Origin of the sequence: Catenuloplanes atrovinosus, from assembly GCF_031458235.1 — a bacterium.
Lineage (GTDB): Bacteria > Actinomycetota > Actinomycetes > Mycobacteriales > Micromonosporaceae > Catenuloplanes > Catenuloplanes atrovinosus.
Genome location: NZ_JAVDYB010000001.1, coordinates 5,908,213 through 6,023,555 on the forward strand (window position 1 = coordinate 5,908,213; position 115,343 = coordinate 6,023,555).

The following is a 115,343-nucleotide window of genomic DNA, read 5'->3' on the forward strand; positions in this document are numbered from 1 at the left end:
CGCCGCCTCGGCCTGCTCCCGCAGACCTCGATCGCGCCGGACGGCATCACGGTCGCGGACCTGGTCGGCCGCGGCCGGTTCCCGCACCAGCGCCTGCTGCGCCAGTGGTCCCGCGAGGACGAGCGGGTGGTGGGCGAGGCGATGGCCGCGACCGGCGTCGCCGAGCTGGCCGGCCGCGTGGTCGACGAGCTCTCCGGCGGCCAGCGACAGCGCGTGTGGCTGGCGATGGCGCTGGCCCAGCAGACCGACATCCTGCTGCTGGACGAGCCGACCACGTTCCTGGACATCACGCACCAGATCGAGGTGCTCGACCTCTGCGCCGACCTGCAGGAGGCCGGCCGCACCATGGTGGCGGTGCTGCACGACCTCAACCAGGCCTGCCGGTACGCCACCCACCTGATCGCCATGCGGGACGGCGCCATCGTGGCGCAGGGCGCCCCGGCCGACATCATCACGGCCGACCTGGTGCACGACGTCTTCGGCCTGCCGTGCCGCGTGGTCCCCGACCCGGAGTCGGGCACGCCGCTGGTCGTCCCGGCCGCCCGCCGCCGCCCCGCGCCGGTCACGATCGCGGCCTGACCGGCGCGGAGACGGCCGTGCCTCAGGACGCGGCCGCCGCCGGGGCGGGCTCGTCGTCCAGCGTGGACAGCCGCGAGGTCTCCGGCGCGAAGGCCAGCGCGACCAGCGTGAGCAGCAGGCACGCGGCCACGTAGGCGGAGACCGCCAGCGCGCCGCCGGTGGACCGGACCAGCTGGATCGCGATGATCGGCGCGAGCGCGCCGCCGAAGATGCCGGCGATCTGGTATCCCATCGACGCGCCGGAATAGCGCAGCCGGGTGGAGAACAGCTCGGCGACGAACGCCGCCTGCGGGCCGTACATGATCGCGTGGGTGGCCAGTGCGACCACCACGGTCAGCACGATGATCAGTGTGTTGCCGGTGTCCAGCAGCGGGAAGAACGCGAACGCCCACACCGCGCCGAGCACCGCGCCGCACGCGTAGACCGGGCGGCGGCCGACCCGGTCGGAGAGCCCGCCGAACAGCGGGATCAGCGCCAGTTGCAGCGCGGACGCGACCAGCACGCCGGTCAGCGCCACGGTGCGCGGCAGCCCGACCGTGCCGGTGACGTAGGTCAGCACGTACAGGCTGAACGTGTAGAACGCGACGTCGGTGCCGATCCGGGCGGCCATGGCGACCAGCAGGCCGCGCGGATGCAGGCGCAGCACCTCGACCAGCGGCAGGCGGGCCTTCGCGCCCTGCCGCTCCACCGCGGCGAACGCGGGCGACTCGGTGACCGAGACGCGAATCCAGAGCCCGACCAGCACCAGCAGCCCGGACAGCAGGAACGGGATGCGCCAGCCCCAGCCGAGGAACGCCTCCTCGGGCAGCACCGCGGAGAGCAGCCACAGCACGCCGGAGGCGAGCAGGTTGCCGGCCGGCACGCCGACCTGGGGCCAGGACGCGGAGAGGCCGCGGCGCGCGGGGTCGCCGTGCTCCAGCGACATCACCACCGCGCCGCCCCACTCCCCGCCGAGCCCGAGCCCCTGCAGGAATCGCAGGGACACAAGGAGGACGGGCGCGGCGACGCCGATGGTGGCGTACGTCGGAAGCAGCCCGATGAGAAAGGTGGCGCCGCCCATCAGGATCAGCGTGGCGACCAGCACCCCCTTGCGGCCGACGCGGTCCCCGAAGTGGCCGAAGACGATGCCGCCGAGCGGGCGGGCGACGAAACCCACCGCGTACGTCGTGAAGGCGAGCAGGGTGCCGGTGAGCGGCTCGAAGCTCGGGAAGAAGAGCCGGCCGAAGACGAGCGCGGCGGCCGAGGCATACAGGAAGAAGTCGTACCACTCCAGTGAGGTGCCGACCAGGCTGGCGATGATGACGCGGCGGGCTTCCTTCGGGTTGCGGGTCGTCATGGCGGGCTCCCTACGGGGATCGCGGATGCGTGTGCCGTATGCCACACTGTAGAAAATCGTAGAACGATTGAGCAATTCTCCAATATGAAGATGGTGTAACGGATAGAGGAGCGTGATCATGCAGGTGCGCCGGGCCGGACCGTCCGCCATCCTGATCGAGCTGCCCGGCACCGAGGCGGTCTCGGCCGCGTACGAGCTGCTCACCGGCCTGCGCGAGCGCGGCGACCTGACCGCGGCCGACATCGTGCCGGCCGCGCGCACCGTGCTGCTCGACGGCGTCCCCGATCCGGACCGGGTGTTCCGGCTGCTCCCCCGCGACCTGACGCCCGCCGCGGAGCCGGACGGCCAGAACACCACGATCACGATCACCACGCGGTACGACGGGGAGGACCTGGACGACGTCGCCCGGCTCTGGGGCACCGACCGGGCCGGCGTGATCGCGATCCACACCGGCACCGCGTTCCGCGTGGCGTTCTGCGGGTTCGCGCCCGGCTTCGCCTACCTGACCGGGCTCGGGCCGCGCCATCACGTGCCGCGCCGCCCGACGCCGCGCACCCGCGTGCCGGCCGGCACCGTGGCGCTGGCCGGGCCGTACAGCGGTGTCTACCCCACCGCGTCGCCCGGCGGCTGGCAGCTGATCGGCCGCACCCGGGCCGCGCTGTTCGACCTGGACCGCGACCCGCCCGCGCTGCTGACGCCGGGCGCGACCGTGCGCTTCGTCGAGGAGGCATGAGCGGGCTTGCGAGCGCTGGAGATCATCCGGGCCGGCGTCCGGACCACCGTGCAGGACCTCGGCCGCCCCGGCTACGCGCACCTCGGCGTGTCCCGCTCCGGCGCGCTCGACGCCGGCGCGCTGCGGCGGGCGAACCGGCTGGCCGGCAATCCGCCGGGCGCGGCCGGTCTGGAGATCACGCTCGGCGGCCTGCGGGCGCGCGCGACCGGCGCGCTGACGCTGGCGCTCACCGGCGCGCCCTGCCCGATCACCGTCGGCCGGCGGCCGGCGGACCCGGAGCTGCCGCTGGCGGTCCCGGCCGGCGCGGTGATCGAGATCGGGCACGCCACCGCGGGGTTGCGCGCCTACCTGGCGGTGGGCGGCGGGATCGCGGTCCCGCCGGTGCTCGGCAGCCGGTCCACGGACACGCTCTCCGGTCTCGGCCCGGCCCCGGTGCGCGACGGCGACGTGCTGCCGGTCGGGCCGGTCACCGCGCCGCCGCCGGGCGTGGACGTGGCGCCCCATCCCCCGCCGCCGGCCGCGCTCTGCCTGCGGGTCTGGTTCGGCCCGCGCGACGACTGGTTCACCGCGGCGGCGCGGCACACGCTGCTGAGCGCGGAGTACCGGGTGTCGCCGCAGACGGACCGGGTCGGCGCGCGGCTGACCGGCCCGGCGCTGGACCGCGCGGTCGACGGCGAGCTGCCCAGCGAGGGCCTGGTGCTCGGCGCGATCCAGGTACCGGCGGACGGGCAGCCGCTGGTCTTCCTGGCCGATCACCCGACCACCGGCGGCTACCCGGTGATCGGCGTGGTCGATCCGTCCGACGTGGACCGGCTCGGCCAGGCGCGGCCCGGCACGCCGGTCCGGTTCAGCCCGGCAGCGGCTCGCTGACCCGGCGGAACCGGCCGGGCGAGATGCCGAACTCGCGGCGGAACGCGCCCGCGAACGCGAACTCCGTGGCGTAGCCGACCTGGCGGGCGATCGCGGCCAGCGGCGCGTCCGTCTCGCGCAGCAGCTGTGCGCCCTGGTGCAGCCGGCGGCCGATCAGGTACGTCATCGGCGGCGTCCCGACCAGCGAGGTGAACCGCCGGGTGAACGCGGTCCGCGACATCCCGGCCGCGCGGCTGAGCCGCTCCACGGTCCACGGCGCCTGCGGGCTGTCATGGATCTCGCGCAGCGCGGCCGCGATCGCCGGGTCGCCGAGCGCGTCCCAGGCCGGTCCGGCCGCGCCCTGCCGCGCCTGCCAGAGCCGCAGCGCGTGCACCAGCATCAGGTCGACCAGCGCGGGCCGGGTGACCAGATGGCCGTCCCGGGGGGTGTCCAGGTCGTCGGTGAGCAGCTCGATCAGTGCGCCCAGCCTGGCCTCGCGCGCGTAGTCCGGCGAGACCAGCACCGCGTCCGGCAGCGAGCGCAGGAACCGGTGGATGCCGCCGCCGTGCTCCAGCCGGTAGATCCCGCACATCATGTCCACCGGCATCGGTGCGGGCGGCGGGTTCTGCAGGCCCATCGGCGCGGGCGGCAGCGCGGCCAGCGCACGCGGCTCCGGGGCGAAGCCGTGCGCGGCGCCGTGCGGGACCAGCGCGATGTCGCCGGCGCGCATCCGGGCGGGCGGGTCCGACTCGGTGATCAGCCAGCCGGTGCCGCGCAGCAGCACGTGGAACCCGACGCCCTCGCACGCCTCGAACCGGCCGGCGAAGGTGGCCGGCACCTGGGCGCGGCGTCCGTAGACCCGCCCGATGCGCAGGTCGTCGATGGCCTCGCTGATCACGTCCACGATTCCGGATGATATCCGGCGCACAGACGCGTATCGGCCGGGCACGATCGCGCATGGCCGGTCCGTACCGCCGCTGGTTGGCTTTTGATCATGGATGACCAGACGATCACGAGAGACCGGGCGGAGCAGGGCGAGGCCCGGGACCGGCTGACGGCGGAGACGATTGAGGCGATGCGGGCGGCCGGCGACTTCGCGCTGGCGGTGCCGGCCGAGGACGGTGGCCAGGGCGCGAGCGCGGAGACGATCCTGCGCCGCCTGATCGCGCTCGGCCGCGAGGACCCGTCCGCCGCCTGGGTGGCCGGCGTGAGCGTGACCAGCAAGGTGCTGGCCCGGCGGATGGCCCCGGACCCGGTGCGCACGGAGATCTTCGCGGACCCGGACGCGATCACCTGCGGCTCGGGCCGGCCGGAGTGCGGCCGGGGCACGCGCGAGGCGGACGGCACCGTGACCGTCACCGGCGCCTGGCCCAACGTCTCCGGCTGCGAGGACGCCGCCTGGGCCGGGCTGGCCCTGATGATCGACGACGTGCCGCACTTCGCGCACATCCCGGTCGCGGACCTGACCATCGACCGGACCTGGCGGGTGGCGGGCATGCGCGCCACCGGCAGTCACACCCTGGTCGCGGACCGGCTCGGCATCCCGGACGGGCGGGTGCGACCGTTCGTCCCGTTCGGCGTCAACGACGTGATGCTGTTCGGCCTGACCGTGCTGGGGCCGGTGATCGGCGGGGCGTACGGCGCGCTGGACACCGTGCGGGCCATGTTCGCCTCCGGGCGCAAGCCGTTCATGACCTCGTACGCCTCGATGGGCGAGTCGCCCGGTGCGCGGCACTGGCTGGCGGACGCCACCCACCTGATCGAGCGGGCCGAGCGCACCGCGTTCGCGGTGGCGGCCGCCTCGGACGGGGACGAGGTGCCGCGGTCCGACATGCCGCGCTGGCACCTGGAGGAGGCGACCGCCGCGCGCGACTGCCGGGCCGCCGTGGACCTGCTGCTCGACCTGCACGGCGCGAGCGGCTTCGGCACGGCGAACCCGTTGCAGCGCTTCTGGCGGGACGTCGCGGTCGGCAGCCGGCACCCGCACCTCAACCCGTACCTGGCGGTCGAGAACTACGGCAGGGCGCTAGCGTAGGTCGCGCTCGTCATCCGCGACCGGGCCGCCGAGCTCGCCGGTGCCGTAGCCGTCGAGGATCTCCAGCACGCGGCGGCCCCACCGCTCGTGCGCGGCCTGCCGGCTGGTCCCGGCCGCCTTGGCGATCACCTCCCAGGTGACGCCCCAGCGGCGCAGGCCGAGCACGATGAACAGCGGGTCCAGGTTCGCCGCGAGGCACAGCCGGAGCTGGACCAACTGGTTCGCCACCTCCCACTCGGCCTCCGCCGCACTGCCGGACCACTCCTCCCAGCCGGGGCCGCCGGGAATCCTGCGGCCGCCGAGCAGCGCGTCGGCCTGACGGGAGACCTCCAGGACGGCGGCCGAGGTCACGGCCGCGGTCGCCGCGGTCAGGTCGACCGCGAGTGCCATGTCGGATGCGTTCGTCATGACGTCAAGGTTGCCTTGACGCCGCACCCTGTGTCAAGGCAACCTTTACAAAACGCGCGTGACCCGCTCCGACTCCGCACGGGCGGCCAGCTTCTCCTTGTCCGCGTTCGCCACCAGCACGATCGACGCGCCCGCGGCCAGCGGCGCCAGCAGCCACTGCACCGGCTGCTCGTGCGCGCTCGCGTCGATCATGATCCGATCCCCGGACGTCAGGCCCGACTCGCCCGCGATGTGCCGGGCGATCTCGCCCCACTGCGCGAACGTGGTGCCGTCCGGGCTCGCCGGGTCCGTGGCGGCGGGCAGCGCGTACGGGCGGAACACGTCGCCGTGCACGCGCACCTCCGCGTTGAAGTCGCGATAGCCCTCCGGCACCTCGCGCATCGGCATCGCGAACGGGTGCATGCTCAGCACGAACCGCTCGTCCGCGTCCGGCACGGCCTCCAGGAAGCTGCGCGCCCGCTCGTGCGAGACGAAGGCCACGTCCGGCACGGCCGTGTCCGCGCCCAGGCCCGCGGTCGACCACGGCCGGTAGCCCACGGTCAGGCCCGCGGACCAGCCCGCCAGCAGGATCGCCGCGGTCTGCCAGTGCGGCGGCAGCAGCAGGTCCGCGCGGTTGCCCGGGCCCAGGCCGAGGCCGTCCACCAGCAGATTCGCGGTCTTGGACACCCAGTTGCCGAGCGTCACGCCGGACAGCTCGGTGCGCTCGCCGGTCGCGTCGTCGTAGTAGGTCAGCAGCGGGCGGGCCGGATCGGCCGCCACCGCGGCGGTGAAGATCGCTGGAACGTCGGACACTGTGGACTCTCCCTATCGGTCGGCCGCGGCGTAGGCGGCGAGCAACTGCTTCTCGGCGTCGTCGAAGTAGCGTTGCAGCGCCTCCTCGGCGGCCCGCACGTCGCCGGCCGCCAGCAGCTCGTAGAGCGCGCGGTTGCCCGCCACGTACGGCTCGTGCAACTGCCGCGGGTCCGCCACCACCAGGAACACCAGGCGCAGCTCGGCCAGCAGCGCGCGCACCGACTCCGCGACCCGGCGGCTGCCGGACAGGTCCGCGATCGCCTGGTGGAACCGCATGTTCGCGGTGCCGACCGCGCCCCAATCCGCGCGCGCCGCCGCGTCGTCCGCCGCCTCGATCGCCGCGCGGAGCCGCGCGACCGCCGCCGCGGGCACGGCGTCCAGGTTGCGCAGCGCCCCGCACTCCAGGATGCGCCGGATCGCGTACAGATCGCGGATGTCCGCGCTGGACAGCAGCCGCACGAAGACGCCGCGGTTGAGCTGGTGCTCCAGCAGCCCCTCGTGCGCGAGCAGCCGGAACGCCTCACGCAGCGTGTTCCGCGAGATGCCCAGCGCCTCGCGCAGGCTCTCCTCGCTCAGCCGCGTGCCGGGCCGGAACACGCCCTCGGTGATCCGCTGCCGAAGGACGTCCGCCACCCGCTCCGCGGTGCTCCCGCGATCGAGCAGCGCCCGGTCGCCCGCGAGTCGCGTACCCCACTCCTCGGTCACGACAGAATCGTAGAACAATCCCTATGATCCGCCCGCGTCCGGCGTGGTCGCGGAGGTCGGCGGGCGGTTACGAGTTCTCGATCTCGGCGTGCCGGGCGCGGAGGCGATCCTTGATCTCGTCCGGCGTGTACGCCCGGCGGCGTCGCTCCGCGCGGGCCACCACGATGCCGGTGGCGGCGACGCCGACCACCCCGGCCACACCGAGGATCTTCCAGAAGGGGAGCGCCTTGCCGGTCTGCCGCACCTTTGACCACTGCATCCACTTAGAGTAATGCGATGGCCGAAGGGACGAGCATCACCCTGGACGAGGCAGTCGATCTCGCTCGTACGGGTGACATGTGGGTTTTTCGCGGACGCAGCGCGGCCGACCGCGCTATCCAGACGCTGACCAACAGCCCGGTGAACCACGTGGGGATGGCCGTGGTCATCGAGGACATGCCGCCCCTGATGTGGCACGCGGAGCTGGGCCGGTCGCTGACCGACCTGTGGAGCGGCACCCACCAGCGCGGCGTTCAGCTGCACGACATGCGGCAGGCGGTGACGGTCTGGGGCATGCGGTACGGCCAGCGCGGCTGGCTGCGTCAGCTGGAGCCGGCCGTGACGCGCCAGATGGAGGACGCGGTACTGAAGACCATCGCGCGCCTGGACGGCACGCCGTTCCCGTCGACCGCGCAGCTCGCCATGCGGTGGGCGAAGGGCCGGGTGCCGAACATCCGGTTCCGCCGGAGCGAGCGCCAGGAGAACGAGCTGGAGAAGGCGTACTGCGCGGAGGTGGTGGCCGTCACGTACGAGGCGATGGGCCTGCTCCCGCCCGGCAAGCGGCCCAACTGGTACGACCCGGGCAGCTTCTGGTCCGGCGACGACCTCGAACTGCGACTCGGCTACAAGCTCGGCGACGAGATCGCGGTCGACATCCCGGGCGCGGAGTGATGGGGCGCCCCTCCGATGGAGGGGCGCCCCACGCGTGCGGCCGGCGGATCAGTCGCCGAGATCCACACCATCGGCCGGCGAGGCGGAGGCGGACGGCGTCGTGGTGTGCTCGGCCGGCGGGGTGGACGCCGGTGGCGTGGCGGTCACCGAGGCCGGCGGCGAGACGGACGGCGGCGTGGAGGGGGCGGCCGTGACCGGGCGCGGGCCCCAGGTCGGGCGCGCGGTGGTCGGGCCGGCGGTCGGCGTCAGGGGTGGCGCGGCCGGAGGCGTCCAGGCGTCGGCGATCTCGGAGACGCCGGTGGCACCCTCATCAACCGCGGCGGACGGCTCGACGGCCACGTAGACCGTGCTGATCGAGACGGACGGCACGGGCCGGGCGGGATCGCCGGGGACGGTCGCGTCGGCCTCCGCGCTCGCGAGCGTGCCACCGATCCAGACGGCCGGACCGAGCCCGAAGGCAACGATCGCGCCGAAGAACCAGGCCGGGCCTCCGCGTCTCATGGCCCCTCCCCAGGTCGGCCCCGATGAACGATCTTCGTCAGCGTATGTACCGCTTCTCGCGCTCGGCGAAGCATTTTTCAGTCGTCTTCGGCTGTGACACGTGCCGCACCCCGCGCGGGATGCGGCACCACCTGCCATGTGACACGTACCGCAGGGGTGCCCGGTTCGCCCGGCGGTAAACGAGTCGGGAAAATGCGAGGTCCGGCCTATCCTTGACGGCGGTATGCACACGAATCCCGCCGCCCTTCAGCAGCGCCTCCCCCACCTGATGCTCCGCGACGAGCGGCGGCTGCGCCGTCGGCTCGACGGTGTCCGCAAGGTCCGCGACCCGGAGTCCCGGGCGAAGGTCCTGGCGACCATCACCGCGGAGGTCGAGGCCGCGGAGGCCCGGATAGCCGCGCGCGCCGAGAGCCGGCCGGAGATCACCTACCCGGAGCAGCTCCCGGTCAGCGCGCTGCGCGACGAGATCCGCGACGCGATCCGGGACCACCAGGTGGTGATCGTGGCCGGCGAGACCGGCTCCGGCAAGACCACCCAGCTGCCGAAGATCTGCCTGGAGCTGGGCCGGGGCGTGCGCGGGCTGATCGGGCACACGCAGCCGCGGCGGCTGGCCGCCCGTACCGTGGCGGAGCGGATCGCGGAGGAGCTCAAGACCGGGCTGGGGCAGACCGTCGGCTTCAAGGTGCGCTTCTCCGACCAGGTCGGCGACGCCTCGATGGTGAAGCTGATGACGGACGGCATCCTGCTCGCCGAGATCCAGAACGACTGGAACCTCACCCAGTACGACACGCTGATCATCGACGAGGCGCACGAGCGCAGCCTCAACATCGACTTCATCCTGGGCTACCTGAAGCAGTTGCTGCCGCGCCGGCCCGACCTCAAGCTCGTGATCACCTCCGCGACGATCGACCCGGAGCGGTTCGCGGCGCACTTCGCGGACGCGACCGGAAAGCCCGCGCCGATCATCGAGGTCTCCGGCCGTACGTACCCGGTGGAGGTCCGCTATCGCCCGGTCGTGGACCCGGACGACGAGAACTCGGACCCGGACCGCGACCAGACCACCGCGATTCTCGACGCGGTGCGGGAGTTGCAGGGTGAGGGCCCGGGCGACATCCTGGTCTTCCTCAGCGGCGAGCGGGAGATCCGGGACACCGCGGACGCGCTGACCAGGCTGGACCTGAAGAACACCGAGATCCTGCCGCTCTACGCGCGGCTCTCCGTGGCCGAGCAGCACCGCGTGTTCGCGCCGCATCCCGGCCGCCGTGTCGTGCTCGCCACCAACGTGGCCGAGACCTCGCTGACCGTGCCCGGCATCAAGTACGTGATCGACCCGGGCACCGCGCGCATCTCCCGGTACAGCCACCGGCTCAAGGTGCAGCGGCTGCCGATCGAGCCGATCTCCCAGGCCAGCGCGAACCAGCGCAAGGGCCGCTGCGGCCGCGTCTCCGAGGGCATCTGCATCCGGCTGTACACCGAGGAGGACTTCCTCTCCCGGCCGGAGTTCACCGACCCGGAGATCCTGCGCACCAACCTGGCCTCGGTCATCCTGCAGATGACCGCGCTCGGGCTGGGCGACCTGGCCGCGTTCCCGTTCGTGGAGCCGCCGGACAAGCGCAACGTCAAGGACGGCGTCAACCTGCTGGAGGAACTGGGCGCGCTCGACCCGGTCGCGTTCGACCCGGCGAAGCGGCTCACCCCGCTCGGCCGCCGGCTGGCCGCGCTGCCGGTCGACCCGCGCCTGGCCCGGATGGTGCTGGAGGCGGAGAAGAACGGCGTGGTCCGCGAGGTCATGGTGATCGCGGCCGCACTGTCCATCCAGGACCCGCGCGAGCGCCCGCAGGACGCGCAGCAGCAGGCCCAGCAGCAGCACGCGCGGTTCACCGACAAGGACTCGGACTTCCTGACGTACTGGAACCTGTGGCGCTATCTGCGCGACCGGCAGAAGGAGCTGTCCGGCAACCAGTTCCGCCGGATGTGCAAGAAGGAATACCTGAACTACCTGCGCGTGCGCGAGTGGCAGGACATCTACGCGCAGCTGCGCGAGGCGATGGACGTGCCGCGCTCCGCCCCGGAGTCGGACGGCCTCGACTCGCAGAAGGTGCACACGTCGCTGCTGACCGGCCTGCTCTCGCAGATCGGGCTGAAGGACCCGGAGAAGCCGCAGGAGTACGTCGGCGCGCGCAACGCCCGCTTCGTCCTCTCCCCCGGGTCCGCGCTGTACCGGAAGTCACCGCGCTGGGTGATGGCCGCGGAACTGGTCGAGACGAACCGGCTCTGGGCCCGCGTCGCCGCCAAGATAGAGCCGGAGTGGGTCGAGCCGCTGGCCCAGCACCTGGTGAAGCGCTCCTACAGCGAGCCGCACTGGGAGAAGAAGCAGGGCGCCGTGGTGGCGATGGAGAAGGTCACACTGTACGGCGTGCCGCTCGTCGCGCAGCGGAAGGTCAACTACGGCCGGATCGACCCGGAGCTGAGCCGCGAGCTGTTCATCCGGCACGCGCTCGTCGAGGGCGACTGGCAGACCCAACACACGTTCTTCCACGCCAACCGCCGGCTCATCGAGGACGTCGAGGAGCTGGAGCAGAAGACCCGCCGCCGCGACATCGTGGTCGACGACGAGACGCTGTTCTCGCTCTACGAGGCGCGCATCCCGGCCGACGTGGTCTCCGGGCGGCACTTCGACTCCTGGTGGAAGAAGGAGTCGCGCACCAACCCGGGGCTGCTCACGTTCGACCGGCAGATGCTGATCAACGCGGGTGCCGGTGGCGTGGACGAGGCCGCCTACCCGGACGAGTGGGAGGTCGAAGGGCTCACGCTGCCGCTGACCTACCAGTTCGAGCCCGGCACCGAGGCGGACGGCGTGACCGTGCGCATCCCGCTGCCGGTGCTCAACCAGGTGCCGGTGGACGCGTTCGAGTGGCAGGTGCCGGGGCTGCGCGAGGAACTGGTCACCGCGCTGATCCGCGGGCTGCCGAAGGCGCTGCGCCGCAACTTCGTACCCGTACCCGATCATGCCCGGGCCGTGCTGGAGCGCGTCGGCCCGGACGACGGCCCGCTGCTGGAGACGCTGGAACGCGAGCTGCGCCGGATCACCGGCGTGACGATCCCGCCGGACGCGTGGGAGGTCGGCAAGCTCCCCGACCACCTGCGGATGACGTTCCGGGTGGTGGACGAGAAGGGTGCCACCGTCGGCGAGGGCAAGGACCTGCTCGCGCTGCGCACCCGGCTGCGCCCGCAGACCCGCCAGGTGCTCGCCGCCTCCGCGTCCAGCATCGAACGCACCGGGCTCACCACCTGGGACGTCGGCACGGTGCCGCAGACCTTCCAGAAGCAGAGCAACGGGTACGTGGTCCGCGCGTTCCCCGCACTGGTGGACGAGGGCAAGACGGTCGGCCTGCGGCTGTTCGACACCGAGCCGGAGCAGCGGCGCGCCATGTGGGCCGGCAACCGCCGCCTGCTGCTGCTCGCGCTGCCCGCCCCGGCCCGGTTCGTCGCCGACATGCCGAACTCGACGAAGCTCGCGCTCGCCCGCAACCCGCACGGCGGCTTCCCCGCGCTGCTCGACGACGTCATGGCCTGCGCGGTCGACAAGGCGATGGCCGACTTCGGCGGGCCGGCCTGGGACGCCGCCGCGTACGACACGCTGCTGACCAAGGTCCGGCAGGCGGTCGGCGACGTGGTCGCGGACATCGTCTCCTGGGTGCAGCGCATCCTGGGCGCCGCCTACGCCGCCGAACAGCGGATCGCCGCCACCGGCAAGGCCGCGTCCGGCGGCGGCATGGCCGCGATGGCCGTGGTCCCGGCGCTCAACGACGTGCGCGCGCAGCTGGCCGGGCTGGTGCACAAGGACTTCATCACCGAGACCGGGTGGCAGCGCCTGCCGGACCTGGTGCGCTACCTGCAGGGCATCGAGAAGCGGCTGGAGAAGCTGCCCGCCGGCGCGCAGCGCGACGGCCAGTTGCTCAAGCAGCTCGGCGAGGTGCAGAAGGAGTACCAGTGGCTGCTGGCCAACCAGCGCCCCGGCCGTCCCGCGGCCGAGCAGATCACCGAGATCCGCTGGATGATCGAGGAACTCCGGATCAACTACTACGCCCCCTCCCTCGGCACCCCCTCCCCCGTCTCCGACGTCCGCATCTTCCGCGCCATCGACACCATCCACCCCTGACCCCCCGCCCCCGCCCCCCCCTTTCCCTGCGCCGCGATCTAGGCCGTATTCGTGTAATCGGAGATCACTCCACCGGAAAACGCCCTAGATCGCGGCAGAGAGAGGGTGGGGGGTGGGGGGTGGGGGGTTAGCGGATCTGTTCCTCGGTGGTGGTGCGGAGGAGGGCGGGGTGCAGGAGGGTGGCGTCGCCGGCGCGGTAGAGCTGGGAGCGGGGGCCGCCGCGGGCGCCGCCGCGTTCGGTGGTGGCGCCGACGGACTCGACGAAGCCGGGCACCGACAGGATCTTGCGGCGGAAGTTGGGGCCGTGCAGTTGCTCGCCCCAGACCGTCTCGTAGACGGCGCGCAACTCCGCGATGGTGAACGTCTCGCCGACGAACGCGGTGGCCAGCGCCGTGTACTCCAGTTTCGCGCGCGCCCGCTCCAGGCCGTCGAACAGGATCTGCGCGTGGTCGAACGCGAGCCGGCGGCTGGTGCCGGGGCGCTGTGACACGGCCCGGCCGGGGATCGCGTCCGCGCCCTCGGGCAGGCCCAGCTCCGCGACCGGCACCCAGGCGGCGGCGCGCGCGTCCGAGCCCGCCTCCGGGTCGGGCAGCTGCGGGCCGAAGCCGAGATACGCGACGCTGACCACCCGCATGCGCGGGTCGCGGTCCGGGTCGCCGTACGTGCCGAGCTGCTCCAGGTGCACCCGGCCGAGGCGTTCCGCGTCCAGGCCGGTCTCCTCGGCCAGCTCACGGCCGGCCGCCTCCTCGAGCGTCTCCGCCCAGGGTTCGCCCGCGTCGGTCCGCTGCTTGAGGAAGCCGCCGGGCAGGCTCCAGAAGCCCTCGAACGGCGGCGCGGCGCGCTCCACCAGCAGCACGCAGAGCCGGTCGTCGCGGATGGTGAGCGCGACCACGTCGACGGTGACCCCGACGGCCGGGTAGTCCCGGGGGTCGTACGCGGCGAGGAACCCGGCCTCGGACATCTCACGCTCCCATGGCCTTAGTTTATCTCGTTATGAGCGTAACCATAGCGGCCGCGTCGATCTTCGCGCAACGCCGATCACACGGTGATGTCCTCAGAGCCCGCGCGCCCACGTCGATACGGAAATCGACGACCCGGCCGCGACGACAGGAGGAGCTCCGGTGCCCCAGGCCCCCGCCGTCGTGCCGTGGCGCGATCCGGTCCTGCTCGGCATCGTGGGCGTCGCGCTGCTGGCCACCGCCGGCTTCTACGCCGGTGCCGGTCACGTGGACGCGCAGGTGCAGCTGTTCTGGCTGGCGCAGGTGCCGCTGGACGCCGCGCTCGGCTACTTCGCGTACCGGATGTTCCGGGTCACCGCCGCGCAGCGGCGCCGGTTCTGGGGCGTGCTGTCGTTCGCCGGCGCGCTGTTCACGGTCGCGGACACGATCCAGTCGTCGATCAGCGCGGTCGATCCGCACGCGCGCACGCTGAACGGCGGGCCGGTGCAGAGCGCGCTTTTCACGGTCGGGCTCGGCGCCGTGGTGATCGCGATGCTGATCCACCCGCAGAACACCCGTACGCACAAGGAGCGGCTGGCGCTGTGGCTGGACTCCGCGACCGTGCTGGTCGCCGGCGCGGTACTGACCTGGTGCTTCGTGATCGACACGGACGCGCCGGTGAACGCCGCGATGATCTCCGTGATCGTGGCCGCCAGCATCGTGATGGTCTCCGCGTTCGCGGCCGTGAAGCTGATCCTCAGCGGCGGCCGGCCGATGAGCAAGCTCGCCGCCTGGCCGATGGCGATCGCTGGCGGCATCCAGGGCGGCGGCATCATGGTCACGCCGGAGGAGTTGACCCCGCACACCAACCCGGGCCTGCTGGTGCTGCGGCTGCTGCCGTCGGTGCTGATCGCGACCGGTCCGCGCCTCCAGGAGTTGCAGACCCGGCAGAACCCGGACGTGAACACGCCGCGCCGCCGCAAGCCGTACAGCTTGCTGCCGTACGGCATGGTCGCGCTGACCTTCGCCATCCTGATCGTGGTGCTGCCGGCCGGCGCCGGGCACCAGCTCTGGGGCGCGGTCACCGGCGTCGCCATGATCACCGTGCTGGTCGCCGCGCGGCAGCTGATCGCGTTCCACGACAACGCGCTGCTGATCAACCGGCTGGACACCACGCTCGGCGAGCTGCGCCGGCACGAGTCCCGGCTGCGCGAGGCCGCGTCCGTGGACGGGCTGACCCAGCTGGCGAACCGCACCCACTTCGGCGACCAGGTGGCGGAGACGCTGCGCACCACGGCCGACCCGGCCAGCGTGGCGCTGCTGCTGATCGATCTGGACGACTTCAAGACCATCAACGACACGCTGGGCCACCCGGCCGGCGACGCGCTGCTGGTCAGCGTGGCGGACCGGCTGCGCGCCGCGGTACGCGAGCAGGACCTGGTCGCCCGGCTCGGCGGCGACGAGTTCGCGGTGCTGCTGCGCGACGCCGGCCCGGACACCGGGGCGCAGACCGCGCAGCGCATCCTCACGCTGCTCGGCCGCCCGGTGCGGGTGCAGGACAACGACCTGATCGTGCGTGCCAGCATCGGCCTGGCCGGCGCGGACGCCACGGACGACCTGGACTCGCTGCTGCGCGACGCGGACATCGCGATGTACGCGGCGAAGGACCGCGGCAAGAGCAACTGGGTCGCGTACACCCAGCAGATGGGCGTGCGGATCCGGGACGGCGCGGAACTGGCCAGCCAGCTCCGCGAGGCGATCGACGAGGGGCAGCTGCGCCTGGTCTACCAGCCGGTGGTCCGGCTGGACACCGGCGAGATCGCCGGCTGTGAGGCGCTGGTCCGGTGGTGGCACCCGGTGCGCGGCCAGGTGCACCCGACCGACTTCATCCCGGTCGCCGAGTCCAGCGGCCTGATCGTGCCGCTCGGCCGGTTCGTGCTGCGCGAGGCGGTCCGGCAGGCGGCGCGCTGGCGCGAGCGCGGGCTCCGGATGAACGTCAACGTGGCCGGCCGGCAGCTGCGCGAGCCCGGCTTCGTGGACGAGGTGGCGGCCGTGCTGGCCACCTCCGGGTACCCACCGGAGCTGCTCACCATCGAGGTGACCGAGACCGCGGTGCTCTCCGACGACGAGGCGATCGCGGCGCTGCACGCGCTGCGCGGGATCGGCGTGAAGCTGGCGCTGGACGACTTCGGCACCGCCGCCTCCTCGCTCGGCCTGCTGCTCACCTGCCCGATGACCACGCTGAAACTGGACCGGTCGTTCGTGGAGGGCATCACCACGGTCACCCGGCAGGCCGCGGTGGCCACCGCGGTCGCGCAGATGGCGAACGCGCTGGACCTGAACGCGGTCGCGGAGGGCATCGAGACGCCGGAGCAGGCGCGGCTGCTGCGCCGGCTCGGTTACGAGTTCGGCCAGGGCTTCCTCTTCTCCCGCCCGCTCAGCCCGGCCGGTTTCGAGACGTTGCTGCACACGACCGTACCCGGACATTTGATCTTCTCTTGAGAGCCCCGCCGCCGTCACGCGTGCGCGGCGGGGATTCACGCCGACCTGGCGGCTGGTGCGCGGGGGCGCGCCCGTCTTCTGACGTGTGACGTCCGTCCCCTCGCCGGGGGACGGACACCACCCACCCGGATGACCTGGACTTTCTCCGATCATCGCGTCGAAGCTACCGTTGCGCGGCCGCCGACCCCGAGCGTGAAGGACGCCATGGCCGCCACCCGCGAGCGCTACTTCGACCTATTACGAGCGGTCGCCATCGCGCGCGTCGTCACGTACCACATGTTCCCGCTCGCCGCGCTGGAGCTGATCTTCCCGTCGATGGGCGTGATGTTCGCGCTCGGCGGCTCGCTGATGGCCCGCTCACTGGACCGGGCGGCGGCCGGCCACACCGTGATCGTGAAGCGGTTGCGGCGGCTGCTGCCCGCGCTCTGGGTGCTCGGCGCGGTCGCGGTCCCGGCCATGCTGCTGCACGGCTGGGCGGACCCGCCGTGGGCGCGGCTGCTGCTCTGGGTGCTGCCGATCGCGGACCCGCCGGCGAACGAGTTCGGCGCGGAGGCGGCCGGTCCACTGTGGTATCTGGTCACGTACCTCTGGCTGGTGGTGCTCTCCCCCGGCCTGCTGTGGCTCTACCGGCGCGCGCCGCTGCCGATGCTGGCCGCGCCGCCGGTCCTGCTGGTGCTGCTGCTGACCGTGCCGATCCCGCTGCCGGAGACGCCGGAGCGGACGCTGGTGACCGTGCTGCAGTTCGCCACCGCGTGGATGCTCGGCTTCGCGCATCGCGACGGCGACCTGCGGCGGCTGCCCGGCCCAGTCACGATCGCGCTCTCCGCGGCCTGCGTGGCGGGCGCGCTCGGCTGGTGGTGGCGCGCCGGGGACGGCGGCATCGCGGAGCTGCCGCTCGCCTACGCGATCTTCTCCGCCGGGCTCACGCTGGTGCTGCTGCGCTGGACGCCGCCGACCGGGTGGCTGCGCCGCGTACCGCCGCTGGACGGGCTGGTCACGCTGGTCAACGCGCGGGCCGTGACCATCTACCTGTGGCACAACCCGGCGATCACGGCCGCGCTGGCCGTGGCGGACGCGGTGGCGCTGTGGAATCTCGGCACGGTCGCCGGCGAGACCGGTACGGTCGTGATCGCGCTGGCGCTGCTGGCCGGCGCGGTGCTGGCGGTGGGCTGGGTCGAGGACGTCGCGGCCCGGCGCCCGCCCCGGCTGCTGCCCCGGACGGACGCGCCGGCCACGGCCGCGCCGCGCCCGGCCCGGGAGCTGGTGCCCCGGCCGTGAACACGGCCGGGGCGACCCGCGCTCAGCCCGCCTCGGCGTACGCCCGGCCGCCCTCGGTGAGGGCCTTGGCGTTCGGGTCGTAGAGGCCGTTGCCGAAGTCGTCCGCGACCGGGAGCGAGAACCACGCGTACCGCTCGACGTACGGCAGGCCCTCCATCATCGCGGTGGAGCCGTCGATGAACGCGGCCTGCTGCGCCCCGCTCGGGAACTTCGGCGAGCCGGCGAAGTTGATCAGGCCGTACTCGGTGACCCAGATCGGCAGCTTGTACCGGTCGTGGACGGCCTTGATGTAGCCCTCCAGGTGACCGACCGCGGCCGGGCTGAAGTCCGAGCCGTACCAGTGCAGCGCGATGAAGTCGACCCGGTAGCCCTTGGCCTTCGCGCCGGCCATGAAGCGATCCAGCCAGCCGCCGGCGGTGTCGCCGCCGTAGGCCACGGCCGGGCTGCCGAGCCGCATGCCGGTCGCCTGGAGCTGCGGCCACAGCTCCAGCGCCTGCTCCACCGTCATGTTGGCCTGCTCGCCCAGGTCCGGCTCGTTGAAGCCGAGCAGCGTCTCGCCGTTCGCCTTGGCCTGCGCCAGCGTGCCCGCGTTGACCGAGTCCCTACCCCAGATCATCGGCACGAACTCGACGCCGGACGGCGCCTTCACCTGGTCCGGCCCGGCGCCCCAGGTGTAGTACCAGGACGCGCCGACCGCGGTCATGCCCGGCCCGACGCCGGCCACCTGCCAGGTGCTCACGCCCTTCTTCGACGACGCCGCCACGGCCGCGGGCACGATCGGCTTCGGCTGTGCGGGTGGCGTCGCGGACGGCGTGGGGCTGGCGCTGGGTGACGGCGACGGCGACGCGCTGGCGGACGGGGACGGCGACGGGGACGGGCTCTCCGACGTGACCGGCACCACCGCGGCGGGCGGCGGCTCCTGCGCGGCCGGCACCGGCTCGTCGCGGCCGGTCAGCGCGAACACGCCACCGGCGGTGACCACCGCGGCCGTGGCCAGCGCGGCGGCGAGCGGCTTCAGACCCAGAAGACCACTGAAGGCCGCCTTCGCCGGTACGGCGTGCGCGCCGGCCTGCCCGGCGGAGGCGAGCTCGGGGCGGGCCAGCACGTGGGTGGCGGTGGTGCTCGGGTCCGGCGGTGCGGCACCGAGCTGCACGGTCGCGTCCGGGGCGGGCGCCGCGTCGTACCCGTGGACCGGCTCGTAGCCGCCGGCCGCCTCGTGCCCCGCGGCCGCGGCCGCGCCGTGCAGCGCCGGCTCCAGTAGGTAGCCGGGGATCGGCACCAGCGCCAGCCCGGCCAGCAGCCGCTCCGCGTCGACCATCTCGTGCCAGGCCCGCGCGCACTGGTCGCACTCGCGGGTGTGCCGGGCGAAGCGCTTGCGCCACACCGGCTCCGGGCGGCCGTCCCAGCCGATCGCCAGCAGCGTCAGGTCCGGGCAGGCCGGGTGCGCGCGCAGCGCGCGGACCACCACGCGGGCGGCCTCCAGCTGCGCCTTCATCCGCTGCACCCGGACCGCGGTGTGCTGGCGGGTCAGGCCGAGCGCGTGCGCGACGTCCTCGCGGTCGAGCTCGCCGGCCGACTCCAGCCACCAGAGCGAGAGCAGCTCGCGGTCGTCCGGGTCGAGCCAGCGAGTGGCCTGGGCGACCTCCTGCCGCTGGCCGGAGAGGCCGAGCCGGACGATGGTCAGGTCGACGAAGTCGGCGCCCGGGTCCGCCACGTCGTCCGGGGTGGCGTCCGCCGGGTAGGCGCGGGTCAGGTCGCGGTGCCGGTCGCGGACCAGGCGCATCGCGATCGCCACCACCCACGACCGGAACGCGGCGGGGTCCCGCAGTTCCGGCAGGTTGTGCACGACGCGCAGCATGGTCTCCTGCACCACGTCGTCGACGTCCGCGTGGCCCTGCAGCGCCCGGCCCACGATGTTGTAGACGAGCGGCAGGTACGCCGCGACCACCCGGTCCAGCGCCGCCGCGTTCCCCTCCCGGGCCGCCCGGACGGTCGCCGGGTCGACGCCGCCGACCGGGCCCCTCGGGTCACGTACCTCTGGAGTCCACATCCGCACCCTCTCCTAGGTCAGCCATCCTGGCGCAACCCGACGGGACTGACCAGGGCCGCGCGGACAGGAGACGGGTCACCCCGGCACCGATAACAGGAACTCGGGCGAGATTTTTCCGCGGTACGGACGACGGAGGCCGCCTCCGGGACGGAAACGGCCTCCAACCAGCCCTGCTGCCGCCCCGACCCCCGCCCCTAAGCCGGAATCAGGGCCCTCCTCCTACTTCCAGGCGTCGTTGCGGGCAGTCGTGCCGCCCGCGCCCGTGGTGAAGGCCCGGTTGCCGCCGGACTCCCACGTGACGGTGCCCGCGCCGTCCTTCTTGATGTACTTGTACTCGATCGCGGTATTCGCCGGGAGCGTCACGGTGGCCGACCACACCGGGTACCCCGCCGAGGAGAGCGGCACCGCCGCGGCCGGGTTCCAGCCGCCGAGCGCGGGCACGTTGCCGGTCACGAACACGGAGGTGCCCCAGGTGGTGGTCACGTTCGCGTTGAACGTCACCGCCACGTTCCCGGTCGGGTTCGGCGTGGGCGTGCCGGTGCCGCCGCCGGACCGGGACCCCGCGTGGATGGCGAACGCGCCGTTCGCCGGGATGGTGACGGTCGCGCTCCCGCCGGAGACGGTCACGGACGAGCCCGCGCAGCCGGTGCCGGTCGCGCCGCCGGTGATCACGTCGCAGTAGACGCCGTCCGGCAGCCCGGTGCGGTACGTGGCGGTGGAGGCGGCGCCGGACGCGTTCAGCCCGAACCAGCCCAGCGCGCCGCGCCGGAACCCGATCACGTTGCTCGCGGTGGCGGTGAAGTCGGAGACCGTGGTGGCCGCCGCGGTCGCGTTGTGCCAGCCGACCATGCCCTTCACGCCGGTGGACCGGTGCAGGCACTGCCACTGACCGTTGCCGCAGTTCGCGTCCGTGACGAAGCCGTTGGCGTCCGCGGGCGGGGACGCGCCCGTGTTCGACGTGCTGAACGTGAACCCGTCGTAGACGAACGGCTGCCCGTACGGGTAGGCCAGCAGGAAGTAGTTCGCCAGCGGGTAGCGCGCGCCGTCGGAGTAACGCAGGGTGGTGCCGTCCCGCTCCAGGTCGTGGTTGGTGATCATCGCGGCGGTCTGGTCGCTGGACGCGTCCAGGCTCCACGACGGGATGCCGGCCAGGTTGTTCAGCGTGCCGTTGACGAACTGGGTGCGCAGCGCCTGCGCGTAGGAGAAGCCGAGCACGTCGCCGTTCGAGGTGAACGCGGCCGGTTGCAGCTCCGGGTTCGTGGAGCCGGTGAAGATCTCCTGTGCGATGTACGGCGCCCGCCCCTCCGCCGTGGTCGGGTGGAGCAGGCCGCGGATCGCGGTGAAGTCGGCGCGCGCCACGTGCTTGGCCGCGTCCACCCGGAAGCCGTCCACGCCCAGGCTGATCAGATCGTTCAGGTAGCCGGCGATCCTGGACCGTACCGTCGCGCTCTGGGTCTTCAGGTCCGAGAGCGACAGCAGCATGCAGTTCTGCACCTCGGACGTGTTGTTCCAGTCGTCGATCACCGCGTCGTCGTCCGCGCAGTAGCCGTCGTTCGCGTGGTGGAAGTCGTCGTAGCCGTACGGCACGGCGGGGTAGCCGTACCCGGACGGGCTGTACGTGGACCCGCCGTACGTGGTGGTGAGCGTGTTGTTCGCGCCGGCCATGTGGTTGATCACCGCGTCCGCGTAGACGCGCACGCCCGCGTCGTGGCAGGCGGTGACCATGGCGGCGAACTCCGCGCGGGTGCCGAGCCGGCTGGTCAGCTTGTACGACACCGGCTGGTACACCTCCCACCAGGGGTGCGCGCCGCCGTCGCTGGTGGCCAGGCTGACCGACTCCGCGGGCGGCGCGACCTGCACCGCGCCGTAACCGGCCGGACCGAGGTGGTCACGGCAGGCGGCGCCGATCGAGCGCCAGTTCCACTCCCAGAGGTTGGCGGTGACGTCGCTGTTGTTGAGTGCCGGGGCCGCCTGCGCGGTGGCGGTGGTGGCGGTGACGGCGGCGAGCCCGGCGGCGGCGACGGCCACCGGGACGAGTGCTCTTGCGATGAGTTTCTTCATGGTGAGGACTTCCTGTCCACGAGTCCGCTGAAACTTCTTGCAGAGGAGTGCCCTCTCTGCAAAACCTTGCAAGGCGTTTCAGCAAGGTATCAGGGTGTTACCGGCTCGTAAAGACGTCCGTCCATGAAGAAGGCCCCGCCGACGTACGGCGGGGCCTTCTTTTTTTGGGGGGGTGGGGGTTAAGACACGAGCTTCCGCGCGTGGACCGGGTCTTCCGCGTCCAGCACGGCCGCGGCCAGCCGCTCGCACTCGGCCAGCGAGTGCGCGGCCAGCGAGGCCCGGACCGCGGGCAGCGCCCGGGCGGACATGCTTAGGCTGGTGATGCCGAGGCCGGCCAGCACCGGCGCGAGCGCCGGGTCGGACGCGGCCTCGCCGCAGACGCCGACGGACTTGCCGGTCGCCTTCCCGGCCGCGCCGCAGGCCGCGATGAGCTGCAGCAGCGCGGGCTGCCACGGGTCGAGCAGCTCGGCGAGCGTGCCGACCTGCCGGTCCGCGGCGAACGTGTACTGGCTGAGGTCGTTCGTGCCGATGCTGAGGAAGTCGACCACGCCGAGCAGCTTCTCGGCCCGCAGCGCCGCGGCCGGCACCTCGATCATCACGCCGGCCTTGGGCAGGCCCGCCTCGTGCACCAGCGCCGCGAACTCCGCGGCCTCGGCCACGGTGGAGACCATCGGGGCCATCACCCACACGTCCGCGTCCGTCTGGATCGCGGCCTGCGCGATCGCGGCGAGCTGCGTGGTGAGCACCTCCGGGCGCTGGCGGGCGATGCGCAGGCCGCGCACGCCGAGCGCCGGGTTCGGCTCGCCGTCCTGATGCAGGAACGGCAGCGGCTTGTCCGCGCCCGCGTCGAGCGTGCGGATGACCACGCGGCGGCCCGCCATCGCGGCGAAGACCTCGCGGTACGCGGCGACCTGCTCGTCCAGGCCGGGCTCGCGCGTGCGGTCCAGGAACAGCAGCTCGGTGCGGAACAGGCCGACGCCCTCCGCGTCCGTGGCCGCCGCCGCGTCCTTGCCGGAGCCGACGTTGGCCAGCAGCGCGACCGCGTGCCCGTCGGACGTGCGGCCGGGCCCGGTGGTGCCGCTGATCGTCTTCAGCGCCTCGGCCGCCGCATTCCGCACCGAGGTCACGGTCTCCTCGGACACGCCGGTCTCGACGTGGCCGCTGGTGCCGTCCAGCGTGACCAGCGTGCCGTCCGCCACCTCCAGCACGCCCTTGCAGGAGACCACGGCGGGCAGGCCGAGCGCGCGGGCCAGGATCGCGGTGTGGCTGGTGGGGCCGCCGTCCGCGGTGATCAGGCCGACGACCTGCCGCGGGTCGAGGTCCGCGGTGTCGGCCGGGGCCAGGTCGCGGGCGGCCAGCACGTACGGGTGGCCCGGCTGCGGCACGCCCGGCATCGGCCGGCCGAGGCAGACCGCCACCGCGCGGTCGCGCAGGTCGTCCAGGTCCGCGACCCGCTCGGCCAGGTAGCCGCCGGCCGCCTCGAACGCGGCGCGGTGGGTGGCGAACGCGGCGTCGATCGCGTGCACCGCGTCCGTACCGCCCTCGATGCCCTCCTGCACGGCGTCGCGCAGCATCGGGTCGTCCGCCATCATCGCCTCGGCGCGCAGCACCTCCGCGACCGTGGCGTCGGTGGCCCGGTCGGCCCGCCGGCCGAGGTCGGCGACGACCTCGGCCAGCGCGGCGAACGCCTTCTCCACCTCGGCCGCGGTGTCCGCGACCGCCGCCGGCGCGGGCAGCGCGGGGACCGCGGCGATCCGCAGCAGCGGACCGGCCGCCACGCCCGCGCTGACCCCGATGCCGGTCAGCTCAGCCATTGGCCGGCTCCTCGGCGTCCAGGTCGCGGGCGAGCAGGTCGGCGAGGCTGTCCAGCGCCTCGTCGGCACCCTCGCCCTCGGCCGCGAGGACCACCTCGGTGCCCTTCTTCGCGCCGAGCGACAGGACGGAGAGCATGCTGTTCGCCGGTACGGCGCGCTTCTCCCCGACCTGGATCGTCACCTTGACCGGCGCCGCCGCGGCGGCCTGGACGAAGAGCGCGGCCGGCCGGGCGTGCAGGCCACTGGCGGATCCGACGGTAACGGTGCGCGTGGGCATCGGTGCCTCCTTAGTGTGTGAAGTCAGCCGGTCAGGGCTCGATCGTGACCTTGATGGCCTCGCCACGGGCGACGATGCCGAACGCGTCGATCGCGCCGTCCAGCGGCAGCCGGTGCGTGATCAGATCGGCCACCGGCACCGAGCCGGTGGAGATCAGCCGCAGCGCCTCCGCGTTGTGCGCCGGGCTGGAGCCGTTCGCGCCGACGATGGTCAGCTCGCGGTAGTGCACCAGGTTCGAGTCGACCGTGACGGTGGGCTTGTCCTTCGGCAGGCCGCCGAAGAAGCTGATCCGGCCCTGCCGGGCGACCATCTGGAGCGCCTGCTCCTGGGCGGCGCCGGAGGCGGCGGCCGTGATGATCACGTCCGCGCCGCGGCCGTTCGTGGCGTCCAGCACGGCCTTGACCACGTCGACCTCCTCACCGGCGATCGCCAGATCGGGCTTGACCAGGTCGGCGGCCATGTCCAGGCGGGCCCGGTTCAGGTCGACCAGGAAGACGCGGGCCGCGCCGCGCGCCTTGGCCAGGCGGACGTGCAGGCAGCCGATCGGGCCGGAGCCGACGACCACCACGTCGTCGCCCTCGCCCACGCGGGCCAGTTCCTGGCCGTTGAGCACGCAGGCCAGCGGCTCGGCCACGGACGCCTCGGCGAAGCTGACGCCCTCCGGGATGCGGTTCAGGCCGTTGACCGCCAGGACCTTCGCCGGTACGACCATGAACTGCGCGAAGCCACCCTCGTAGTGGTAGCCCATCGACTCCTGGTTCGGGCAGATCGTCATCCGGCCGCGCTTGCACTCGTCGCACGTCCCGCACGGGATCGCGGCGATGACCTGCACGCGGTCGCCCTCGGCCCAGCCCTCGACGCCCTCGCCCAGCGCGACGATCTCGCCGGCGATCTCGTGGCCCATCACCCGCGGCGGGTGGATGTGGTGGTGGCCGAACTTGGAGATCTTGACGTCGGTGCCGCAGGTGGAACAGTTGCGCACCCGGATCTTGACCTCGCCCGGGCCGGCCTCCGGTTCCGGCATGTCCTCGAAGCGGACGTCCCCGGGGGCGTGGAAACGCACTACCTTCATGATTGCTGTTCCTCTCCAACCGGCTTGAGCAGCCGGAGCACCTCGTCGATGTCGGTGGCCTCGCGGAGTGCGCGGGCCTGGTCCGGGTCGAGAAGGATCTCGGCCAGCGCGGAGAGCAGCTCGACGTGCCCGTCACCCTTGGCCGCGATCGCCACGCAGACAGAGACGGGGTTGCCGTCCCAGTCCACGCCCTCCGGGAAGCGCAGCACGGCCAGCGCGTCCCGGTTCACCAGTTCCTTGCCGCCGAGCGTGCCGTGCGGGATCGCCACACCCTCGCCCACGTAGGTGGAGACGGACTGCTCACGGGCCAGCATCGTGTCGATGTAGCCGGCCTCGGCCGCGCCGATCGCGACGAGCGTCTCGCCGCAGAGGCGGATCGCCGCGTCCCGGTCGGCCGCGACCGCGTCGAGCCGGATGGCCTGACGGTCCAGCAGCTCAGGCATTGATGTCCTCACCGGTCTGGATCGCCTTGACGACCTTGGTGACGGCCGGGTCGCCGAGGAACACCTGGAACGGCACGATCGGCTTGCCGGGCGCGCTGGCCCGCGCGCGGGCGGCCAGCCCGCTGTGGCAGACCACCAGGTCGGCGTCGGCGGGGATCGAGTTCACCGGGGTGTGCTCGACGGTCACGCCGTTGTTCTTGAGCTGCTTGCGCAGCGTGCTGGCGAGCATGACGCTGCTGCCCATGCCCGCGTCGCAGGCCACGACGAGCTTCTTGACGTCACTGCCGTTGATGGTTGCCATCGGTCTAGCCTTCCGATCGGAGTTGCTGGGAGCCGCCGGCCCGCTCCCCCACCTCAATGCTCCGTCTGGCGGAGCGGGCCGGCGGTGTGAGCTGTCAGGCAGTGCCGGGCTCGGCGTTGCGGGCCACGGCCGGGCTGTCGGTCCTGACCGCGCCGTCCGTGCTGTCGGCACCCAGCGCCTCGGCCGAGGCGTCGTCGACCTCCTGGTCCTCCTTCAGCCGCCCGAAGCCGAGCAGCAGGGAGGCGACCACGAAGGTGACCGCCGCCGCGATCAGCACGCCGGCGATCATGCTGACGTAGTTGCCGACGCCCTTCGGCGTCACCGCGAAGTAGGCGAAGATGCTGCCCGGCGACGGCGGGGCGAGCAGTCCGGCACCGGTGATCATGAAGGTGGTCACGCCGGCCGCGCCACCCGCGATCATGGCGAGGATCAGGCGCGGCTTCATCAGCACGTACGGGAAGTAGATCTCGTGGATGCCACCCAGGAAGTGGATGATCATCGCGGCCGGGGTGGACGGGCGCAGCAGCTTCGGGCCGAAGAAGAAGTAGGCCAGCAGCAGGCCGAGACCCGGGCCGGGGTTCGACTCGATCATGAACATGATCGACTTGCCCTGCTCCGCGACCTGCTGCGGGCCGAGCGTGGAGAACACGCCGTGGTTGATGGCGTTGTTCAGGAAGAGCACCTTGGCCGGCTCGACCAGGATCGACACGACCGGGAGGAGGCTGTGGTCGATCAGCCAGTTGACACCGCTGCCGAGCCACTCCATGACCTCGGCGGCGGCCGGGCCGATGGAGATCTTGCCGAGCAGCGCGAACGCGCCGCCGACGATACCGGCCGAGAAGTTGTCGACCAGCATCTCGAAGCCGGGGCGGATCCGGCCCTCGATCGCCTTGTCGAACAGCTTGATGACGTAGGCGGCCAGCGGGCCGATGATCATCGCGCCGAGGAACATCGGGATCTCGGCGCCCACGACGACGCCCATGGTGGCGACGGCGCCGACCACGGCACCGCGCTGACCGTGGACGATCCGGCCACCGGTGTAACCGATGAGGATCGGCAGCAGGTACTTGATCATCGGATCGACGAGCTGCGCGAGGCCCTCGTTCGGGATCCAGCCGGTGGGGATGAACAGCGCCGTGATCAGGCCCCACGCGATGAACGCGCCGATGTTGGGCATGACCATGCCGGCCAGGTGGCCGCCGAGACGCTGGACCCAGGCGCGGAAGCCTGAGCCTTCGACTTGAGGGGTGTATGTGCTCATGAGGGGGGACTCCGTTCTGGAGGAACCCGCGCGGTGCCGCGCGGCGTGATGCGGTGAGGCGTTTCCCCGTGATGAAGTTGTGTGGTGCGGCTGGGGCCTCTCAGCCCCGGGGGTGAAGCCGCCGGCCCAGATCGGGCCGGGGGTCGAGCTGAACGGTCTCCCGTTCCATGTCGGCCGGTCCCGGCATGCGGCTGCCGGGCTGGCGGACCGCCGCCGCGCCCCAGGCCAGGCCCTCGGCCAGCGCGGCCTCCCCGCTCGCGCCCGCCGACAGGAACCCGGCCAGCAGCGCGTCACCGGCGCCGACCGTGCTGCGCGGCGCGCTCACCGGCGACTTCCCGGTGACCACGCCTGAGTCCTCGATCAGGACAGCGCCGTCCGCGCCGAGGCTGGCGAGGACCGTACCAGCGCCGGCCTTGCGCAGCGTGTTCGCCGCGTCCACCACGTCGCCGAGCGTGTGCAGCTCGGCACCGGTGGCCTCGGCCAGTTCCTCGCGGTTCGGCTTGACCAGCGCGGCACCGGCCGCGGCAGCGGCGCCGAGCGCCGGACCGCTGGTGTCGACGGCGAGCTTGGCACCGGCGGCCACGAGCCGGGCGCAGAGCTCACCGAACGCCGCCACGGACGGGCCGGGCGGGAGACTGCCGCAGAGCACGACCCAGTCCGCGGTGCGCGCGGCGTTCAGCACGGCCTCGGTGACCGCGGTGAACTCCTCCGGCGCGAGCACCGGACCGGACTCGTTGATCTTCGTGACCGTGCCGTCCGGCTCGGCCAGCGTGATGTTGGAGCGGGTGCGGCCGGCGATCGGCACCGCCACCATGGCGACGCCCTCGGCCTCCAGCATCCGGACCAACTGCGCGCCCTCCTCGCCGCCGCACGGCACGACGGCCGTGGAGGCGACGCCGTTGGCCAGCAGCGCGCGGGAGACGTTGACGCCCTTGCCGCCCGGGTCTATGTGCGCGTTCGTGGCGCGGAGCACCTCGCCGCGAGTGAGCGTGTCGATCTCCATGGCCCGGTCCAGGCTCGGGTTCAGCGTGACCGTGAGGATCATGCCCGCACCACCCGGACGCCCGCCGCCTCGACCTCGTCGGCCAGGTCGGCGTCGAGCCCGTTGTCCGTGATCAGCAGGTCCAGGTCGGACATCGACCCGAAGCGGGCCAGATAGTCGTTACCGACCTTGGTGTGGTCCGCGAGCAGCACCACCCGGCGGGACGCGTTGATCATCGCCCGCTTGACGGCGGCCTCGGCCGGATCCGGTGTCGTCATTCCGCGCTCCGTGGAGAGCCCGTTGGTACCCATGAAGGCGACGTCCACGTACATCTCCTCGAGAGGACGTAGCGCCCAGTCGTCGACGGTCGCCAGGGTCTTGCCCCGGAGCCGGCCGCCGAGCAGCAGCACGCTGAGGTTGGACTTGAGGCCGAGCGAGGCGGCGATGACCGGGGAGTTGACCACGACGGTCAGCTCCCGGTCGGAGGGGAGCAGCTGAGCCAGCCGCGCCGTGGTGGTGCCGGCGTCGAGGATGATCGCCCCCTCCGAGGGCACTTCCGCGAGCGCCGCCTTGGCGATCCGCTCCTTCTCGCTGATCAGGACCGAATCGCGGGTGGCGAGCGCCGGCTCGAACCCGATCCGCTCGACCGGGATCGCTCCGCCGTGGACCCGGCGCAGCACGCCGGCCCGCTCCAGAACAGTGAGGTCGCGCCGGATCGTCTCAGCCGTTACGTTGAGAGCGTCGGCGAGCGCCATGACGTCCACCCGCCCGTTGGCGCGAGCGAGCCGCAGGATCTCCTGCTGGCGCTCTTCGGGGTACATCTCGTTCCCACCGCCCCGCTTCGTTTTGGCTTTGCTTTTGTTTACGCCCGACTGTGTGGGAAGTCAACACCGCTACGTAACTTCTCTGACATCCAGGGGTTGCGGTGCCCGTGATCTCGGACATATTGGTCACCGCTCACCAGCGCGAATCCGCGCCGAGTGGCCGGCCTCACGGCGTACCCCCGGATTTTTGAGTCTGTGGTTTTCGGCCCGGCCTTATGCGATGGCGTGGGCGGGCCGCGCACGGTGGGATGGGCACATGGAGATTCGCCTGATCACCGCCGACGACGCCGACCGGATCATGCCGGTCCGGGCGTACGCGTTCGACGCCACGCCGCTCACCCCGCAGCGCGCCGAGGAACTCGTCCGGTACATGAGCTTCCGGTTGCAGAACACCACGCTCGCCGCCGAGGAGGACGGCGAGGTGCTGGCCAGCGTCTCCGGCATCCCGATGCGGCAGAACCTGCGCGGTGTCGTGCACCCGATGCTCGGCGTGGCCGGCGTGGTCAGCAACCCGCTCGCCCGGCGGCGCGGGCACGTCCGCACGCTCATGCACGACCTGATGCGCCGCGGCCGCGAGCAGGGCCGGCCGCTGAGCGTGCTCTACCCGTTCCGGAGCGGCTTCTACGCGCGGCTGGGCTACCTGGGCCTCACCGCGGCGAAGACCGTCACGCTCCGGCCCGAGGCGCTGGCCTCGCTGCTCACCGTGGACCTGCCCGGCGAGGTGCGCCTCCGCCGGATCGCGGAGGGCTGGGAGGACGTGCTCGCGCTCCAGGACCGCTTCCTGGGCAGCCGGCACGGCTTCACCGAGTTCCCGGAGTACCGGCGGCACCAGCCGCGCGACGACGACGAGCACTGGCTGGTCACCGCGCACCGCGACGGCCGGGTGGTGGGTGCGCTGCCGTACCGGATCACCGAATACGGCGGCGAACTCGCCGGCGGCGTGCTCCTGCACGACGGGGCGATCGCCCGCGCGCTGCTGCTGCGGTTCCTGGCCGGGCACGCGGACCAGGTCCAGACGATCACGCTGAGCGTGCCGCCCGCGGAGCGCCCGGAGCAGTGGAGCACCGACTTCGCCGGCACCATCGCCAGCACGGTGGCGATCCCGCACCCGGCGCCGCCGATGGTCCGGGTGCTGGACCTGCCCGCGCTGACCGGGCTGCCGGCCGGCGAGGCCCGCGTGACGATCACCGTGGTGGACGACGCGCTGCTCGGCGGCGACTGGACGCTGGACGGGGCCGGCGGCGCGCTCACCGTCACGCCCGGCGCGTCCGCCTCCGAGGTGCGGCTGACCTCGGCCGCGCTGTCCGGGCTGGTCTACGGCGCACTCGGCCCGGAGGAGATCGTGGCGCGCGGGCTCGGCGCGGTGCCGGCCGAGGCCTGGGACGGGATCTCCACGCTGTTCCCCCGCGCCGACCCGTGGGTGTACCTGGACTTCTGAGCGGCCGCCGCGCGCAGCAGCGCCCGCATCGACCGGATCACCGCGCGGATCTCCTGGAGGTAGCGGTCGGGCGCGGTGGGACCGACCGGCGGCAGCGCGGTCGACCGGGAGACGTCGAAGCCGACGGTGTCGATGCCGCAGCCGTACGGCAGGCCGAGCACCCGGATCGCCTCGCAGTGCTGGAACGGCACGTGGATCGGCGAGGTCACGATCAGGATCCGGTGCTCCGGCCGGACGGCGAGCCGCCGCGCCCAGAAGTGGTACGTGTCCGGCGTGTCCGCCCGCCGCCGGTCCGGCTCGCTCGACGGCGCGGCCAGCACGTGCACCACCGGGCCGTCGCCCACCGGCCGGTACCGGTCGACGGCCCACGCGTGGTGGCCCGGGTCACCGCCGGAGAACGCCTCCCGCCGCCGGTCCGTCACGCCGAACGCGCGCCGCACGCCGAGGTGCATCGCGTCCAACTCGTACCGCACGTCGCCGTCGCTCAGCGGTGGCAGCGCCCGCTCCGCCGCGGTCAGCGGCCGGTAGCTGCCCAGCGCCGTCACCTCCGGCGCGCTCACCCCGCACGCCCGCAGCAGGAACGCGGCGAAGTGGGTGCGCTGGAGGCAGGCGCGGGCCAGCCCGCCCGGCACGAGCACGTGGTCGTACGCGGTCAGCGGCGGCGGCGCGGGCGTCACCAGCCGGAGCGCGGTGGCCGCCGCCATGACCAGCGCGGCGGTCTCCCGGTCGAACTCCGGCGGCGACACCTCGTACCGCTCCAGCGCGCCACCGCGGAAGTCCCAGTGCGTGCCGGAGAACGTTTCCAGCCACTCGAGGAGGTGGTCGAGCCCGCGGTCCGGCGGCCACCCGCCGCCGAACGCCGCCACCAGCGCCCGCATCGGCGCGGACGTCACCCAGCCCGCGACCTCGGCCGCGAGCCGCTCGGGCCGGGCACCGCCGTGGCATCGGGGAACCGGAACGGGCGCGAAGCGGGCCATGCGTCTCCCTCCACTGTGCCGCTCCGCATGCTAATCACCGTCGATGTCACCCGGTCAGATGTGCGCGGTCGCCAGCGTGAACGGGACGCCGCCGGTCTCCGCCTCCAGGCGCTCCAGCCCGTCCGCCCACGCCGGGACCGCGCCGGAGGTGTCCACCACGCGGGCGATCGTCAGCGTCAGCCCGCCGGCCGTGATCACCGTCGGGTCACCGTCCTTGACGGCCGGGCGCGCGTGCACCGCGGGCGCCTGCGACGCGGTGCCGGTGCCCTTCGCCCGGCAGTCGGACGGGCGCGTCACGCCCTCGACGATCTCCTCCGCGTTGCCCGCGCCGGTCAGCACCGCGTGCGCCAGCGCGGTGGCGTAGACCGGGTCACCGGCCGCGTCGTAGATCCACCGGGTGCCCAGCACGGAGTGCTCCAACGTGCCCAGCAGATGCTCGTCCGCGCCGGCCAGCGGCGCGCCCCGATAGGTGAGCGGCACGTGATGCAGCGGCCCGCCGTCCCGGTGCCGCACCAGCATCGCCTCGACGCCCACCGCGCCCGCCGGATCGTCGAACCGGAACGCGGCCACCTTCTCGATCGCCGCGCTCGGCGGGCCGGCGTACCAGGACCGCCCCGGCAGCCAGGCATTCAGCAGTTCGAGCTTCGTGGGTACGAGTTGCGCCTTGTGAAGGATCGCCATACCTGAACCCTAGAGACGGTCCCCCGCCGCGCGGCCACCGCCTCAGCCCTCGGCCCGGGTCGTGCCGGTGGTGCCGTCGAACGACCAGTGGGTGAGCGTGTCCGGGTGCCGGTCGCCGTCCGGCGTGAAGCGGTAGCCGCCGGACACACCCTCCCCCTGCAGCGTGCGGAGCGCGCCGGCCAGCGCCTCGCCGGAGGTGTGGCCGCCGGACACCGCGCGCAGGATCAGCGTGGCCGCGTCGTACGCGCTCGCGGCGTATCCGGTCGGGGTGTCGCCGAAGCGCGCCCGATAGTCCGTGGCGAACGTGCGGGCGCGCTCGTCGGTGGTGCCGGCGAGGTGGTCGGTGGGCGGGCAGGTGTGCAGATAGACCACGCCGGCCACGCCCGGGTCGCCGGGGCCGCGGTCGCACGGCCAGCCGCTCGGGGTCACCAGCGGCGCCGGGATTCCGAGCTCGCGCAGGCGGGCGGCGAGCCCGGCGGTGACGCTCTCCGGCGCGTGCACGTAGACCGCGTCCGGGGCGGAGTCACGGATCAGCGCGACCGCGTCGGCGATCCCGGCCGGGCTCGCGTCGGCGACGGCCACCTCGTCGAACGCGGTGTCCGGCAGCACCCGGCGGAGCGTGGTGACCGCGTGCCGGGCCATGCCGGAGCCGTCCGCCACCAGCGTCACCCGGTCGTCCAGCTCGCGCCGGTCCAGGTAGCGGGCGTCCCGTTCGGCCTGCTGGACGGTGTTGCCGACCAGCCGCAACAGGTTGGGCGTGCCGGGCACGGTGAGCACCGGGTCCGCGGCCGCGACGGCCAGCAGCGGGATGCCGGTCCGCCGCAGCGTGGCCTGGCTGTCGGCGACGGCCGCGGAGAAGCCGCCGTGCACCACCGCGATCACGTTCTCGGTGGGGACGTCGTCGCCCTGGTCGACCGGCAGCGTGTCGATCGGGCAGCCGGGGTGCGCGGCGTTGTGCGCGTCGACCGCGAGCCGGACGCCGTTGTGGACCGCGGCGCCGTGCGCGGCGCGCGACCCGGTCATGGTGGCCAGCACCGCGATCCGCCGGCCACAGACCTCGGTCGCGGGTTCCCCGCCGGGCCGCGAGGGGCCGATCAGCCCGGTCGACCAGGCGATCGTCGCGGCTCCGGCCACGACGGACACCACGGCGAACGCGGCCGCGGGCCGCCAGCGGGACGCGGTGCCGCCCTCGATCACCCCTGGCCCGGCGGCGGGCCGCGGATGGCCGTGCCGGGCGGCCCTGGCGGTATAGGCCGCGGCCAGCACCGTCGCCGCGGCTGTGATGATCGCACCGACGATCGAGCTGTCCATCCCACGCGCCTCCTCACCGGAGGGGGTTCACCGCCACGATAGGCACCCACGCGGTGCACCGGCTGTCGGCTATCGACACCCCTCGCGGTCTTGCGGCCACGGACCCGGCAGGGAGGAGCGCCAGCGACGACCGGTGCCCGCGGGAGCATGCGGACGCCGGCCCGCCGGAAGTGGGAAAATTTTTCACGAACGACGATCGCCGAGATCAGCGGTCGCATGCACGGCGGCCACGTCCTGGGCCGCCGATACCGTGGCCGGCGCCCATTCCGTCGTTGACCTTGCCCCTTTCGGGTACGGAACCGTGCCCGGTCGGTGAGCGCGGGACACGGCAAGCGCCCGCGACACGGCGAGCGAGTGGATGGCGGGCCGCGGGGAGCGAGGGAAGGGGGTTATGCCGACTCGCGGACGATCAGTTCCGTGGGGAGGAGGACCGCGGGTGGGACGGGCTCGCCGGCGAGGATGATGAGCATCTGGCGGGCGATCTGGCGGCCGAGGTCGACGATGGGCTGGCGGACCGTGGTCAGGGGTGGGTCGGTGAACTGGGCGATCTCGATGTCGTCGAAGCCGACCACGGCGACGTCGTCGGGGACGCGGCGGCCGGAGGCGCGCAGCGTGCGAAGGGCGCCGTGGGCCATCAGGTCGGAGGCGATGAAGACCGCGTCGAGGTCGGGGTCGGCGTCGAGCAGCTCGCGCATGGCGACGGCGCCGGACTCGCGGGTGAAGTCGCCGTAGGCGATGCGCGGGGTCTGGCCGTCGGCCTCGACGGCCTCGCGGTAGGCGGTCAGGCGGTCGATGCCGGCGATCATGTCCTGCGGGCCGGCGATGGTGGCGATGCGCGTGCGGCCGGACGCCAGCAGGTACCGCATGGCGGAGGAGACACCCTCGATGTGGTCGACGTCCACATAGGGCACGCCGCTGTCGCGTTGCAGCGGGCGCCCGCTGCACACCACCGGGATGCCGAGCGCGGCCAGCGCGGCGGGCAGCGGGTCGGCGCCGTGCATGGAGGCGAACATGACGCCGTCGACGTGGCCGGCCATCGCGTACCGCTCGACGCGGCTGTGGCCGGCGGTGGAACCGGCCAGCATCAGGACCAGCTGACGGTCGCCGGCCTCGAGTTCCTGGCTGACGCCGCGGATGATGCCGGGGAAGAACTGGTCGTCGGAGAAGACCCGGTTGGGCATCTCCGGCAGGATCAGCGCGATCGAGTCGGTGCGCTGGGTGACCAGGCTGCGGGCGGCCTGGTTGGGCACGTAGCCCATCTCGCGGACGGCGAGCCGGACCTTCTCCTGGATGTCCTCCGCGACGGTGGTGGAGCCGTTCACGACGCGGGACACGGTCGCCCGCGACACACCGGCCCGGCGGGCCACGGCCTCCAACGTCGGACGCTCCCGAGCCGCCGTCACGTGCGTACCCCACTAACTCGTCAACACGATCTCTACATCAAAGAAAATCTTTTCCGCGCTGCCGTGCAGCCTACCGGCCGCGCGCCCGTGCGGTGGCCCGCATGCGTCCCGCCCGGCACGGCGCGTGGCCGGCCGGGCGGGAACGGAAGGGTCGGTCAGGACAGCGGCAGCCGGATGATCGACTGGTTGCCCACGCCGAGGGTGGTGGCGCCGTTGCCGATCGCGTTCCACACCTCGACCCTGATCGTGCCGTTGCGCAGGTTGCCGAGCGTGCCCGACGAGGAGGCGAGCCCGGCGGCCTGTGTGTAGTGCTCGTACCCGGCGACCGGGTCGGTGGCGAAGTAGCGGTACGTCTCGACGCGGTCGAACGTGCCGTCGCCGGTCAGGTCGTAGGAGATCCGGAGCTGAGTGCCGTTGCCCACGCTCGTGCCCGCGTCCAGGAACAGATCGAACGCGGTGCTGCCGCCGGTGTACGTGTTGGTGACGCCGGTCGCGGTGAACGTGACCTGGTTGCGCGGCGTGCCGTCGTGGTTGCCGCCGCCGGCCGAGCCGACGGACACGCTGCCCGCGCCCGCGGCCGTGCCGCTGAGCCCGCCGCCGGAGATCAGGTACCGGTTGGCGGCACCCGCGGGCGGCGGCGTCGTAGGCGGCGGCGTGGTCGGGCCGGGCGTGGTCGGCTGCGGGGTGCCGCCCCCGCCGCTGCCGCCGGACCACGACCAGGCGCCGGTGGTCACGGTCTTACCGGCCGGCACGGTCAGCGTCGTACCGGTGGAGAAGGTGACCGTGATCGGGCTGGAGTTGAGGTTCGACGCCACGTACGTGCGCGCCCCGTTCTTGACGAACGTCGCGGTCAGCGGGTGGTTCGCGGAGACGGACGTGTCGACGGTGCCGAGCGCGGCCAGGTTCCGCAGCCAGTGGAACGTGTGCGCCTTGCTCTCCCCCTCCTCCGAGGTGAACCCGCTGTTCGCCCGGAAGTTGGCCAGCGCCTGATCGGGGTTGCCGAGCGCCAGGAACTCCCACAGGATGTCCTGCCACACCGTCGGCGCCCCGCCGTTGTTCCTGGTCAGCTCGTTGTAGTTGACCGAGACGTAGGCCGGGTTGTAGCCCAGGTACAGGTGACCGCCGGTGATCGGGAGCATGTTGATGCCCTGGATCATCTCCGGCTCCGCGCTGAACCAGGTGGCGTACGCGCCGCCGCTGCCCCAGACCATGCCGACCGTGCTGTGCCCGAACGCGGCCGGGAAGTTCGTGTCCGACGAGTCGAACCAGTACTCCTGGATCGCGGCCGCCTGCGTGGTGTAGAGGAACACGCCGGCGTCGCGGACCGCGGTGTTGCCGGTGACCTGGCCCCACTGGATCAGCGCGTTCGCGAAGTTCATGCCCTCGGAGCTGGACTCCTGGTTGTTGCCGGAGCCGAACGAGCCGTGCCCGGACGCCCAGTCGTGACCCGCGTAGATGTCGAAGTCACGGAGGTACGGGAAGCGCGTGTCGTTCCGGTCGTAGTTGTTCGCGTCCCGGATCAGCAGGTCGATCATGCCGCCGTACTGGCCGGTGGAGGCCCACGCCGGGTCGAACCGGGCCAGCGTGGCGGCGGCCGCGACGTAGTAGCCGTAGTGGAAGTGATGGTCGTTGAGCTCCTGGTCGGAGCCGTACGACGCGGGGTAGCCGATCAGCGTGCCCCAGTTGGCGTTGTAGTAGAACAGCGACTGCGTCTCGCCGGACGAGGCGGTCAGCCAGTTCGTCAGCCGGGACCTGATCGCGGCGAGCGCGCTGTTGCGCACGGCCGTGTTGCCGACCTGGTCCGCGATCTCCGCGATCCGGGCCGCGCGGCCGAGGCCCTTGCCGGTCCAGTACGTGTCCGGCCCGCGGTTGTCCTCCGGGTTCGCCTGCACCGCGGTGAGGTAGTTGGTCAGCGTGGTCAGGTCCGCGCCGGAGTTCGCGACGCCGGGCACCTCCGGCAGCACGCCGCGGAACGTCATCGCGGTGCGGAAACTGGACGCACCGGTGATCACCCGCATCGCGCCGCGCGCGGAGACGTAGCTGTCCGCGATCGTGGTCGACCCGCTCAGGTACTTCCACTGGTGCGGGTAGAGCGCGACCACGGTACCGCTCGCGCTGCCCTCGCGCGCCGTGGTGGTGAAGCTGTACGTGGTGTTCAGCGCGTTGTTGCCGCTCGGGCTGTAGGTGTACGAGATCCGCGTGCCGGTCACGTGCGCGTGCGCGTAGGTGCCGTAGGACCCGGCCAGCGCCTGCTTCGCCGCGGTCGAGGTGGACGACGTGGTCGGCAGCACCGCGACGGAGAAGTAGCCGCGCCCGGCCAGCGACGACGTGATGGACGTGCCGCTCACCGCCCAGGTCGCGCCGGACGGCGCGTACGCCACGTAGTCGCTGCCGCCGGCCGTGAAGCCGATGACGCCGCCGCTGTTCGACCACACGGTCGGCGCGCCGGCCGTGGTGAGCTGCGCGTTGCCGCCGGTGATCTGGAAGTACGCGAACGGCAGGCCGTGCCCGATGGTGGCCTTCAGCGTGCGCGCGCCGTCGCTCCAGTAGGGAGTGACGGTCCAGTCGCTCCAGCCGTCCACCTTGACGTCCGGCGAGTTCAGCCCGGCCACGCCGACCTGAAGGTCCTGCTGGTAGTGGTAGTGGTACTCGCTCACGCCGGTCGCGGTGCCACTGATCGACGGCGTGGTGGTGTACGACAGCCCGAGGCCGCCCGCGGCGGTGTCGAAGGAGAGCGGGTGCGCGTGCAGCGGCTCGCTGTAGGCGCAGTCGGTGCGCTTGAACAGCAGCGAGGACCACCAGTCGTTCGTGGGTACGGCGCCGGAGGGCGCGTTGCCGGTCACGTACTGCCGCGGGTTGGTGGTGAGTGCGCCGCAGCCGCTGGGCAGCGCGGCACCGGCCGGGGGCGTCTCGGTGTAGCTGCCGGCGCCGACCACGGCCGCGTCGGCGGTGCGGGTGATGGCGACGGTGAGCAGTCCGGAGACGAGCGCGAGGACGGCGCCGGCGGCTATCGACCGCCGGCGGTTTCTGGTCTTGACGGGCATGGGACGGCACCTCTTCCTGAGGCGTTGGCAACCGGGGAGCGCCGGTGCCGCGCTCTCTGAGAGCGCTTTCACGGGGTGGGCACAAGAGTGACGGCCGTCGCTGCCCCGTGTCAAGAGAGCGCTCTCAACCCCGTCGGGCCGCTCGGCAGGCTATCGTTGCACTTCGATGTCATGAGCCGGAGGAGGAGCGCGTGCGCAGCCGTACCGTCGCGGGGTTCGCTCTGGTGTTCGCGCTGACCGCCGGCTGCGACGGCGGCGCACCGGCACCGGCCACGCCGGACGCGGAAGGGCGGGCCGCGATGACCGCGCTGGCGCGCTCCGACGACCACCTGCAGAGCGAGAGCTTCACGGTGGAGGTGACGTCCGGCGACGCGATGCGCACCACGAGCCGGATGGACGTGCCGAACCGGCGGGCCGAGACCGCGCTGCGCCAGGCGACCGGCGAGGACCAATCCCTGACGGTACGGACCAGGCTGCTCGGCGACGCGGTCTTCATGCACCTCGACGGCGTGTCGATCCCGGGCGTGGACGACCGCTGGATGCGCATCGACCCGGCGCGGATCGCCCGCGGCCGGGAGGTCGGCTTCGCGCCCGGGCAGAACGACGCGGGCGGCGCCGACCGCGTGCTCGCCGCGATCACGGAGGCGAGCCGGCTGCCGGACGGGCGCTACAAGGGCACGCTGGACCTGGCCCAGGTCGGCACCGGGACCGGGCTGTCGTTCAGCACCACGGACATCGCCGGGCTCGGCGACGCGGCGCGCGCGGTCCCGTTCCTGGCCACGCTGGACGAGCGGGGCCGCCTGGTCCACCTGCAGATCGACCTGCCGTCGATCACCGCCGGCAAGGCGCCGATGGTGGAGACGCGCTACTCCGCCTTCGGCGAGCCGTTCACCGTGGAGACCCCGCCGGCCGCGCAGACCGTCACCCCGCCGGACTCCGTCTATCAATACTTCGGGGGATGACCCCGGCCGGGGTGAAGGCGGTGCTCGCGCAGGTCACCCACGTGGGCGACCGGCTTGTCCGGCCTGAACCGCGCTCGAACACTGGACGTGAGTGAGACCAGTGAGAGCGTGAGTGAGGGGTGCCGTCATGAACTACGACGTGCCGGCCTGGCTGGGCTGGGTGATCGCCGGGGTAGGGCTGCTGGTCGTCACGGCGAGCGCGATATTGCTCGCGTGACCTTGCGGCCGTAGGTCATCATCGTCGGGTGACCACGCTCAGCCAGATCATCGCGATCACTAAGGGAGTCAAGGCGCAGAGCCTTCGGGACTTCACCGACGCGCACCGGAACACGCAGAAGGCGCCGCTACTGTCGGGCATCTCCCGGAAGTACCGGCCCAAGGACGAGGAGGGCGAGCAGCTGCCGCCCGAGTCGACGCGTGTGCAACTGTCCGTGGAGGACGTGCTGGCCGAGACCGCGACGACGCTCACCCGGCTGTTCGATCTGGTGCTGACGCAGGACACGGCGAACACGGTGGCCAAGGCGGACGTGGTGGTCGACGGGCGCGCGCTGCTGCGCGACGTGCCGGTCACGTACCTGCTGTTCCTGGAGAAGCAGCTCGCCGACCTGCACACGTTCGTGGACAAGCTGCCCGTGCTGGACCCGGCGGAGAGCTGGACGTTCAGCCCGGAGATCGGTGCGTACGCGTCCGACCCGGTGGAGACCGTGCGCAGCCGCAAGGTGATGCGCAACCACGTCAAGGCGGAGGCGACGAAGGAGCACCCGGCCCAGGTCGAGGTGTACACGGAGGACCAGCCGGTCGGATACTGGACCACCGTGAAGCTCTCCGGCGCGCTGCCCGCGACCCGGGTCAAGGAGCTGCGCGAGCGCGTGCAGCGGCTGCAGCAGGCCGTGAAGTTCGCGCGCGAGCAGGCGAACACCTACGAGGTGACCGACGCCAAGGCCGGGGAGGTCGTTTTCGGCTACCTCTTTGCACGATAGGTGCACATAGGACTCCCCGCTGTGGAGCGGCGGGGTGGGGTGCCGCGACAGGCACTCGAACACGCTGAGACTGAACGATTCAGGCTGAAGCGCTCCGACGGTGACAGTGAAGGTTCGACCCCTTCCCCCGCGACCACGCGCCGCGGGGTAGCCCAACCGGTAGAGGCAGCCCTCGGGCAACGTCAAGGTCAGACTCTCGCTCCAGGCTCAGCATTCGCCACCGATCGCCGGATCGAACGGTCGCGGAATGACGCCACGTGATACCGGTTCGAGTCCGGTTCGCGCCTCCATCACGGCGCGGTAGCTCAATGGCAGAGCGCGATGGCCTGAGACTCATCCGCGGTCTTAAACGCCGCCGGCGTGCGCAATTGGGTGGTCACCGTGGGAGCCCCGGGTAGGGTAACCCGGGGCTCCGCCATGTCCGGGGTTATCCGACCCGGTCGCCGGTGAAGGCGATGGCGTCGTCGCGGAAGCCGGCGTAGTCGATGTGGGCGGCGAGACTCGTGCCGGACTGGCAGAAGCGATCATTGCGGTTGCAGTAGGACTGGATGCGGTCGGCGAAGCCGTCCAGCGCACCGGCGCCGCGCGGGAAGACGCCCTGGCGGGTGCCGTCCGTGACGTTGAAATCCTCGCCGCGGGTGAACGTCGGGTCGCCGAAGAGCAGCACGGACGCGACGTTGCCGGCGAGGTCGTCGTCGAGGCGGGCCAGCGTGTCGCCGACCACGTCGGCACCCTGCGAGTAGCCCATCAGCACCAGGCGGGTGTCCGGGCACTCCTCCGCCGTGGCGGCGATGTCCTCCCGCAACTGCGTGACGCCGGCGCGGACGCTGGCGGCGTAGTTGAAGTTGGCCGGGTAGTCGAGCGCGGTGGTGCGTACCGTCTGGGGCAGTTCCCGGGTCATCTGCTGCGCCAGCGGCGTCAGCACCACGCCCAGGCCGGGTCGCTCGGTGGTCCCCCGGGCACCGATGATCTCGACGTCCGCGCAGTCGTTCGCCGGGGCCTGGGCGGCGAACGCGTACGGTGCGGCCACCACGCCACCGCCGACGATCAGCGCGCCCGCGAGCGTCACGGCCAGCTTCTTGCCCTTCATCCTGATCTCCCATCCACCGGTGGTTATGTGAGCGCCGGTGCACAAACTTCCACGGACACGGATGGTCATCGGGTTCAGCGGGTCCCCCGTTCGATACTGCGGTTTTCCGCAGGTGGACCGGGCGGTCCGCCCCATTCCGGGCACGGCGCTCCATTCCTACGGTTGATCACCATGGCTATAACCAACGAACCGCCGATGGACGGGATCGCCGGCTGGGCGGTCTCGATCATGGAGGCGCTCGGCGCACCCGGCGCCGGCCTCCTCATCGCGCTGGAGAACCTCTTTCCGCCGCTGCCCAGCGAGGTGATCCTGCCGCTCGCCGGGTTCGCCGCGTCGCGCGGTGACCTCAGCCTGGCCGCGGCGCTGTTCTGGACCACGGCCGGCTCCGTGGTCGGCGCCGTGGTGCTCTACTGGATCGGCGCCGCGATCGGGCGGGACCGGCTGCGGGCGATCGCCGACCGGCTGCCGCTGATCAAGCTTTCGGACATCGACCGGACCGAGGCGTGGTTCACCCGGCACGGCGGCAAGGCGGTGTTCCTCGGGCGCATGATCCCGATCTTCCGCAGCCTGATCTCCGTGCCGGCCGGCGTGCAGCGGATGCCGTTCGGCCTGTTCCTGCTCTACACCACGCTGGGCAGCGCGATCTGGAACACCGTGTTCGTGGTCGCCGGGTACGTGCTCGGCGAGAACTGGCACGTGGTCGAGGAGACCGTCGGCGTCTACTCCAAGGGCGTGCTGGCGGTCTGCGCGGTGATCGCGGTGGTGTTCGTGCTCTACCGGATCCGGAAGCACTACGCCACGCGCAACCTCACTCCCCCAGGTATCTGAGCACGGCCAGGACGCGGCGGCTGTAGCCGTCCGCGCCCGCCAGGCCGAGCTTGTCGAAGATCGACCGGACGTGCTTCTCCACCGCGCTCTGCGACACGTGCAGGCGCGCCGCGATGGACGCGTTGTTGTGCCCCTGCGCCATCGCGTCCAGCACGTCCCGTTCCCGCCCGGTCAGTTTGGTCAGTGGGTCCGTGTGCGTGGTCCGGCGCAGCAGCTGCCGGACCACCTCCGGGTCGAACGCGGTGCCGCCCGCGCCCACCCGGGCCAGTGCCTCCAGGAACTCCCCCACGTCCGCCACCCGGTCCTTGAGCAGGTAGCCGACCCGGGTGCCGTGGCCGGTCAGCAGGTCGACGGCGTAGCGCTGCTCGACGTACTGGGACAGCATCAGCACGCCGATGGACGGCCACCGCCGCCGGATCTCCACGGCCGCGCGCAGCCCCTCATCGGTGTGCGTGGGCGGCATGCGCACGTCCGCCACCACCAGGTCCGGCAGGTGCCGGGAGACGGACTCGACCAGCGCGGCACCGTCCCCGACCGCGTCCACCACGGTGTATCCCTCGTCCACCAGCAGCCGGCGCAGGCCGTCGCGGAGCAGCGCGGAGTCCTCCGCCACGATCACCCGCACGGCAGCACCGCGCGTACCTCGGTCGGCCCGCCCACCGGGCTGATCACGGTGAACCGGCCGTCCAGCGCCGCCACCCGCCGGGCCAGCCCGGTCAGGCCGGCACCGCCGAGGTCCGCGCCGCCCGCGCCGTCGTCCGTCACCCGGACCGTCATCGTCTTCCTCTCCCTCGTCACCACGATCTCCACCCGGGACGCGGACGCGTGCTTGACCGCGTTCGTCACCGCCTCGGAGATCACGAAGTAGGCCGCGGTCACCACCGGCGCGGGCGGGACGCCCGGCACGTCGTACCGCACGGTCACCGGGATCGGCGCCCGCTCCGCCACGCCGGCCAGCGCGTCCTTCAGGCCGAGCGTGTCCAGCGCGGCCGGGTAGACCCGCCAGGCCACCTCGCGCAGCTCGTCCAGGATCTCCCGCGACTCGGTGTGCGCCTGGGCCAGCAGGTCCGCGGACTTGGCCTCGTCGCCGGCGGCGCCGCTGCGGCGGGCGCGGCCGAGCAGCATGCCGAGCGCGACCAGCCGCTGCTGTACGCCGTCGTGCAGGTCCCGCTCGATCCGGCGGCGCTCCGCGTCGACCGCGGCCACCACGTCCGCGCGCGTGGCGGCGAGCTGCTCGATCCGCAGGCGGAGCAGGTCGGCCGGGGTCGGGCCGAGGAAGCGGCGGGCGACGTTGCGCTCCAGCCGGACCACGCCGATCAGGCCCTGCACGCCCAGGAACAGCGCGAATCCACAGGCGACGGTCAGGTACGTGATGATCCACGGGCTGGGCGGGATGTTGTCCGGGTAGCGGCCGGTGAGCCAGTACCAGACGAAGACCGTGACGGTGCCCGCACCCCAGACGAACAGCAGCAGGATGCCGCCGCCGAGCAGGCCCACCGGCCAGCGGACGCCGAGGTACGCGAGCGCGCGCTCCGGTCCGTACCCCCGGTAGGTCTTGGCCTCGGTGTCGCCGAACAGGCGGTAGAGGCGGCCCCGCTCGAACTCGGCCAGCCACAGCACGGTGCGGGTGAGCCGGTGCATGGACGCCTCGCGCGCGGACGGCCAGGCCAGCGCCGGGGCCAGCACCACGCCGCCCGCGGCCAGCCCCGCCAGGGTGGCGACCGCGGTGAGCGCGCCGACCGCCAGGCCCCAGACCAGGCGCGCGCTTCCGGCGATCGCGCTCCAGATCCGCACCGGTTCAGGCTACAGAGTGTGGTTTTCCGCAGTACGGATCAGCGTGCGGTCATGGGCCGCGACGCGCGACGCCAGCCCGCCGGCCAGCGTGGGCGGCGCCGCGAGCAGCACCGAGCCGACCATCCGCACGTCCGCGCCCGCCTCGGTGGCGATCGGCCAGCCGGCCGCGTGGTCCCAGCGCTTGGTGCGGTCCTCCAGGTAGACGTCGAGCCGGCCGGCCGCGACCCAGCACAGCGCCAGCGCGGTCGAGCCGACCATCCGGACGCCGCGCACGTCGGGCGCCAGCGCCGCGACCAGCGCGGCCTGGTGCGGGCGGTGATCCTGCTCGTACGCGAAGCCGGTGGCCAGCACCGCGTCGCCGAGCGCGGGATCGGGCCCGCGGCGCAGCGGCTCGCCGTTGCGGAACGCGCCCTGGCCCGCGACCGCGGTCCACACCTCGCCGTGCACCGGGTCGTTGATCACGCCCAGCCACGGCCGCCACTCGCCGTCCACCCGGCGCTCGCAGCCCACGCTCACGCACCAGAACGGGATGCCGCTCAGGTAGTTGACCGTGCCGTCCAGCGGGTCGACCACCCACCGGTACGCGGACCGGCCGTCGTGCGATGCGCCCTCCTCGCCGAGCACGGAGTCGTCCGGGCGGTGGCGGCGCAGGTAGTCGAGAGCGACCGCCTCCGCCGCCCGGTCCGCGTCGCTGACCAGGTCCGTCGAGGTGCTCTTGGCATCGACGCGGGCCGGGCCGCGGAACCGGCGCAGCAGCTCGTCACCGGCCAGCCGGGCGACCTCACGGGCGACCTCGATCACCGCTTCTTCGGGTCCTTCTTCGCCGCGTCCGCGCTGGGCGTGTCGCCGAGCGCCAGCAGCACCTCGCGCAGCGCGTCCGCGGCGGCGCGGGCGGCCTCCGGGCTGACCCGGGCCAGCACCGCGTGCTGCGCCTCGGCCTGCGCGCGCACCGCCGCCTCGGCCGTCTCCATGCCCTGCGCGGTGAGCCGCACCCAGGTGGATCGCGCGTCGCGGTCGTCGGCCTCCTTGACCACCAGCCCGTCCTCGACCAGGCGGCGCAGCAGGTTGCTGGTGCCGCCGGAAGAGAAGCGCAGCCGGTCGATCAGGTCCACCGGCCGCAACCGGTACGGCTCACCGGCGGCGCGGAGCACGGAGAGCACCTCGTGCTCCGCCTTGGTCAGGCCGAGCGCGGCCAGGCTCGCGTTCGTCGCCTCGTGGATCAGGATGCTGAGGCGCGAGGCGCGCTTGCACAGCTCCAGCTCCACGCCCGCGAACGTGGGCAGGTCCGCACGCCACGCCTCGACGAGCGCGTCGACGGCGTCCCGGCGTGTGGTGGCCTCGTTCACGAGGTCAAGCATACATTTCCTCTTGCATCTTGAAAGCTTTGTCGATAGCTTTTTGAAAAGCTTTCCTGGTTGAGCTTCACCTGTGAGGGAGGGACAGCACATGATCGTCCTCCGCAACGGCCACGTGATCACCATGGATCCGCAGCTCGGCGAGCTGCCCGCGACCGACGTGCTCATCTCCGGCGACCGGATCGAGGCCATCGGCCCCGGGCTCCCGGCCGACGGCGCCACCGAGATCGACGTACGCGGCGAGGTGGTCCTGCCCGGCTTCCCGGCCGGACCCGACACGTTCCGCCGGCTGCGCGCCGCGCTGCGCGTCGAGCGCACCGGCGACGCCTGCACCCCCACCACGCCCGGCTCCCGCCCGGTCACCGACGCCGCCACCGACACCCTCCGCGCCGCCGGCACCGGCTCACTCAGCGTCGGCGGCCCCGCCGACATCGTCACCCTCGGCGGCCTCGAACACGTCACCGACGTCTCCCGCCTCGCCGGCGCCGTCATCACCTCCCTCGGCCCCGACGACATCCGCACCGTCCTCATCGCCGGCCGCATAGTCCGCAGCGGCCCCGCCCCGGCGGCCTCCGCCGCCTGACCCGGGGCGGCGACCCGGCGGCGGGGGTGCTGGGCTGATCGATCAATCAAGAGAGCGGCAGGGAGGTCAACCTCCGTGGTGGACCTGCCTCGCTGAGCCGATCGACCGCCCAAGGGGCGTCGCGCCGAATCGGCCTTTATCGCGGGGCTATCGGGCCCTGCGCGCCCGATACTTCGGGTTGAGTTGTGATCTCGCCGTCGCGATCCCGGCTTCGTTCGCGAGTTGGGCACCGGATGTTCGCGGCCTCGGCACCATGTTGCCGGCACCCCGCGGCCGCAATGTTCGTGAGAATCGGTACCACTCGCGAATCTTGACCACCCGCTGTCGCCAACGGCCGCTCGCGATCCCGCTCACGCTGCGTACAAGTGATCAGGAAGCCACTCGGGACGCGAGTGCGCGGATCTGCCGAAATCAGTGCACACGTTCGTGGTCTCCTCGTCCTTTAAGATCTCCCGACGTGGCGCCGTGTTCGTAGCGGCTGAAGTTGATGGAGTCAGCGTGTCAGCACTGCAGGACCTCCTTGAGTTGGTTCCTCCGCCTCCGGCGCACGGTCACGTCGAGGTCGACTGGAATCTCGTAGAGGTCGAGATGGGCCTACGCCTAACCTCCGACTACAAGAGCCTCGTCGACATCTACGGTGCCGGACAGTTCGACCGGTTCCTCACCGTCTATCAACCTGTGACGCCGTTCCTGAACACCGAACTCGCGTACCGGGCCAGACGCCAGAACGAGATTCTGGCCCAACTGCGAGACGGCGGCCGGGAGCACATCCCGTTCACCGAAGGCACACTTCTGCCGGTCGCCGGGACTGACAACGGTGACACGATTTACTGGGTTCTCGAGCCCTCAGCTGATCCAGACGCGTGGACCATCACAGCCGACGAAGCACGCAACAGGGTCTGGCCGCGCTTCCCCGGCGGTATCACTGACTTCCTCCACGCAGTTCTGTCTCGCCGGACCCGGTTTCCGATCTTCCCGAAGGACTTCCCGAGCCGGAATCCCCGCTTCAAGCCGAGAGGCGAACCTGACCCGAAATGGGTCGCCCGGCTCCGAACGCAGGGCCTATACCGCGATCTCTAGTTTCAAGAACAGACGCCCGGATCTGCCGCTGTCCGAGCGCACGCCAGCCTGGCGAGGTGTCACACGGTGTAGCCGTGGTCGGAGCGGCGCCGCCATCCGGATCTAGCCGCGTTGAGGTTGTCTGGATCCACGTCAGAGGCGGGCGTGTCCGTTGGGAGCGTGAACGCGTCCGGCTGGCAGAGGCGGGCTGGGCGTGTGCTGCCGGAGGATTGGGCTATCTGATACCGCGTTCAGGAGGTCCTTGTGTTCATTGCGATCCTCGACTTCAGGACTGCCGCCACCGATCGGCCCGCTGCCCTCGTCCAATTCGACCAGGAGGCCGATCGGGTCCGCGCCATGCCGGGCAATGTCGCGTTCCGGGTCTACGCCGCGCGCGAGGACGACACCGCGATCGCCGTGGTCCACGAGTGGGACGACGAGGCTTCGTTCGCCGACTACCTGAGGTCCGACTGCTTCGCGCACCTCGGCGAGGTGATCCGGCCGATGATGATCGCAGCGCCGGTGAGCCGGCGCTATCGCGCCGACCTGGTGGAGACGGTGGCCTGACCGCCGTGGCGATGCACGTGAAGGATCGGCTGTGACCCGCCGGGCGTACAGCTTCGTACGCACATTCGCGCCGGAACCCGCTCGCGATCTGTGCGTGGACCGCCACTACCTGCTCTGCGCCTCAGCCGGGACCCTCCGGCTGGAGGTGCGGGGCCAGGCGTGGTTGCTGCCGCCGGCGCGGGCCGCCCTGGTCGAGGCGGGCCGGCCGATCCAGGTGAGCATCCTGCGGCCGGTCACGACCGCGTCGATCCTGTTCGACACCCGATTCACTCCGGCCCCGCCGGCGCCCTTGACCGTATTCGATCTCAACCCGCTGGCCCGCGCCCTACTGAGCGAGTGCTGCACGTGGGAGGAACGCGACGAACCCCGCACGGCGTACACAGACACGCTGTTCGCCGCGCTCGCCGCGGTGACCTGGCGGCTAGCTGAGCAGCCGAGCCCGGTCGTCGTGCCGGTGGGTAGATCACCGCAACTGCGCCGCGCCCTCGAGCTGACCGAGCAGCGCCTCAGCGGCGAGGTCCGCTTCGAGGACGTGGCCGACGAAGTCGGCCTCGCACCGCGCTCGCTGGCCCGACGCTTCGAGGACGAGACCGGAATGACGTGGCGAGCGGTCCTGCGCCGCATGCGGGTCGTGAGCGCGATCGAGGAACTCGCCGCGGGCGACACCCCGGTAACCAAGATCGCATTCAAGGTCGGATACACCTCCCTGTCGGCCTTCAACGCCGCGTTCAGGGAACTGACCGGCCGCACCCCAACGGAGTACCGGGCGAGCTTCCGCCCTTGACCAGACCAGGATGAAAGCCTCCTTGTGCCAGGCCTCCGCGCATGGCGCATGGCGCATGGCGCATGCCATGAGTGAATCACACCAAAACTGCGGTGGACAGCCGGTACGAGCGATCCGGCCGGTCACCTCGACCGAGCCTGGCCGGGCTGCGGTCGTACGTCAATGAACGAGTAGCCGCTGTCCGAGCGCACGCCAGCCCTGGGCTAGGTGTCACGCGGTGTAGCCGTGGCCGGAGCGGCGCTGCCATCCGGATCTGGCACCCCTCTTTGTCAAGCGGCGTGGGTGTTTGGTGTTTTAGGGTGGTGGTTGGCGGGTCCGGGTTGTGACTGTTCCGAAGTGTTGACCTCGGGGTTTGGGTCAGCCGCGCTGGATCGCAGAGTCGCCCCCGGTTGTCCTCCCGGGCTCGTCTGGGACCGGTGGATATCGCGGAGCATGTGTCGGTAGACCACGTCGGAGAGTCGGCGTTTGAGTGCCCGGATGGCTTCCATCGCGGTTTTGCCGTCGGCGAGGCGGCGGCGGTAGTAGGCGCGTCCGGGGGTGTCGTGGCGGAGTTGGACGATGGCCATGATGTGCAGGACGCGGTTGATGCGCCGGTTCCCGGCCCTTGACAGGCGGTGGCGTTGCTGGTCGCCGGAGGACGCGTCCAGCGGTGCGGTGCCGTTCCAGGACGCGAAGTGTCCCCGGCTGGTGAAGCGGCGGATGTCACCGATGTCGCCGATGAGGCGGGCGGCGCCGGACGGGCCGATGCCGTTGAGGTCTTGCAGGCTGCTGCCGCTGGCCGTGACCAGCTCGGCAAGTTCCTTCTTCGCCGTCTTGATCTTCTTGTCCACTCCGACGAGTTCGGCGATCAGTTCCGAGGCCAGCCGCCGGCGGGTGCGACCGACGAGGTCACGGGGTCGGATGGTGGCGAGCAGGGCGCGGGCCTGGTCGGCGGACAGGAACGTCTTCGCCCCGCCGGGCAGCAGTTCCAGCAACAGTTTGTGGATGCGGTTGAGCAGGTCGGTGCGGGTCCGGCCGAGTTCGTCGCGGCGGTCGACGAGCAGCCGCAACGCCACCGTCTCGTCATCGACGGCAACCTGTCGCACACCCTTGGCACGTAACGCCGCCACGGCCACGCTGTGCGCGTCGACCGGGTCGCTCTTGCGTCCTTGGCCGGTAGCGAACACCCGGACGCGTGCGGACAGTTTCGGTGGCACGTCGAGGACCGTTTCGCCGTCGGCGACCAGCCGCTGCGCGATGTGCCGGCCGATGCCGTAACAGCCCTCGACCGCCCAGATCCGCTGCGGATGGCGCCGGCCAAGGGCGAGCATCGCGCGGTAGCCGTCCCGGCCGGTGTCGAACCGGCCACCCGCGAGCACGGTCTCCCCGTCGTCGATGATCTCTATCGTTGCTGATCGCTTGTGCGGATCCATCCCGATGATGACATTGCCCACGCTTGCCTCCTCGCCCTGTCCGAACAGGGGTTCAGCGGGAGGGCAGCGCTACTTTGAGCTGGGCAGTCCCCCCTGGAGCCACTCCACGCCGCGGTGACCGGCGGGGCGCATGCCAGATGAGAGCCACGCCCAAACACCGGACGGGCAGCCGAAATGAGAGCCACCCCACCGATCACCTCGACCAAGCCTGGCCGGGCTACGGTCGTAGATCCATTTCAACAAGCAGCCGAGAAGCGGTATCGAGTCAGCTCCTTCGTGGGCGCTGGTTCGCGACGAGGTCCGGCATCGAGGCATGCGTCGGTTCGTCGGCGGCCACGATGAGACCTCGCGTCGCCGTGGCCATGGCTGGGCCGCCGGCCTGCTCGGCCTCGCAGGTGCCGAACCCGCCGTTGCGCCAGGCGTTCTGCGGCCGGCTTTTGGCCGGCTTCGACCGCTGGCCGGCGATCCGCCGCGCCGGGCGTGTCGTGGCGATTCCGGGCATCCGGCGCACATCGGCCAAGACGCCGGGCCTGTGGCAACACCGGAAAGGGATCAACCAGACAGACTCATTGCCTGACGTCACTGCGTCTGGGATTCTCCCCGCAGGCGTTGTAGTGACGGCCGCCGATCGGCGGCGCGCTGCGGCGACGGACGGGAAGGGCGATGATCTCGTGACCCGCAGACGTCGGCAGGTTCTCATCGGCGCCGTGATCGGCGTGCTGATCGCGACTACCGGCCTGGCCGGTGTGCATCTGGCGGGCGCCACGGTACCGGCGGCGGCGTCGGCGACGGCCGGCGACGGTGAGATGCCGAGCGCACTCGGCGCCCACCTGGCCCGCCTGCGCCAGGGCGCGCCGAACGGCGGGGTGCTGGACACGCCGGGCGCGTTGGGGCAGGGCGAGTTCGACGAGCGGGCGTACCCGGCGGATACGATCTCGGTCGCCCAGGTGGACCGGTCACGGACGGCGTTCAGCGAGGCGACCGCCAGGCCCGTGCCGGCCGGGCGGTCGCATCAGGGCCGATGGGCGAACGTCGGGCCGAGCGAGGCGCTCTACCCGTTCACCGAGTTCCGCAACTCGTACAACTACGTGCCGAACGCGTACGTGGCCGGCGGCCGGACCACGTCGATCGCGATCAGCCACCACTGTGTGCCCGGGCTGTGCCGCGCCTACATCACCCCGGCCGGCGGCGGCGTCTGGGCGACCCTGGACATCCTGGCGGCGAAGCCCCGGTGGGCCTACCTGGGCGGGCCGCTGGGCATCAACGCGGCCGGGGCGGTCACCATCGACCGCAACGATCCGACCGGGCTGACCGTCTACGTCGGCACCGGTGAGGCCAACATCTGCGCCTCCGGCTGCGTGGCCGGCGTGGGCCTCTACAAGTCGACCAACGGCGGCCTGACCTGGCAGGGGCCGCTGGGCAAGAACGAACTCGGCGGCAAGGGCATCGGTGAGATCATCGTCAAGCCCGGCGACCGGCAGACGCTGTACGTGGCGACGACGACGGCGCTGCGCGGCATGTCCAGCGTGTGCTGCAGCGGCATCACCCGCCCGGTCCCGGATGCCGCGAAGTGGGGGCTGTACAAGTCCACCGACGGCGGCAGGAGCTGGGCATTCGTCCACAACGGCTCGGCCGACCCGGCACAGTGCACGGGCAGCACCGAGGAGTGGGCGAACAATTCCACCTGCTCGCCGCGGGGCGTGCGGCACATCGAGCTCGACCCGGGCGACAGCAACATCGTGTACGCCTCGTCGTACGCCCGTGGCATCTGGCGCTCGTCCGACGCCGGCGCCACCTGGACGCAGATCAAGCCATCGCTGGCGCCGACCGTGTTCCAGACCCGGGCCGCGTTCGACGTGACCCGGCTGCCCGACGGCCGGACCCGGATGTACGTCTACGAGGGCAACGTCGGCGCGCCGTACTCACGGTTGTTCCGCAGTGACGACGTGGCCGCCGGCGTCCCCGCCTACACCGACCTGACCAGCGCGAACGTAGCCGATCCCGGCTATGCGACCTATAACCAGTGCGGCGCCCAGTGCTGGTACGACATGTTCGTGCACACCCCGGACGGCCACCCGGACATCGTCTACACCGGCGGGTCGTACGTCTACGGCGAGACGATCGCGAACAAGCGGGCGGTGGTGCTGTCCACCGACGCGGGCGTGAGCGGTACCGACATGACGTTCGACGGCACCGACGAGTTGCATCCCAACGGCCTGCACCCGGACCAGCAGGACATCGTCACCAACCCGCGGAACCCGTTCCAGTTCTTCGAGACCAACGACGGTGGCGTGATGCGCTCCAGCGGCACGTTCGTCGACCGGTCGGCCTGGTGCGACGACCCGGAGCGGGCGTTGAATGCCGCGCAGACCGTGCGGTGCCGGCAGATGCTGTCGCGGATCCCGTCGAAGCTGGACGGGGTCAACGACGGCCTGACCACGTTGCAGTTCATGAGCCTGTCGGTCAGCCCGCACGACGCGAACCTGTTGCAGGGCGGCACCCAGGACAACGGCACCTGGGAGAACAAGGGGGAACGGCGCCGCTGGCTGAACACGATCATCGGTGACGGCGGGCAGTCCGGCTTCGACGTGGCCCGGCCCGAGTTCCGCTTCCACACCTACACCGGCGTGCAGACCGAGGTGAACTTCAGCAACGGCGACACCGGCGGCTGGATCTACGTCGGCGAGCCGATCGACGCGCAGGCCGGCACGCAGTTCTACGCGCCGGTGATCAGCGACCCGCGGGTGAGCGGCACGATGTTCGCCGGCACCGGGGTCAGCGTCTACCGCACCAAGACGTTCGGTCTCGGCGACCGCAGCCTCGAGGAGGCCAACCGGATCTGCAACACCTGGACCGGCACCTTCGAGGCGCAGTGCGGCGACTGGGAGCAGCTCGGCCCGACCGCGCTGACCGACGCGCTCTGGGGCGACAAGGCCGGCGGCGCGATGGCCGCGGTCGAACGCTCGCCGGCGGACACCTCGACCGCTTGGGCGGCGACCACGACCGGCCGGGTCTTCGTGTCCCGCAACGCCGACGCCGAGCCCGCGTCCGCGGTGCGGTGGACCCGCATCGACGACGACCGGCCGCTGCCCAACCGCTTCGTCAGCAGCATCCATCCGGACCCGAAGGACCCGGGCCGGGCGTGGGTGTCCTACAGCGGGTTCGCCTCGAACACACCGGCCACGCCGGGGCACGCGTTCGAGGTGACCGTCGCGGCCGACGGGGCCTCGACCTGGAACGACCGGTCGTACAACCTCGGCGACCAGCCGGTGACCGACTTGGTGCGCGACGACGTGACCGGGGACCTGTACGCGGCCACCGACTTCGGCGTGCTGCGCCTGCCCGCCGGCACGACCACCTGGGTCAAGGCCGCGGCCGGCATGCCGAACGTCGAGGTCACCGGACTGACGGTGGTCCCGGGCAAACGAATCCTGTACGCCGCCTCGCACGGGTTGAGCGCCTGGAAGCTGGAGCTGAAGCGGTAGTGCCCGGAAGAACCGTGGTGCGGGGCCGACCGAGCGGCCCCGCACCGTTTCCGTCCCGGGCCGCACGGCTGTGGCGTACCCTCGGCGCGGTCTTCGTGGTGTTGGTCTTCGTGCCGCCGCTGCTACTCCTGGTGTCCGGCTCGCTGACCGCACCCGGTCAGCCGCCACCGCCGACCCCGCGGCTGGTGCCCAATCCACTGTCGACGGACGGCTACGCGCGCGCCTTCGAGCTGGGTGGGCTGGGGCGCGCCACGCTCAACTCGCTGGCGGTGGCGGCCGTGGCGGTGCCGGTGAGCGTGCTCGTCGCCGCGTGGGCGGGCTTCGCGCTGGCCCGGATCTCCCGGCGGGTGACCGCGCTCGTCGTCGCGGCCTCCCTACTGGCCCTGATGGCGCCGGCCACCGCGCTGCTGCTGCCGCGCTTCGTCGTCTTCCGCACGCTCGGGCTGACCGACACGCTCGTCCCGTTGATCGCGCCGGCTCTGCTCGGCGCGTCGCCGCTCTATGTGCTCATCTACTACCTCGCCTTCCGCGGGCTGCCGGCCGACCTGTACGACACCTGCCGGCTGGCCGACCTGACCCCGGTCCAGACCTGGTGGCGGTTCGCCCTTCCGGGGGTACGGCCGGTGACGGCCGGGCTGACCGCGCTGAGTTTCATCCTGACCTGGTCCAACTTCCTCGACCCGCTGGTCTACGTCTACGACCGCGACCTGTTCACGCTCCCGCTGGCGCTGCGGTCGCTGTCGGTTCTCGACCCGACCAACTTCCCGGTGTTCCTGGCCGGGGCGGTGGTGGCGACGGTGCCGCCGGTGACCGTGTTCATGCTGGCCCAGCGCTGGTTCCCGCACTCCGACGATTCGACGGGACGGTTGTGGTGATGAAACTGCGACGACTGACCGCGCTGCTGCTGATCGCGCTGCTGATCGCCGCCGGCGGGTGCGCGGGTGGCGGCGACGGCGGCGACACGGCGGGGCGGGTGCGCCTGCTCGTCTTCGGTGCCCCGGAGGAGCTCGACGCGTACCGGACGCTGGTCGGCGCGTACACCGGCGCCCACCCGGACCGGCAGGTGCAGCTGGTCGAGGCCAGCGATCGCAAGGATCTGGTCGCCCGGCTGGCCACGTCGATCGCCGGCGGCGAACCGCCGGAGCTGTTCCTGATGAACTACCGCTTCTACGGCCAGTTCGCGGTCAAGGACGTGCTGGAGCCGCTGGACGAGCGCATCGCCGCGTCCGGCACGATCGACCCGGCCGACTACTACCCGGTGGCGATGGACGCGTTCACCTGGCGCGGACGCCAGCTCTGCCTGCCGCAGAACGTCTCCAGCCTCGCCGTCTACTACAACCGCACGCTGTTCGAGAAGCACGGCGTGCCGCTGCCGCAGCCCGGCTGGACCTGGAACGACCTGCTGACCACCGCGACCGCGTTGACCCGTGACGCCCAGGGCGGCGTGATCCGCGGCACCGAGAGCGAGGGCGCGGCGCAACGGCCCGCCGTGCACGGTCTCGGCATCGAGCCGTCGATCATCCGGCTGGCCCCGTTCGTCTGGTCCAACGGCGGCGACATCGTCGACGATCCGGCCCGGCCCACTCGGCTCACCCTCGATCACCCGGCCGCCCGCGAGGCGCTGAAGAACCTCGTCGACCTGCGGCTGGCGTACGGGGTGGTGCCGACCGACGAGGAGGTGGAGGCCGAGGACGACGAGTCGCGGTTCGCCAACGGCCGGCTGGCGATGCTGCTGTCGTCGCGGCGCTCCACCACCACGTTCCGGTCGATCACCGGCTTCGAATGGGACGTGGCGCCGCTGCCGGTCTACCGCCGGCCGATCGGAATCCTGCACTCCGATGCCTACTGCATGACCCGCGGCGGGGAGAACAAGGAGGCCGCGTGGAAGTTCCTGGAGTACGCGGTCAGCGCCGAGGGGCAGCGGATCATCGCGGCGACCGGGCGCACCGTGCCGTCGCACATCGAGGTGTCGAACAGCCCGGCGTTCCTCGGCCCGGCACAGCCGCCGCGCAGCGCCCGGGTGTTCCTCGACGCGATCCCCGCCGTACGCGCCCTGCCCACCATCTCCACCTGGCCGGAGATCGAGGACGTCACCAGCGGCATCCTGGAGAACGCGCTCTACCGCGGCGACCGGCTGGACGACGTGATCCGGCAGCTCGACGAGCAGACCCGCCCGCTGTTCGCCCGCGGGGAACATCCGCGATGATCACTGCATGACCGGAACCGGACTGCGGCTGGCGGGCGTGTCGGCCGCGTACCGCCGCACCCAGGTGCTGCACGATCTCGACCTCGACGTGCGCCGCGGTGAGCTGCTGGTCGTCCTCGGGCCGTCCGGTGCGGGGAAGAGCACCCTGCTCCGGGTCGTGGCGGGGCTCCAGCCGGCCACCTCCGGGCGGGTGCTGATCGGCGACCGCGACGTCACCGCGCTGCGGCCCGGACGGCGCAACGTGTCGATGGTCTTCCAGTCGTACGCGCTCTTCCCGCACCTGACCGCGCTGGACAACATCACCTTCGGGCTGGAGGTGCGCGACGTGCCCCGCGCGGTGTCCCGCGAGCGGGCGGCCGCGGCGGCCGCGACCGTCGGCTGCGCGCACCTGCTCGGTCGCCGGCCCGGACAGCTGTCCGGCGGCGAACGGCAACGTGTGGCGCTGGCCCGCGCCCTGGTCCGGGAGCCCGACCTGTTCCTGCTCGACGAGCCGCTGTCCAACCTCGACCTGGCGCTGCGCGCCGAGACGCGCGGCGAGCTCAAGGCCCTGCACGCCCGACTCGGCGTCACCACCGTGCACGTCACCCACGACCAGACCGAGGCGCTGGTTCTAGCCGACCGGATCGCGGTGCTGCGCGACGGCCGGCTGGAGCAGCTCGGCACGCCCGAGGAGATCTGGCGGGCCCCGGCGACGCTGTTCGTGGCCCGGTTCGTCGGCTCCCCGCCGATGAACGTGCTCCCGGCGGTCGGCCCGCTCGCCCCGGACGGCGCGCTCGCCCCGGGCCGGCGGATCGGTTTCCGGCCGGAGGCGGTGCGGCTCGGCGCCGAGGGCACGGCCGCGGTGGTGGAGCGGGTCGACCTGGTCGGCGAGGACGCGTACGCGTACCTGCGCCTGGCCGACGGCGGTGAACTGATCGTCGCCCGGGTGCCGGCGGCGTCGCGCCCCGCCGTCGCCGACCCGGTCCGGGTCACGGTCGGTGGGGCCGACGTGCACGTCTTCGATGAGGCCGGCCGCCGGGTCGGCGTCGCGTGAGACCCGACCGGGGGCACCGGCAACTCGGCCTGCTGCTGGCTCCGTACCTGCTGGGACTGGTCGTGCTGGTGCTCGCCCCGTTCGCGGTGACGCTCGCGCTGGCCTTCACCGACTACGACCTGATCCGGCCCCCGCGCTGGGCCGGCACCGGCAACTTCACCGCGCTGGCCGCGGATCCGATCTTCCGGACGGCGCTGGTCAACTCGTTGACGTTCGCCGCCGTGGCGGTGCCGTTGCGGCTGCTGGTAGCGCTCGCCCTGGCGCTGCTCCTGCACCGGCGGACCCCGGCGTCCGGCGTGGCCCGCACCGCCGCCGTGCTGCCGGCCGCGGTGCCAGAGATCGCCTACGGCCTGCTCTGGCTGTGGCTGCTCAATCCGCTCTACGGCCCGATCAGCCAGGTGCTGCGCGCCGGCGGGCAGAACGGGCTGACCGCGTTCGGCCGGACCCCGCCGCAGTGGCTCACCGACCCGGTCGACGCCCGGGCCGCGATCGTCCTGATGAGCCTGTTCACCATCGGTGAGACGTTCGTGATCCTGCTGGCCGCCCGGCGTGCCCTGCCCTCGGACGTCTACGAGCTGGCGGCGCTGGAGGACGCGACCGCCTGGGACGTGCTGCGCCGGATCACCCTGCCGCTGATCGGGCCGGTGCTCGGGCTGCTGCTGATCCGCGACGCGATCCAGAGCCTGCAGTTCTCGTTCGTCCCGGCGCTGGTGGTCACGGACGGCGGCCCGCCACCCTACGCCACCACGTACGTCCCGCTCTTCGCGTACCGCACCGCGTTCGAGTACCTGCGATACGGCTATGCCGCCGCCGCGAGTGTCGTCATGCTCGTGCTGACCGTCACGGCGGTGGCGCTGCAGTGGCGTCTGCTGCGCCGCTACGGGCGTTTCTACGATCGGTGAGACCCGGGAGCCGGACGGCGCGGGACGGCGTCCAATCCGGCATGGGTACACCGAACGCCACGCGGCCCCTGGTGATCACTATCGTAGCGGCCGTCCTGGGCCTGGCGGCCGGCTGCGGTTCGACGCCCGCCTCCCCGCCCTCGACGGGCACGCCGTCCGGTGCGCCGCCGTCGGACGCGAGCCCGGCGTCACCGGCGGATACCAGCCGGGCCGAGCCAACGGCCGCGCCGCCTTCCGGATCCCCGGGCGGGCCGGCGATCGGGGCGCCGGCTCCGCCGCCGTCCACCGGGGCCGGTCCGCCGCCACCGCCCGGGCCCGGGGAACTGCCCGGCGGTCTGCCGCACGGTGAGCGGACGCTGACCGGCGTCGTCGACCGGTCCGGGGATTGCACTCTGCTGCGGGTGGGCTCCCGGTGGTGGCAGCTGACCGGCACCGCGGCCGGCGGGCTGGTGGACGGAAGCCGGGTCACCGCCGTCGGTCAGGTGACCAACGGCGCCGGGTGCGGCGGGCGCGACGTGACGACCACCCTGATCGTGCAGCGGGTGACACCGGCCTGAGGACACCGGTCCGTCTCGTCCGCACGGGCGGGCCGCGTACCGGACCGGCCGACGAGGAGAACGCCGATGTGCCGGGATGGTCACCGTGGATCCGGCATACGCCCCGGCCGGAGGAGGTCACTGCCGATGTCCCGACAGCATCCCTGCGGCGCGAAGATCGTGTTTCGCACTCTCATAGCCGCCGGCCGGGCGTGCGGGTGGACAGGTTTTCGGAGGCGTTGGGCTGTCCGTCACCACGGTCACAAGCGGGCCAGGCCTTGGAGCGCCGGTCGGCGTCCATCCGGATGACGTGACGGACGATCGTACCCACGTCCCGCATCCGGATCTGCCGCCGGTCGAGCGCGACACCTGCCTCCGTCGTGACGCTACGTATCGCCGGCCGGCTGGCCGACACGCGACTCTGCCGATGAGCGGGCGGTTGCCAGGAAGAGAATGACCGTTCGTGCCACGATCTCGCCATGACGGAAGTGAGCGGCGACGACTCACGCCAGCCGGTTGTCGTCCTGATGTGCGGAGTGGCAGGGTCCGGGAAGACGACCTACGCCCAACGACTCGAAGCTGACGGTTACGTGCGCTTGTCCATCGACGAGGAGATCTGGGCCCGCTTCGGTCGCTATGGCATCGACTACGATCCGATTGCCTATCCGGAGTACGGGCCCATCGCTGAGGCTCACCTGCGCCTACGACTCCTCGACCTCATTGCCGAAGGTCGCGACGTCGTGGTCGACTCAAGCTTCTGGCAGCGCAGTAGCCGTGAAGAGTGCAAGGAGCTTATCGAAGGGTCTGGTGCGCGGTGGCGGCTGATCTACCTTGACGCCGCACCCGCTCTCCTGCGCCGACGCCTGGCCCAGCGCGGTTTGCGCTTCGACGCGAACGCCGCTTTTCCCATCGACGAGGCCACCCTTACGCGCTTCCTCAGCGGCTTCGAGGTGCCCAAGGGTGAAGGCGAGGAAGTCATCATCGTCAGCGGATGAACAGCCCGCATGTGAAGCTTCGAGCATCCGCTCATGCCGCATCGAGTGTGTTCTGCCGGGGTCCTGTCAAACATCGTCACCGGTCGGTCAGGTGGGTGATGCGGGCCTGCAGCGTCTGTTTCGCGGTGGGCCAGTCGTCGTCGAGCAGTGAGTAGACGGCGGTGTCGCGCCAGGAGCCGTCGGCGCGGCGGCGATGTTTGCGTAGCACGCCCTCTCGGACCGCGCCGAGGCGTTCGATCGCCGCCTGGGCGCGGCTGTTGCGGATGTCGGTGACCCACACGACCCGCACGGTGCCGAGCGTGTCGAACGCGTACGTCATCAGCAGCAGTTTCGCCTCGGCGTTGACGCCGGTGCCCCACCACCGTTGCCCGAGCCAGGTGTAGCCGATCGTCACCGACCGCTGCACCGGGTCGACATCGGTCAGTGAGGTCGTGCCGGCGAACTCGCCGGTGCGGGCGTCGATCTGCGCGTACGGGAATCGCCGGCCGTGTGCCCGGCCGGTCAGGGCCGTGGTGATGTGCGAGGCGGCGTCGTCGACGGTCGCGGGCGCCGCCAGCGCGCCGCCGGCCGGGCTCTGCCATCGGAAGATCTCGGCGGACTGGGTCGGGGTGCCGGTGGCCGCGAGGTATCCGGGTGCGTGCTCGATCGCCAGCGGCTCCAGGCGCACCAGCCGGCCGGACAGCACCGGCATCGCATACCAGAGGTCGGTCATGGTCGTATGGTGTCGGACCGTTGCGGTGCGCGTCCTGGAATTACCGCCCTGCGGGCGGTGACCGCTCGCCACGCCGTTTGGACGGCGAGCGTCGCGGCAACCGCGGTCACGAACGCGAAGCCGGTGCCGAGCGGTACGACCAGGACGGCCACCAGAAAGCAGAAGATCGAGAACCCCAGGAGCCCGCGCGGGATGCCGTGCACCACCCGCACCGCACCGGCCGGGCCGAGTTGCGCCAGCGCGAACGCGGCGACGACACTCGTGGCGATCGGGAAGGGCGCGAGGACGCCGGTCATCCCCGGACCTAGGGTGGTGGCGGCCCCGGTGACGATCACCACGAGTGCGGCGGTCGCGGCGGCCCGGGCCGGCAGGTCCCACCACGGCCAGCGGACCGGGGCACCGTCGTCGGACGGCGGAGCGGGCAGGAGCCGGGCCACGAGCCACGCCACGACGAGTACCACGGGCAGACCCCACCACGGATCGACCGGGACCGCCGACAGGGCGAGATCCAGGAGCACGCAACCGGTCCAGGAGATCAGCAGGGTCGGCGCCCAGCCGAGAAACCGCGCCAGCCACGCGAACATCAGCGCGAACACCGCCAGCGTCACCAGGCCCAGCAGGGCAGCGCCCGCCGCTCGTGACCCGAACCGGGCGCCCTGTTCGAGGCAGGTGATGAGCAGAATCGGGCCCGCCACGATCGGCAACGCCACCAGCATGCCCGACACCTGCTGACCCCAGCGCCTACCCGCCAGCGACGACACGACGACCAATGCCGGGGCCAGCGCCACCTTCAGCAGGAACACAGGTCAAGCATGCCGGTCGCAGCAACCGGATTACCGGCGTCCCCTGCCGGCACCAGAATGCCGTGGTGATCTCGCCGCGTGCTGGGGTGGCGCCCAAACTCGCGAACATCGAAAGAGCCGAGATCTCGATGGGGCCGAAGCTGAGCGACATCCGGTGCCGAAACTCGCGTACAGAGCCACGATTCGACATACCTTCCCCTGGGGGCCGCTGGTGACCGGCGGATGAATGACCGGCCGATCACACGCCGAGCGTGGCCGGCACCCCAGGGCGGTCGGCGCCCCCCATAGGGGCCGGCTCCCCGCCGCGCCGGAAAAGTCGCCGGAGCCCGTGTGCGAGCTGAGAAACCCTCGCGAGGCGCGACACCCGGCGCGAGGTGCGGCGACACCCGGCGCGAGGCGCGAGGCGTGGCGCGAGCGGGGAAGCGCCGCGCGGTGTGGGAGGTGGAGGGTGGGTGTGGGGTTTGAGTGGGCAGCGGCGGGACTGGCAGGGAGGCCGGCCACGGCCGAGCGGTGCCCGCGGGAGCATGCGGGTCGCGGCCACGCCGGGAGCGGGTGAAGGCTAAGGGTTCTTGGCCAGGCGGGAGGTGGGCAGGCCGGCGGCGGCGAGAAGGGCGGATTCGAGGCGGGGGTCGGTGGCGGCGTGTTCGGCGATCAGGCGGGCGAGCGTGACCGGGGGCAGCGTGGCGGCGACGCCGGCGAGGCGGCGGACGGCGGCCTCGGGGGACTCGGGTTGGGGGGCGGCGCCGGGAGCGGTGGGTGACGTGGGCGTGGGGGTGTCGGGGGTGTCGTCGAGCGTGTCGGGGAGGTCGGCGGCGGGGGGCCAGGGGAAGGCCTCGTTGAGGGCGGCGATGACCACGGCGACCAGGTGGACGCAGAAGTTCTCCGGGGCGGTGGCGATGGTGCCGCATTCGCAGCGGCCGGTGAGGGTGCCGTCGACGAAGCCGGCCCAGGCGCGCTGTGGGGCCGGGGTGTCCTGGCCGACGGTGCCGAGCGCGCCGCCGGAGTAGGGGCGCAGGTCGTCGAGGTCCTCGGCGACGGTGTAGGCCGCGTCGAAGATCACCGGGGCGACGGTGTGGTGCAGGGTGTCGAGGTCGATCAAGACCGCCATGCGGGCAAACCTACCCACTCAAAGTTGCCGCTATTGCGTCCTGGGCTCGTCGGCGGGGAGGAAGTCCTGGCCGGTCCAGACGAAGCGCGCGGTGGTGACCGCCTCGTCGCCGTCCGCGTCGCCGGCGATCAGCTGGTGGATGGCGATGCCGTCGACCTCCGCGTACGTGCACCACTCCTGGTCGGAGGTGAGCATCAGGTCCAGGTCCAGGCCGGTGAGCACCTCCATCAGCTGGCCGCGGTTCATCTGGTCCACGCCGACGAACACCTCGTCCAGCAGGATCAGCCGCGGCGCCTCGGGTGCGGCCCGGTAGTGCGCGGCCGCGGCGGCGAACAGCGGCAGGTGCAGCACGATCGCCTTCTCGCCGCCGGACTTCGCGCCGTGCTGCTTGCGCGTCACCGGCGCCCAGTCCTCGCCGCCGGAGCGCATCTGCACCACGAACCGGTGCCAGCGGCGGTAGTCGAGCACCTCGCTGAGTTGCTGGTCCCAGCCGGTCGCGGCGCCGGTGGTGCGCAACTCGTCGATCCGGGCGCGGAAGAACGCGTGCAGCACCGTGCGTTCGTCGTCGGAGAGCGTGGACGGGTCGGCCAGCAGCAGGTCGCGCGCCTGCTTGAGGCCGGGACCCAGCTCCGGGTTGACCTCCCAGACCAGCCGCACGCCCAGGCCGGAGACGGTACGCACCTGCTCGAGCTGCGCGCTGACCTGCCGGACCAGGCCGGTCGCCTGCCGGATTCGCTCGGCCACGTGCCGGCGCGTGTCGCCGATCAGCGTGTGGTCGAAGAGTGCGCGTTCCTCCTCGCCCAGGCGGGCGCGGGTCTCGTCGCGCTCCGCGGTGACGCGCGCGGCCAGTTGGCCGGGGCTGATCCGCAGACCGTCCACGGTGGCGGAGACCACCTGCACGTCGCACTGCTCGTCGGCCTCCATGGCCAGGTCGGCGTAGCCGGTCAGCGACTCGCGGATGGTGTGCAGCACGTCGGCCAGCGCGCTCTCGTCCTGGCGCAGGTGCCGCGGGCCGTGCGGCAGCCGGCCGCACTCCTCCGCGATCGCGCGTGCGGCCTGCAGCGTGGCGGTGACCGCGCCGAGCCCGGTCAGCCGCGTCTCCAGGCCCGCGTCCGGGCCGAGCAGTCCGGCCAGCCGGGCCAGCCGGCCGACCGCCTCGTCGCGGGCGGCGGTGGCCGCGTCCCGCGCGCGCTCCGCAGCCTCGGCGCGCGCGTTCAGGTCGCTGATCCGGCTGATCAGCTCGTCGTGGCGGGGGCGCAGCGCGCGCTCGTCCCGCCGCAGGCCCTCGGCCCGGGCGCGGAGCACGTCCACCTGGTCCAGGACCGCGCTGAAGTCGGTGCCGACCGCGCCGGCCACCGACTCGAGCCGGGTCTGCGCGGCGTCGACCTTCTCCCGGGCGGCGGTCAGCGCGGCCTCGGCCTCGGCCGCCGCGGCGGTGGAGCGGGCCGCCGCCTCCTCCGCGTCCGCGAGCCGGTCCGCCGCGTAGTCCCGCCGGGCGCGCTCGGCCAGCCAGCCCTCGCCGGCCTGGCGCAGCGCGCGCAGCGCGTCCGCGAGCTGCTCCAGGTCACCGGCCGTGGTGGGCAGGCTCTGCCGGGAGCCGGTCAGCGTCAGCTCGCGCAGCGTGGCGCGGGCCGTCTCCTCCGCCGCGGCCAGGTCCGACTCCGCGCCGGTGAGCTGGTCCTGCACGGCGGCCAGCCGCAGCTCGGCCCGCTGCACCGCCTCCAGCGCGCGGGCGCCGTCGGCCAGGGACGGCCGGGCGGCCGCCTCCGCGTCCAGCGTGGCGCGCTCGGTGCGCAGGCCGGCGATCGCGACCGCGACCTTCTCCCGGGCGGCGTCCAGCGTGGCCAGCTCGCCGCCCAGCTCGGCCAGGCGGCGCTGGCGGGCCCGCTCGCGCGCGTCCACGCCGAGGAACTCGGCCTCCGGCTTGGCCCAGCTGCCGTACGCGAGACCGAGCCGCCAGCTGCCGTCCGCGCCGACGCCCGCGCCGTGCCGGGGCGCGGTCTCGCCGTACCCGATCGCGTTCAGGATCTGGCGGACCACGGTGGGCGCGACCGGCGCCGCCTCGCCGCGCTCCGGCGGTGCCGCGTCCAGGATGGACAGCAGCGAGTCGCCGGGCGCCGGCACCGCGCCCATCGAGGCGACGAACGAGTCGTGGCCGTCCGCGGCCATCCCGATCGAACCGTCCGGGCGGATCCACGCGTCCAGCAGGCCGGAGGCCTGGAGCGCGGCCTCCACCGCGGCCTGGGTGGCCGGCGGCACACCCTCGTGCCAGGTGACCACCCGCCACAGCGGCGCGCCGGGGCGGTTCGCCTCCCGGGACGCGGTGCGGTGCGCCGGCGCGGCCGGTTCACCGGGCGGGCGGCGGGTCAGCGCGGCGTACTCCGCGGACAGCGGCGTGCGCTTGGCCAGCAGCTCGCGGTCCGCGGCCATGCCGGCGGTGTGGTCGGCCGCGATCCGCTCGCGCACCTCCGCGGTCACGTCGCCGATCAGCGAGGCCAGCGCCACCTCGTCCGCGCCGAGGTCGGCCAGCACCGGCGCGACCGGCGCGACCGGGAGCACGGTGCAGGCGGAGGCCCAGGCGGCGATGCTCACCCGGTGCGCGGCGACGCGCTCCTCGTACGCCTGGCGGGCCTTGGTCAGCGTCGCCTGCGTCTCGTCCCGGTCGGCCGCGCGGGCCTCGCGGCGCGCGGCGGCCCGCTCCCGGTCCGCGCTGGCCCGGGCGTGCGCGGCGATCGCGGCGCGCACCTCCTCGACCTGGCCCTCGCGGCCGAGCAGCACGCCGCGCAGCAGCGCCCGGGCCTGGTCGATCGGCTCGTCCGCCAGCGGTTCCACCAGGCCGGCCAGGCCCGCGCGGTGGGCGAGCGCGCTGGTCTCGTGCCAGGTCCGCTCCACGGCGGCGGACGCGGAGGTCAGCTCCGCGCGGCGGGTCTCGACGCGCGCGGCGTCACCGGTGGCGTCGTCGCGCCGTGCCGTGTCGGCCGCCTCCGCCGCCTCCGCGGCGCGCTTCGCCTCGCGCAGCGCGGCGCGGAACTGGTCGAGCTGCTGACCCTCGCGGTACGCCGCGCTGTCCCGCAGCCCGCCGATCGCCTCCTCGGTCAGCGCGACGTCGCGCTCCAGTTCCTCGCGCCGCGCGGTCACCTCGGCCTGCTCCGCCACGGCGGCGGCGTGCGCCTCGCGCTGGCGGGCCGCCTCGCCGGCCACCTCGTCCAGCTCCGCGTCCGCGTGGATCAGGTCGGCGGCGCCGCGGCGCAGCGCGCGCCGCGCGTACTGCTGCTGGCGCTCGGCCAGCCGGGTGGCGGCGTCGACCTCCGCGTCCAGCGCGCTCAGCCGCTCCCGGCTGCGGTCCAGCCGCTCGAAGCCCTCGGCGATCTCGGTGAGCCCGGCCGGGTCGAGCGGCGGCAGCGCCTTGGACAGCACCTCGGAGAGCGCGTCCGGGTTGAGGTGCTCGGAGAGCTTCGGCGTGCGCAGTTGCAGCAGGGTGGCGATCAAAGCCTCGTACTGCGCGTCGGAGAGGCCGCGGAAGACCGCTTCGCGGACCGCCTTCCGGTACGGCTCGGGCCCGGAGTGCACCGTGCCGTGCCCCTCCAGCGCGGCCGCCAGGTCCGGCTTGGTCAGCGGCACGTTTCCCGGTTTGACCAGCGAGAACCCGCCCGGCACGCCGACCCGGGAGCTGGTGGTGAAGAACGTGGCGTCGACGGTACGGGTGTTCGACGACGCCGACAGCCGGGCGCCGCAGGTGAACCACTCGGCCGCGCCCTGCGGATCGGTGCGGCCGAACTCCAGCCAGACGTAGCCGACCCGGGTGGTGTGCGGGTAGCCGTCGCCCATCAGGTTCCAGTGCATGGTGCGCTCGGAACCGCCGAACGTGGACAGCCGGGACGGGCGCAGCGACGCGTCGAACAGGAACGGCAGCAGCAGCTCCAGCGCCTTGGACTTGCCGGTGCCGTTCGGGCCGCGCAGCAGCAGCCGCCCGTGATGGAACGTGAAGATCTCGTCGAAGTAGCGCCACACGTTCAGCACGCCGGCCCGGGTCGGCGCCCAGCGGTCCGAGCGCAGCTGGCCGGCCAGCTGCCGCGCGACCGCGACCGCGAACGGGTCGTCCGACGGCTGCTGCTGGGGCAGGGTCAGCAGGGTCATCGCGCTCTCCGGGGTCTCGGGGTCTTCGCGGTGGAGGCCGGTGCGGGGGCGTACCGGGCGGCGGCCGGGCGGGCCCTCGCCACGTCGCCGTCCACGGTGACGAGCGCGAACCTGCCCAGCACGGCCAGCGCCTCGGCCAGCAGCCGCTGCGCGCCGCCGTCCGAGCGGTAGGTGCGCGCCCACGCGGGCAGCTCCGCGAACCGGGCCACTATCTGCTCGGCCAGCACGGCGGTGGGCACCGGCGCCGGGTGCGCGGCCAGGACCGAGTCGAGCAGCAGCAGCGCGGTCTGGGCGGCCACGCTGTTCTCCGCGGGGAAGCGCTCGTCGGTGGCGAGCGCGTCCGGGTCGATCGCGAGCATGCCCTCGGCGCGCTCCTCCAGTTGCAGGCCCGCCTCCTCGACCGCGGCCCGGATCGCGCGCCGGCCGGGGGCGCTCGTCGCGTACGCCCGCTCCGCGTCGTCCAGCTCATCGAGGTAGACCACCGGGTCGTCCAGCAGGCGGCGGATCACCGTGTGCCGCAGCCGATCCGCGTCGTCGTCGTACCGGTCCTCGCGGACCAGCGCGGACACGTCCGGGCCGGGCAGCCGGGACGGCGGCTGCGGCGCGGAGAGCAGCCGGGCCAGCCGGGTCGCGTCCACCCGGTAGAGCACCTTCGCGTCCGCGTGCTCCAGGTAGGCGTCGGTGCTGCCGTCGGTGGCGGTGAGCACGCCGAACCGCTCCAGCATCATCAGCGCGTCCACGTAGGCGCGCCGGTCCTCGCGGCTGGCGCTGTCGAACGTCGGTATCGCCGGCTCGACCGCGGTGGCCTGGGTCAGCCGGCCGGCCAGGATGCCGATCGTGGTGACCTGCCCGGTGAGCAGCTCGGCCGCGAGCACGCAGAACAGCGCGTACCGGCGGCGGTCGAACGGGTCCCGGTTGCCGCGCGGGCGGCGCGGCGGGCGGGTGCCGTCCGGCCGGGCGGAGACCTTGGCCAGCCGCGCGTAGCCCTGCCGCGCCTCCACGGACAGCCGCCAGCCGGTGTGCTCCGCGAACCACGGCACCAGCTCGGCCGCGTGCCGCGCCACCAGGAAGAAATCGTCCGGGTCGACGGCGCGGGTGAGCAGCGGCCGGGCCAGCAGCGCCCGGATCGCCTGCGCCCGCTCGAGGTCCCGTTGCCGATCGAGCTCCGACCGCAGGTCGGTCATGCCGGTCTTCCGGCGGTGCTGCGGCGCCCCTGTGGTCGGCGCTGAGCCAATGATTCGCTCGCAAGCTCGCATGTGCCGGGCTCCGCGCGCACACTGCGATCCCAGCGTGGTCGGCGCTGAGCCAATGATTCGCTCGCAAGCTCACATGTGCCGGGCTCCGCGCGCACACCGCGATCCCAGCGTGGTCGGCGCTGAGCCAATGATTCGCTCGCAAGCTCGCTCATGCCGTGGCCTCGCGCCGGAAGGCCGGGCGCAGCGGGACCGGGGCGGCCTGGCCGGGGCGGGACTCGCTGATCGAGACGATGAAGTCGGGGGCGACCAGCACGCCGCGCGCGGTGCGCAGGTACGCCAGGTGGTGGTCGGGCGGCGGGAGCAGCACGACCACGAGCCGGCCGTCCGCGGTGGAGGCGCGCCGCTCGCCCTTGCGCGCCGGCACGGTCAGCGCGCGGGCCAGCAGCTCCAGCAGGCGGGAGAAGCTGCCCTGGTCGAGCCGGGCGAACGCGGACAGCCGCACCGGGCCGGGCGTGGCCAGCCGCGACCACGCCTCCTCCAGCTCCAGCCGCTCGCGCAGCGCGCGCTGCCGGCGCTGCTCGCGGATCTCCGTGGTGTCCCGCACCCGGGCGGTGCGCGAGGCGCGGTCGGACTGCCCGTGCGTGCGCAGCAGCGGCGACACGTGCACGCCGGGCGCGGCGAACCACGACGTGCTCGGCCCGACCGCGGTCGGGTCGTCCGGCGCCAGGTGCGTGTGCCGCGCGGACCACAGCCCGGTCGCGGCCGCCCACAGCTCGTGCGCGGTCTCGTCCGACTCGGCGGTGGAGAACCAGCGGGCCAGCGTGCGGAAGTCCGCGGCGGTGCTGGACCCGCGGCGGCGGCTCTCGCTGAGCCGCTCCAGCGCGCGCATCAGCGCCACGATCGCGCGGCGGGCCGTGTCGGCCAGTTCCTCCACCCGCGCCCGCCCGCCGTCGGCGGGCCGGAACCAGGCGCGCAGCCCGGCCCAGCGGGCGGCGCGCTGCTCCAGGAAGCGCGGGGCCGGGTCGGCGTGGCCGGGCAGCGCGGGCAGGTCGGCGCCGCGCAGCGCCCGCGCGTGCAGCGCCTCGACGCCGCGCTCCTCCACCCGGGCCACCGCCTCGGCGATGGTGAGCCGGCGCGCGTCCAGGTCGGTCACGAAGTCGGTCAGGTACGCGATCGTCGCCTGCTTGAGCTCCTGGAACGTGGCCGGGTCCGCGCCCTCGTCGCGCAGCAGCCGCTGCAGCCGGCCGTTGAACCGGATCACGCCGGACCGCAGCGCCGCGAGGTGGCCCTCCAGCTCGGTCAGGGCGGCGTGCACGCGCCGGTCGTCCGCGCCCTCGTCGGCCTGCAGCGCGTCCAGCTCGCCGAGCCGGGCGGCGATCCCGTCCAGCACCGAGACGGGCAGCGCGCCGGCGTCGTCCAGCAGGTCGAGCGCGTGCAGCAGTCCCTGGTACGCGGCCTCGCCCTTGCGGCTCAGCGAGTAGTGCAGGTTGCGGCGCTCGTACTCCGCGGCGGAGGCGTAGTGCGCGGCGTGGTTCTGCGTGCGGTCGACCAGGCCGTGCTTGTGGAGCGCGCCGAGCGTGTACTCCAGTGACTCGTCGGAGACCGGCTCGTACCACCCGATCTCCGGCAGCCCGGCCAGGACCTCATCGAACGTCAGCACCGCGGTCAGTCGCTCCGCGGCCTCGCCGAACACCTGCATGACCGCGGTGTGCAGGTCGGCCCGCTCGGTGGTGGTGAAGGCGAACATGTCCGCCGGCACGCGCCGGAAGGCAGGGCGTGCGTCGCTCACCCGCGTCCCCTCCTCCGCCGGTGCCTGGATGTCTGTGGCCGGGTCGTGTGCGGGGCCGATCGCGGACCCCATGGCAGGCTACAGGTCCGGCCGGGCTTACGCTTCGACCCGAGTGCCCCTAAACCCGGACATTCCGGGCTTTTCCCTGGTCCGCCGACCTGAGAAACATCCACGACCACGACTTGACCCGGTACGCTCCGCCTGTGACGCCGGTCATACCCGTTGACGCGGAGCGACGACGCGGTGCGCGCTCAGGTGAGCCAGGATCGAGTGGTTCGCCTCCCAGCCGTCCGGGAACCTGACCGGCACGTTCAGGTGCACCGGGTCGGTCGACGGGTGCGCGTCCAGCAGGTCCGGGATGCCGGCGCGGGCCACCACGATGCAGGCGTGGCGGTGACGCGACGTGAGCACGCACAGGCGCCCGGACTCGAGGTGGAACGCGGTGGCGTCGCGGCGGCCGGAGAGCGGGTGCAGCACCACGGTCACGTCGTACTCGCGGCCCTGGAGGCGGTTGGCGGTGTCCACCGTGATCGTCTCGCCGGGGGTGCCGCGCAGCAGGTTGCGGATGACCGCGGCCTGGTCGCGGTGGGCGGTGCCGATCGCGATCCGGCTCGCGTCCACCGGCGCGCCGTCCCGGGACCGCTCGGAGACCGCGACCGCGCCGGCCGACAGCACCCGCAGCGCGAGCGCGGCGCAGGCGGCGGCCGCCTCTCCGTCGGTACGCAACGTGTGGCGGGCCGGCAGCTCGTAGAGCGCCCAGCCGGTGGCGGCCGCCTGCGCCACCGCGGCGTCGACCGCGTCCGGATCAGGCCCGGCGACGGCCGGAACGGGAGCGCCGACGGACCCGGCGTCCAGCACCAGCGCGCGGTCCTCCGGCCGGGTGCCGGCGCGGAAGCCGGTGAACGGGTAGAACGCGGGCGCGACCACCTCGGCCGCGGACGGCGGCAGCCGCCAGGAGACCGGGAGCCGGTGGACGGGCAGGCCGGGGTTGTGGCGCAGCAGCACGGAGACCGCGCTGAGCATCGGGTCCCAGGTCAGGCCGGTCCAGCGCGCCGACTCCACGGTGGAGAAGGGATCGAGCTGGCCGGGGTCGCCCACGAACAGCGCGCGGGAGAACCGGGACGCCACCCGCAGCAGCGCGTCGGAGCGCATCTGGTACGCCTCGTCCACGATCGCCCACGCCCAGGAGCCGTCGCCGACCGTGGCCCACTTCGCGGCCGTGGCGATGATCACCGAGCCCTGGCTCACGTCGCCGATCTTGGCGCCGACCGTGACGGACCGGTGCTGCGAGACCCGCTCGGACGCGCGGTAGTCACCGGCGGACAGCCGGCCGATCGGCAGCTCCGGCGCGGCCGTGGCGAGCCGGTCGATCAGGTCGTCGACCTGCTCGTTCGTCTGCGCGATGACGATCAGCTGCTCGCCGGCCGCGGCCAGCACCTGCGCGGCCCTCACCACCAGCGTGGACTTCCCGGCACCGGGCGGCGAGTCCACCACCACGCCCCGGTGCGCACCCCGGCCCAGATCCGCCAGCACCGCGTCCACCACGGCGTTCGCCGCCACCCCCGGCGGGGCGCTCATGCCGGGCCGCCAGCGACGCCGCGGTCCCAGCGTGGTCGGCGCTGAGCCAATGATTCGCTCGCAAGCTCACATGTGCCGGGCTCCGCGCGCACACTGCGATCCCAGCGTGGTCGGCGCTGAGCCAATGATTCGCTCGCAAGCTCGCTCATGACCAGTCCTCCGCCGCCGCGTGGTCGCCCTGGTCGAGGGGGTCGTCGGCGATCGAGTAGTGCGGTGGGCCGCCGTGGGTCCAGGGTGTCTCCTCGCGGGACGGGAACGTGCCCGGCGGCGCGTAGCCGAGGCTGAGGCTGGTGTAGCAGATCCGCTCCCCCACCTCGGGCACGCTGCCGGGCGGCGCCTTGAGGCCGCGGCCCATGCCGCCGGACAGCTCCAGCACCACCTCGGTCTTGTCGCCGTCCTCCACCGGCGTCACGTAGATCACGCGCGCCTTCTGGGCCGGCTTGGACGGCGAGACCAGCGTCGTACCCTCGGTGAACAGCACCGGATCCGTGGTCACCACCTGGATCCGGGGGCGCAGCACCGGGCGCTTGCCGGTGTCGTCCACCCGGGTCGGGGCGGAGAGCGTGACCTCGCCGACGAACGCCTCGCCGCCCAGCCGGTGCTCCGCCATGATCAGTGGATCGTCGAACGCGCGCTCCACCGCGTAGGTCTGCATGGCGCGCTCCAGCTTGTGCAACCGGGTCGCGGCCGCCACCGCGCCGTCCCGCCGGGCCTGCGGCGCGCCGCCGCCCTGCACGTAGAGCGAGAAGTCGCTGAACACGTCGCGGTCCTGCGCCCACCGGCCCTCGACCGACGCGCCCGCCGGCATCGCCCGCATGATCCGCAGGCCGCGCCACATCAGCTCCCAGGTCGGCGCCAGCTGGCCGCGGAGCAACTCCTGGAGCTGCCGGTACGCCTCGCGCTCCGCCTCCGGATCGTCCGACTCGGACGCGGCCCGGTAGACGTCCATGGCCGGGCCGAGCACGTCGTTGTCGAAGCCGGGGTCGGTGGCCGGGCCGGCCGGCGGGCACACCTCCGGGTCCTCCGCGCGCCGCGCGGCCTCGGCGCCGGTGCTGCCCGGCGGCGGCGCGATCCAGTTGACCAGCGAGCCGAGGTGCGCGTCCTCGTGACCGCTCTGCCCGGTGGCCCAGTGCGCGGCGAGCAGGTCGGTCATGGACAGCAGCATGGACGAGCCGGGCTGCTCCGCCCGATCCGCGAAGAACGTCAACCACCGGCCCAGCAGCGGTACGGACGGGTGCACCGGATAGTCGCCGTCGGTGCGCCGGAACCGGGTGGACCGCCCGAACAGCCGGACGAACCCGATGCCGGCCGGCGCGGGCACGATCACCTGCGGCGCCTCCAGGTAGCGGTAGCGCACGTCCCGGCCGCGGTCGGTGGCGACCGCCTCGGTGGCCGCGCAGAAACCCTCCACGTACGGCAGCAGGATCTCGGCGAGCCGGGCCGCGAAGTCGAAGCGCTGCGCGCGGTCCCGGGGCTGCGGCACGATCAGCAGCTCGGGCCGGTTCTCGTCGGTGCCGAGCATGGCGGCCAGCGGCGCGTTCGCCTCGCCCGCCATGGTCAGCGGGATGAAGACCAGCGGCAGGTCGGAGAGGTGCGCGTGCCGTACCGTGGCGATCGGTTGTGCCCGTCCCGCCACGACCGCCTGCGCCTTGGCCAGCGAGGTGAGCGTGCTCACGGCACGAGCTCCGCGCGGAGCCGGTGCGCGGCCCGGAGCAGCGCGGCGGCCTCGGCCTGCTCCGGCGTGGGCTCGATCGCGCCGGTGGCCAGCGCCAGCACGGTCCGCACGTCCTCGATGCCGCCCAGTTCCTCGCGCACCGACCGGCCGAGCACGGCGGTGGCGGTGCGGGCCTCGTCGCGGCAGAAGAACGACAGCTCGCAGGTGGCCAGGCAGTCCGGCGCGTAGCGGGCGGAGACCGCTCGCACGTCCGCGATCAGCTCGGCCGGGTCGCGGGTGGGCTCGCCGTCCTCGCCGGCCCGCAGGTCGAACGTGATCCCGTCGGGGAGCCGGTCGAGCAGCGCGTCGATGCCGGCCATCCGGGACAGCTGGCGGCGCAGCACCGCGAGCTGCCGCCGCACGTCGATCATGCTGGAGATCGGCGTGTTGGAGAAGTCCTTCGGGCAGACCAGCAGCACCTCGTGCGAGACCGTCTCCGGGTCGCGGCCGGCCTCGGCCAGCGCCTCGCGCAGCGCCAGCACGTAGACCGCGGCCTGGGTGGCGGCCGCGGAGACCTTGCCCGGGTCGGCCTGCTCGTCGATCACCGGGAAGGACTTGATCTCGACGATGTGGTAGCGGCCGTCCACCTGGAACGCGACCAGGTCGGGCTCGAGGTAGACGTGCTTGCCGGCGACCGCCAGCCGCAGCATCGGGTGATCGAGCAGCGTGTCCGGGTTGTCGCGCAGGGCCTCGAGGGTACGGGCGTAGCGCTCCTCGTTCGACGCCTTGGGCCCGCCGGACAGGTCCAGGTACTTCGGGACCTCGACGCCGAGCAGGCCGACCAGTTCGGCGCCGTCGTTCGCCTTGAGCCGCGCCTCGAAGACGTTGCCGCGCACGATCGCGAACGAGGACTGACCGAACCGCCCCGGGAACCCGATGTGCTGGGCCACCCTCATCTTGTCGACGCCGGCGCCGTCCATCACCGCGCGGCGGTCGCAGCCCGGGTTGCCGGTGAGCGCGGCGATCGTGCGGGCGTTGTGGCGGCGCGGGGCCACCGGGCCGCGGAGCCGGGCGAGCCGGGCGTCCGGCGTGCGGGTCTGCGCCATCCGAGCAAGGTACAACCTCGCGGCGGGAAAACCGGGAAGAGGCGCGGCGTGTCGCACAAATGTACGGCACACCACGCCTATACAGTGATATATCGGTTTAGAACGGGCAGGTGCTGCGGTACTCCTCCACGCTCAGGCTCACGCCGGGGCCGGGACAGAGGAATCGCGTGTACCGCGTGTCGTCGTCCACGAAGCGCTTCAGCCACGAGATGCCGTACTTCGCGATCGTGGTGTTCGACGCGTTCGGCGTGAAGTGGGTCGCGCCGTTCAACTCCAGGTACGCCTTGTCCAGCGACGACGGCAGACCGGCGTAGAACGGTTCGGAGTGCGTGGCGACCGGCGCGACCGTGTCGCCGTCCGCGCCCACGATCAGCGTCGGCACCCGCACCGTGGACCAGATCTTGGTGGTGTTCCACCCGGTCAGCGGGATCGCGGCCCGCAGCGACGGGCGGCTGCGCGCGGCCTCCAGCGAGCCGCCGCCACCCATCGAGTGCCCCATCACCGCGACCCGGGAGCCGTCGACGCGGCCGCGCACGACGCTGGACCCGGTCAGGTAGTCGGCCGCGGCCAGCAGTTGCCGGCCGCGCGAGTCCGGCTGGTCCAGCGTGGTGATCGTGTCGATGGTGAAGACCACGAAGCCCTGCGAGGCCAGGCGCGGGCCGAGCCACGCGATGCTCGACTGGTACGCGGTGAACCCGGGCGAGATGACGACCGCGCCGAACGTACCCTCGGCCGTGCTCGTCGGGTAGTAGATGGTGCCGCCGCCGAAGCCGCTCACCAGCAGCGAGGACACGCTGATCTCGCCGGTGGCGAACGGGCCGCGGACCGCCTCGACGCTCGCGTTCGTCGGGTCGGGCCCACGCTCGTACGGATTGTCGGCCGCGGCGGACGCGGGCGCGGCACCGGCGAGACCGCCGGCGGCCATGGCGAGCGCGAGGACGGCCGCGCTCAGGAATCGTGGCTTGTGCACGTCGTTGTACTCCCTGCCTCGATCGGGGAACCGCAGCTCGGGGACGGATGCGGTTCGACGGACATCGATCAGGGTGCGCGTTCGGGCGGCCCGCGTGCATCGGCGAAATCACCGGTCTCGACCGCGCCCTCGCACGTGATCTAGGTTGTGAGCTGCGAAGATCAGGTCGGGCGGAGGGTGGCGCATGGACGAGCGCGAGCGGGAGGTCCGCCGCCGGATGGCGGCCCGGGAGCTCTACCGGGACGCGGACCCGGGGCTGGAGGGCCTGGCGGAGGAGCGGACCCGCGGCAAGGAACTCGCCGACGAGTACAACCGCACGAGCCCGCGCGCGACGGCGGAGCGGGACCGGCTGCTGCGCGAGATGCTGGGCGGCGTCGGCGAGCGGGTCTGGGTCGAGCCGCCGATCCGCGTCGCGTACGGCCGCCACCTGCACCTGGGCGACGACGTGTACGTCAACGTGAACCTGACGGTGGTGGACGACGGCGAGGTGTTCGTCGGCGACCGGGTGATGTTCGCGCCGAACGTGACGATCACCGCCACCGGCCACCCGGTCCACCCGGACCTGCGCCACGACGGCACCCAGTTCTCCGCCACGGTCCGGATCGAGGACGACGTGTGGATCGGCGCCGGCGCGACCATCCTGCCGGGCGTGACGATCGGGCGCGGCTCGGTGATCGCGGCGGGCGCGGTCGTCGCCGGGAACGTCCCGCCCATGGTCGTCGCGGCCGGCGTCCCGGCCCGCGTGCTCCGCCCGATCACGGACGCCGACCGCGAGTGGTCCTACCGCCCACCCCGCGACCTGCCACTGCCGTGACCGCGCCGCGGGTCCCGGCGAGCACTGAAGCCGGCCACCGACGGATCAGACGTGACCGCGCCGCGAGCCCGGCCGCTGCGGCCACCAACGTGGTTTGAAGCCGGCCACCCACGGATCAGACAGGGAGGCCGGCCACGGCCGACCGGTGCCCGCGGGAGCATGCGGATCGCGACCGCGCCGGAAGTGGGCAGATCGAAAAGGGTCTAGGAGACCCTCGCCGCGAGCAGCGGCGGCACCTCGGCGGCCGGGACCGGGCGGGACAGCAGGTAGCCCTGGAGGTAGTCGCAGCCGAGGTCGCGCAGTGCGTCGCGCTGGGCCGGCTCCTCCACGCCCTCGGCGACCGTGGACATGCCGCAGGAACGGGCCAGCGCGATCAGCGCCGCCACCATGTCCCGGCCGCGCGGCGTGCCGAGTTCCGCGACGAACAGTTTGTCGATCTTGAGGGCCTCGACGTTGAAGCGGCTGAGCCGGGCCAGCGACGAGTAGCCGGTGCCGAAGTCGTCGATCGCCAGGTCGATGCCGAGTGCCTGGATGCGGCGAATCGCGGCGACCACGTCCTCCGGGTCGTCCATCAGCGCGGTCTCGGTGATCTCGATGACCAGGTTGTCGCCGAGCAGGCCCCAGCGGGAGAGCGCGTCACCGAGGCGGTCCGGCAGCGCGGGGTCGCTCAGCTCGGCCGCGCCCACGTTGACCGTGACCCTGAGGTTGGCGCGGGCGCCGGAGTCGATCCAGGCCCGCAGGTCGGACAGCGCGTGATCCAGCATGACGGAGGTGATCCTGCGGCTGAGCTGCGCGCGTTCCGCGATCTCGATGAAGCGGTCCGGGCGGATCGGGCCGCGCGTGGGGTGCGTCCAGCGGGCCAGCGCCTCGAAGCCGCGGACCTCGCCGGTGACGGCGTCGCAGATCGGCTGGTACGCCGCGTGCAGTTGCCCCTCGTCGAGCGCGCGGACCAGGTCGGCGCGCAGCTCCAGTTCCTCCGACGTGGTGTGGTGCATGCCGGGGTTGAACAGCTGGATGTTGTTCTTGCCGGCGCGCTTCACCGCGTACATGGCGATGTCCGCGTCCCGGAGCACCTCGATGGCGTCGCGCGGGTCGTCCTCGGCCACCTCGACCAGGCCGACGCTGGCGCCGAGCGCGATCCGGCGGCCGGCCACCGCGAACGGCTCCTCGAACGTGTCCAGCATGCGCCGGGCGAACGCGCGAGGGTCGCCGTCGAAGTCTTCCAGCAGCACGGCGAACTCGTCACCGCCGAGCCGGACCACGGTGTCGGTGTGCCGCAGCACGCCGACCAGCCGCTGCGCGACCGTGATCAGCACGGTGTCGCCGGCCGGGTGGCCGAGGCTGTCGTTGACCTCCTTGAAGTCGTCCAGGTCCAGGAAGACGAGACTCAGCCGGGTGGGCGTGCCGGGCAGCAGCTCGCGCAGGCGCGCGGTGAGCATCGCCCGGTTGCCGAGCCCGGTCAGCGAGTCGTGGGTGGCCTTGTACCGGAGCACCCGCTCACTGCCGGCGAGCCGGCGCAGCAGCGCGCGATTCTCCGCGAGCACCAGCAACTGGCGGGCCATCACGGCCGAGAACAGCACGACCAGGCCGAGGTTCACGGCACCGTCCGGCGTACGCCCGGCCGCGAGCTGGAAGCCGCAGAACACCGCCGTGGGGATGATCGGCAGGTACGGACCGTAGACCGCGAACCGCGAGTCGGCGCTCCGCTCGCGGCGCGGCGAGGTACCGCCCCGGCACGTCGCGGCCGCCGCGGCGACGAACGCGAACGCCAGCGCCCAGATGCCCGGGTTGACCGCGTCGAACGGGCGGCCCTCGTGCAGCACCAGGTAGGCGAACGCGGCGTCCGCGCCGGTGAGCGTGGCCAGGAACGCCACGACCAGCAGCGGGCCGCGCCGGCGACCGGCCGGGAACTCGGTGAGCACCAGCACGGTCCAGAAGATCAGCAGCACCATGTCGCCGAGCACGTACGTCAGCCCGAACGCGACGCCGAGCCGGTCGTGGCCCGCCTGCGCCCAGATCTCGCCGAAGAACGCACCCCACACCACGATGAACACGGCCGCGGCCGCGACCACGCCGTCGAGCGCCATCCGCAGCCGGGCCCGGACGCCGACGGCCGGGGACGTGGTCCACACGGCCGCCAGCATCAGCGCGAAGAACGCCAGCCGGGCGCCGACCAGCAGCGGGGACGGCGCCGACGAGGAGTGCGCCATCAGGTTGCCCCAGGCCCAGCCGGCCGGTCCGGACGACCAGGCCACGCACGCGGCGGCCTGGAGATACCAGGAGACCCGGGCGAGGCGGTGCCCGGCGTGCCGCGCCGCGCGCAGGCAGAGCACCGCCGCGGTGACCGCCACCGCGAGCGTGAGCAGCGACGACACGCCACGGCCGAGCGCGCCGCCGGACGCGGGGAACACGCCGGCGGTCAGCAGCGCGGCAAGCGCGGCGCACGCGGCGGCGACGGCGGTCCGCTGTGCACGGGTCATGCCCGAAAAGTCGGCAACAGCGCCCGCAGGGTTAGATTTTCGCTGGTCAGGGCAGTCAGTGGGGAGGCACGCGGAATAGGGAGGACGGCGATGTCACTACTGCACCGGCACCGCAATGAGACGAAGAAGGACAATCACGACAAGGAGTCACCGGCGCGGAGCGACGCCAAGGACGCGCCCAAGGACGACGCGGGCGGCGGACCGGTGCCACCGGAGGCCGGCCCGGACAGCCCCGCCCAGCTCAGCGGCAACTCACTGTGGAACGCGGTGAAGCGGACGATCGCCGAGTTCCAGGACGACAACCTGTCCGACTGGGCCGCCGCACTCACCTACTACGGCGTCCTGTCCATCTTCCCCGGACTGCTGGTGCTCGCGGCCGTCCTCGGCCTGCTCGGCGACGACACGCTCACCCGCGTGGTGGACAGCGTCCGGCCACTGCTGCCGGCCGAGACCACCCAGATCCTGGAGAGCATGGCCGGCCAGCTCAGCGCCGCCGACACGTCATCCGGCCTGATCGCGCTCGTCGGTCTCGCCGGCGCGTTTTGGTCCGCATCCGGCTACGTGGGCGCGTTCATGCGCGCGTCCAACGCCATCTACGAGGTGCCGGAGGGCCGCCCGGTCTGGAAGACGCTGCCGATCCGGGTCGGCGTCACCGCGCTGGTCGGCCTGATGCTGATCGCCTGCGCGGTCATCGTCGTGTTCACCGGCGGCCTCGCCGACCGGGTCGGCTCCGCGATCGGCCTCGGCGAGGCCGCCGTGACCGTATGGGACATCGCCAAGTGGCCGGTGCTGCTGGTGATCGTCAGCCTGATGTTCGCGGTCCTCTACTGGGCCTCGCCGAACGCCAAGACCGGCGGCTTCCGCTGGGTCACCCCGGGCGGCTTCGTCGCCGTGCTGCTCTGGGTCGTGGCGTCCGCGGGCTTCGGGTTCTACGTGGCGAACTTCGGGTCCTACAACAAGACGTACGGCACGCTGGCCGGCATCATCGTCTTCCTGGTCTGGCTGTGGATCTCCAACATCGCCATCCTGTTCGGCGCGGAGATGGACGCGGAACTGGAGCGGCGGCGCGCGATCGCGGCCGGCACGCCCCCGGACAAGGAGCCGTTCCTGGAGCTGCGCGACGACCGCAAGGTGAAGAAGTAACCCCCACACGAGAACGGCCCCCGGTACGCACCGGGGGCCGTTTCCGTGGAACTCGCTGACGATCAGATCGAGGTGTTGCTGCTCCGGGAGCCGGCGAACGTGTCGTCGGCCGCGGTGATCGAGGAGGTCGGGGTGGTGCTGGTGCTGGTCGACGTGGTGTTCGTCGTCGCCAGCCGCTCGCCGAGCTTGCTGTGCGCCAGCTTGTCCTTGCCCTCGCTGTACAGCCGGTTCGCCTGCGCCTGCGCGACGCCGGCGGCCTCCTGCACGGTCGGGTGGTCCAGGACCTTGCGGGCCTGCACCCGCAGCTCCTCGTACTTCTCCCGGCCGGCGCGGGCGCCCAGGACGAAGCCCGCGGCCAGCCCGCCGATGAACAGAAGCTTTCCGCGCATGTTGGCGGCTCCTCTCGTGCCTTGACGCAGCACCGCCCTGCGGGCAGCGCTGTCGCGCCTGTCGTTCGTTGCTGCCGGGGTACGTACCCATCCTGCCCCCGCACCATGCCCCCATGTGCGGTAGTCGCGGAAATGTCCGAAAACCTGGCACGTGGCCTTCGGTAACCCGGTGGCAGAACCCCCCAGTGGGTCATGTAAGGTTATGCCCGTCGCCAGGGAGCGGAGAGATCCGCGGGCCTGGGGCCACAACTGAAACGATCCCCTGTAGCTCAATTGGCAGAGCAGCCGGCTGTTAACCGGCAGGTTATTGGTTCGAGTCCAATCGGGGGAGCGAGATCCCTGGATCCCCCCTGCCCGCGGAGAGCGCGGGCAGGGGGGATCTCGCATTCTGCTCCGGGGCCGAGCCCCGGAAACCCCACGGTCCGGTGGTGGCGTTGCGTGGGTCGGCGCAGGTTGCGTACTACGGGCGGAGATCTTTCGGGCTCCGGTGCGGTGGTTGCGTTACGCGGGTCGGGGTGGTTGCGGGCCTTTCCGGCGTTGCTTTACCTCCGCTTTCTTCGCTGTCGGCTTTCCCGCCCGGGCGGCGCTACTCTCCCTCTGCGCTGCACTCGGCATCGCCCTCCCCGCTCCGCGCCACGTTCCCCTCCGCGTCGACCTCTGCGCCGCTCCCCTCCGCACCACGTTCCGCTCCGCGTCGCCCTCTGCGCCGCTCCCCTCCGCGCCGCCCCCTCCGCGCCCTCTGCGCGCCGCCCCCTCCGCGCCGCCCCTTCCGCGCCGCATCCGTGTTGCGTCGTTTTATGCGTCGATTAGGAGGATCGCGGGATCGGGAGACCGGCGGCGTGGTGCCTCGGCGGGCGTGGTGCTGGGCGCCATGTTCTCCGCGCTGGCGGTCGTAAAGCTGGTGATCATGGCGGATTCGGTAGCGCCGTTGCGGTCGGCGTGCCGCTGGACACCGGTGGTGGTCCGCTGGCTGCTGGCTGCTGGCGCGCGCTGGTACACGACCTGGGCGACCGGATGCGGTGGGGGAGCCGGCCGTCCCGTTGGGGGTATGCACGATTCACCGAAGAAGGACGGCCGGTTGATCTCCGTTTAAGCGATATTCGGCCGATATAGGCGAGGTATGGCTTGATCAAAGGTGGCCTGTCCCGCCCGATTGCCGGTGGCCGGGGCACAGGCGTACGGGATACGATCCCCGCGCCGGGGCGGTAGCTCAGCCGGTTAGAGCAGGGGACTCATAATCCCTCGGTCGCGGGTTCGAGTCCCGCCCGCCCCACCATTTGACCTGCGGAAACGTCGCTTTTCGGATCGACGCCCATGGGCGGTCAACCCCCATTGGACGTACACCTTGTCCGTTTTAGCGGTATTTGCGATCATCGAACGAGAAGATCCATACTTCGCGCCGCACGCGTGATCGAGATCTCATCGACCGGCCTCACGTGAAGCGGCGGGGTCATCGGCCCCGCCACTCCTCGTCACGTGAGCGCGATCAGCGCAGCACGCCCGGTGCGGCGTCGCCGCCGCCCCAGACGTCCTCGTCCTCCTGGAGCCAGGTGCTGCGCTCCTCCTCGCCGCCGAAGCCGGCGCCGGGTCCGCCGCCCATGCCGGCCAGCCCGGCCGCGCCCGGGCGGCCGGCGCCGCTCTTGCCGCCGGCCACGCCGCCGGAGAGCATCGGCTTGCCGCCCTTTCCGGCACCTCCCTTGCCCGCGCCCCGCGCGCCCGCGCCGGCACCCATGCCGCCCATGCCCGCCATGCCGGCCATCCCGCCGAGCGCGGCGCCGCTGACCGGCTTGCCGAGCGCGCCGCCGCCGGGAAGGCCGCCGGAGCCGATGCCGCCGCCGGAGCCGCCGCCCGCGCCGAGACCGCCCGCGCCCAGGCCGCTGAGGCCGCCGGAGCCGAGGCCACCGCCACCGAGACCGCCGGTGCCCAGCCCGCCGCCCGCGCCGGCCAGCCCGGTGCCGGAGCCGGTCTTCGGATCGAAGCCGGTGTCGACGCCGGGCGTGTAGCCGGTACCCGCGTCCGGGTCGAACCCGCTGGTGCCGTCGTTGATCGGCGGCGTGTACGGGCTTCCGCCGGTCGGGTCGTAGGCGCCGCCGCCGGGAATGCCACCGGAGCCGATGCCGGACGGGTCCGCGCCCAGCTTCGGCGCGCCGCCCATGCCACCGCCACCGCTGACCCCGCCGACGCCGCCGCTTGGGCCGCCGCTGCCGGTGGGCACCTGCTCGTAGGGCGTCTGGTTGGCAACGTCGACGGGGGTACCGGCCGGCGTCACCTCGGTCGTGTCGGCGACCTGCCCGTTCAGCGTCTTCCAGTAGCCCAGCGCCTCGTCGCTGCCGTTGGTGACCGCGTCCTGCACCGCGGTCCACACCTTCTGCGCGAGCCCGCCGGTCAGCGCGTTGCCGAGATCCCGGTAGGCGCCCATCGCACCCGCGATGTCCACCTTGATCGCGTTCTCGAACGAGCCGATCGGGATGGTCAGGTATGAGTTCCGCGCCTCCATCACGTCGGGCTGCATGGCGATCGGGATCGGGATCTTCTCCTGCGCCGCGTGCAGGTCGTCGGCCGTCTTGTTGAGACTCGCGACCACGCCGCCGCCACCGCCGCCGTTCGCCTCGTCCGCGACCTTCTGGATCTTCTCCGAGATGGTCTCGATGTGCTTCTTGAAGGCCTCGTAGGCCTCGCCCTTCCAGACGGTGCCCAGGTCCTTGACGTTCTGGTCGAGGCTGGTCTTGACGCTGTTCAGGTTGCGCAGCACCGCCTCCCAGCCGAGCGCCGCGGTCCGCAGGTCACCGGGACGGCCGTCGATGACCACCTGGTTGACGATGTTCTCCCAGGACTCCTCGCCCCAATTGCGCGCCATCGCCTAGCCTCCGTACGCCGAGTCGCCGGAGGAGGTGCCGTCGCTCGGGTATGAGGCCGGCGTGGCGGTGGTGCCGGTGGCCGGATACCCGGACCCGGACCCGTACTCCCCCGTCTGCACCTCGGACGCGAAGACCTGCTCGAACGCCTGCGCCGACATCTCGTTCGCCCGCTCGGCCGTCTCGTACTTCTCCTTGACCTGCTTCAGCGCCTCGGCGGCCTGCAGCAGTTCCTCGGCGATGGTCCGGACCGACTGCTCCGCGGTCTGGTAGTGACCGAGGTGCCGCTGCGCCATCGCCTGCGCCGCGGGGTAGGTGCCGAACGGCGACTTGCCCTGCGCCGAGGCCGGCCCGGTCAGCCAGCTGCCGATGTCGTCGCTCATCGCGGGCAGCAGGCGGTCACCCAGGTACTTCGAGTGCTCCTCCAGCCAGCGGATCGCGCCGTCCAGGCTGTCGGCATCCCACTCCGTGTTGAGACCCGGGTCGCCGGACGTGCTGTTGATCTCGGTGGGCTGACGCGCCGCGTTGACGTCGTTCGAGGACCAGAAGCCCACACCCGCCGTCGGCGTGGCCGCCAGCGGCGGTATGAAGACCGGGGTCACCTCCCGGGCCGGTCCGTTGTTCTCCTCGGCTGTCATCTCGTCTTCCTCCCCGTTGTCACGATGTTCGGTCCGTGGCCGGTACGCCGGTCAGCCGCGGTACGGCGGACCGGGCGGCGGGTATTGCGGGCCGGGCTGCGGTGGGTACTGCTGCTGCGGCGGGTATCCCGGAGGTCCCGGCTGCGGCGGCGGGTATCCCGGGGAGCCCTGCTGTGGCGGATAGCCGCCCTGCTGCGGTGGATACGGTCCCGGCTGCGGATACGGTCCGGGAGCGCCGACCGGCATCGGCGGGCCGGGGCGGCGCTTGTTGCCACGCGACGCGGCCGCGATGATCGCCACGACGACCACGACCACCAGGAGCAGGCAGATGCCGCCGGCGATCAGCAGCACCGTGTTGCCGGCGAGGCCGTCGTCCTCCGGCGCGGGCTCGGCCGCGGTGCCGCCGTCGGTGTCGTCGCCCAGCAGCGGGTTCCGGTCCACCGCCGGCACGTCCTCGGTAAGCGCGGCGACCGGGTTGACGATGCCGTCGCCGTACTGGCCGTCCCAGCCCTCGGGGCCCTTGTCGTCCGCGGTCCGGATCAGCCGCTCGATCACGTTGGCCGCGTCGAGGTCGGGGTACTTCGCCCGGACCATCGCCGCCACCCCGGAGACGATCGCGGCGGCCGCGCTGGTGCCGCCGCCGATGCCGTAGCCGCTCTCGGACAGCGCGGGCGGCTGCGGGCCGATGATGTCCTGGGCCGGCGCGGACAGCACCGCACCCCTGCCCTGGGCGGACTGGGCGGCCCAGAACGCGCCGTCGGTGCCGATGCCGGTCACCGCGATGACGCCCCGGATCCGCGCGGGCGTGATCACCTCGCGGGCGCCCTCCGAGAGGTTTCCGGCCGCGGCGACCACCACCACGTCCTTGCTGAGCGCGTAGTTGACCGCGTCCGCGAGGTACTGGGGCGTCACGGTGCCGCCGCCCCAGGAGAGGTTGATGACCTTGGCGCCGTTGTCCGCCGCCCAGCGGATGCCGGCCGCGCCGAGCTCCATGCTCTGGTCGTCGGCGCCCACGGCGTACGGCAGGATCTTCACGCCCGGCGCGATCCCGGTCATCCGGTTCGGCCCGCCGCCGATGCCGGCGATGGTCCCGGCCATGCCGGTGCCGTGCCCGTCCTCCCGGTCGGACCGGCCGTCCGCGGCCTCGCCGTTCACGCCCTTGCCGGGAAGGACCTGGCCCTGGAGATCAGGATGCGAGGCGTCGACGCCCGAGTCCACGACGCCGACCACGACGCCCGCGCCGTTGCTGATCTTCTGCGCCTCGGAGATCCTGAGGAGGTCGAAGTACCACTGCTGACGCTCCGCGATCGTCGGCGCCGCGACCGCGGCGGACGGCGACACGAACAGCGCGCCGCCGGCCAGCATCGCGGCCAGCGTGGCTGCCGTGAACCGGATCACCCCGCCGGTACGGTGGCGCCGGGCTCTGGTGGGCCTCACCGCTGACTCCCCCTGTCGGATTCGATGTGCTGCCGAGAATACGGCCATCCGTACCCCCGGCGGCAATCTCGCCCACCGCGCGGACCAGCCCGCCCGGCGGCGACGACATCCACCTAGATCAAACTTTCGGGTGCATGCTCCTTCCCCGCGGCTGATCATCGCTGACCCGCGCAAGGCTGCCGTAGGATCACGGACCTATGAGGGAGCTGGCGCGCGAGTCCCGGGTCCGTGGTTGTCTGCTCGGCGGAGCGGTCGGGGACGCGCTCGGCAACCCGGTGGAGTTCGATCGCGAGCCCGGGGTCACCGACCTGGAGCTGTCCGCCGACGGCCTCGCGCTGATCACCGACGACACGCAGATGACGCTGTTCACCGTCGAGGGCCTGATCCGGTCCGGCGGCAGCGGCATCCCCGAGGCCGTCTATCAGGCCCATCGTCGCTGGTACGACACGCAGTGGCTGCCCGGCCCGCCGGAGCACGCGGACGGGCTCGCCGCCCGGCCGTTCCTCTACGCGCGGCGCGCACCGGGCAACGCCTGCCTCAGCGGTCTCCAGCTCGGCCGGATGGGCACGTTCGCGCACCCGGCGAACCCGGACTCCAAGGGCTGCGGCTCGGTCATGCGGTCCGCGCCGTTCGGCCTGTGGCCGGCGGTGAGTGCGGAGGACGCGTTCGCCCGCGCGGCCGAGTGCGCGGTGCACACCCACGGCCACCCGACCGGTTACCTGGCCGCCGGCACGTTCGCCGCGATCGTCCGCCACCTGCTGGACGGCGACGACGTCCGCACCGCGACCGAGCGTGCCATCGGCATCCTGACCGCGCGCGAGCGGCACGAGGAGACGCTGACCGCGCTGCGCCGGGCGCTGGACACGCCGTACGCTGCGGGTAACGCCGGCATCGAGCGGATCGGGCTCGGCTGGATCGCGGAGGAGGCGCTGGCCATGGCGGTCTACGCGGCGCTCGCGTTCGAGGAGCCGGACCGGACCCGGGACGCGCTGCTCGTCTCCGTCAACCACGCGGGCGACAGCGACTCCACCGGCGCCATCTGCGGCAATCTGCTCGGCGCCCGGCACGGCGAGGAGGCGCTGCCCGCCGCGTGGGTCGCCCGCCTCGAAGGTCTGGACACGATCGGCGAGATCGCCGACGACCTGGTGAAGGCGGGGGCATGAGCGAGCTTGCGAGCGAATCATCGGCTCAGCGCCGACCACCACGAATCCGCAGCGGACGGAGTGGTCCGGCATGACGGTCACGAACTGGGCGGGGAACGTCACGTTCGGGGCTGCCCGGGTGCACTCGCCCGGCACGCTGGACGAACTGCGCGAGGTCGTGGCGGCGAGCGAGCGGCTGCGCCCGCTGGGCACCGGCCACTCGTTCAACCGGATCGCGGACACCGACGGTGACCTGGTCTCGGTCGCGTCGCTGCCCTCCACCGTGCACATCGACTCGCTCGCCAGCGAGGTCACCGTGAGCGCGGGCGTCCGCTACGGCGAACTCGCCTCCCGGCTGCACGCGGCCGGGTACGCGCTGCACAACCTGGCGTCGCTGCCGCACATCTCGGTGGCCGGCGCGGTCGCCACCGGTACGCACGGCTCCGGCGTCGCCAGCCCGGGCCTCGGCGCGGCCGTCACCGGCCTGCGCCTGGTCACCGCGGACGGCGAACTGCTGGAGCTGCGCCGGGACGACCCGCGGCTGGCCGGCGCGGTGGTCAGCCTCGGCGCGCTCGGCATCGTCGTCGACGTCACGCTGCGCGTCCGCCCCACGTTCGACCTCGCGCAGTACGTCTACGAGCGTCTTCCCTGGTCGCAGCTGTCCACCGGCTGGCCGGAGATCATGGGCGCGGGCTACTCGGTCAGCCTGTTCACGGACTGGACCGACTCGGTGATCAACCAGATCTGGGTCAAGCGCGACCCGGCGGACGCGCCGCTGCCCACGCGCTGGCACGGCGCCACCATCGCCGAGACGCCGCTGCACCCGGTCCCCGGCATGTCTGCGGTGAACTGCACGGAGCAGGGCGGCGTGCCGGGCCCGTGGCACGAGCGCCTCCCCCACTTCCGCCTCGACTTCACGCCCAGCAGCGGCGCCGAGCTGCAGACGGAGTACCTGCTCCCGGCCACGAACGCGCTGGCCGCGCTGGAGGCGGTGGACTCGATCCGCGACCGGGTCGCGCCGGTGCTGCAGATCTCCGAGATCCGCACGATCGCGGCCGACGACCTCTGGCTCAGCCCGAGTCACGGCCGGGACAGCGTGGCGATCCACTTCACCTGGCACCCCGACGCGGACGCGGTCGCACCGGTCGTCGAGGCGCTGGAGGAGCGGCTCGCGCCGTTCGACGCCCGGCCGCACTGGGGCAAGGTCTTCGCCACCGACCCGGCCGCGCTGCGCGCCCGCTACCCGCGCTTCCCCGACTTCCTGGCGCTGCGCGCCGAGCTGGACCCGTCCGGCAAGCTGATCAACCCGATGCTCGGCCGCTATCTCGGCCTTTAGCCCCGCGACTCAGCGGAGCACCCCGGGAGCCACGGCCTCGTTGCCGCCCCAGACGTCCTCGTCCTCGGTCAGCCAGGTGCCGTGCTCCTCCTCCGCGCCGTAACCGGCGCCGCCCTGACCCGCGCCGGCGAGGCCGGCCGGTCCGGGCGCGCCGGGACGACCGGTGGCGGCGCTTCCGGCGACGGCGCCACCGGGGAGCGTCGGCTTGCCGGCCGCGCCCTTGCCCGCGCCCCGCGCTCCCGCGGCCACGGGTCCCGCGCCGCCGACCCCGGCGATCCCGGGCACGGCCGGGGCGACCGGCTTGCCCAGCGCACCACCGCCGACCAGCCCGCCGGCGCCGAGACCACCGGCACCCAGGCCCCCGGCACCCGGACCGCCGGCACCGGACGGCGAACCGATCCCGCCGGCGCCGAGGCCGCCGGTGCCGAGCCCGCCGAGACCCCCGGCGCTGGGCGCTCCCAGGCCGCCGGTGCCGAGCCCGCCGCCCGCGCCGGCCAGGCCGGTGCCGCCGAGCGCGTCCGGGTCGATCGTGCTCGCGCTCGGGACGGTGCCCGGAGCGAGGCCACCGGCCGCGGGAAGTGAGGTCGTGCTCGGATCGAACGCGCCGGTGGCGGGCGGGGCCGCGGTTGCCGACGGGTCGAAGCCTGCGGTGCCGGCGCCGAGCGGCGGCGTACCGCCCGCGGCCGGGTCGAACGGGCCGGCGGCCGTGGACGGGGCCGCGCTCAGCGCCGGGGTGGCGCCGGCGACCCCGGCGCCGCCGGTGAGGGCGCCGAGGCCGCCGCCCGGCCCGGCGGTCGACAGCGGCACCTCGGCATAGGGAAGCGCGTCCGCGCCCGCGGTGATGTTGCCGCCCGGCGTACCCGCGGCCTCGCCCTCGATCTCGAAGTTCACCCGGTTGTAGATCACTCGGGCCTCGTCGGTCCGGTCGTTCAGCCAGTCGCGGAGCGCGTCGATGGCGCCGGTCGCGGCCAGCGCCGCGCCCGCCGCCGTGCCCAGGGCGACGCCGAGCGGGCCGAACGGCAGGCCGATCGCGGCCACCGCCGCCGCCTCGAAGAGCCCGTCCGCGATGCCCTGGTCCTCGTTGCGGGCCGCGGCGACCTCGTCCTCGATGCCGGCCGGGATCGGGATCTCGGACTGCGCGGCCTCCAGCCGGTCCGCCGACTCGTTCAGCGTGCCGACGACCGTGCTCAGCTCGTTCGCGCCGTCGGAGATCGACTGGAGGTTCGCGGAGATGCGCTCGATGTGCGCCTTGAAGGACTCGTAGGCCTCGCCCTTCCACGTGGTGCCGAGGTCCGCCACGTTGCCGTCCAGGCTGGTCTTCACGCTGTTCAGGTTGCGCAGCGCCAGCTCCCAGCCGGCCGCCGCGCTCCGCAGGTGGGCCGGTTTCCCGTGCACCACGACCTGCCTGACCATCTCTTCCCAGGACTGCACCCCGTACTTGTCAGCCATCGGGTCACCCCTCGTAAGGTGTGGTGTGAACGGCGGGCTCCACGGCCACCGTGCTGGTCACCGGCACGTCGGACACCGGCGTGGCGGACGCCGGCGTGGCGGACGCCGGCACGGCCGTGGCCGCCGGGTAGCGGCCGGCCGCGGGCGCCGCCTGCGACGTGAAGATCTGGTCGAAGGACGAGGCGCTGAGCTCGTTGGCCTCCTCCGCGGTCTTGTACTGGTCCAGCACCACCCGCAGCGCCTGCGCGGCCTGCCACAGCTCGGTGGCGACGCTCCGCACCGACGCGTCCGCCGCGGTGTAGTGCGCGATGTGCCGTTGCGACAGGTCGAGCGCCGTCGGGAAGGTGCCGAACGGCGACGCGCCGCCCGGCGGCGGCAGCAGCCAGTCGCGGATGTCGCTCTCCATCCCGGGCGCCAGGGTGCCGCCGAGATATCGCGAGTGGGTCTCCAGCCAGGTGATCGCGCCCTCCAGCGTGGACGCGTCCCACTCGGTCGAAATGCCCGGGTGGCCCGGTGCCGGCGCCAGCCGGCTGGGCTGCCCTGACACGGTCACGTATTGCTGCCCCGCCGGCTCCGGTGGAATGACCGCGCCCGGCGGCATGAAAACAGGTACAGGTCCAGGTCCCGCCATCGTGCTCTCCTCCCGTGCTCCGAAGGATCCGCTGCGACCAATACGCCCGTCGCGCCGAAGCGGTTCACCCCGGATTCCGGGAGGAGTGCCGGCCCCTACTTGCGCAGCATGCGGCTCATCCGGCGGGAGGCGGCCCAGAGGCAGAAAATCAACATCACCAGCAGGTACGCCACGTCGAGCGCCTGGATCCAGCCGAGGTCGCCGGCGGTGATGCCGCGGATCAGGTCGACCGCGCGGTAGAGCGGCGTGACCTCGACGATCCAGCGGAGCACTGCCGGGTAGGCCGTGGCCGGGACGAACGTGCCGGAGAAGAGGAACAGCGCGAACTGGATGGTGCCGATCAGGTCGAAGTCCTGCCAGCCGCGCAGCCAGGTGGCGGTCAGCATGCCGACCGCGCCGAACGCGAAGCCGATCAGCACGGTCGCGGGCAGCGCGAGCAGCGCCCGCCACGGGCTGGTCAGGTCCATGGCGATCATGACGGTCAGGAACGACCCGGCGTAGAGCGCGCCGCGGGCCATCGCCCAGCTCAGCTCGCCGAGCGCGACCTCCATCGGGCCGACCGGGGTGGCCAGGACGCTGTCGTACAGCTTCCAGAACTTCATCTTGCCGAAGAAGTTGAACGTGGTCTCGGTCAGCGCGCCGGTCATCGCGGACGCGGCGAGCATGGCCGGGGCGACGAACGCGGCGTAGCCGACCACCGTGCCGTCCGGCAGCGTCATGTCGCCGACCAGCGCGCCGACGCCGATGCCGATGGAGAAGAGGTAGAGGAACGGCTCGAGCGCGCCGGACGCGAACACGAGCCAGCCGACGCTGCGCAGCGCGACGACGTTGCGGCCGGCCACGGCCAGGACGCGTCCGCCGGAGCCGGCGAGGCGGGGCACCGCGAGCGTGGTGAGCATGATCAGACCCCCAGCCGCCGGTGGAAGCGGTGCGCCGCCAGCGCGGTCCCGGCGGCGGCCCAGAGCGCGAGGTAGAGCAGGTGCCCGGTGAGCGACCAGTCCGGAGCCCGGCCGAGCGTGGCGGCGCGGCTCAGGTCGGCCGCGTGCCACAGCGGTGTGGCGTAGGCCAGCCAGCGCAGCGCGACCGGGAGCGTGTCGACCGGGAAGAAGACGCCGGCGAAGAGCGTCATCGGCAGGACCGCGAACCTCATCAGCAGGCTCAGCCACACCTCGCCGGGCACGGACACCGTGTACGCGAAGACGGGAGCGGCCACGGCGAGGCCGAGCAGCGCGCCGATCGGCAGGCAGGCCACCGCCCACGGCGACCGCAGCGCCCCGAACACCGCGCCGACCAGGAGGAACGCGCCGACGCCCGCGGTCACCCGGAACAGCACGAACAGCAGGTGGCCGCCGAACACGTCCGCGGGCCGCAGCGGCGTGGCGGCCTGCGCGGAGTAGGTCTTCATCCACTCCATGTTGGCCATCACCGGCCAGGTGGCCTCGCTCAGCGCGATCTGCAGTGCGGTGGCGGCGAGCAGGCCGGGGACGAGGAAGTGCAGGTAGGAGACGCCGTCGACGCCGCCCTGGACGTAACCGCCGACGCCCAGGCCGAAGCCGACCACGGTGAGCAGCGGGACGACGAACGAGCCGAACACGGAGCCGCGCCAGTTGCGCGCGAACTCGGCCAGATGGAACTCGAAGGCGGCGGTCATCAGTCCACCAGCGTCCGGCCGGTGAGGTGCAGGAACACGTCCTCCAGGGAGCTGCGGCGGACCAGCGCGCCGGCCGGGGTGAGCCCGCGCGCGTGCACCTCGGCGAGCGCGGCGTCGCCGTCGGCCGCGTAGATCAGGACGCGGTCGGGCAGCTCCTCGGTGCGCTCGCCGATGCCGTCCAGCTTGGCGGCGAACCCGGCCTGCGACTCGGCCCGGAAGCGCAGCTCGACGACCTCGCGCGTGGAATATCTCTCGATCAGCGCGCGCGGTGAGCCCTCCGCCACGATCCGGCCGGCGTCCATCACCACCAGCCGGTCGCAGAGCTGCTCGGCCTCGTCCATGTAGTGCGTGGTGAGCACCAGCGTGACGCCGCGCTGCTTGAGCCGGAACAGCCGCTCCCACACCAGGTGGCGGGCCTGCGGGTCGAGCCCGGTGGTGGGCTCGTCGAGCAGCACCAGGTCGGGCTCGTTGATCAGCGCGCGGGCGATGGTGAGCCGCCGTTTCATGCCGCCGGAGAGCGGCTCGACCTCGTTGCCGGCGCGCTCGGTGAGCTGCACGAAGTCGAGCAGCTCCAGCGCGCGGCGCGTGGCCTCGCGGCGGGAGATGCCGAAATATCGCGCGTAGGTCGTGAGGTTCTGCAGGACGGTCAGGTCGGGCGCGAGGTTGTCCAACTGCGGGCAGACGCCGAGCCGGGCGCGGATGGCCGGGCCCTGGCGCACCGGGTCCATGCCGAGGATGCGCAGCAGGCCGCTGGTGGGTGGGGACACGCACCCGATCATGCGCATGGTGGAACTCTTGCCCGCGCCGTTCGGCCCGAGGAAGCCGAACGCCTCGCCGGGCTGCACCGTGACGTCGATGCCGTCCACGGCGGTGAACGTGCCGAAGCGCTTGACCAGCCCCGCCGCCTCGATCATCGCAGTCATGCCACGACCCTAGACCGGGGGTACGACAGATTCCGACGCATTTACCGGGGTGTGGCCGCCTCCGCGTCGCGCCGGGCGTGCGCGACCAGGTCGTCGGTCCGCGCGCGCACCTCGTCGTCGATCGGCGTGCCGGTGTCGTACCGCACGGTCCATCGCAGACCGTCCACGCCGCTCACCCGGCGCGCCACCACCCGGACGCCGCCGCCGGGCAGCGGGTGGTGGTGGGTGATCGCCACCGACTTGGTCACGCGCACCTGCACCTGGTGCGGCACGTGGCCGGGCGCGAGCAGCAGCGTGGAGATCGCCGGCTCGTCGACCACCACGGCGTACCCCTCGCGCTCCTCCGCGACCCGGCCGGCGATGACGGTGAGCTCACGGCCGGACCAGACCGCCTTGAGGATCTCGTGCCAGCCGAGCCGGTGCAGGCCGGGCAGCCAGAGCCCGCGGTTGGTGGCCACCACCACGCCCTCGGTGGACGTGCTGGCCCAGGTGAGGATGCGCTCGTCCCGGTCGAGCACGGGGCGCAGCGCGGCCGGCGGGCGCGACCGGCGAAGGAAACCGAACACCTCACAACCCCCCGACGGCCTGCTCGCGCAGGGCGCGCGCGTGTTGTTCCAGCGACAGCAGTTCCCCGAAGAGCGCGAAGTACTCGTCCTTGTTGGCCACCGGGTTGATCCGCTGCACCTTGGACTTGAGGTCCGCTATCCGGGCGGTCACGGAGGCGGACTGCAGCCGGGCCAGCGTGACCGCGACGTACTGCGGGTCGGGGTCGCGGTCGACCCGCAGCGGCTCCACCGCCAGCTCGCTGACCAGCGCCTTCGCGCCGAGGTCGTCGCAGAGGTCGCGGACCTTCTCGATCCAGACCACGCCGCCACCGGCCGCGGACGTGGTGCCGCCGGCGTCCGCCACCGCGCCGCGCAGCACCACGTGCACCGGGTCGGTGAAGTGGGTGGCGTCCAGCGCGTCGAACATCGGGCCGGCCAGCACCGGCTCCTGCAGCGCGAGCTTCAGCGCCTCGCGCTCCACCTGGAGCTGCGGCGCGGACGTGGGTCGCGGGGCGGGCCGACGGCGGCCGTCCTCCGGCGCGGCCCCACCGGCGCGGCGGACCGCATGCTCCACCTCGGGCATGTCCATGCCCAGGTCGTCGGCGAGCTTGCGAGTGTAGCCGGGGCGCATCGAGCGGTCCTTGATCTGCGCGACCAGCGGCGCGGTGGAGCGCAGCGCGGCGACCCGGCCCTCCACGGTGTCCAGATCGTATTGATTCATGATTGACCGGAGCGCGAACGCGATCATCGGCTCGCGCGCGGCCACCAGGTCGCGCACGGCCAGGTCGCCGCGGTGCAGGCGCAGCTCGCACGGGTCCATGCCGTTCGGGCTGACCGCGATGAACGTTTGCGCCACGAACCGCTGGTCGTCGGAGAACGCGCGCATCGCCGCCTTCTGACCGGCCGCGTCGCCGTCGAAGGTGAAGATGATCTCGCCACCCAGGTCGTTCGCGTCCATCAGCAGCCGGCGCAGCACCTTGATGTGGTCCTCGCCGAACGCGGTGCCGCAGGTCGCCACCGCGGTCGGCACACCGGCCAGGTGACAGGCCATCACGTCGGTGTAGCCCTCGACGATCACGGCGCGACTCTCCCGCGCGATGTCCCGTTTCGCGTGGTCGATGCCGTAGAGCACGTGCGACTTCTTGTAGAGCGGCGTCTCCGGCGTGTTCAGGTACTTCGGTCCGTCATCGTCGTCGAACAACCTGCGCGCGCCGAACCCGATGACGTCGCCGCTGATGTCCCTGATCGGCCAGAGCAGCCGCCGCCGGAACCGGTCGATCAGCGAACCGGACCGCGCCGGGCGGGACAGCCCGGCCGTGACCAGTTCGTCCGCGGTGTAGCCCTTCTGCCGCAGGTGCCGGGTCAGCGGGTCCCAGCCCTCGGGGGCGAACCCGCAGCCGTACGCCTCCGCGTGCTCGCGCCCGAAACCGCGCTGGGCCAGGAACTCGCGCGCCGCCCGCGCGCCCGGCGTGATCAGCTGGGCCCGGTAGAAGTCGGCCGCGTCCGCGTGCGCCGCGATCAGCCGCTGCCGCTGCCCGGGCTGCTGCCGGGGACCGGACGGGCGGCCGCCGGGCGTCTCCTCGTACCGCAGTTGGATGCCGGCCCGGCCGGCCAGCCGCTCGACCGACTCGACGAACGTCAGGTGGTCCGCGTCGATCAGGAACTTGATCGCATCGCCGCCCTTGCCGCAGCCGTGGCAGAAGTAGACGTTGCGCGCCGGCGAGACCGTGAACGACGGCGTCTTCTCGTCGTGGAACGGGCAGAGTCCCTTCAGGTTGCCGCCGCCGGCCGACTTCAGGGTGACGGTCTCGGAGATCACGTCGGCGATCGCCGTCCGCTCACGCACCAGCGCGATGTCCTCGTCCCGAATCCTGCCGGCCATCCCCGCCGCACCTCCCGCTCCGCGCGCCCCGGTCCCGACCCCCACGGTCACAACCATCAGAGCGTTCCAAGGGTACGGCGGGAGCCGCGCGACCCGGAGGGGCCAGTCGGCGGTTTCGTCCTCAGGTGAGCGCGCGGTGCCAGGAGACGGCGGCCGGATCGGTGAGCGACGCCACCTGATCGATCACCACGCGCAGCCGCGCGGCGTCGTCCGGCGCGGCCCGCCAGATCGGCGCGAACACCGGGTCCAGCCCTTCCGGCGCGCGCACGGCCAGCACGTGCACCAGCCGGGTGAGCGCCTCCCGCTGCCGCTCCTGCTCGGCCGCCGCGCCGGGGCGGCGCATCACGTACCGCAACGCCATGCCCTTCAGCAGCGCGCACCGGATGCGCACGTCGCGCGGGACGATCAGGTCCGCGGCGTACCGGCGCAGGGATCGTGATCCGAAGCCCTCGACCGTGGCCTCGACCGGCGCGGCGACCAGCCGCCCGGTCAGCACGCTGGTCATCCGCTTGAGCGCGATCTGCGCGCGGTGGCTGCCGTCGTAGGCCAGCACCGGCGCCAGCAGCGGCCCGGCCAGCAGCTCGGACAGCGCGGCACCGAGCAGGTCGACCGGCTCCTCGGAGTAGACGCCGGACACGTCGGCGCAGAGCGCGGCCCGCTCGTCGGCGTCCACGGCCAGCCGCTCCAGGTCGATGTAGCCGCCGTGGATGCCGTCCTCCAGGTCGTGCACGGAGTACGCCACGTCGTCCGCCCAGTCCATCACCTGGGCCTCCAGCGACTTCCGCTCGGGCTCCGGGGCGTGCTTCCGTACCCACTCGAAGACCGGCAGGTCGTCGGCGTAGACGCCGAACTTGCGGCGCACGCCGTCCCGGCGCCACGGGTACTTGCAGGTGGCGTCCAGCGAGGCGCGGGTCAGATTGAGCCCGGCGCCCTCGACCTTCGCCTCCAGCCGGGTCAGCACGCGCAGCGTCTGCGCGTTCCCCTCGAAGCCGCCGCACGCGCCCGCGACCGCGTCCAGCGCGGCCTCGCCGTTGTGCCCGAACGGCGGGTGGCCCAGGTCGTGGGCGAGCCCGGCCACGTCCACCACGTCCGGGTCACAGCCGAGGCGCTCGCCCATCTCGCGGGCGATCTGCGCCACCTCCAGCGAGTGGGTGAGCCGGGTGCGCGGGAAGTCGTCCGCCCCGGCCACGTGCACCTGCGTCTTGGACGCCAGCCGCCGGAACCCGGCCGAGTGCAGCACCCGCGCCCGGTCCCGCTGGAAGGGCGTGCGCCCGTACCCGGTGTCCTTGGCCGTCTCGTCCGCCCACCGCTCCGCGTCCTCGACGATCATGGGTCGAGCGTAGTGCCGCACCCCACCTCACGGCCCCGCCGTCGCCGGGATTTCCGCCGCCGTTCAGGAGCGCGGCGCCAGCACACAGAACTCGTTGCCCTCCGGGTCGGCCAGCACCACCCAGCCGTCGACGCTGCCCTGACCGACGTCGACGTGCCGGGCGCCCATGTCGACCAGGCGCTCCACCTCGGCCTCCTGGTTCTCCGGGCGCAGGTCGAGGTGGAGGCGGTTCTTCACGCTCTTGAGCTCGGGGACCGCGACGAAGACGATGCCGGGGGCCTCGCCGGCCTTGCGGCGGATCTCCACCTCGCCGGGGCGCTCGTAGGTCACCTGGTAGTGCAGCGCCTCCGCCCACCACCGGGCCAGCCGGCCGGGGTCCTCGGCGTCGACGACCACGTTCTCCCACTCGCTGCCCATGGTGCTCCTCATCGTCCGGCCGCTGGCGGCAAGGTGACGAACACGTTACGCCGGGAAACCGATCGCGGCACCCTACGTTCCACTGAGCGCCATAAATCCTGGGTCTGCCATCACGGTACGAGGCGCGGCTCGGAGCACACCGTAGTGGGATAGAGAATTTCCATGCCCGGTAGTAGCGTGCCGGGAGCACAACGTCACCGACCGGCGGTCGCCGGTCCCCCCACCATTGCCCGGCGTCCGATCGCCTTCCGCTGGCCGGAGCGGAGGCGAGGCATCCGCGCCGGGTAGAGGAGAGCGTGTGTCCGGCATCGACGACTGCCTCCGGCAGGCGATGACAATCCCCGGCGCGATCGGCGCCAGCCTGGTCGACTACACCACCGGCTTCGCGCTGGGCTCCGCGGGCGCCGCACCCGGCGACGACCCGGAGGGCACGGCCACCGGCACGGCCGACATCGTGCACGCCGCGATCACCCGGTCGCCGTTCGCGTCGGCCCGGCCCGGCGACGGCGTCGAGGACGTCATCATCACCACCGCGGGCGGCTACCACCTGATCCGGCTGCTGCGCACCGGGTTCGACAGCCGGTTGGCCCTCTACCTGTGGCTGGACCGGGACCTCGGCAACCTGGCGGTCGGCCGGCACCGGCTCCGGACGCTCGCCGAAGGCCTGGTGACCGCGTGATCGCCGAGGACCGGCGAGGAGCCCACACGTGAAGCCCGCCCGTGCCGCCAAGGCGACCCTGCCCCGCCGGGCGCTGAGTCAGCTCGTCAACGCCGGTGAGACCGGCGCGCTGCACGTCGACGGCGACCCCGGCGGCGTGATCTACCTGACGAAGGGGCAGGTGGGCTACGCCGAGTCGCCGGCCGCGCCGGGGCCCGGCGAGCTGCTGACCGCGTCCGGCCGGCTCGCGGCCCGCACGTGGGAATCCGCGGTCGCCTCGGGAAAAGACGCACACCGTGTCGGTCGCCTGCTCGTGGAACAGGGGCACCTTACGGAAGGCGAGCTTGAGCTCTGTGTTCTTGGGGTGATCTATGACGCGGCGTACTTCGTGCTGCAACCGGCGGCCGTGCCCGTCCGGTTCGAGGCGGGCGAACGGCACTGGCTCGGCCCGGTCTGCCGAGTGGACGCGGACGTGCTGGCTCGGGAGACGACGCGACGGCGGCGCCTCCTCGACGAGGTCTTCGAGTCGTCCACGCTGGACACGGCGCCGGTTCGGCCGGTCGCCCGGCCGCCCGTCGAGCGCGTCGTGCTGAGTGCGCTGCAGTACGAGCTGCTGATCGCGGCGGACGGCGAGCGCACCCCGCCCACGCTCGCCCGGCTCCTCGGCCGGGCCGGTTACGTGACGCTCCAGCAGGTGCGCGAGCTGGCGGCGGCCGGCCTGATCATGACGCCGCCGGAGGAGCGCGCGCCCGGCGGGCGGGCCGCCGCGCGGCGTGGCGGCGGCGACCCGAAGGCGACGGTGGTCGCGAAGACACCGGCGGGCACGGCAGCACCGGGGGGCGCGGGAGCACCGGCAGGTGCCGGGGCACCGGCAGGTGCCGGGGCACCGCGCGCCGCGGTACCGGCGGCGTCCGAAACGGCACGGGTGGCGACCGCCGCCATCGTGATCCCGCCGCCCACAGTGGAGGAACCGACGGTCCGGCTCACGCCACGCGAGCCGTTCAGACCACGGAAGCCGGCCACGTCGCGCGAGCCGCACACCCAGTGCGAGCCGCACACCCAGCGCGAGCCGGCCACGCCACGCGAGCCGGCCACGCCACGCGAGCCGGCCACGCCCGAGACGGCGGGACCCCCGGCCGACACCGCGAGAGTCCCGGCCGAGGTGGCGAGGACCGCGCCCGGCACGGCGAGACCCCCGGCCGAGACGTCGGGGCCCGCGGCCGACACGGTGCGGTTGCCGCGCAAGGGTGGCGGGCGGCGGCGGGCCGGGAACCGGGCCGCGGCCGCGGCCGCGGTACCCACCGAGGGGCTGCCGCGCCGCAGTCCCGGGGAGCAGATGCCGAGCGGTGCCGGTGACGTGCGGACCGCGCCGGACGGTGGCCCGCTGCGCGGCGACGCCCCGGACGAGGCCCTGCTCACGCGCATCCGCAGCGCGCTGAAGGCGTTGCGGTGAGCACCACCGCGGTCCGCGCTCCCCCGGCCGCGCACCGGACGCGGGCACCGCACGACCACCCTCACCGACCTAGCGTTCCCATCCCTGCCCTCGCGAAGGAGAACTGCCGTGGAAACCGACCGGGCGGTGCTGGCCGAGCTCGCCAGGCTTCGCAGCCGGCTGCCCGATCTGTCGGCCACCGTGATCGCCGGCGTCGACGGGATGCTGCTCGCGTACGACGCCCCCGGGCTCCAGCCGGAGACGATCGCCGCGCTCGCCGCGGCGAACCTCGGCCTGACGCAGCGCTTCGCCCAGACCGTGGGCCACGGCGACCTGCGCGAAACCATGATCGAATCATCCGGCGGGTACGTGGCGATCTACGCCGCCGGAGTCCGCACGCTGCTCGCCGTGCTCGCCAGGCCGAGCGCGAACGTGGCACGCATCCACCACGAGGCGCGGCGCACCGCGCGACGCCTCGGTGAGCTGCTCGACCCGGTGGAGACGCGACCGCCGGCGCAGACCGCGCAGGTCATCCCGGTCGAGGGCCAGGTGCCCCTGGCAAAGCGCACGCCGATGGCCGCGCTGCAGTCGAGCGTTCCCGGCCAGCGCGCCGGATAAAACCCCTAGGTACGGAGGAAGACTGACATGCCCGACATGGACCTGGCGCTGAAGGAAGCGATGAACATCGACGGCGCGATCGGCGTGGCGCTGGTGGACTACACCAGCGGCATGGCGCTCGGCGTCGCGGGCGGCACCAAGGAACTGGACCTGACGGTGGCAGCCGCCGGGAACACGGACGTGGTCCGCGCCAAGCTGCGCGCGATGGAGATGCTCAACCTCAAGGACGGCATCGAGGACATCCTGATCACGCTCGGCGGTCAGTACCACCTGATCCGGCCGCTGACCGGTCGCTCCGGCAAGGGGCTGTTCCTCTACCTGGCGCTGCTGAAGAACCGGGCCAACCTGGCCATGGCGCGCCACCAGCTGAAGAAGATCGAGGAAGACCTGGACGTGTAGCGCGGCGGGCCCGCTGCCGTGACGCAGCGGGCCCGCACGCTCAGATCGCCGCGCGCCCCGCCTCCAGCCGGGCGATCGGCACCCGGAACGGCGAGCACGACACGTAGTCCAGCCCCACCTGGTGGAAGAAGTGCACGGAGTCCGGGTCGCCGCCGTGCTCGCCGCAGACGCCGATCTTCAGGCCCGGCCGCGCGGCCCGGCCCTCCTCGGACGCGATCCGGACCAGCCGGCCCACGCCGTCGGCGTCCAGCGACTCGAACGGCGAGATGCCGAAGATGCCCAGCTCCAGGTAGCGCCAGAAGAACGCGCCCTCCACGTCGTCGCGGGAGAAGCCCCAGGCCATCTGCGTCAGGTCGTTGGTGCCGAACGAGAAGAACTCGGCCGCCTCCGCGAGCTGGCCCGCGGTGAGCGCGGCGCGCGGCACCTCGATCATGGTGCCGATCGCCACCGCCACGCCGCTGTCGCCGATCACGTCGGCCAGGATCCGCTCGGCCTCCGCCCGTACCGTCTCCAGCTCCTGCACGGCGCCGACCAGCGGCACCATGATCTCCGGGCGCGCGGTGCCGCCGGCGCGGGTGACCTCGACCGCGGCCTCCGCGATGGCGCGCACCTGCATGGCGAACAGGCCGGGCACGACCAGCCCCAGCCGTACGCCACGCAGCCCCAGCATCGGGTTCTGCTCGTGCATGCGCTGCACGGCCGCGAGCAGTTGCCGCTCCCGGCCGGCGTCCTCGCCGCGCTCCCCCGCGACCGCGACGCGCACCGCGAGGTCGGTCAGCGACGGCAGGAACTCGTGCAGCGGCGGGTCGATCAGCCGGACCGTGACCGGGAGATCGTCCATGGCGCGGAACAGCTCGACGAAGTCCGCGCGCTGCAACGGCAGCAGCGCGGCCAGCGCGGCCTCCCGCTCCGGCAGCCCTTCGGCCAGGATCAGCTTCTCCACCAGCTCGCGCCGGTCGCCGAGGAACATGTGCTCGGTACGGCACAGCCCGATCCCCTCCGCGCCGAACCGCCGGGCCCGGGCCGCGTCCCCGCCGGTGTCCGCGTTGGCCCTGATCCGCAGCCGCCGCCGCGAGTCCGCGTGCCGCATCAGCCGGTCCACGGCCGTGACCAGCGGGTCGTCCCCCTCGAACGTGCCCTCGAAGTACCGCACCACGGAGGACGGTTCGACCGGCACCTGGCCGGCGTAGACGCGCCCGGTCGTACCGTCGATGGAGATCGTGTCCCCCTCGGCGATCCGCCGGCCGTTGACGGTGAACGAGTCCGTGCCCACCTCCAGGTCGTCCGCGCCGCACACGCACGTCTTGCCCATGCCGCGCGCCACCACGGCCGCGTGGCTGGTCTTGCCGCCGCGCGAGGTGAGGATGCCCTGTGCCGCGATCATGCCGCCCAGGTCGTCCGGGTTCGTCTCGCGGCGGACCAGGATCACCGCCTCGCCGCGCTCGGCCAGCTCGATCGCGCGCCGCGCGTCGAACACCGCGGCGCCGACCGCGGCGCCGGGTGACGCGCCGACCGCGCGGGTCAGTTCCTCGCGCGCGCCGGAGAGGTCGAACCGGGGAAACATCAGCTGGCCGAGCTGCGCGCCGGAGACCCGGCGGACCGCCTCGTCCAGGTCGATCACGCCCTCGTCGACCAGCTGGGCCGCGATCGTGAACGCCGCCGCGGCCGTGCGCTTGCCGACCCGGGTCTGCAACATCCACAGCTTGCCGCGCTCCACCGTGAACTCGATGTCGCACAGGTCGCGGTAGTGCTCTTCCAGCCGCGCCATGATCCGCAGCAGCTCGTCGTAGGAGGTCTTGTCCAGCCGTTCCAGCTCCTGCAGCGGTACGGTGTTGCGGATGCCGGCGACCACGTCCTCACCCTGCGCGTTCGCCAGGTAGTCGCCGTAGACGCCCTGCGCGCCGGTGCCCGGGTCGCGGGTGAACGCCACGCCGGTGCCGGAGTCCGGGCCGAGGTTGCCGAAGACCATCGCCACCACGTTGACCGCGGTGCCCAGGTCGGCCGGGATGCGCTCCTGCCGCCGGTAGAGCACCGCGCGGTCCGCGTTCCACGAGTCGAAGACCGCGAGGATCGCCAGCCGCAGTTGCTCGCGCGGCTCCTGCGGGAAGTCCCGGCCGGTGTGCTCCGCGAACACCTTCTTGTACGTGCCGACCAGCGTCCGCAGGTCGTCCGCGTCCAGGCCGAGGTCGTCCCGCGTACCCCTGCGGTGTTTGAGCTCGTCCAGCGCGGCGGCGAAGTCCGCCGCCGGCACGTCGCAGACGGTGGCGCCGAACATCTGGATCAATCGGCGGTACGAGTCCCAGGCGAACCGCTCGCCGCCCTGCGCCGCCAGCCCGTGCACGCTCTCGTCGTTGAGCCCCACGTTCAGGACGGTCTCCATCATGCCCGGCATGGAGAACTTCGCGCCGGACCGGACGGAGACGAGCAGCGGGTCCGCGGCGTCGCCCAGCCGGCGTCCGATCCGCTCCTCCAGCGCGGTCAGCCGCGCGTCGATCTGCTCGTCCAGGCCGTCCGGCAGCCGCTTGTCGTGCAGGTAGGCCCGGCAGGCCTCGGTGGTGATGGTGAACCCGGGCGGGACCGGCAGGCCGAGATTCGTCATCTCGGCCAGGTTGGCCCCCTTGCCGCCCAGCAGGTCCTTGAGGTCCTTGTTGCCCTCTTCGAAGGCGTAGACGTACCGCATGCTGATCTCCCGTCCGTTCCGCGCTGAACGTGGGTGCCGGTCGATGCCGGTCAGTGGGCGCAATCTAAGCGAGAACGTCGCTCAGTGCGAGGGGAGCGTGACTATTGGCACATCCGAGCGGTGCTCGGATTCGCCCCGGAGTTTCTGTTATCCGCGCCGCACCGCCGCGTCTCCGGATGGGCCACAATTCGGCCCGGCACTGCGGAAGGAGAGGGACCCATGGCCGGTCAGCCACTGATCGCGCTCCCCGGGCGCCACCGCCGACGTCTCCCGCCCGCGACCCGGGCGGCCGTCGTCTCGCTGCTGTGGCTGGCCGTGGTGGTGATCGCCCCGCGGGTGACGCCGCCGCCGGACGTCCGCGCCGCCGCGCTCTTCGTCCACCTGATCTCCATGCTGATCGGCTTCGGCGCGGTCCTCTTCGTCGACTGGTCCGGCATCCTGTTCCTGGCCGGCCGCCGCAGCTTCGGCGACGTGCTGCGCACCGCGGAGGGCGCGCTGACCCCGACCTGGATCGGCTTCACCGGCCTGCTCGGCTCCGGCCTGCTACTCAGCCCGCAGGTCACCCACCTGACCACGATCAAGCTGCTGGCCGTGCTGGTCGTCGGCCTGAACGGCATCTACGCCGGCACGCTCGCCACCCGGCTCTCCCGCTTCCGCGGCTACCGCCCGCCCACCCCGCTGCTGATCCAGGCCGGCCTCGCCACCGCCCTCTCCCAGCTCGCCTGGTGGACCGCCGTCATCATCGGCTACCTCAACAGCCAGTTCCTCTGAGGTCGCGGGCCGGGCGATCGGGGGCGTCAGCCGCCGGAGTCGTCGAGTTCGGCGCCCTGGGGGACGGCGGCGTCCTCGCGGTCGTCGAGCCAGCCGTGCGGGAGGATGACGCGGGCCGGGGAGTTGGTGCGGCCGCGGGGCTGGCCGAGCGCCTCGACCGGGAACGGGGCGTCGTGGTCGAGCTTGCCGAGCAGGTCGTCGAGCTCCATCAGCGAGGACGCCATGGCGAGCGAGCGGCGGATCTCCGTACCGACCGGGAAGCCCTTCAGGTACCAGGCGACGTGCTTGCGGAAGTCGGTGACGCCGTCGCGCTCCAGGCCGTACCAGTCGGACAGCAGTTCGGCGTGGCGGCGCATGACCTGCGCGACCTCGCCGAGCGAGGGCATCACCCGGTCCGGGCGGCCGGCGAACGCGGCGGCCAGGTCGGCGAAGAGCCACGGGCGGCCGAGGCAGCCGCGGCCGACCACCACGCCGTCGCAGCCGGTCTCGCGCATCATCCGGAGCGCGTCGTCGGCCTCCCAGATGTCGCCGTTGCCGAGCACCGGCACGTCCAGCGCCTCCTTGAGCCGGGCGATCGCCGCCCAGTCCGCGGTGCCGGAGTAGCGCTGCGCGGCGGTGCGCGCGTGCAGCGCCACCCAGCGCGCGCCGGCCTCCTGCGCGATCAGCCCGGCCTCGACGTACGTCAGGTGCTCGTCGTCGATGCCCTTGCGCATCTTCACGGTGACCGGGATGCCGGCCGGCGCGGCGGCGTCCACCGCGGCCTTCACGATCGCGCCGAACAGCTTTCGCTTGTACGGGATCGCCGCCCCACCGCCCTTGCTGGTGATCTTGCGGACGCTGCACCCGAAGTTGAGGTCGACGTGGTCGGCCAGGTCCTCGTCCACGATCCGCCGCACCGCGCGCGCCGTGATCTCCGGGTCCACGCCGTAGAGCTGCATGCTCCGCGGGTTCTCCTCCGGCCCGAACTCGATCATCCGCTCGGTCTTCGGGTTCCGGTGCGCCAGCGCGATCGTCGTGATCATCTCGCACACGTAGATCCCCGCGCCCTGCTCGCGGCAGAGCCGGCGGAAGGCCACGTTCGTGATCCCGGCCATCGGCGCGAGCACGACGGGCGGGTCGACGGGGTAGCGGCCCAGCGTAAGCGTCACCCGTCGAGAATCCCACAGCGTCGAGGCGAGACCCAAAACGACGCCGGACGTTGACAACGGACGATCTTCTCGGATCGGATGGGCACGTGTATCGATTCGGACTGAGGACCGTCGTGGCGCTGGTGGTCGCGGCGACGGCGATGACGGTCATGCCGGGCCCGGCGAGCGGGGCGGACCCGGTCCCGCCGACATTCGGTTCGGACTGGGACGATCCGGTCACCGCGGCGCCGCCGGTCGAGCGCCCGCCCGGCCGGTCCTGCACCACCCGGATCGTGGACACCGAGTTCCGCGACTTCACGCCGTTCACCGGCACGTTCACGCCGCCGGCGGCCTGCCGCGGGCCCTGGCGGAAGGTGGTGCTCACGCTGCGTGGCGCGGTCGCCGGCCGCCAGTACGACCGGCTCGGCTACCTGAGCGTGGGCGGGGTCACGATCTTCAAGCACTCGACGCCGCAGCCCAGCCCGGACGGCATCGCGTGGACCGTGGACAAGGACGTGACCGGCTACGCGCCGCTGCTGAGCACGCCGCAGCCGGTCGAGATGCTGATCGGGAACGTGGTCGACGACACGTACACCGGTGTCCTGGACGTGACCGTGGACCTGACCTTCCATCCGGGCCGCGCGCCGGCGGGCGGCCCCGACCGGGTCATCGGCCTGGCCGACCAGCGCCAGGAGGGTACGGGCCTGACAGGTGACCTGACCGTGCCGCGCAACTCCGAGCGGCTGGTCGCGGAGGTCTACGCGACCGGCTCCGGCGGCGGGTGCGAGGAGTACTGGTACCTGACCACGCCGCCCGGCACCGACTACTCCTGCCCGGCGGACTCCGGCCCGTACCGCGAGGTGCAGATCCGGGTCGACGGTGTGCTCGCGGGCGTGGCCGCGCCGTTCCCGCACGTCTACACGGGCGGCTGGTCCAACCCGTTCCTCTGGTACACCGTGCCCGCGCCGCGCGCGTTCGACATCCGGCCGATCCGCTACGACCTGACGCCGTTCGCCGGGCTGCTCACCGACGGCCGCGCGCACCGCGTCCAGGTGTCCGTGCTCGGCGTGCCCGCCGGCCGGCCCGGCTGGGACGTGCCCACCGCGATCCTGGCCTGGCAGGACCCGCACCGCGCCCGGGTCACCGGCGCGCTCACCACGGTCGCGGAGGGCCCGCCGGCCGCGAGTTCCGTCGCGGACGGCCGCACCGTGCCCACCACCGGCCGGCACAGCCTCACCACCAGCGGGTACGTCGACACCTCGCACGGTCGCGTCACCACCACGGTGACCCGCACGGTCACCAACGACTCCGTGCACACCTGGACCGAGGGCGAGTCGGCCGACGCGCTCGAGGCCACCTGGACCGACACCGACGGCGTGACCACCCGCACCGGGCGCGGGCACCCCACGACCGTGCGGACCGAGCGCCGGTACGGCATGGACGGCACCACCACGCTCGCCCCCGACAGCCGCCTGACCACCGAGATCACGCTCACCGACGCCGCCGTGACCACCGGCGCGCCGGGCGGCCCGGTCCGGTTCACCGACACGTACACCGGCGTCGCCTCGTACCTCACCACCGTCCCCCGCCCCGAGCGCCAGGGCCGCGCCTCCACCCGCGAGCGCTACACGCTGACCACCCCGCACTCCCACTACGACCGCACGGTCGCGACCGAACAGGGCCGCGCGGTCCGGCCCTGACGCGGGAGCGGAGCACCGGTCCGGCCGTTCCGGCCGCACCGGTGCGGCGTCATGGCCTTTGTGGACGGCGCACAAAGACGCACTATGCTTGCCGAAACCGCCCGGCCCGCACCATCGACCCTCCGAAGGATGCGCACGTGGACACGTCGGCACCGCAGACGGCCAGGATCTGGAACTATCTGCTCGGCGGCACGGACAACTTCGAGGCCGACCGCGCGGTGGGCGACGAGATCCTGGCGAACCTGCCGCAGCTCGCGGAGAACGCGCGGCTCTCCCGCGCCTACCTGGCCCGGGTCACGCGCTGGCTGACGGCGGAGGCGGGCGTCCGGCAGTTCCTGGACATCGGCACCGGGCTGCCCACCGCGGAGAACACGCACACGGTCGCGCAGTCGGTGGCGCCGGACGCGCGGATCGTCTATGTCGACCACGACCCGATGGTGCAGGCGCAGGCGCGGAGCCTGCTGACCAGCACGCCCGAGGGCGCCACGGCGTACCTGCACGCGGACCTGCGCGACCCCGGAACGATCCTGGCCGAGGCCGCGAAGACGCTCGACCTGACGCGGCCGGTGGCGCTGTACCTGATGGGCGTGCTCGGCCACGTGGAGAGCGACGACGAGGCCAAGGCGCTCATCGACACGTACTTGGGAGCGCTTCCGTCCGGCAGCTACTTCGCCATGTACGACGGCAGCGACACCAGCCCGGAGAACACCGAGGCCGTCCGGATCTGGAATCTCTCGGCGAACCCGACATACCACCTGCGCACGCCGGAGCGGTTCGCCGCGCTCTTCGCCGGCCTGGAGCTGGTCGAGCCCGGCATCGTGCCCGTCACCCGGTGGAGGCCGGAGTCGGACGCGCCCCCGATCGACCAGTACGGCGCGGTCGGCCGTAAGCCGTAAGCCGTGAGTACCCCGTCCCGACACGTCGGCGGACCGGCCGAGGGCGCCGGCCCGACGGTCGCCCGTATGCAGCTCGGCGCGCGCCTGCGCGGCCTGCGGATCGCCGCCGACGTCACCCGCGAGGCCGCGGGCTACTCGATCCGCGCGTCCGAATCGAAGATCAGCCGGATGGAGCTGGGCCGGGTCGGCTTCAAGGAGCGCGACGTCACCGACCTGCTCGCGCTCTACGGCGTGCCGGAGCAGGACCGCACCGAACTGCTGGCGCTGGCCCGGGAGGCGAACCGGCCGGGCTGGTGGCAGGCGTACTCGGACGTGCTGCCCGCCTGGTTCCTCAACTACCTCGACCTGGAGCAGGCGGCGGAGCTGATCCGCAGCTACGAGATCCAGTTCGTGCCGGGTCTGCTGCAGACCGAGGCGTACGCGCGGGCGGTGATCGCCATCGGCCACGGCCGGCGCCAGAAGCGGGAGATCGACCGGCGCGTCGAGCTGCGGATGGCCCGGCAGACCATGCTCACCCGGCCCGGCGGCCCACGGCTGTGGGCGGTGCTCGACGAGGCGGTGCTGCTGCGCCCGATGGGTGGCCGCGCGATCCACCGCGAGCAGTTGGAGGCGCTGCTGAAGCTGATAGAGGCACCGAGCGTGCAACTTCAGGTGGTGCCGTTCAGCGCGGGCGGGCACGCGGCGGCCGGCGGCGCGTTCAGCATCCTGCGGTTCGCCCACGAGGAGGTGCCGGACGTGGTGTTCCTGGAGCAGTTGACCGGCGGCCTCTACCTGGACCGGCAGGAGGACGTGGACCAGTACGCGGCCGCGGCCGGCCGGCTGTTCATCGAGGCGACCACGCCGGAGCGCACGGCGGACGTCATCCACCGCGCGCTCCGCCAGCTTTAGGGCCAGGCGAACGCGGCGGCCCGGGCGGTCTCCGCGATCCGGGTCAGTTCGGCGTCGGTGAGTCCCACCCGGGTGCGCGCCGCCTCGTACTCGGCGGGCAGCGTGGTCGCGGACGCGCGCGGGTCGTCCGTGGCCAGCGCGACCGGCACGCCCGCGGCCAGCAGCCGCCGGATCGGGTGTGCCGCGTAGCTCGGCGCCACGCTGGTGTGCAGGTTGCTGGTCAGTGCCACCTCGAGCGTGATGCCGCGCGCGGCCAGGTGGTCCAGCAGCGCCGGGTCCTCGACGGACCGGACGCCGTGCCCGATCCGCTCCGCGCCGAGGTGCCGCACCGCGGCCCACACGCTCTCCGGGCCGGCGCCCTCGCCCGCGTGCACGGTGACGCGCAGCCCGGCGTCGCGGGCCCGGGCGAACGCGGGCGCGAAGTCGGCGGCCGGCACGCCGCCCTCGTTCCCGGCCAGGTCGACCGCGTGGAAGTCGGCGCGCCGGGACAGCAGCGTCGCCACCTGCTCCAGCCCGCGCTCCGGGCCGAGGTCGCGCAGCAGGATGCCGATCAGCGCGGTACGCACGCCGGTCTCGGCGGACGCGGCGCGCACGCCGTCCGCGACCGCGTCGATCACCGCCTCCGGCGCCAGCCCGGTCTCCTGCCGGATGAACCACGGCGAGAACCGGATCTCCAGGTAGTCCAGGCCCTCGGCGGCCGCGTCGGCCACGCACTCGCGCGCGGCGCGCTGCCAGTCCCCGGGCCGGGAGAACGCCGCGGGCGCCGCGTCCACCTTGGCCAGGAACGGCACCAGGCCGCCGAGCGGACCGCGCGCGACCAGCAGGTCGTCAAGGTCGTGCGCGGACGCGAGCGGGTGCCCGTCCCGTGCCGCGAGTTCGCGGGTGGTGGCGACGCGGAGCGTCCCCTCGAGATGACGATGAAGATCGAAAAGCATGACAGACCCTTCCACCGGTACGTACGCCAGGAACGCGGAACCGTCCGGACCTACTGGTAGAAGTCCTTGCGGAAGGAGTGGTCGCCGAAGACCGCGGCCGGGCGCGGGCTCTCGGTGGCGATCACGCCGTGATCATAAGGTGCGCGGGTCGACCGTCTCGACCGGCCGCGGCGCGTCGTCCGGCCCGGCCGGGCGGGTCCCCGGCGGCGTGCGATCCGGCGTCGGCTCCCCGCCCGGATGGTCGAAGAGGTAGCGCAGCGCCGTGTTCAGCACCGCCAGCAGCGGCACCGCGACCAGCGCGCCGATCACGCCGGCCAGCACCGCGCCGGACGCGAGCGCCAGGATCACGGCGAGCGGGTGCAGCGCCACCGCCCGGCCCATCACGAACGGCTGGAGCACGTGGCCCTCCAGCTGCTGCACCGCGATCACGATGGCCAGCACGACCAGCGCGCTCCACAGTCCCTGCGAGACCAGCGCGACCAGCACCGCGACCGCGCCGGTCACGGTGGCGCCGATCACCGGCACGAACGAGCCGAGGAAGACCAGCGCGATCAGCGGCACGGCCAGCGGGATGCCCATCACGGCCAGGCCGATGCCGATGCCGACCGCGTCCACGAACGCCACGAACACGGTCGCGCGCACGTACGCGACCAGCGTGTGCCAGGAGTAGTGCCCGGCGCGCGCCACCGGCAGCCGCGCGCCCGCGGGCAGCAGCCGGCACAGGAACGACCAGATCGCGCCGCCGTCGCGGAGCATGAAGAAGAGCGTGAACAGCACCAGGAAGAACCCGGTGAGCAGCTCACCGACCGTGGTGGCCGTGGTGATCGCGCCGGTGGTGAGCGCGCCGCGGTTACCGGAGATCTGCTGTTGCAGCGTCTCGACGTACCCGTTGAGCTGGCCCTGCGACAGGTGCAGCGGCCCCTCGGTGAGCCACGCCTGCACCTCGTCGATGCCGTCGCCGACCTGCCGGGCGAGGTCGTCGTACTGCGCGATGAACGTCTGCACGACCAGGCCCAGGCCGCCGAAGACCAGCACCAGCGCGGCGACCAGCACCAGCGCGGCCGCGACCGACCGGTTGGTGCCGTGCCGCCGCAGGCGCGCCGCCACCGGCTCGAACAGCGCGGCCAGCAGCAGCGCCACCACCACCGGGATCACCACCACGCGGAGCAGCCCGATCACCCGGAACAGCAGGTAGCCGGCCGCGATGAAGAGGATCAGCCGCCAGGCCCAGGAGCCGGCGATCCGCACGCCGCGCGGCACCAGGTCGTCCGTGGTCGGCGCGCGCTCCATCACCACCACCGGCGGCTCCGCACGCCGGTCCGGCGGCGTGAACGGCGACGCGGTGAACGGCGGCGGCGACGTCCGCCGCGCGCGGTCGGCCAGCACCGACCGCGTACGACGCCGCACGGTGGCGACCCATCCGTGTGGTCGGGATTCGCTCGCGGGCTGGGTCATGGGCACTCCTCAACCGGGTGCCGAATCGGATACCCGGGCCGTGACCGGCGGAAACGCCGTCGGTCCCGGTCAGGCCTCGGTGGCGCGCTCGCGGCGCAGGTACTCGGCGGCGCGGCGGGCGAGGTCGCCGCCCTCGGCCTCCAGCGCGGCGAACATGGGCGCGATCGTCTCGTCGTCCTGGAGCGGCGGGAGCAGCGGCACGGCCGGGTCGGTGAGCACGTCGATCACCACCGGGCGGTCCGCGGCGAGCGCCTCGTCCCAGGCCGCGTCCAGCGCGCCGAGGTCGCCGACGCGAATGCCGTGCAGGCCGAGCAGGCCGGCCCAGCCCGCGTACGGCGCGTCCGGCAGGTGCTGCGAGGCGGGGAAGCGCGGCTCGCCCTCGGTCTCGCGCTGCTCCCAGCTGACCTCCGCGAGGTCGCGGTTGTTCAGCACACAGACCACGAAGCGCGGGTCGGCCCAGTCCCGCCACCGGGACGCGACCGTGATCAGCTCGGCCAGGCCGTTCATCTGCATGGCGCCGTCGCCGGCCAGCGCGACCAGCGGGCGGTCCGGGTGCGCCAGCTTGGCCGCCAGGCCGTACGGCAGCGCGGAGCCCATCGAGGCGAGCGTGCTGGACAGGTGCGCGGGCACGCCGGGCGGCAGGCGCAGGTGCCGGGCGTACCAGTAGACGACCGAGCCGACGTCCACCGAGACCTGCGCGTTCGCGGGCAGCCGGCCGTTCAGCGCGCGCACCACGCGCTGCGGGTTGATCGGCTCCGCGGGCGCGTCCGCGCGGTCCTGCGCGATCGCGTGCCAGCGGCGTACCCACGCATGCACTTGATCTTTGAAGGGCTTCGCGGGGCGGTCGGGGAGCGCGGCGAGCAGCGCGCGCAGCGTCTCGGCCGCGTCGCCGAGCAGCGGTACCTCGACCGGGTAGCGCACGCCCAGCCGGCGGCCGTCCACGTCGATCTGCACCGCGCGGGCCTGGCCCGGCTTCGGGTAGAACTCGGTCCACGGGTCGTTCGTGCCGACCAGCAGCAGCGTGTCGGCCGCGCGCATCAGCTCCGCGCTCGCGGTGGTGCCGAGGTGCCCCATCACGCCGGTGTGGAACGGCAGGGACTCGTCCAGCACCGGCTTGCCCAGCAGCGACGCGGCCACGCCCGCGCCCAGCCGTTCGGCCAGTTCGGTCACCTCCGCCGCGGCGCCGGCCGCGCCCTGGCCGACCAGGATCGCCACCCGCTCGCCCTCGGACAGCAGCTTCGCGGCCTCCTCGACGTCCGCCGCATGCGGGATGAGGCGGGCGGGGCGCAGGCCGGGGCTGGTGACGAGCACGCCGTGCGACTGCTCCTCCGGGTCGGGCGCGGGCGCGGACTGCACGTCGTGCGGCAGCACCACGCAGGTGGGGCTGCGGGTGGCGAGCGCGGTCCGGAACGCCTTGTCGATCAGCATCGGCACCTGCTGCGGCGTGTACGCGGCCTGGACGAACTGCGCGCAGACGTCGCCGAACAACCGGACCAGATCGATCTCCTGCTGGTACGCGCTGCCGAGCACGGTGGATTGCTGCTGCCCGACGATCGCCACCACCGGCTTGCCGTCCAGCTTCGCGTCGTACAGCCCGTTGAGCAGGTGCGCGGCCCCGGGTCCCTGGGTGGAGAGGCAGACGCCCGGCTCGCCGGTGTACTTCGCGTGCCCGGTCGCCATGAACGCGGCGGTCTCCTCGTGCCGCGCCTGGACGAACTCCGGCCGCCCGGCGCGCCGCATGGCGCCCAGCACCGGGTTGATCCCGTCCCCGGAGTAGCCGAAGACGCGGCTCACCCCCCACGCCTCGAGCCGCTCGACCAGGACATCGGAGACGGTTTTCTCAGCCATGCCTCCCCGCTTACCCCGCGCGCAGCCACGTATGTGGAGAGCAACCTAGGTTGACTAACGCGGAATCCATCGACTGCGGTCGCGCGCGCTGCTCGGGCCGAACGGTGGCAGGCGTCAGGTGAGGGTTGCGCGGTCGGCGGCGGCGCGGCCCTCGCGCCAGCCCTCGTCGCTGTCCACCCGGGCGCCGCGGGCGCGTTCGGTGCGCGGGAAGACGCGGGTCATGGTCTCGCGGACCTGGACGTCGCGGGAGCGCAGCACCGGGAGCAGGTCGCCGCCGGCGTCGGGGAGGGCGGCGCGCGCGGCCCGGGCCAGCCGCTCGCCGATCCGGGCGGCGAACGCGACCAGGAACGACGCGCGGAACGCCTTGAGCCGGGACTTGCCCGCCTTGCCGCCGGGCGGCTCGGTGCGCGACATCGCGCGCTGCGCCTGGACCAGCAGCGACGCGTGCAGCAGGTCGACCGCGTCGAGGTCGGCGTCGAAGCCGAAGACGGTGGCGAAGCCGAACTCGGGGCTCCAGACCGCGTGGCAGCGGTTCGCACGGGCCACCGCGTGCAGCAGCGCGGCCTTCTCGCTCTCGTACGGCGCGTCCACCGCGATCCGCCGGGCCAGCGGCACCACCTCGGCGCGGTCGGCCGTGAGCAGCGCCTCGTCCAGGCTGTGCCGGCTGATCATCTCCTGGGCCTTGGCGGTGTACGCCTCCGCCTCGGCCGGATAGTCCGTCGACTCGGCCTTGGCCAGCAGCGCCCGCACCCGCTCCAGCACCCGGTGGTCCGACCGCTCCGCGTTCCGCCGGGGCGCGGTGGTGCCGGGCGGCGGCAGCAGGATCTCGATCGGCGGCAGCGTGCGCAGCACCAGCAGCGTGGACAGGATCAGGTCGAGCACGCTCACCCGGTCTGCCCGCAGCCGCCGGGCCAGCTCCGACGGGTAGTCCGCGTCCGACGTCCACCAGCGGTCCGCGCCGATCTCCGCGGCCTGCGCGGCCCAGCGCGGATCCGCGGCCGGCGTCCGGTGCAGCAGCGCGCCGGCCGCGTCCGCCACCAGCCGCGCCGCGTCCGGGCCGGACCGGCGGGTCACCAGGCGGTGCAGCTCGACCGGCTGCCAGCCGGCCCGGAACAGCCGCTCCCCGGCCCGGCGGAGCGCGGCGGAGAGCGCCGGGTCGACGTCCGCAGGCGGCAGCACGGTCAGCTCGTCCAGGCCCGTCTCGTACGCGGTCGCGCCGCTCAGGATCGAGCCGACCTTCTCCGCCGCCGATGTCACGCGGGCAAGATTACGTGGCGGTGACCGTCGCCGAGCCCACGGCGTGCGTGGCCGGGTTCAGCGTGAGCGTCTGCGTGCCGGACGCGGTGAGCGTGACCGGGCCGAGCGTCACGGTGGCGGCGGAGGTGGCGGAGCGGCCGGCCAGCAGCGCGCCGTCCGCGCCGCGCAGTTGGTACGCCGTGCTGCCCAGGCCCGCCTCGATCACCACGGTGACGGTCTGGCCGGCCGTGCCCTCGAACGTGACGCCCGCGTTCTGTCCCGGCACCTTCACGGACACGGTCGCCGGCCCGCCGCCGATCGTCACGGAGGCGGCCGCGTCCGGCGGCACCTCGTACAGCTGCACGGTCGCGGCGCCGACCGCGGCGGCACCCGGGTTGATCAGCACGGTGTAGACGCCCGCCGCCGGCAGCGACACGGCGTCCGCGAAGCAGGTGGTGCCGCAGGAGCCGACCGTGGCCAGCGTGAGGCCGTCCGGGCCGCGCAGCACCAGGCTCGCGGAGCCGAACGTGCCGCCGGTGAGCCGGGCCGAGACGCGCACGCCCTGGCCGCCGCGGAACGACACCACCGCGTTCTGCCCGGGCGTGCCGGTCCTGATGCCGACCGCGTCGCCGCCGGCCACCGCGTCGTAGGTGGCGTCCACCACGTCGAACACGTCCGCGGTGATCGAACCGACCGCACCGCCGGCCGGGTCCACGACCAGCGTGTACGTGCCGGCCGCGTCCGCGGTGACGGTGTCCAGGAAGCAGGAGGTGCCGCAGAGCATCGGGCTGACCAGCCAGGTCCCGTCCGGTCGGCGTAGGCCGGCCGAGGCGGAACCGGCGGTGCCGAACGTGCCGCCGCCGAGCCGGGCGGAGAGCCGCTGCCCGGCCGCCGCGTCGAACACCACGGTCGCGGCCTGGCCCGGCGTGCTGGTCGCGGCCGTGACCGGGCCGCGGCCCGGCGTGGTGCGAACCACCGAGTCGGCCGGGACCGCATGCACCTTCACGGTGATGCCGCCGGTCTCCGCGCCGTGCGGGTCCAGCACGATCCGGTGGACGCCGTCGGAGGCCAGCGTGCCGGCGTCGAGCACGCAGCCGGTCGCGCACTGGGTCACCATCAGGTCGGTGCCGGAGGGGTCCCGCAGGTACGCCGAGGCGCCGCCGAACGTACCGCCGGTGAGCTGGATGAAGGTGCGGTCGCCGCGCGCGGCCGCGACGTCCGCGAACGCGTTCTGCCCCGGCGTCGTGGTGGTCAGCGTGACCGCCTCGCCGCCGCGGACCGCGATCACCACCGGATCGGCCGGCACGTCGTGCACGCGCACCGTGATCGCGCCGGTGTTCGCGCCGTCCGGGTCGACGTGGAGCGTGTAGCGGCCGGTCGCGGGCAGCGAGCGCCCGTCCAGGAAGCAGGAGACCGCGCAGGACGCGGACGTCAGCATGGTGCCGTTCGGCGCGCGCAGCGACGCGGTGGCCTTGCCCAGCGACCCCTTGGTGAGCACGGCGGACACGTGCTGCCCGGCCGTGCCGGTGAACACCACGGCGCCGTTCTGCCCGGCCTCGGTGATGGTCAGCGTGACCGGGTCACCGCCCGGCTCCACACCGACCAGCAGGTCCGGCGCGGAGACCGTGATCGTGACGACCGCGGTGCCGGTCTGCGCGCCGGCCGGATCGAGCAGCACGGTGTGCGTGCCGGTCGCGGCCAGCGACACGCCGGTCAGCGCGCAGTCGCGAGTGCAGTCGCCGGTCGCGAGCGTCTCGCCCTTCGGCCCGAACAGCGAGATCCGGCCGGTGGTGAAGCCGCTGTCGGTGACCGCGACCGTGACCCGGTCGCCCGCGTTGGCGTCGAACAGCACGCGCGCGTTCTGCCCGGGTGCGGCGATGGTCACCGGCGCGGGCCGGCCGATGCCGGTGACCGCCTCGGCGTCCGCCGGCACGTCCAGGATCTGCGCGGTCAGCGAGCCGGTACGCACGCCGGACGGGCTGAGCAGCAGCCGGTACTCGCCGTCCGCGGGCAGCGTGGCGGTGTCCAGGTCGCACGGCACGTCGCAGATGCCGCCGCCGAGCGGAGCGCCCTTCGCGTCCAGCAGGTACGCGGTGATCGAGCCGACCGTGCCCGCGCTGATCCGGGTGAAGAGGCGCTGCCCGGCACGGCCGCGGAACACCAGGCGCGCGTCCTGGCCGGGCGCCTCCGTGGTGACCGTGGTGGCCGGCGCGCCGATCGTGTAGGCCGCGTCGAGGTCCGGTGGCACGTCGTGCAGCCGCACCGTGGCCAGGCCGAAGGAGGCCGGCGAGATGTCCAGGTACACCGAGTAGCGCCCGGTCTCGGCCAGCCCGGCGGTGTCCAGCACGCAGTCCAGGTCGTCGCTGCAGGAGATCTGGCGCAGCGTGGTGCCACTGGCGTCGCGCAGGTAGACCCACATGCTGCCGAGCTGGATCTCGGTGATCTCGACCAGCGCGCGCTGCCCGGCCCGGCCCTGGAACGACACGATCGCGTCCTGCCCCGGGTCCACCGTGCGGACGGTCACCGGGTCGCCGCCGAGCTTGGCCGTCACCTCGACCGCGGTGGCGGCGGACGCGGCCTTGGCGCCCATCCCGATCAGGACCAGCATGGCCGCGGCGAGCACGGCACCCCGACGGTGACGCGGGCGCGATGCCGCGTGCCGGAACCTGGCTTTTCCGTGGTGACGCACGTCTACCCCTGACGGCCGAGCAGGTGGATTGCCAGCAAGCTAGTACACGCGCGGGTCGCACACACCTGCCGGATTTCGCGCGTTCGCACGCGACCTGCGCTTATGGCCGCCGATGCCGGTCAACTGTGCCGGAACGGCGCCGTCGCGGTCGGCCGAACGTCGTATCCCGCCGGACCGCGGTCTGGCACGCTGTCCGATGTGACGACCGACAACGGACCGCGGCGCCTGGTCGCCGTCTTCGCCTCACCGATGACCGAGTTCCTGCGACGCTTCGGGCTCGATCTGGGGTACCGCGTGGTGCTGGTCGAGCCGGACCCCCAGCAGCTGGCCGGGACGCCGCGGCCCGGTGGCGACGCCGTCGTGGCCGATCTCGCCGCGGCCGGCATCGACGCGCACACGGACGTGGTCTTCACCGACCACCACCGGCCGGAGCTGATCACACTGCTCACCGAGACGCTGGCCACGGACGCGCGCTGGATCGGCGTGGTCGGCAATCCGCGGCGCGAGGCGCCCTACGCCGGCGCACTGTCCACCGAGGAACTGGCGCGCGTCCACCGGCCGATCGGCCTGAACATCGGCTCCCGCACCCCGGCCGAGATCGCGCTCGCCACGCTGGCCGGCTTGATCGCGGACCGCAACGACCGCCCCGGCGGCTTCACGCACTGAGCGCGGGGCGTGGTCCTCCTGGTGACCGGCCACGGTCCTGACAGGGAGGCCGGCCACGGCCGACCGGTGCCCGCGGGAGCATGCGGAACCCGGCCACGCCGGAAGCGGGAAACGCTTCTTGATCCGACGTGGCCGGGGCCGGTACGCGTCAGCAGCCGGGAAGGCGCTCGATCAGGTAGGTCTCGATCCGGTCGAGCGAGACGCGCTCCTGCTGCATGGTGTCGCGGTTGCGGACCGTCACCGCGTTGTCCTGGAGCGTGTCGAAGTCGACGGTGACGCAGAACGGCGTGCCGATCTCGTCCTGGCGGCGGTAGCGGCGGCCGATCGCCTGCGAGTCGTCGAACTCGACGACCCAGCGCTTACGCAGCGTGGTGGCCAGCTCCTTCGCCTTCGGCGAGAGCTCCGGGTTGCGGGACAGCGGCAGCACCGCGACCTTGACCGGCGCCAGGCGCGGATCGAAGCGCATCACGGTGCGGGTGTCCATGCCGCCCTTGGTGTTCGGCGCCTGGTCCTCGTCGTACGCCTCGAGCAGGAACGCCAGCACCGCGCGGGTGAGGCCGGCGGCCGGCTCGATCACGTACGGCGTCCAGCGCTCCTTCTTCTCCTGGTCGAAGTAGGAGAGGTCGACGCCGGAGTGCTTGCTGTGCGTGGTGAGGTCGAAGTCGGTCCGGTTCGCCACGCCCTCCAGCTCGGAGAACTCGGTGCCGCCGAACATGAAGCGGTACTCGATGTCGACCGTGCGCTTGGAGTAGTGGGAGAGCTTCTCCTTGGGGTGCTCGTAGAAGCGCAGGTTCGACTCGGAGAGGCCGAGGTCGAGGTACCAGTTCCAGCGCTCCTGCAGCCAGTACTCGTGCCACTGCTCGTCCTCGCCGGGCTGGCAGAAGAACTCCATCTCCATCTGCTCGAACTCGCGGGTCCGGAAGATGAAGTTACCCGGCGTGATCTCGTTGCGGAACGACTTGCCGGTCTGCG

Annotated in this window: 97 protein-coding genes, 2 tRNA genes and 1 pseudogene (2 of these 100 only partly in view); 38 read left to right on the forward strand and 62 right to left on the reverse strand. The window is 72.9% G+C overall.

Translation table 11 applies throughout. From position 1 onward, the window contains the following. On the forward strand, positions 1-579 hold the 3' portion of the coding sequence (locus J2S41_RS26125) for an ABC transporter ATP-binding protein (RefSeq protein WP_310371400.1). It extends 228 nt beyond the left edge of the window; only the last 579 of its 807 coding nucleotides appear in the window; its start codon lies beyond the left edge, outside the window; it ends in the stop codon at positions 577-579. A 22-nt stretch (positions 580-601) separates the two neighbouring features. Here J2S41_RS26125 and J2S41_RS26130 read toward each other — a convergent pair whose 3' ends face one another. Beyond that, the gene (locus J2S41_RS26130; RefSeq protein WP_310371402.1) at positions 602-1,915 is read right to left on the reverse strand and encodes an MFS transporter; all 1,314 of its coding nucleotides are present in this window, start codon (positions 1,913-1,915) and stop codon (positions 602-604) included. A 118-nt stretch (positions 1,916-2,033) separates the two neighbouring features. On the opposite strand from J2S41_RS26130, the gene J2S41_RS26135 reads away from it, so the two are divergent. Together J2S41_RS26135 and J2S41_RS26140 are read left to right on the forward strand one after the other, a co-directional pair. After that, positions 2,034-2,648 carry a 5-oxoprolinase subunit B family protein gene (locus J2S41_RS26135; protein ID WP_310371404.1) on the forward strand — a complete coding sequence of 205 codons (615 nt, stop codon included), beginning with the start codon at positions 2,034-2,036 and terminating at the stop codon, positions 2,646-2,648. Positions 2,649-2,654: 6 nt separating this feature from the next. Then, positions 2,655-3,518, forward strand: coding sequence for a 5-oxoprolinase subunit C family protein (locus J2S41_RS26140; protein ID WP_310371405.1), 864 nt, complete (start codon positions 2,655-2,657; stop codon positions 3,516-3,518). On the opposite strand, the gene J2S41_RS26145 is transcribed toward J2S41_RS26140, so the two are convergent. After that, positions 3,496-4,401 (reverse strand): AraC family transcriptional regulator, encoded by a 906-nt coding sequence (locus tag J2S41_RS26145; RefSeq protein ID WP_310371407.1) that lies wholly within the window; start codon positions 4,399-4,401, stop codon positions 3,496-3,498. The two genes, J2S41_RS26140 and J2S41_RS26145, sit on opposite strands and share 23 nt — an antisense overlap. Before the next feature lie 90 nt (positions 4,402-4,491). Here J2S41_RS26145 and J2S41_RS26150 point away from each other — a divergent pair, with 90 nt between their 5' ends. Continuing rightward, positions 4,492-5,532 carry an acyl-CoA dehydrogenase family protein gene (locus J2S41_RS26150; RefSeq protein WP_310371409.1) on the forward strand — a complete coding sequence of 347 codons (1,041 nt, stop codon included), beginning with the start codon at positions 4,492-4,494 and terminating at the stop codon, positions 5,530-5,532. Here J2S41_RS26150 and J2S41_RS26155 read toward each other — a convergent pair. The 4 genes from J2S41_RS26155 to J2S41_RS26170 form a co-directional block, all read right to left on the reverse strand. After that, positions 5,524-5,940, reverse strand: a complete 417-nt coding sequence (locus J2S41_RS26155; protein WP_310371411.1) for a hypothetical protein — start codon at positions 5,938-5,940, stop codon at positions 5,524-5,526. The genes J2S41_RS26150 and J2S41_RS26155 overlap by 9 nt on opposite strands. A 45-nt stretch (positions 5,941-5,985) precedes the next feature. Next, positions 5,986-6,732: a TIGR03089 family protein gene (locus tag J2S41_RS26160; RefSeq protein ID WP_310371413.1), complete on the reverse strand. Its 747-nt coding sequence runs from the start codon at positions 6,730-6,732 to the stop codon at positions 5,986-5,988. 12 nt (positions 6,733-6,744) lie between these two features. Beyond that, on the reverse strand, positions 6,745-7,437 hold the full coding sequence (locus J2S41_RS26165; protein WP_310371415.1) for a GntR family transcriptional regulator: 693 nt from the start codon (positions 7,435-7,437) through the stop codon (positions 6,745-6,747). Between the two features lie 67 nt (positions 7,438-7,504). Next, entirely contained in the window at positions 7,505-7,696 is a 192-nt protein-coding gene (locus J2S41_RS26170) for a hypothetical protein (protein ID WP_310371418.1), read from the reverse strand. 17 nt (positions 7,697-7,713) lie between these two features. Between J2S41_RS26170 and J2S41_RS26175 the strand changes: the two genes are divergently transcribed. Further along, the gene (locus J2S41_RS26175) at positions 7,714-8,367 is read left to right on the forward strand and encodes a hypothetical protein (RefSeq protein WP_310371419.1); all 654 of its coding nucleotides are present in this window, start codon (positions 7,714-7,716) and stop codon (positions 8,365-8,367) included. A 48-nt stretch (positions 8,368-8,415) separates the two neighbouring features. On the opposite strand, the gene J2S41_RS26180 is transcribed toward J2S41_RS26175, so the two are convergent. Further along, positions 8,416-8,868: a hypothetical protein gene (locus J2S41_RS26180; RefSeq protein WP_310371421.1), complete on the reverse strand. Its 453-nt coding sequence runs from the start codon at positions 8,866-8,868 to the stop codon at positions 8,416-8,418. Between the two features lie 223 nt (positions 8,869-9,091). Between J2S41_RS26180 and hrpA the strand changes: the two genes are divergently transcribed. Next, positions 9,092-13,030, forward strand: a complete 3,939-nt coding sequence (hrpA, locus tag J2S41_RS26185) for an ATP-dependent RNA helicase HrpA (RefSeq protein ID WP_310371422.1) — start codon at positions 9,092-9,094, stop codon at positions 13,028-13,030. Between the two features lie 127 nt (positions 13,031-13,157). Here the strand turns inward: hrpA and J2S41_RS26190 are convergent, their stop codons facing one another. Continuing rightward, positions 13,158-13,991 (reverse strand): NUDIX hydrolase, encoded by an 834-nt coding sequence (locus J2S41_RS26190; protein WP_310371424.1) that lies wholly within the window; start codon positions 13,989-13,991, stop codon positions 13,158-13,160. A 160-nt stretch (positions 13,992-14,151) separates the two neighbouring features. Here J2S41_RS26190 and J2S41_RS26195 point away from each other — a divergent pair, with 160 nt between their 5' ends. Together J2S41_RS26195 and J2S41_RS26200 are read left to right on the forward strand one after the other, a co-directional pair. Further along, a complete protein-coding gene (locus tag J2S41_RS26195; RefSeq protein WP_310371425.1) occupies positions 14,152-16,470 on the forward strand; it encodes a putative bifunctional diguanylate cyclase/phosphodiesterase in 2,319 nt (772 codons plus the stop codon). Positions 16,471-16,674: 204 nt separating this feature from the next. Next, positions 16,675-17,748: an acyltransferase family protein gene (locus J2S41_RS26200; protein ID WP_310371426.1), complete on the forward strand. Its 1,074-nt coding sequence runs from the start codon at positions 16,675-16,677 to the stop codon at positions 17,746-17,748. A gap of 22 nt (positions 17,749-17,770) precedes the next feature. Here the strand turns inward: J2S41_RS26200 and J2S41_RS26205 are convergent, their stop codons facing one another. The 10 genes from J2S41_RS26205 to J2S41_RS26250 form a co-directional block, all read right to left on the reverse strand. Then, complete coding sequence (locus J2S41_RS26205) at positions 17,771-19,798, reverse strand: sigma-70 family RNA polymerase sigma factor (protein ID WP_310371427.1); 2,028 nt, start codon at positions 19,796-19,798, stop codon at positions 17,771-17,773. A 219-nt stretch (positions 19,799-20,017) separates the two neighbouring features. Beyond that, complete coding sequence (locus tag J2S41_RS26210; RefSeq protein WP_310371429.1) at positions 20,018-21,859, reverse strand: carbohydrate-binding module family 20 domain-containing protein; 1,842 nt, start codon at positions 21,857-21,859, stop codon at positions 20,018-20,020. 179 nt (positions 21,860-22,038) lie between these two features. Continuing rightward, positions 22,039-23,673 (reverse strand): phosphoenolpyruvate--protein phosphotransferase, encoded by a 1,635-nt coding sequence (gene ptsP / locus J2S41_RS26215; protein ID WP_310371431.1) that lies wholly within the window; start codon positions 23,671-23,673, stop codon positions 22,039-22,041. Then, positions 23,666-23,950, reverse strand: coding sequence for an HPr family phosphocarrier protein (locus tag J2S41_RS26220; protein WP_310371432.1), 285 nt, complete (start codon positions 23,948-23,950; stop codon positions 23,666-23,668). The genes ptsP and J2S41_RS26220 overlap by 8 nt, the downstream gene beginning before the upstream one ends. A 31-nt stretch (positions 23,951-23,981) precedes the next feature. After that, complete coding sequence (locus J2S41_RS26225) at positions 23,982-25,022, reverse strand: zinc-dependent dehydrogenase (protein WP_310371434.1); 1,041 nt, start codon at positions 25,020-25,022, stop codon at positions 23,982-23,984. Further along, on the reverse strand, positions 25,019-25,465 hold the full coding sequence (locus J2S41_RS26230; RefSeq protein ID WP_310371436.1) for a PTS mannitol transporter subunit IIA: 447 nt from the start codon (positions 25,463-25,465) through the stop codon (positions 25,019-25,021). The genes J2S41_RS26225 and J2S41_RS26230 overlap by 4 nt, the downstream gene beginning before the upstream one ends. Further along, positions 25,458-25,766 carry a PTS lactose transporter subunit IIB gene (locus tag J2S41_RS26235; RefSeq protein ID WP_310371438.1) on the reverse strand — a complete coding sequence of 103 codons (309 nt, stop codon included), beginning with the start codon at positions 25,764-25,766 and terminating at the stop codon, positions 25,458-25,460. Before J2S41_RS26235 ends, J2S41_RS26230 begins: the two co-directional genes overlap by 8 nt. Before the next feature lie 94 nt (positions 25,767-25,860). After that, positions 25,861-27,027, reverse strand: a complete 1,167-nt coding sequence (gene mtlA / locus J2S41_RS26240) for a mannitol-specific PTS transporter subunit IIC (protein WP_310371439.1) — start codon at positions 27,025-27,027, stop codon at positions 25,861-25,863. Between the two features lie 100 nt (positions 27,028-27,127). Continuing rightward, positions 27,128-28,072, reverse strand: a complete 945-nt coding sequence (gene pfkB / locus J2S41_RS26245; protein WP_310371440.1) for a 1-phosphofructokinase — start codon at positions 28,070-28,072, stop codon at positions 27,128-27,130. Further along, positions 28,069-28,830: a DeoR/GlpR family DNA-binding transcription regulator gene (locus tag J2S41_RS26250; protein WP_310371441.1), complete on the reverse strand. Its 762-nt coding sequence runs from the start codon at positions 28,828-28,830 to the stop codon at positions 28,069-28,071. The genes pfkB and J2S41_RS26250 overlap by 4 nt, the downstream gene beginning before the upstream one ends. 259 nt (positions 28,831-29,089) lie before the next feature. Between J2S41_RS26250 and J2S41_RS26255 the strand changes: the two are divergent. Next, positions 29,090-29,461: pseudogene (locus tag J2S41_RS26255) on the forward strand (GNAT family N-acetyltransferase); the annotation flags it as partial. Between the two features lie 686 nt (positions 29,462-30,147). On the opposite strand, the gene J2S41_RS26260 reads toward J2S41_RS26255, so the two are convergent. The 5 genes from J2S41_RS26260 to J2S41_RS26280 form a co-directional block, all read right to left on the reverse strand. After that, positions 30,148-31,248, reverse strand: coding sequence for a hypothetical protein (locus tag J2S41_RS26260; RefSeq protein ID WP_310371442.1), 1,101 nt, complete (start codon positions 31,246-31,248; stop codon positions 30,148-30,150). 54 nt (positions 31,249-31,302) lie between these two features. Beyond that, positions 31,303-31,929, reverse strand: a complete 627-nt coding sequence (locus tag J2S41_RS26265) for a CG0192-related protein (RefSeq protein WP_310371444.1) — start codon at positions 31,927-31,929, stop codon at positions 31,303-31,305. A gap of 42 nt (positions 31,930-31,971) precedes the next feature. After that, complete coding sequence (locus J2S41_RS26270; RefSeq protein WP_310371446.1) at positions 31,972-33,240, reverse strand: branched-chain amino acid ABC transporter substrate-binding protein; 1,269 nt, start codon at positions 33,238-33,240, stop codon at positions 31,972-31,974. A 389-nt stretch (positions 33,241-33,629) separates the two neighbouring features. Continuing rightward, positions 33,630-34,643 carry a LacI family DNA-binding transcriptional regulator gene (locus tag J2S41_RS26275; RefSeq protein WP_310371447.1) on the reverse strand — a complete coding sequence of 338 codons (1,014 nt, stop codon included), beginning with the start codon at positions 34,641-34,643 and terminating at the stop codon, positions 33,630-33,632. 155 nt (positions 34,644-34,798) lie between these two features. Next, the gene (locus J2S41_RS26280; RefSeq protein ID WP_310371449.1) at positions 34,799-37,687 is read right to left on the reverse strand and encodes a glycosyl hydrolase; all 2,889 of its coding nucleotides are present in this window, start codon (positions 37,685-37,687) and stop codon (positions 34,799-34,801) included. 191 nt (positions 37,688-37,878) lie between these two features. Here J2S41_RS26280 and J2S41_RS26285 point away from each other — a divergent pair, with 191 nt between their 5' ends. Both J2S41_RS26285 and J2S41_RS26290 read left to right on the forward strand, forming a co-directional pair. Then, on the forward strand, positions 37,879-38,649 hold the full coding sequence (locus tag J2S41_RS26285) for a hypothetical protein (protein ID WP_310371451.1): 771 nt from the start codon (positions 37,879-37,881) through the stop codon (positions 38,647-38,649). 245 nt (positions 38,650-38,894) lie between these two features. Continuing rightward, on the forward strand, positions 38,895-39,629 hold the full coding sequence (locus tag J2S41_RS26290; protein WP_310371453.1) for a DUF7873 family protein: 735 nt from the start codon (positions 38,895-38,897) through the stop codon (positions 39,627-39,629). A gap of 427 nt (positions 39,630-40,056) precedes the next feature. On the opposite strand, the gene J2S41_RS26295 is transcribed toward J2S41_RS26290, so the two are convergent. Next, a complete protein-coding gene (locus tag J2S41_RS26295; RefSeq protein ID WP_310371455.1) occupies positions 40,057-40,719 on the reverse strand; it encodes a cutinase family protein in 663 nt (220 codons plus the stop codon). Between the two features lie 171 nt (positions 40,720-40,890). On the opposite strand from J2S41_RS26295, the gene J2S41_RS26300 reads away from it, so the two are divergent. Then, a complete protein-coding gene (locus J2S41_RS26300; RefSeq protein WP_310371457.1) occupies positions 40,891-41,547 on the forward strand; it encodes a DedA family protein in 657 nt (218 codons plus the stop codon). Here the strand turns inward: J2S41_RS26300 and J2S41_RS26305 are convergent. Genes J2S41_RS26305 through J2S41_RS26320 form a run of 4 tightly spaced genes read right to left on the reverse strand, consistent with a single transcriptional unit; the run spans position 41,528 to position 44,699 of the window. Beyond that, positions 41,528-42,172, reverse strand: coding sequence for a response regulator (locus J2S41_RS26305; RefSeq protein ID WP_310371458.1), 645 nt, complete (start codon positions 42,170-42,172; stop codon positions 41,528-41,530). The two genes, J2S41_RS26300 and J2S41_RS26305, sit on opposite strands and share 20 nt — an antisense overlap. Further along, on the reverse strand, positions 42,163-43,341 hold the full coding sequence (locus tag J2S41_RS26310; RefSeq protein WP_310371460.1) for a sensor histidine kinase: 1,179 nt from the start codon (positions 43,339-43,341) through the stop codon (positions 42,163-42,165). Before J2S41_RS26310 ends, J2S41_RS26305 begins: the two co-directional genes overlap by 10 nt. Before the next feature lie 9 nt (positions 43,342-43,350). After that, positions 43,351-44,142, reverse strand: a complete 792-nt coding sequence (locus J2S41_RS26315; protein WP_310371462.1) for an inositol monophosphatase family protein — start codon at positions 44,140-44,142, stop codon at positions 43,351-43,353. Further along, positions 44,139-44,699: a MarR family winged helix-turn-helix transcriptional regulator gene (locus tag J2S41_RS26320; protein ID WP_310371464.1), complete on the reverse strand. Its 561-nt coding sequence runs from the start codon at positions 44,697-44,699 to the stop codon at positions 44,139-44,141. The genes J2S41_RS26315 and J2S41_RS26320 overlap by 4 nt, the downstream gene beginning before the upstream one ends. Positions 44,700-44,787: 88 nt before the next feature. Between J2S41_RS26320 and J2S41_RS26325 the strand changes: the two genes are divergently transcribed. The 4 genes from J2S41_RS26325 (at position 44,788) to J2S41_RS26340 (ending at position 47,689) form a co-directional block, all read left to right on the forward strand. After that, positions 44,788-45,279, forward strand: a complete 492-nt coding sequence (locus J2S41_RS26325) for an amidohydrolase family protein (RefSeq protein ID WP_310371467.1) — start codon at positions 44,788-44,790, stop codon at positions 45,277-45,279. A 498-nt stretch (positions 45,280-45,777) separates the two neighbouring features. Then, complete coding sequence (locus tag J2S41_RS26330; RefSeq protein ID WP_310371469.1) at positions 45,778-46,359, forward strand: hypothetical protein; 582 nt, start codon at positions 45,778-45,780, stop codon at positions 46,357-46,359. Positions 46,360-46,602: 243 nt separating this feature from the next. After that, the gene (locus J2S41_RS26335) at positions 46,603-46,905 is read left to right on the forward strand and encodes a putative quinol monooxygenase (protein WP_310371471.1); all 303 of its coding nucleotides are present in this window, start codon (positions 46,603-46,605) and stop codon (positions 46,903-46,905) included. A 31-nt stretch (positions 46,906-46,936) separates the two neighbouring features. After that, on the forward strand, positions 46,937-47,689 hold the full coding sequence (locus tag J2S41_RS26340) for an AraC family transcriptional regulator (protein WP_310371473.1): 753 nt from the start codon (positions 46,937-46,939) through the stop codon (positions 47,687-47,689). Between the two features lie 269 nt (positions 47,690-47,958). Here J2S41_RS26340 and J2S41_RS26345 read toward each other — a convergent pair whose 3' ends face one another. Together J2S41_RS26345 and J2S41_RS26350 are read right to left on the reverse strand one after the other, a co-directional pair. Beyond that, complete coding sequence (locus J2S41_RS26345) at positions 47,959-49,122, reverse strand: IS110 family RNA-guided transposase (protein ID WP_310371475.1); 1,164 nt, start codon at positions 49,120-49,122, stop codon at positions 47,959-47,961. Between the two features lie 244 nt (positions 49,123-49,366). Next, positions 49,367-49,603 (reverse strand): hypothetical protein, encoded by a 237-nt coding sequence (locus tag J2S41_RS26350; RefSeq protein WP_310371477.1) that lies wholly within the window; start codon positions 49,601-49,603, stop codon positions 49,367-49,369. A 169-nt stretch (positions 49,604-49,772) separates the two neighbouring features. On the opposite strand from J2S41_RS26350, the gene J2S41_RS26355 reads away from it, so the two are divergent. The 7 genes from J2S41_RS26355 (at position 49,773) to J2S41_RS26385 (ending at position 58,258) form a co-directional block, all read left to right on the forward strand. Continuing rightward, positions 49,773-52,586, forward strand: coding sequence for a beta propeller repeat protein (locus tag J2S41_RS26355; RefSeq protein ID WP_310371479.1), 2,814 nt, complete (start codon positions 49,773-49,775; stop codon positions 52,584-52,586). A gap of 17 nt (positions 52,587-52,603) precedes the next feature. Continuing rightward, positions 52,604-53,461 (forward strand): carbohydrate ABC transporter permease, encoded by an 858-nt coding sequence (locus J2S41_RS26360; RefSeq protein WP_310371481.1) that lies wholly within the window; start codon positions 52,604-52,606, stop codon positions 53,459-53,461. 5 nt (positions 53,462-53,466) lie between these two features. Then, on the forward strand, positions 53,467-54,792 hold the full coding sequence (locus J2S41_RS26365; RefSeq protein ID WP_310376544.1) for an ABC transporter substrate-binding protein: 1,326 nt from the start codon (positions 53,467-53,469) through the stop codon (positions 54,790-54,792). A 7-nt stretch (positions 54,793-54,799) separates the two neighbouring features. Further along, positions 54,800-55,825, forward strand: a complete 1,026-nt coding sequence (locus J2S41_RS26370) for an ABC transporter ATP-binding protein (protein ID WP_310371483.1) — start codon at positions 54,800-54,802, stop codon at positions 55,823-55,825. Positions 55,826-55,857: 32 nt separating this feature from the next. Then, the gene (locus tag J2S41_RS26375) at positions 55,858-56,727 is read left to right on the forward strand and encodes a carbohydrate ABC transporter permease (RefSeq protein WP_310376546.1); all 870 of its coding nucleotides are present in this window, start codon (positions 55,858-55,860) and stop codon (positions 56,725-56,727) included. A gap of 71 nt (positions 56,728-56,798) precedes the next feature. Beyond that, on the forward strand, positions 56,799-57,284 hold the full coding sequence (locus tag J2S41_RS26380) for a hypothetical protein (RefSeq protein ID WP_310371485.1): 486 nt from the start codon (positions 56,799-56,801) through the stop codon (positions 57,282-57,284). 458 nt (positions 57,285-57,742) lie between these two features. Next, entirely contained in the window at positions 57,743-58,258 is a 516-nt protein-coding gene (locus J2S41_RS26385; RefSeq protein ID WP_310371487.1) for a P-loop nucleotide/nucleoside kinase family protein, read from the forward strand. 76 nt (positions 58,259-58,334) lie between these two features. On the opposite strand, the gene J2S41_RS26390 is transcribed toward J2S41_RS26385, so the two are convergent. From J2S41_RS26390 to bdeA, 10 genes are all read right to left on the reverse strand, one after another. Continuing rightward, positions 58,335-58,970 (reverse strand): GNAT family N-acetyltransferase, encoded by a 636-nt coding sequence (locus J2S41_RS26390; protein ID WP_310371489.1) that lies wholly within the window; start codon positions 58,968-58,970, stop codon positions 58,335-58,337. Next, positions 58,967-59,773, reverse strand: coding sequence for a hypothetical protein (locus J2S41_RS26395; RefSeq protein ID WP_310371491.1), 807 nt, complete (start codon positions 59,771-59,773; stop codon positions 58,967-58,969). The genes J2S41_RS26390 and J2S41_RS26395 overlap by 4 nt, the downstream gene beginning before the upstream one ends. A gap of 559 nt (positions 59,774-60,332) precedes the next feature. Further along, a complete protein-coding gene (locus tag J2S41_RS26400; RefSeq protein WP_310371493.1) occupies positions 60,333-60,881 on the reverse strand; it encodes a hypothetical protein in 549 nt (182 codons plus the stop codon). 30 nt (positions 60,882-60,911) lie between these two features. Further along, on the reverse strand, positions 60,912-65,018 hold the full coding sequence (locus J2S41_RS26405) for a TIGR02680 family protein (RefSeq protein ID WP_310371495.1): 4,107 nt from the start codon (positions 65,016-65,018) through the stop codon (positions 60,912-60,914). Further along, positions 65,015-66,202 carry a TIGR02678 family protein gene (locus J2S41_RS26410; protein ID WP_310371497.1) on the reverse strand — a complete coding sequence of 396 codons (1,188 nt, stop codon included), beginning with the start codon at positions 66,200-66,202 and terminating at the stop codon, positions 65,015-65,017. The genes J2S41_RS26405 and J2S41_RS26410 overlap by 4 nt, the downstream gene beginning before the upstream one ends. 220 nt (positions 66,203-66,422) lie before the next feature. Further along, positions 66,423-68,003 (reverse strand): TIGR02677 family protein, encoded by a 1,581-nt coding sequence (locus J2S41_RS26415; RefSeq protein ID WP_310371499.1) that lies wholly within the window; start codon positions 68,001-68,003, stop codon positions 66,423-66,425. A gap of 213 nt (positions 68,004-68,216) precedes the next feature. Further along, positions 68,217-69,581 (reverse strand): AAA family ATPase, encoded by a 1,365-nt coding sequence (locus J2S41_RS26420; RefSeq protein WP_310371501.1) that lies wholly within the window; start codon positions 69,579-69,581, stop codon positions 68,217-68,219. Positions 69,582-69,726: 145 nt separating this feature from the next. Beyond that, a complete protein-coding gene (locus J2S41_RS26425; protein ID WP_310371503.1) occupies positions 69,727-71,256 on the reverse strand; it encodes a hypothetical protein in 1,530 nt (509 codons plus the stop codon). Next, positions 71,253-72,341: a hypothetical protein gene (locus tag J2S41_RS26430; RefSeq protein WP_310371505.1), complete on the reverse strand. Its 1,089-nt coding sequence runs from the start codon at positions 72,339-72,341 to the stop codon at positions 71,253-71,255. Before J2S41_RS26430 ends, J2S41_RS26425 begins: the two co-directional genes overlap by 4 nt. A 97-nt stretch (positions 72,342-72,438) precedes the next feature. Beyond that, complete coding sequence (gene bdeA, locus J2S41_RS26435) at positions 72,439-73,311, reverse strand: bis(hydroxyethyl) terephthalate hydrolase (protein ID WP_445343934.1); 873 nt, start codon at positions 73,309-73,311, stop codon at positions 72,439-72,441. Between the two features lie 184 nt (positions 73,312-73,495). On the opposite strand from bdeA, the gene J2S41_RS26440 reads away from it, so the two are divergent. Further along, positions 73,496-74,125, forward strand: a complete 630-nt coding sequence (locus tag J2S41_RS26440; RefSeq protein WP_310371506.1) for a sugar O-acetyltransferase — start codon at positions 73,496-73,498, stop codon at positions 74,123-74,125. A 203-nt stretch (positions 74,126-74,328) separates the two neighbouring features. Here J2S41_RS26440 and J2S41_RS26445 read toward each other — a convergent pair whose 3' ends face one another. Beyond that, complete coding sequence (locus tag J2S41_RS26445; protein ID WP_310371508.1) at positions 74,329-76,605, reverse strand: putative bifunctional diguanylate cyclase/phosphodiesterase; 2,277 nt, start codon at positions 76,603-76,605, stop codon at positions 74,329-74,331. Positions 76,606-76,695: 90 nt separating this feature from the next. Here J2S41_RS26445 and J2S41_RS26450 point away from each other — a divergent pair, with 90 nt between their 5' ends. After that, complete coding sequence (locus tag J2S41_RS26450) at positions 76,696-77,748, forward strand: YihY/virulence factor BrkB family protein (protein ID WP_310371510.1); 1,053 nt, start codon at positions 76,696-76,698, stop codon at positions 77,746-77,748. 62 nt (positions 77,749-77,810) lie between these two features. Here the strand turns inward: J2S41_RS26450 and J2S41_RS26455 are convergent, their stop codons facing one another. Beyond that, complete coding sequence (locus tag J2S41_RS26455; RefSeq protein WP_310371511.1) at positions 77,811-78,137, reverse strand: hypothetical protein; 327 nt, start codon at positions 78,135-78,137, stop codon at positions 77,811-77,813. 258 nt (positions 78,138-78,395) lie between these two features. Between J2S41_RS26455 and J2S41_RS26460 the strand changes: the two genes are divergently transcribed. Then, a tRNA-Asn gene (locus tag J2S41_RS26460) sits at positions 78,396-78,468 on the forward strand. A gap of 868 nt (positions 78,469-79,336) precedes the next feature. Continuing rightward, positions 79,337-79,413 (forward strand) — tRNA-Ile (locus J2S41_RS26465). 210 nt (positions 79,414-79,623) lie between these two features. Here J2S41_RS26465 and J2S41_RS26470 read toward each other — a convergent pair. The 3 genes from J2S41_RS26470 to J2S41_RS26480 are packed head-to-tail and all read right to left on the reverse strand — an operon-like array spanning position 79,624 to position 83,067. Beyond that, positions 79,624-80,994, reverse strand: a complete 1,371-nt coding sequence (locus J2S41_RS26470; protein WP_310371513.1) for a WXG100 family type VII secretion target — start codon at positions 80,992-80,994, stop codon at positions 79,624-79,626. A gap of 3 nt (positions 80,995-80,997) precedes the next feature. After that, complete coding sequence (locus J2S41_RS26475) at positions 80,998-81,630, reverse strand: hypothetical protein (RefSeq protein ID WP_310371515.1); 633 nt, start codon at positions 81,628-81,630, stop codon at positions 80,998-81,000. Between the two features lie 51 nt (positions 81,631-81,681). Continuing rightward, positions 81,682-83,067, reverse strand: a complete 1,386-nt coding sequence (locus J2S41_RS26480) for a S8 family serine peptidase (RefSeq protein WP_310371517.1) — start codon at positions 83,065-83,067, stop codon at positions 81,682-81,684. 197 nt (positions 83,068-83,264) lie between these two features. On the opposite strand from J2S41_RS26480, the gene J2S41_RS26485 reads away from it, so the two are divergent. Both J2S41_RS26485 and J2S41_RS26490 read left to right on the forward strand, forming a co-directional pair. Next, complete coding sequence (locus J2S41_RS26485; protein WP_310371519.1) at positions 83,265-84,230, forward strand: ADP-ribosylglycohydrolase family protein; 966 nt, start codon at positions 83,265-83,267, stop codon at positions 84,228-84,230. 70 nt (positions 84,231-84,300) lie between these two features. Next, positions 84,301-85,545 (forward strand): D-arabinono-1,4-lactone oxidase, encoded by a 1,245-nt coding sequence (locus J2S41_RS26490; protein WP_310371521.1) that lies wholly within the window; start codon positions 84,301-84,303, stop codon positions 85,543-85,545. A gap of 9 nt (positions 85,546-85,554) precedes the next feature. On the opposite strand, the gene J2S41_RS26495 is transcribed toward J2S41_RS26490, so the two are convergent. The 9 genes from J2S41_RS26495 to J2S41_RS26535 all read right to left on the reverse strand — a co-directional run bounded on the left by J2S41_RS26495 (position 85,555) and on the right by J2S41_RS26535 (position 94,373). Then, entirely contained in the window at positions 85,555-86,994 is a 1,440-nt protein-coding gene (locus J2S41_RS26495) for a WXG100 family type VII secretion target (RefSeq protein WP_310371523.1), read from the reverse strand. A gap of 4 nt (positions 86,995-86,998) precedes the next feature. After that, positions 86,999-87,547 (reverse strand): hypothetical protein, encoded by a 549-nt coding sequence (locus J2S41_RS26500; protein WP_310371525.1) that lies wholly within the window; start codon positions 87,545-87,547, stop codon positions 86,999-87,001. Positions 87,548-87,720: 173 nt separating this feature from the next. Further along, on the reverse strand, positions 87,721-88,524 hold the full coding sequence (locus J2S41_RS26505) for an ABC transporter permease (protein WP_310371528.1): 804 nt from the start codon (positions 88,522-88,524) through the stop codon (positions 87,721-87,723). A gap of 2 nt (positions 88,525-88,526) precedes the next feature. Next, positions 88,527-89,276, reverse strand: coding sequence for an ABC transporter permease (locus J2S41_RS26510; RefSeq protein WP_310371529.1), 750 nt, complete (start codon positions 89,274-89,276; stop codon positions 88,527-88,529). Beyond that, a complete protein-coding gene (locus J2S41_RS26515) occupies positions 89,276-90,199 on the reverse strand; it encodes an ABC transporter ATP-binding protein (protein WP_310371530.1) in 924 nt (307 codons plus the stop codon). Before J2S41_RS26515 ends, J2S41_RS26510 begins: the two co-directional genes overlap by 1 nt. A 41-nt stretch (positions 90,200-90,240) precedes the next feature. Then, positions 90,241-90,765, reverse strand: a complete 525-nt coding sequence (locus tag J2S41_RS26520) for a hypothetical protein (RefSeq protein ID WP_310371532.1) — start codon at positions 90,763-90,765, stop codon at positions 90,241-90,243. Position 90,766: 1 nt separating this feature from the next. Beyond that, the gene (dnaG, locus tag J2S41_RS26525) at positions 90,767-92,626 is read right to left on the reverse strand and encodes a DNA primase (RefSeq protein WP_310371534.1); all 1,860 of its coding nucleotides are present in this window, start codon (positions 92,624-92,626) and stop codon (positions 90,767-90,769) included. A gap of 121 nt (positions 92,627-92,747) precedes the next feature. Next, entirely contained in the window at positions 92,748-93,956 is a 1,209-nt protein-coding gene (locus tag J2S41_RS26530) for a deoxyguanosinetriphosphate triphosphohydrolase (RefSeq protein ID WP_310371535.1), read from the reverse strand. A 63-nt stretch (positions 93,957-94,019) separates the two neighbouring features. Beyond that, the gene (locus tag J2S41_RS26535) at positions 94,020-94,373 is read right to left on the reverse strand and encodes a VOC family protein (RefSeq protein WP_310376550.1); all 354 of its coding nucleotides are present in this window, start codon (positions 94,371-94,373) and stop codon (positions 94,020-94,022) included. 298 nt (positions 94,374-94,671) lie between these two features. Between J2S41_RS26535 and J2S41_RS26540 the strand changes: the two genes are divergently transcribed. The 4 genes from J2S41_RS26540 to J2S41_RS26555 all read left to right on the forward strand — a co-directional run bounded on the left by J2S41_RS26540 (position 94,672) and on the right by J2S41_RS26555 (position 97,480). After that, the gene (locus J2S41_RS26540) at positions 94,672-95,052 is read left to right on the forward strand and encodes a hypothetical protein (protein ID WP_310371537.1); all 381 of its coding nucleotides are present in this window, start codon (positions 94,672-94,674) and stop codon (positions 95,050-95,052) included. Positions 95,053-95,080: 28 nt separating this feature from the next. Further along, entirely contained in the window at positions 95,081-96,484 is a 1,404-nt protein-coding gene (locus J2S41_RS26545) for a DUF4388 domain-containing protein (protein ID WP_310371539.1), read from the forward strand. A 108-nt stretch (positions 96,485-96,592) separates the two neighbouring features. Continuing rightward, the gene (locus J2S41_RS26550) at positions 96,593-97,081 is read left to right on the forward strand and encodes a roadblock/LC7 domain-containing protein (protein WP_310371541.1); all 489 of its coding nucleotides are present in this window, start codon (positions 96,593-96,595) and stop codon (positions 97,079-97,081) included. 27 nt (positions 97,082-97,108) lie between these two features. Then, positions 97,109-97,480 carry a hypothetical protein gene (locus tag J2S41_RS26555; RefSeq protein ID WP_310371543.1) on the forward strand — a complete coding sequence of 124 codons (372 nt, stop codon included), beginning with the start codon at positions 97,109-97,111 and terminating at the stop codon, positions 97,478-97,480. 40 nt (positions 97,481-97,520) lie between these two features. Here J2S41_RS26555 and ppdK read toward each other — a convergent pair whose 3' ends face one another. Then, the gene (gene ppdK / locus J2S41_RS26560) at positions 97,521-100,160 is read right to left on the reverse strand and encodes a pyruvate, phosphate dikinase (RefSeq protein WP_310371545.1); all 2,640 of its coding nucleotides are present in this window, start codon (positions 100,158-100,160) and stop codon (positions 97,521-97,523) included. Between the two features lie 219 nt (positions 100,161-100,379). On the opposite strand from ppdK, the gene J2S41_RS26565 reads away from it, so the two are divergent. After that, complete coding sequence (locus tag J2S41_RS26565; RefSeq protein WP_310371547.1) at positions 100,380-100,931, forward strand: hypothetical protein; 552 nt, start codon at positions 100,380-100,382, stop codon at positions 100,929-100,931. 26 nt (positions 100,932-100,957) lie between these two features. On the opposite strand, the gene dusB is transcribed toward J2S41_RS26565, so the two are convergent. Further along, positions 100,958-102,079, reverse strand: coding sequence for a tRNA dihydrouridine synthase DusB (dusB, locus tag J2S41_RS26570; protein WP_310371549.1), 1,122 nt, complete (start codon positions 102,077-102,079; stop codon positions 100,958-100,960). A gap of 86 nt (positions 102,080-102,165) precedes the next feature. On the opposite strand from dusB, the gene J2S41_RS26575 reads away from it, so the two are divergent. From J2S41_RS26575 to J2S41_RS26585, 3 genes are all read left to right on the forward strand, one after another. Then, complete coding sequence (locus J2S41_RS26575; RefSeq protein ID WP_310371550.1) at positions 102,166-103,758, forward strand: peptide-N4-asparagine amidase; 1,593 nt, start codon at positions 102,166-102,168, stop codon at positions 103,756-103,758. Between the two features lie 137 nt (positions 103,759-103,895). Then, positions 103,896-104,654: an SAM-dependent methyltransferase gene (locus J2S41_RS26580; RefSeq protein WP_310371552.1), complete on the forward strand. Its 759-nt coding sequence runs from the start codon at positions 103,896-103,898 to the stop codon at positions 104,652-104,654. Positions 104,655-104,657: 3 nt separating this feature from the next. Continuing rightward, a complete protein-coding gene (locus J2S41_RS26585; protein ID WP_510183738.1) occupies positions 104,658-105,542 on the forward strand; it encodes a Sco1979 family transcriptional regulator in 885 nt (294 codons plus the stop codon). Here J2S41_RS26585 and add read toward each other — a convergent pair. The 5 genes from add to J2S41_RS26610 form a co-directional block, all read right to left on the reverse strand. Then, positions 105,539-106,477 (reverse strand): adenosine deaminase, encoded by a 939-nt coding sequence (gene add / locus J2S41_RS26590; protein WP_310371554.1) that lies wholly within the window; start codon positions 106,475-106,477, stop codon positions 105,539-105,541. The genes J2S41_RS26585 and add overlap by 4 nt on opposite strands. A 132-nt stretch (positions 106,478-106,609) precedes the next feature. Continuing rightward, the gene (locus tag J2S41_RS26595) at positions 106,610-107,884 is read right to left on the reverse strand and encodes an AI-2E family transporter (RefSeq protein WP_310371556.1); all 1,275 of its coding nucleotides are present in this window, start codon (positions 107,882-107,884) and stop codon (positions 106,610-106,612) included. Between the two features lie 117 nt (positions 107,885-108,001). Then, complete coding sequence (locus J2S41_RS26600) at positions 108,002-109,780, reverse strand: thiamine pyrophosphate-requiring protein (protein WP_310371558.1); 1,779 nt, start codon at positions 109,778-109,780, stop codon at positions 108,002-108,004. Between the two features lie 114 nt (positions 109,781-109,894). Next, positions 109,895-111,037 (reverse strand): DUF2786 domain-containing protein, encoded by a 1,143-nt coding sequence (locus J2S41_RS26605; RefSeq protein ID WP_310371559.1) that lies wholly within the window; start codon positions 111,035-111,037, stop codon positions 109,895-109,897. A gap of 10 nt (positions 111,038-111,047) precedes the next feature. After that, positions 111,048-113,639: a hypothetical protein gene (locus tag J2S41_RS26610; protein ID WP_310371560.1), complete on the reverse strand. Its 2,592-nt coding sequence runs from the start codon at positions 113,637-113,639 to the stop codon at positions 111,048-111,050. 264 nt (positions 113,640-113,903) lie between these two features. Between J2S41_RS26610 and J2S41_RS26615 the strand changes: the two genes are divergently transcribed. Further along, a complete protein-coding gene (locus tag J2S41_RS26615; protein WP_310371561.1) occupies positions 113,904-114,371 on the forward strand; it encodes an XdhC family protein in 468 nt (155 codons plus the stop codon). Between the two features lie 148 nt (positions 114,372-114,519). Here the strand turns inward: J2S41_RS26615 and J2S41_RS26620 are convergent, their stop codons facing one another. After that, positions 114,520-115,343 carry the 3' portion of a glycine--tRNA ligase gene (locus J2S41_RS26620; RefSeq protein WP_310371563.1) on the reverse strand. It continues 556 nt past the right edge of the window, so only the last 824 of its 1,380 coding nucleotides appear in the window; the start codon falls outside the window, past its right edge; it ends in the stop codon at positions 114,520-114,522.

Bases quoted from the DNA above. Each gene is read 5' to 3' on its own strand.
- J2S41_RS26130 (WP_310371402.1), bottom strand. From the start codon at position 1,915: ATGACGACCCGCAACCCGAAGGAAGCCCGCCGCGTCATCATCGCCAGC.
- J2S41_RS26135 (WP_310371404.1), top strand. From the start codon at position 2,034: ATGCAGGTGCGCCGGGCCGGACCGTCCGCCATCCTGATCGAGCTGCCC.
- J2S41_RS26150 (WP_310371409.1), top strand. From the start codon at position 4,492: ATGGATGACCAGACGATCACGAGAGACCGGGCGGAGCAGGGCGAGGCC.
- J2S41_RS26155 (WP_310371411.1), bottom strand. From the start codon at position 5,940: ATGACGAACGCATCCGACATGGCACTCGCGGTCGACCTGACCGCGGCG.
- J2S41_RS26170 (WP_310371418.1), bottom strand. From the start codon at position 7,696: ATGCAGTGGTCAAAGGTGCGGCAGACCGGCAAGGCGCTCCCCTTCTGG.
- J2S41_RS26175 (WP_310371419.1), top strand. From the start codon at position 7,714: ATGGCCGAAGGGACGAGCATCACCCTGGACGAGGCAGTCGATCTCGCT.
- J2S41_RS26180 (WP_310371421.1), bottom strand. From the start codon at position 8,868: ATGAGACGCGGAGGCCCGGCCTGGTTCTTCGGCGCGATCGTTGCCTTC.
- hrpA (WP_310371422.1), top strand. From the start codon at position 9,092: ATGCACACGAATCCCGCCGCCCTTCAGCAGCGCCTCCCCCACCTGATG.
- J2S41_RS26190 (WP_310371424.1), bottom strand. From the start codon at position 13,991: ATGTCCGAGGCCGGGTTCCTCGCCGCGTACGACCCCCGGGACTACCCG.
- J2S41_RS26200 (WP_310371426.1), top strand. From the start codon at position 16,675: ATGGCCGCCACCCGCGAGCGCTACTTCGACCTATTACGAGCGGTCGCC.
- J2S41_RS26205 (WP_310371427.1), bottom strand. From the start codon at position 19,798: ATGTGGACTCCAGAGGTACGTGACCCGAGGGGCCCGGTCGGCGGCGTC.
- J2S41_RS26210 (WP_310371429.1), bottom strand. From the start codon at position 21,859: ATGAAGAAACTCATCGCAAGAGCACTCGTCCCGGTGGCCGTCGCCGCC.
- ptsP (WP_310371431.1), bottom strand. From the start codon at position 23,673: ATGGCTGAGCTGACCGGCATCGGGGTCAGCGCGGGCGTGGCGGCCGGT.
- J2S41_RS26220 (WP_310371432.1), bottom strand. From the start codon at position 23,950: ATGCCCACGCGCACCGTTACCGTCGGATCCGCCAGTGGCCTGCACGCC.
- J2S41_RS26225 (WP_310371434.1), bottom strand. From the start codon at position 25,022: ATGAAGGTAGTGCGTTTCCACGCCCCCGGGGACGTCCGCTTCGAGGAC.
- J2S41_RS26230 (WP_310371436.1), bottom strand. From the start codon at position 25,465: ATGCCTGAGCTGCTGGACCGTCAGGCCATCCGGCTCGACGCGGTCGCG.
- J2S41_RS26235 (WP_310371438.1), bottom strand. From the start codon at position 25,766: ATGGCAACCATCAACGGCAGTGACGTCAAGAAGCTCGTCGTGGCCTGC.
- mtlA (WP_310371439.1), bottom strand. From the start codon at position 27,027: ATGAGCACATACACCCCTCAAGTCGAAGGCTCAGGCTTCCGCGCCTGG.
- pfkB (WP_310371440.1), bottom strand. From the start codon at position 28,072: ATGATCCTCACGGTCACGCTGAACCCGAGCCTGGACCGGGCCATGGAG.
- J2S41_RS26250 (WP_310371441.1), bottom strand. From the start codon at position 28,830: ATGTACCCCGAAGAGCGCCAGCAGGAGATCCTGCGGCTCGCTCGCGCC.
- J2S41_RS26260 (WP_310371442.1), bottom strand. From the start codon at position 31,248: ATGGCCCGCTTCGCGCCCGTTCCGGTTCCCCGATGCCACGGCGGTGCC.
- J2S41_RS26265 (WP_310371444.1), bottom strand. From the start codon at position 31,929: ATGGCGATCCTTCACAAGGCGCAACTCGTACCCACGAAGCTCGAACTG.
- J2S41_RS26270 (WP_310371446.1), bottom strand. From the start codon at position 33,240: ATGGACAGCTCGATCGTCGGTGCGATCATCACAGCCGCGGCGACGGTG.
- J2S41_RS26280 (WP_310371449.1), bottom strand. From the start codon at position 37,687: ATGCCCGTCAAGACCAGAAACCGCCGGCGGTCGATAGCCGCCGGCGCC.
- J2S41_RS26295 (WP_310371455.1), bottom strand. From the start codon at position 40,719: ATGAAGGGCAAGAAGCTGGCCGTGACGCTCGCGGGCGCGCTGATCGTC.
- J2S41_RS26300 (WP_310371457.1), top strand. From the start codon at position 40,891: ATGGCTATAACCAACGAACCGCCGATGGACGGGATCGCCGGCTGGGCG.
- J2S41_RS26320 (WP_310371464.1), bottom strand. From the start codon at position 44,699: ATGCTTGACCTCGTGAACGAGGCCACCACACGCCGGGACGCCGTCGAC.
- J2S41_RS26325 (WP_310371467.1), top strand. From the start codon at position 44,788: ATGATCGTCCTCCGCAACGGCCACGTGATCACCATGGATCCGCAGCTC.
- J2S41_RS26350 (WP_310371477.1), bottom strand. From the start codon at position 49,603: ATGCCCGGAATCGCCACGACACGCCCGGCGCGGCGGATCGCCGGCCAG.
- J2S41_RS26370 (WP_310371483.1), top strand. From the start codon at position 54,800: ATGACCGGAACCGGACTGCGGCTGGCGGGCGTGTCGGCCGCGTACCGC.
- J2S41_RS26385 (WP_310371487.1), top strand. From the start codon at position 57,743: ATGACGGAAGTGAGCGGCGACGACTCACGCCAGCCGGTTGTCGTCCTG.
- J2S41_RS26390 (WP_310371489.1), bottom strand. From the start codon at position 58,970: ATGACCGACCTCTGGTATGCGATGCCGGTGCTGTCCGGCCGGCTGGTG.
- J2S41_RS26400 (WP_310371493.1), bottom strand. From the start codon at position 60,881: ATGGCGGTCTTGATCGACCTCGACACCCTGCACCACACCGTCGCCCCG.
- J2S41_RS26405 (WP_310371495.1), bottom strand. From the start codon at position 65,018: ATGACCCTGCTGACCCTGCCCCAGCAGCAGCCGTCGGACGACCCGTTC.
- J2S41_RS26410 (WP_310371497.1), bottom strand. From the start codon at position 66,202: ATGACCGACCTGCGGTCGGAGCTCGATCGGCAACGGGACCTCGAGCGG.
- J2S41_RS26420 (WP_310371501.1), bottom strand. From the start codon at position 69,581: ATGAGCGCCCCGCCGGGGGTGGCGGCGAACGCCGTGGTGGACGCGGTG.
- J2S41_RS26430 (WP_310371505.1), bottom strand. From the start codon at position 72,341: ATGGCGCAGACCCGCACGCCGGACGCCCGGCTCGCCCGGCTCCGCGGC.
- J2S41_RS26440 (WP_310371506.1), top strand. From the start codon at position 73,496: ATGGACGAGCGCGAGCGGGAGGTCCGCCGCCGGATGGCGGCCCGGGAG.
- J2S41_RS26445 (WP_310371508.1), bottom strand. From the start codon at position 76,605: ATGACCCGTGCACAGCGGACCGCCGTCGCCGCCGCGTGCGCCGCGCTT.
- J2S41_RS26450 (WP_310371510.1), top strand. From the start codon at position 76,696: ATGTCACTACTGCACCGGCACCGCAATGAGACGAAGAAGGACAATCAC.
- J2S41_RS26455 (WP_310371511.1), bottom strand. From the start codon at position 78,137: ATGCGCGGAAAGCTTCTGTTCATCGGCGGGCTGGCCGCGGGCTTCGTC.
- J2S41_RS26470 (WP_310371513.1), bottom strand. From the start codon at position 80,994: ATGGCGCGCAATTGGGGCGAGGAGTCCTGGGAGAACATCGTCAACCAG.
- J2S41_RS26475 (WP_310371515.1), bottom strand. From the start codon at position 81,630: ATGACAGCCGAGGAGAACAACGGACCGGCCCGGGAGGTGACCCCGGTC.
- J2S41_RS26485 (WP_310371519.1), top strand. From the start codon at position 83,265: ATGAGGGAGCTGGCGCGCGAGTCCCGGGTCCGTGGTTGTCTGCTCGGC.
- J2S41_RS26490 (WP_310371521.1), top strand. From the start codon at position 84,301: ATGACGGTCACGAACTGGGCGGGGAACGTCACGTTCGGGGCTGCCCGG.
- J2S41_RS26495 (WP_310371523.1), bottom strand. From the start codon at position 86,994: ATGGCTGACAAGTACGGGGTGCAGTCCTGGGAAGAGATGGTCAGGCAG.
- J2S41_RS26505 (WP_310371528.1), bottom strand. From the start codon at position 88,524: ATGCTCACCACGCTCGCGGTGCCCCGCCTCGCCGGCTCCGGCGGACGC.
- J2S41_RS26510 (WP_310371529.1), bottom strand. From the start codon at position 89,276: ATGACCGCCGCCTTCGAGTTCCATCTGGCCGAGTTCGCGCGCAACTGG.
- J2S41_RS26515 (WP_310371530.1), bottom strand. From the start codon at position 90,199: ATGACTGCGATGATCGAGGCGGCGGGGCTGGTCAAGCGCTTCGGCACG.
- dnaG (WP_310371534.1), bottom strand. From the start codon at position 92,626: ATGGCCGGCAGGATTCGGGACGAGGACATCGCGCTGGTGCGTGAGCGG.
- J2S41_RS26530 (WP_310371535.1), bottom strand. From the start codon at position 93,956: ATGATCGTCGAGGACGCGGAGCGGTGGGCGGACGAGACGGCCAAGGAC.
- J2S41_RS26535 (WP_310376550.1), bottom strand. From the start codon at position 94,373: ATGGGCAGCGAGTGGGAGAACGTGGTCGTCGACGCCGAGGACCCCGGC.
- J2S41_RS26555 (WP_310371543.1), top strand. From the start codon at position 97,109: ATGCCCGACATGGACCTGGCGCTGAAGGAAGCGATGAACATCGACGGC.
- ppdK (WP_310371545.1), bottom strand. From the start codon at position 100,160: ATGCGGTACGTCTACGCCTTCGAAGAGGGCAACAAGGACCTCAAGGAC.
- J2S41_RS26565 (WP_310371547.1), top strand. From the start codon at position 100,380: ATGGCCGGTCAGCCACTGATCGCGCTCCCCGGGCGCCACCGCCGACGT.
- add (WP_310371554.1), bottom strand. From the start codon at position 106,477: ATGCTTTTCGATCTTCATCGTCATCTCGAGGGGACGCTCCGCGTCGCC.
- J2S41_RS26600 (WP_310371558.1), bottom strand. From the start codon at position 109,780: ATGGCTGAGAAAACCGTCTCCGATGTCCTGGTCGAGCGGCTCGAGGCG.